Below are 114273 nucleotides of genomic sequence, written 5' to 3'. Positions count from 1 at the left end.
GTCGTGCGCCCGGCCCGATCTCCGCGCCGCGGCCCACTACCGTGCCGCCGACCAGCACCGCGCCGGGCGCCACGGAGGCGCCGTCGTGCACCAGGCTCTCACCGCGCCGCCCGCCCAAAGCAGGCGACGGCGCCAACCCGCGAACCAGGTCCGCCGAGCCGCGCACGAAATCCTCCGGCGTACCCATATCGCGCCAGTAGCTGGAGTCGACGTACCCGCACACCTTCACACCGTCGGTCAGCAGCGCCGGGAACACCTCGCGCTCCACCGACACTTCGCGTCCGCGCGGGATGCGGTCGATGATCTCGCGTTTGAAGATGTAGGTACCGGCATTGATCTGGTCGGTCGGCGGATCCTCGGTCTTCTCCAGGAACGCCAGCACCCGGCCCTCGGAATCGGTGGGCACACAGCCGAACGCCCGCGGGTCGCTGACCCGGACCAGGTGCAGGGTGAGATCGGCTTCCCGCGAGTGGTGTGCGGTCAGCATGTCGCGCAGGTCCATACCGGAGAGCACGTCGCCGTTGAACACCATCACCGTCTCGTTGCGCAGCTTGGGCACCACGTTGGCGATGCCGCCGCCGGTACCCAGCGGGTGTTCCTCGGTGACGTATTCGATCTGCAGGCCCAGCTTGGAGCCGTCGCCGAACTCGTTCTCGAAGGTCGCCGCCTTGTACGAGGTACCGAGGATGACGTGTTCGATCCCGGCCTCGGCGATCCGCGACAGCAGATGGGTCAGGAACGGCAGCCCGGCGGTGGGCAGCATCGGCTTGGCGGCCGACAGGGTCAGCGGCCGAAGCCGGGTGCCCTTGCCGCCGACGAGGACGACCGCGTCTACCGCGCCCGGGTTCACATCACTCATCGAGTGTTCACCCCTCTCCCCCGTTCCCGTTTCGACTTGCGTACCGCCGCCCGGGAGCGCACCTTCAGCGCGCCCTTCATCGTCCACCGCAGCGGTGCCCGCCACCATCCGAAATGGCGGTCGGAGAGATAAATGTAGGTGCTGTCGTGGTGGGCCCGCAGGTTGCGGGCCGGATCACGCCCGGTGGAGTGGCCCTTGTCGTGCAGGATCTCCGCGGTGGGGACGTAGACGTTGAGCCAGCCGGCCCGGCCGATCCGGTCACCGAGGTCGACGTCCTCCATGTACATGAAGTAACGCTCGTCGAAGCCGCCGACCTGCTCGAATGCCGCCCGGCGGATCAGCAGGCAGGACCCCGACAGCCAGCCCACCGGCCGCTCACTGGGCTCCAGATGCTCCTGGCGGTAGGCCTTGGTCCACGGGTTGTTCTTCCAGGCGAACCCGACCACCGCGTGCATGCCGCCACGGATCAGGCTGGGCAGGTGCCGCGCCGACGGGTACACCGAGCCGTCCGGGTCGCGGATCAGCGGGCCCAGCGTTCCGGCGCGCGGCCAGCGCTCCGCGGCCTCCAGCAGGGCGTCGATACTGCCCGGTCCCCACACCACGTCGGGGTTGGCGACGATCACGAACTCGTCGTCGACCGGCACGGTGGCGACGGCCCGGTTGACCGCACTGCCGTAGCCCAGGTTGCCGCCGGTGCGCAGCAGCGTGGTCCCCGGATACCGCTCGACGGCTTCCTCGGGGGTGCCGTCCACCGACCCGTTGTCGGCCAGCACCACAGTCACCGGCCGGTCGGTGGCCACGGTCAGCGACGACAGGAAGCGGTCCAGATGTGACCCCGGCGAGTACGTCACCGTCACGACGGTGAGGGAGCGGGCGGAGGTCACGGCTAGAGGTTAGCGGTCAGTGCGCGCTCGCCTCCGCAAGCGCCTCGGCGAGGGCATCCCGCCACGGCCGCAGCGGCGTGAGGCCGGCCTGTACCGATGTCGCCATGGACAGCGCGGAGTACGCCGGCCGACGAGCCCGCCGCGGGGAGGCCGCGGAACTGACCGGACGGACCCGCTCGGGGTCGGCGCCGAGTTCCTCGAACACGGCCCGGGCCTGCTCGTAGCGGCTCACCGCGCCGAGGTTGGCGGCGTGCAGGATCGGCTCCCGGATACGGCCGTCACCCGCTTCGATCAGGGCACCGACCAGGTCTTTGACGTAGGTCGGCGAGCCGATCTGGTCATCGGCCACCTCGACGGTGTCCCCGGCCGCGGCCCGCCGGCGCAGCACCGCGACGACGTCGTCCCCGCTGCCGCCGGTGTAGACCCAGGAGGTTCGGACGACGACGGCGTCGGGCTGGGCGGCCAGCACCGCCAGTTCGCCGGCGAGCTTGGTGCGGCCGTAGACGCTCAGCGGGTTCGTCGCGTCGCCGACGTCGTAGGGGTGACGTTTCTCACCACCAAAAACGTAGTCGGTGGAGACGTGCACCAGGCGGCCGCCCACCCGGGCGCAGGCGTGCGCGATGTTCTCCGGGCCGGTGACGTTGACGGCGTGGGCCCGTTCCGGGTCGGCCTCGGCGGCGTCGACGTTGGCGACGGCCGCACAATTGACCACCAGGTCGTCACGCGCGACGAAACGCTCCGCGGCAAGCGGATCGGTGATGTCCCAGTCGTCATGGGTCAAGGCGCTGACCTGATAGCCCCGGCGGGCGGCCTCACCTGCGAGAAATGCCCCAACCTGGCCTCCGGCACCGGTGATGACGATCCGCTCAGCCATGACTTCGAGTCTGGCACGCCGGTTTCGGCTACCGGGTATGCGCCCTTCTCGCCAGTAGCCTGGGCTGATGCCTGCTGACACCGATGCAGTGACGGGCGCCCGGCGGGTGGCTCGCACCGTGCTCGCGTTGATCGCGGTGATGGTGATGGTCGGCACCGGTGTCGCCTGGGGGAAGATCCGGTCGTTCGAGGACGGCATCTTCCACCTGAGCACGGCAGCGCTCGGCGGCGGCGGTGAGGACGACGGCGCGATCGACATCCTCCTGGTCGGGATGGACAGCCGTACCGACGCCCACGGCAACCCGCTGTCCGAGGACGAGTTGGCCACCCTGCATGCCGGCGACGACGTGTCGACCAACACCGACACGATCATCCTGGTGCGCATCCCGAACAACGGGAAGTCGGCGACCGCGATCTCGATCCCCCGCGACTCCTACGTCAAGGCGCCGGGCCTGGACAAGACGAAGATCAACGGTGTCTACGGGCAGGTCAAGCTCGAGAAGATGAAGGAGCTCGTCGAGCAGCAGGGCATGGATCCCGCCGAGGCCGAGCCCAAGGCCGTCGAGGCGGGCCGCGAAGCACTCATCAAGACCGTCGCCGACCTGACCGGCGTCACCGTGGACCACTACGCCGAGATCGGCCTGCTGGGCTTCGCCCTGATCACTGACGCCCTCGGCGGTGTCGACGTCTGCCTCAAAGACGCTGTCTACGAACCGCTTTCGGGTGCCGACTTCCCGGCCGGCTGGCAGAAGCTGAACGGTGCGCAGGCTCTGAGCTTCGTGCGCCAGCGCCATGACCTGCCCCGCGGCGATCTGGACCGGGTGGTGCGCCAGCAGGTGGTGATGGCTTCTCTTGCCCACCAAGTCATTTCGAGCAAGACGCTGACCAGCCCGTCGACGCTGAATCAGCTGCAGGACGCGATCCAGCGGTCCGTGGTGATCTCCTCGGGCTGGGACATCATGGACTTCATCAAGCAGCTGCAGAACCTGGCCGGCGGCAACGTCGCGTTCGCCACCATCCCGGTGCTCGATGAAGCCGGCTGGAGTGACGACGGGATGCAGTCCGTGGTCCGGGTCGATCCGTCGCAGGTGCAGCAGTGGGTGGCCGGCCTGCTGCACGACCAGGACGAAGGCAAGACCGAGAAGATCGCCTACTCGCCCGACCAGACCACCGTCGAGGTGATCAACGACACCGATATCAACGGCCTGGCCGCAGCGGTCTCAGAAGTGTTGACCACCAAGGGTTTCGCCGAGGGCAACGTCGGCAACAACGAAAAAGACCACGTGATCAAGAGCCAGGTCCAGGCCGCCAAGGAAGACGATCTGGGTGCCCAGGCCGTCGCCAAGGAACTCGGCGGTCTGCCGGTCGCGGCAGACGGGTCGATCCCCGCGGGCACGGTTCGCGTGATCCTCGCGTCGGACTACACCGGACCCGGCTCCGGCCTGGACGGGACGCTGCCGACGGCCGCGACGGTGGACCAGGCTGCCGGGCAGGCCGGTGACGGGACCCCTCCGCCGCCGTCGCCGATCATCACCGCGGGGTCCGACGACCCCAAGTGCGTCAACTGATGAATCTCGCTGACGCCGTTCTGGATCCGCTGCTGCGCGCCGATCCGATGGGTCCGCGCGTCACCTACTACGACGACGCCACCGGTGAGCGCATCGAGTTGTCGACGGTGACGCTGGCGAACTGGGCGGCCAAGACCGCCAACCTATTACGCGACGAACTCGGTGCGAGTGCGGGCTCCCGGGTGGCGGTGCTGCTGCCCGCGCACTGGCAGACCGCCGCGGTACTGCTCGGGGTGTGGTGGATCGGCGCCGAGGTGGTGCTTTCTGGTTCGGCGGATGTGGCGCTGTGCACGCTGGATCGGTTGGACGAGGCCGATGAGGCGGTGGCCGGCGGCGAGGTTGCCGTGCTGTCGCTGGATCCGTTCGGCAAGCCGGTCCCCGATCTGCCGATCGGGGTCACCGACTACGCGACCGCGGTGCGGGTACACGGCGATCAGGTGGCGGGCGAAACCAGCCCGGGCCCAGCCCTCGACGGCCGCTTGGTCGCCGACATCCTGCGAGCAGCACAGGATTCCGCAGCCGCGGCCGGCCTGAGCGCCGGCGATCGGGTGATGTCGTCACTGCCCTGGTCGACACCGCAGGAGATCGTCGACAACCTGCTGGCCGTGTTCGTCGCCGGAGCCTCGCTGGTTCAGGTGGCCAACCCCGATCCCGCCGCGCTGGATCGGCGCCGGCAGACCGAGAAGGTGACCCGCGACCGATGACGACCGGGTCGGAAACCGCCGTCCTGCAGGCTGAACGACGCAGCCTCTACACCTACATGGTCACGATGCTGTTCCTCGCGGTCCTCGGCTTCGCCGTGTACGCCATCACCCGGGTGTCGGCCACCCAGCTCGACGGTGTCATCTCGCTGATCAACGCGGGGGCCGCGTTCATCGCCGCCCGGCTGGCCGTCACCGCATCCCGGCCACCCGACGTCGACAGCCCCTACGGTCGTCTCGCGCTGGAAAACCTCTACGCGCTGTTCCGTTCGCTGATGATCATGGGCGTCGTCATCGTCGGGGTGGTGTCCAATTCGATCAAGGTGATCGACTACCTGATCACCCGCAAGGGCTCGGAGCCCGAGTTCGGGGTGGCCGCCGTCTACACCGCGGTGTGCGTGCTGATCTGCTTCGCGCTCAAGTGGAACCACGAGCGCAACAACCGCTCGGTCGGCGGCGCGTCCGCCCTGCTGAAAGTGGAGGCCACCGCCGCGAAGATGGAGGCCTTCATCAGTGGGGGTATCTGCGCCTCGCTGGTCCTCGTCGCCGTCCTGCCCGAGGGCACCGTCATCACCTCAGAATCGTTCAACATCAAGGACATTGCCGACAGCATCATCGTGCTGATCCTCTGCGCGCTGCTGGTGGGCGACCCCATCCGGCAGATCCGACTGGAGTTCGGTCGCCTCTCCGGGCGCCGAGCCGACCCCGATCTGGATGCCACGGTGCGCGCCGCGATCGCCGCCGTCTCCGAGGAGCACGGCCATGAACTGGCCCACGACCTGACGCTGGTCGACGCGCTCGCGATCAGCCGGGGCAAGGCGACGGAAGTCGACTTGCGGGTGTCCTACACCGGCACGATGTCGGTCGAGGAGCAGGACGACCTGCGCGCGCACACCTACGAAGAGCTCAAGAACCGGATCGGGCCGCTCCGGCTCACCATGGTCTTCAGTAAGTTCCCCATCCATGCAACGCCCACCACTTGATCCGGCCGCCTTACGGGCCAACCTGATCGGACCCGACGGCCCCGTGCGCCAGCTCGACGTCGTCGAGGAGACCGGCTCCACCAACGCCGACCTGCTGGCCCGCCACGCCGCCGGGCAGGACATCACCGGCACCGTGCTGCTCGCCGAACACCAGAGCGCCGGGCGCGGCCGCAACGGCCGCAGCTGGTCGGCGCCGCCCCGCTCGCAGATCGCCCTGTCGATGGGCGTCGACGCCGCGGGCGTGCCGCCGTCGGCGTGGGGGTGGCTACCGCTGCTCACCGGGGTGGCTCTGGTTGACGCGGTGCGGCAGGCCACCGGCATTGCGGCCGGGGTGAAATGGCCCAACGACGTGCTGGTCGGCACCGGCAAGCTGGCCGGCATCCTCGCCGAGGTGGCCGCCCCGGATCCGGTGATCGTCGTCGGCCTCGGTCTCAACGTCACCCTGACGGCCGACGAGGCCCCTGACCCGCGGGCCACCTCACTGCAGATGCTCGGCGCCACCATGCTCGACCGCGACCACCTGGCCCAGACGATCGTGGGTGAACTCGCCCGCCGAATCCGGCACTGGCAGCAGGCCCAGGGCCCGGACGCGACCCTGATCGAGGACTACCGGCGCGCCAGCAGCACGCTGGGCAGCCGGGTCCGGGCCATCCTGCCGGGCGACCACGACATCATCGGCACCGCAACAGACATCGACGAACTCGGGCGTCTGCTGATCGACACCGACACCGAGGTCGTGACGGTCTCTGCGGGCGACATTACCCACCTGCGCCCGGCCGACTGAGTCAGCGCAGCAGCGCGCGGGACATCACGACCCGCTGAATCTGGTTGGTGCCCTCATAGATCTGGGTGATCTTGGCGTCGCGCATCATCCGCTCGACGGGGAAGTCGATGGTGTAGCCCGCGCCACCGAACAGCTGCACGGCGTCGGTGGTGACCTCCATCGCCACATCGGAGGCGAAGCACTTCGAAGCCGCCGAGATGAACCCGAGGTTGCCCTCACCGCGCTCGGCGCGCGCCGCGGCCGAGTACACCATCAACCGGGCGGCTTCGACCTTCATCGCCATGTCGGCGAGCATGAACTGCACGCCCTGGTTGTCGGTGATCGGACGGCCGAACTGCTTGCGGTCCTTGGTGTAAGCGATCGCGGCGTCCAGCGCGCCCTGCGCGATACCGACGGCCTGCGCACCGATCGTCGGGCGGGTGTGGTCCAGGGTGGCCAGCGCGGTCTTGAAACCGGTGCCCGGCTCGCCGATGATCCGGTCACCGGGGATGCGGCAGTTCTCGAAGTACAGCTCGGTGGTCGGCGAGCCCTTGATACCGAGCTTGCGCTCCTTGGGGCCGATCGAGAAGCCCTCGTCGTCGATGTGGACCATGAAGGCCGAGATGCCGTTGGCACCCTTGTCCGGGTCGGTCACCGCCATCACGGTGTACCAGGTGGACTTGCCGCCGTTGGTGATCCAGGCCTTGGCACCGTTGAGAATCCAGTCGTCACCGTCGGCCTTGGCCCGGGTCCGCATGGCGGCGGCGTCCGAGCCGGCCTCGCGCTCGGACAGGCCGTAGGACGCCATCGCACCCTCGGCGATCTCGGGCAGCACCTTCTTCTTCAGCTCATCGGAGCCGCGCAGGATCAGGCCCATCGTGCCGAGCTTGTTCACCGCGGGGATCAGCGATGCCGAGGCGTCGACGCGGGCGACCTCCTCGATCACGATGCACGCCGCCAGCGAGTCGGCACCCTGACCGCCGAACTCCTCGGGGATGTGGACCGCGTTGAAGCCCGAGGCGTTCAGCGCTTCCAGAGCCTCTTGCGGGAATCGCGAGTTCTCGTCGACGTCGGCGGCATGCGGAGCGATCTCTTTCTCCGCCAGCGCCCGGATCGCCGTCCGGAGTTCCTCATGTTCTTCGGGCAGCTTGAACACGTCGAACGACGAATCACCGCTCCAACCAGCCATCACAGCCTCCTTGCTACTCGCTGGTAACTTTACCGCGGGCCTCACTCACCGAGTAATCGCTCCCGCAACGCACGATCCTTCGCCAGCACCTGGGCCTCGAGGTCGTCCTGGAAGTTCTGCATCTTCTTCAGTAGCGCGGCATCGGCCGACGCCAGAATCCGCACCGCCAGCAGTCCGGCGTTACGGGCGCCGCCGATCGAGACCGTGGCCACCGGCACCCCGGCCGGCATCTGCACGATCGACAGCAGCGAGTCCATCCCGTCGAGCTTGGCCAACGGCACCGGCACCCCGATCACCGGCAGCGGCGTGGCCGAGGCGACCATGCCGGGCAGGTGGGCGGCTCCGCCCGCGCCGGCGATGATCACCTTGATGCCGCGATCGGCCGCGCTGCGGGCGTAGTCGAGCATCCGGCCCGGCGTGCGGTGCGCCGAGACCACGCCCACCTCGAACGGCACCTCGAACTCGGCCAGCGCGATCGCGGCGGCCTCCATCACCGGCCAGTCGCTGTCGCTGCCCATGATCACGCCGACAACAGGTTCAGGCATGTCCATCCCATCCGTCGGTCCACTGCGCGTTCGACAACCAGTGTGCCGCCCGTTCGGCACGCTCACGAACACGGTCCGGGTCGCTGCCCACGATGTTGACGTGGCCCACCTTGCGGCCCGGCCGGGCGGCCTTGCCGTACAGGTGCACCTTGGCCTCCGGGATCCGGCCGAACAGATGGTGCAGCCGCTCGTCCAGGCCCATCGACGGTTCCTGTTGGGCGCCAAGCACATTGGCCATCACCGTCACCGGTGCGACGGCGCTGGTGTCACCGAGCGGATAGTCCAGCACCGCGCGGATGTGCTGCTCGAACTGGCTGGTGACCGCACCGTCCATGGTCCAGTGCCCGGAGTTGTGCGGCCGCATCGCCAGTTCGTTGACCAACAGCTCCCCCTCGGTCGTCTCGAACAACTCCACCGCCAGCACGCCCACCACACCCAGCTCGGCGGCCAGCCGCAGCCCCAGCTGTTCGGCCGACGACGCCACTTCTTCGGACAAGCCCGGCGCCGGCGCCAGCACCGTCACACAGATTCCGTCTTCTTGAACGGTTTCCACGATCGGCCACGCCGCGCCCTGCCCGAACGGCGAGCGGGCCACCAGCGCCGACAGTTCGCGGCGCATCGACACCCGTTCCTCCAGCAGTACCGCCACCCCATCGGCCAGGTAGGCCTCGACGGTCTCGCGGGCGTGCGCGAGGTCGCGGGTCAGCACCACACCGCGGCCGTCGTAGCCGCCCCGCACGGTTTTGACGACGATGGGCGCACCACCGATGTGTTCGCTGAAGGCGTCGACGTCCGCCACGCCCGCCACGGCGGTGAAGCGCGGGATCGGGGCGCCCAGCGCCTCGAGCTTGCGGCGCATCACCAATTTGTCCTGGGCGTGCACCAACGCCTCGGGCGGCGGGGCCACCGCCACCCCCTCGGCAACCAAGGTCTCCAGCATCTCGGTCGGCACGTGCTCGTGATCGAAGGTGAGCACTGCGGCACCCGAAGCGGCCTTACGCAGGGCTTCTAGGTCCGTATGGGTGCCGATCACCACGTCGGGGGCCACCTGGGCGGCCGGGTCGTCGGGGCTGACGGCCAGCACCCGCAAACTCTGGCCGAGGGCGATCGCGGCCTGGTGCGTCATCCGGGCGAGCTGTCCGCCGCCCACCATGGCGACAATCGGAGGTCTGGGGTCGTTCGGCACGGCCATCATGGTGTCAGACCTGCGCGAGTACGCACACCTGGCCCGATTTCCGTAGACTCGACGATTGTGTCTTTCGCTGATGCCACGATCGCCCGGCTCCCCCGGCCGATCCGGCCCTTCGCCGACCGGCATCACGAGCTCATCAAGTTCGCGATCGTCGGCGCCACGACGTTCGTCATCGATTCGGCGATCTTCTACACGCTGAAGCTGACGATCCTCGAGCCCAAGCCCGTCACCGCCAAGGTCATCGCCGGCATCGTCGCGGTCATCGCCTCCTACGTGCTCAACCGGGAATGGAGCTTCCGCAACCGCGGCGGCCGCGAGCGCAGCCACGAGGCGCTGCTGTTCTTCGCGTTCAGCGGTGTCGGCGTGCTGCTGAGCATGGCTCCGCTGTGGTTCTCCAGCTACGTGCTGGAACTGCGGGTGCCGCACGTCACGCTGACCGTCGAGAACATCGCCGACTTCATCTCGGCCTACATCATCGGCAACCTGCTACAGATGGCGTTCCGGTTCTGGGCGTTCCGGCGCTGGGTGTTCCCCGACGAACTCGCCGGCGATCACGACAAGGCGCTGGAGTCCCTCACCGCAGGCGGTCTGGCCGAGGTGCTCGAGGACGAGTACGAAGCCACCCACGAACGCGGCAACGTCACCCCGCTGCGGCGGCGCCGGCGCGGCGCGCTCGGTCAGTCGGCGGGCGGGGCCAACCTGCGCGACGCGCGGCTGTCGGATTCTTCTGAACCGAGGGTGTCGAAAACTTCGTGATACAGCAGTGAGTGCACCTGTTCTACGCGCGGAATGTCGTAGAACTCCAGGGGATCTTGCGACGCTGATTCAATGATCAGGGTGCCGGTGCGCAACATCCGGTCCAGTAGTCCGTGCCGGAATTCCACGCTGTTCACCCGGGCCAGCGGAATGTCGATGCCGGTGCGCGTCAGCAGCCCGTGGCGGAACATCACCCGCCGGTCGGTGATGACGAAATGTGTTGTCAGCCAAGTGAAGAAGCGCCACACTGTCAGCCAGCCGACCAGGATCGCCCAGATCGCCGCGATGACGATGTAGAGCACTTTCTTGGCGGTCGGATCCCAGCCGGTCCGGTTCACCAGGGCCGCGACGAAGGCCGCCACCGCGGTGGTGATCAGCAGGACGAGGACAGGTCCGATCAGCCGCTTCCAGTGCGGGTGCCGGTGCAGCACCACCTGCTCGTCGTCGGCGAGCACATTCTCGGGATATCCCATGCTCATCTCCTACGGCACAGCAGGTCAGATGGCAAGACAACACAGGGCCCTTAGCGCCTCCTTAAGGTTGCCGATACCATCGTCACCCATGACGAGCGTTAAGGAACCGGCGGCCGAGCACACGATCGACATTCACACGACAGCCGGCAAGCTGGCTGATCTCCGTAAGCGCGCCGAAGAGGCGCTGCATCCGGTGGGTGAGGCCGCCGTGGAGAAGGTCCACGCGAAGGGCAAGCTGACCGCCCGCGAGCGCATTCTCGCGCTGCTCGACGAGGGCTCGTTCGTCGAACTCGACGCGCTGGCCAAGCATCGCTCCACCAACTTCGGCCTGGAGAGCAACCGCCCGCTCGGCGACGGTGTGGTGACCGGCTACGGCACCATCGACAACCGCGAGGTCTGCATCTTCAGCCAGGACGCCACCGTGTTCGGCGGCAGCCTCGGCGAGGTCTACGGCGAGAAGATCGTCAAGGTGCAGGAGCTGGCCATCAAGACCGGCCGCCCGCTGATCGGCATCAACGACGGTGCCGGTGCCCGCATCCAGGAGGGTGTGGTCTCCCTCGGCCTCTACAGCCGGATCTTCCGCAACAACATCCTGGCTTCCGGCGTGATCCCGCAGATCTCGCTGATCATGGGTGCCGCGGCCGGTGGTCACGTCTACTCCCCCGCGCTGACCGACTTCGTCATCATGGTCGACCAGACCAGCCAGATGTTCATCACCGGACCCGACGTCATCAAGACCGTCACCGGTGAGGACGTGACCATGGAGGAGCTGGGCGGCGCCCATACCCATATGGCCAAGTCCGGCACCGTGCACTACGTCGCCTCCGGCGAGCAGGACGCCCTGGACTACGTCCGGGACCTGCTGAGCTACCTGCCGCCCAACAACTACGCCGACCCGCCGCGCTACCCGGCGCCGCCGCACCCGGGTGCCATCGAGGAGAACCTGACCGACGAGGACCTCGAGCTCGACACGCTGATCCCGGATTCGCCGAACCAGCCGTACGACATGCACGAGGTCATCACCCGCATCCTCGACGACGACGAGTTCCTCGAGGTCCAGGCCGGCTACGCGCAGAACATCATCGTCGGCTTCGGACGGATCGACGGCCGCGCCGTGGGCATCGTGGCCAACCAGCCCACCCAGTTCGCCGGCTGCCTGGACATCAACGCCTCGGAGAAGGCCGCCCGCTTCGTGCGGACCTGCGACTGCTTCAACATCCCGATCGTGATGCTGGTCGACGTGCCCGGCTTCCTGCCCGGCACCGAGCAGGAATACAACGGCATCATCCGGCGCGGCGCCAAGCTGCTCTACGCCTACGGCGAGGCCACCGTCGCCAAGATCACCGTGATCACCCGCAAGGCCTACGGCGGCGCGTACTGCGTCATGGGCTCCAAGGACATGGGCTGCGACGTCAACGTCGCGTGGCCAACCGCCCAGATCGCCGTGATGGGTGCCTCGGGTGCGGTCGGGTTCGTCTACCGCTCGCAGCTCAAGGACGCCGCCGCCAAGGGTGAGGATGTCGATGCCCTGCGGCTGGAACTGCAGCAGGACTACGAGGACACCCTGGTCAACCCGTACGTCGCCGCCGAGCGCGGCTACGTCGACGCGGTGATCCCGCCGTCGCACACCCGCGGCTACATCTCGACCGCGCTGCGTCTGCTGGAGCGCAAGATCGCCCAGGTGCCGCCGAAGAAGCACGGCAACATCCCGCTGTGAGTCGAACGAGCGCAGCGAGTGAGCGAACGATCCAGGCCGCTGTGAGTCGAGCGAGCGCAGCGAGTGAGCGAACAATCCGGCCCACCGTGAGTCGAGCGAGCGCAGCGAGTGAGCGAACAATCCGGCCCACTGTGAGTCGAGCGAGCGCAGCGAGTGAGCGAACGATCCGGCCTCTGACGAAAGGGTCCGCGCTGTGAAGCACGAGGACATCATCGAGTTCAGCGATCCGCGCGACATGACGCTGGACAATCCGGAGCCGGGGGTACCCGAGATCCGCATCGACCGGGGCAACCCGACCGACGAGGAGATCGCCGCGCTGGTGACGGTGCTGGCCGGCGCCAGCGGCGGACGGCCCGACCCCGGCCCGCAGGAGATCAACCTGTGGGGCCACCCGGTCGACAAGCTGCGCTACACGGTGACCAGCTGGCAGCGGGTCACGCTGCTGGCGCGCACCCACATGCGTCGCTGAGGTATGACCAGAGTCGTTCTCGGTTCGGCCTCCTCCGGTCGGCTGCGGGTGCTGCGGCACGCCGGAATCGACCCGCTGGTGGTGGTGTCCGGGGTCGACGAGGACGCCATCGTCGACCGGCTCGGCCCCGGGGCCGATCCGGGTGACGTGGTCAACGCGCTGGCCCGGGCGAAAGCCGAGGCCGTCCGCGAGGTTCTCGACGACGGCGTCGCCGCCGATTGCGTTGTGATCGGCTGTGATTCGATGCTCTACGTCGACGGCCGACTGCGCGGCAAGCCCGGAACACCGGAAAACGCTGCGCAGCAATGGAATTCGATGGCGGGCCGGGACGGGCACCTCTACACGGGGCATTGCGTGATCCGGGTGCTGGACGGCGTCACCACCCGGACCGAAACCCGGGCTGCGGTCACCACCGTGCGGTTCTCCACCCCCAACGCCACCGATCTGGCCGCCTACATCGCCACTGGCGAACCGCTGAACGTTGCCGGGGCATTCACCCTCGACGGCCTGGGCGGCTGGTTTCTGGACGGTGTGGACGGCGATCCGTCCAATGTGGTGGGCCTCGGCCTGGCGCTGACCCACGAGTTGTTCAGCACCGTCGGGCTGTCCATCGGCGAACTGTGGGCCGCCAATCCGGTGGGCTGATCGACGGTAGGCTCGTCTGGTGCCGCTTCCTGCAGATCCCAGCCCCTCCCTCAAGGACTACGCCCACCCTGAGCGCCTGGTCACCGCCGACTGGTTGTCGGCGCACCTGGGCACCAAGGGCCTGGCCATCGTGGAGTCCGACGAAGACGTATTGCTCTACGACATCGGCCACATCCCGGGTGCGGTCAAGATCGACTGGCACACCGACCTCAACGATCCGAATGTGCGCGACTACATCGACGGCGAGCAGTTCGCCGAGCTGATGAACCGCAAAGGCATCGCCCGCGACGACACCGTGGTGATCTACGGCGACAAGAGCAACTGGTGGGCCGCCTACGCACTGTGGGTGTTCACCCTGTTCGGCCATCAGGACGTCCGACTGCTCAACGGCGGGCGGGATCTGTGGATCTCCGACGGCCGTGACACCACGCTGGACGTGCCGAGCCGGACCACCACCGGCTATCCCGTCGTCGAGCGCAACGACGCCGCCATCCGGGCCTACAAGGACGATGTGCTGGCCTCACTGGGGCATTCGACGCTGATCGACGTCCGCTCCCCGCAGGAGTACACCGGCGAGCGTACCCACATGCCCGACTACCCGGAGGAGGGCGCGCTGCGCGGCGGCCACATCCCGACCGCGGTGTCGGTGCCGTGGGCCAAGGCCGCCGACGACAGCGGGCGCTTCCGCACCCGCGGCGCGCTCGAGGACGTGTACTCCTTCGTCAAGCCGGGCGACGACATCATCGCCTACTGCCGTATCGGCGAGCGCTCCAGCCACACCTGGTTCGTGCTGACCTACCTGCTGGGCATCCCGGGCGTGCGCAATTACGACGGCTCGTGGACCGAGTGGGGCAACACCGTGCGGGTTCCCATTGTCAGTGGTGAGGCACCGGGGTCCGTATGACCATGCCGGCGGCCCTGGCCGAGGTGGTCTCCGACTTCGCCGAGGTGCAGGGCCAGGACAAGCTTACGCTGCTGCTGGAGTTCGCCAATGAGCTACCGCCGCTGCCCGCCGACCTCGAAGAGGCGGCCATGGAGCCGGTGCCGGAGTGCCAGTCGCCGCTGTTCCTGCATGTCGACGCCACCGACGCCGAGCATGTGCGGCTGTTTTTCAGCGCACCGGCCGAAGCGCCGACGACACGCGGGTTCGCCTCGATCCTGGCCACCGGCCTGGACGGGCAATCGGCCGCGGACATCCTCGCGGTGCCCGATGATTTCTACTCCGAACTGGGCCTGGCAGCGCTGATCAGTCCCCTGCGGCTGCGCGGAATGTCGGCCATGCTGACCCGGATCAAGCGGCGGCTACGCGACGCGGGCTGAACTTACTCATTAGTAGGGGTACCGGCTGGTCCCGGTCGATTAGGCGCCGCTTACACTGCCGTGCGAACCTATTTTTAAAGAACGTTCTTAGAGTCGGGAAACCCAGGAGGCGCAGTGCCAAATCAGACCATCTCGAAGGTCCTCGTCGCCAACCGTGGTGAGATCGCGGTCCGCGTGATCCGGGCGGCCAGAGATGCCGGTCTGGCCAGCGTCGCGGTCTACGCCGAACCCGACGCCGACGCCCCCCACGTCCGGCTCGCCGACGAGGCGTTCGCCCTGGGCGGGCAGACCTCGGCCGAGTCCTACCTCGACTTCGGCAAGATCCTCGACGCGGCCGCCAAGTCCGGTGCGAACGCCATCCACCCGGGCTACGGCTTCCTGTCGGAGAACGCCGACTTCGCCCAGGCCGTCCTCGACGCCGGGCTGATCTGGATCGGCCCGAGCCCGCAGTCCATCCGCGACCTCGGTGACAAGGTCACCGCCCGCCACATCGCGGCGCGCGCCCAGGCCCCGCTGGTGCCGGGTACCCCGGACCCGGTGAAGGACGCCGACGAGGTCGTGGCCTTCGCCCAGGAGTACGGCGTACCGGTGGCCATCAAGGCCGCGTTCGGCGGCGGTGGCCGTGGCATGAAGGTGGCCCGCAGCATCGAGGAGATCCCCGAGCTGTTCGAGTCGGCCACCCGCGAGGCCATCGCGGCGTTCGGCCGCGGCGAGTGCTTCGTCGAGCGCTACCTCGACAAGCCGCGCCACGTCGAGGCCCAGGTCATCGCCGACCAACACGGCAACGTCGTCGTCGCGGGCACCCGCGACTGCTCGCTGCAGCGCCGTTTCCAGAAGCTGGTCGAGGAGGCCCCGGCGCCGTTCCTGACCGACGCGCAGCGCAAGGAGATCCACGAGTCGGCCAAGCGGATCTGCAAGGAGGCCGGCTACTACGGCGCCGGCACCGTGGAGTACCTGGTCGGCCAGGACGGCCTGATCTCGTTCCTCGAGGTCAACACCCGCCTGCAGGTGGAGCACCCGGTCACCGAGGAGACCTCCGGCATCGACCTGGTCCGTGAGCAGTTCCGCATCGCCAACGGCGAGGCCCTGGCCATCACCGAGGACCCGACGCCGCGCGGCCACTCGATCGAGTTCCGGATCAACGGCGAGGACGCCGGCCGCGGCTTCCTGCCCGCCCCCGGCCCGGTCAACACGTTCAACCCGCCGACGGGCCCGGGCGTACGCCTGGACTCGGGTGTGGAGAGCGGTTCGGTGATCGGCGGCCAGTTCGACTCCATGCTGGCCAAGCTGATCGTCACCGGCGCCACCCGCCAGCAGGCACTCGAGCGCGCCCGTCGCGCCCTTGATGAGTTCACCGTCGAAGGCCTGGCCACCGTCATCCCGTTCCACCGCGCCGTGGTCAGCGACCCGGCCTTCATCGGTGACGAGAACGGCTTCACCGTGCACACCCGGTGGATCGAGACCGAGTGGAACAACACCATCGAGCCGTTCACCGGCGGCGGACCCGTCGACGAGGAAGAGGCCCAGCCGCGCCAGAAGGTGGTCGTCGAGGTCGGCGGCCGTCGCGTCGAGGTGTCGCTGCCCGGTGACCTCGCGCTGGGCAACGGTGGTGGCCCGGTCGAGTCCGGTGTGATCCGCAAGAAGCCGAAGCCCCGCAAGCGTGGCGCTCACGGTGGCGCCGCCGCCTCCGGTGACGCCGTCACCGCCCCGATGCAGGGCACCGTGGTGAAGGTGGCCGTCGAGGAGGGCCAGGAGGTCGCCACCGGTGACCTGGTCGTGGTGCTGGAAGCCATGAAGATGGAGAACCCGGTGACCGCGCACAAGGACGGTGTCATCACCGGACTGTCCGCCGAGGCCGGCGCCGCGATCACGCAGGGCACCGTGCTCTGCGAGATCAAGTAACACCGACATCTTCGGACGCGCCCACTCTTCACGAAGTAGGTGCGATCGCAAACAGATACGCTGCTCGTCGTTAGGTCGGGCGGCGAATCGAGCGAAGCATGTCAGTGGGGACCACCCCCTCCGATGAGTCATCGGTGCCTGCCGCGCTCAACGCGGCCGGCGGGGGTTCCCCGCGACGCTTCGCCGCGCTGATCCGTCAGGACCCGCTCAGCACGACGGTGACCGTCGGCATCGACGTCCTGGCCGCCGGAGTCGCCCTGCTGCTGGTGTTGTGGTGGACGACTGCTGCGCACGGCGAACACGCGCCCGCGTGGATGGTCCTGCTCTTCGTCCCGACGGTGATCACCGTGATGGCCGCGCGAGGCATCTACCGCCGCCGGCTCAACCGGCGCTTCATCCACGAGATCGGCCCGGTGATCGCCTCGGTCGCGCTGGCGTCGATGGTGCTGCTCAGCGCCGGCATTCTGGTGGCCGACCGGCACGATCATCCCGAGCACCTGGTGGCCAAGATCTGGATGTGTGCCACCGGCGCCATCCTGCTCGGCCGCCTCATCCGGGCCACCGTCCAACGCCGCCTCCGGCATCAGGGGCATCTGCTCTCGCCCACCCTGATCGTCGGCAACGGGATCGTCGCGCACCAGATCATCGAAAGACTCAGCGCGTCACCGGAATACGGCCTGCGGCCGATCGGCCTTCTGGACACCGACTCACCCTGGCATCCCCTGCACGGCGAATCGGCGCCGCCCGGTGTTCCCCGGATCGGCTCGCCGGACACCATCGAGGATGCCGTACTGCAGACCGGCGCCGAGGCGATCGTCATCGCCTTCTCCCGGACCCAGGACGAGTTGTTGGCCCGGGTGGTCCAGCTGGCGCATCGCACCGGCGCCCGGGTCTGGGTGGTCCCACGGATGTTCGACGTGATCGGCGAGCGCTCGACGATCGAGCACCTGGGCGGTCTGCCGCTGTTCTCGATGCCGCGCACCAATCCCCACGGCTGGCAGTTCACCGTCAAGCACGCACTCGATCGCCTGTGCGGCGCACTGGGTTTGCTCGTCATCTCACCGGTGTTCCTGAGCCTGGTGGCACTGGTGCGGCTCAGTTCACCCGGGCCCATCCTCTTCCGCCAGCCGCGGGTCGGTCGCGACGGCCGGGTCTTCGACTGCCTGAAGTTCCGCACGATGCGGGTACCCAGCGCGGCCGACGCCGCCTTCGAACTCCGCAGCGGTGCCGCGCCCGGCGGCGTGGAGGGCGTCGACCGGCGGACCACGATCGGCAAGGTGCTGCGGGCGACGTCGCTGGACGAACTGCCGCAGTTGATCAACGTGTTCAAATGCGAGATGAGCCTCGTCGGTCCGCGACCCGAGCGTCCTGAGTTCGTCGAGGTCTTCGAGGCCCAGATCCGGCGGTACGGCGAACGGCACCGCGTCAAGGCCGGGATGACCGGCTGGGCTCAGGTGCACGGCCTGCGCGGGCAGACCTCGATCGCCGACCGGGCCGAATGGGACAACTTCTACATCGAGAACTGGTCGCTGGCCCTGGACGCGAAGATCCTGGCGCTCACCGTGCTGGCGGTGCTGCGCCGCAGCGAATGACCGCGCGGCTCAGCCGAACCGCACCGACCCCAGCACTGCCCCGGGACCGGTCACCAGACTGTCGTCATCCACCCGCGCGCCGAAGTAGGTGACCGCGGGATCGACCACGACGTCGCGCTGTTGGCCGCTGCGGGCCAGCACGGTGCGCGCGAGCTCGGCGAAGGTGATGGCCTCCGGTCCGCCGATCTCGACCACACCGGCCGGCGACCCGACCGCGGCGCGGGCCACGTGCGCGGCGACCTCCGCGGCCGCCATGGGCTGGATCCGGGCCTGCGGCACCCGCACCACGTCGCCGTCGGTCATGCTCGCGACGATGGCGTCGGCGAATTCGATGAACTGGGTGGCCCGCACGATTGTGTACGGCACGCCGGAGGACTCGATGAGCGTCTCCTGGGCGACCTTGGCCCGCATGTAGCCGCTGTCCGGCAGCCGGGTGTCGCCAACGATCGTCAGCGCCACATAGTGTCCGACGCCCGCGGTCCTGGCGGCCTCGACGAGCGTGCGGGTGGCGGTGGAGAAGAACTCCATCACCGGTTCATCCTCGAACGACGGCGAGTTGAGGACGTCGACGAGCACCTGGGCGCCGGCAACGGCGTCGGCCACGCCTTCCCCGGTGAGTACATCGACGCCGGTGTTGCGGGACGCGGCGACCACGTCGTGGCCTTCGGCTTTCAGGAACTCGGACACCGCGGTACCGATCTGACCGCTGGCACCGAACAGGGCAATCTTCATAGAGCATGATGTACCCCGTGGGCGAGGAATTGGAACGGGTGCGGATCGGCACGGCCGAACGGGAGGACGCGCTGCAACTGCTGAGCAAGCAGTTCTCCGAGGGGCGGCTGACACCGGAGGAGTTCTCCGAGCGCAGTGCGGCGGTCAGCGCCGCCATCACCCGCGCCGACCTGGAACCGATCTTCGCCGACCTGCCGGTCAAACCCGTCACCGACGTCGAGCACACCCGCGACTGGCGGGCCATCGCGATGGCGGTGATCCCGCTGATCGCGCTGGGGTTCACCATGCTGGTGCCGCACGGCTGGCTGGCCTGGCTGGCGCTGCCGGTGGTCGGCATGCTGCTCTACGGTCGGCGCCGCTGACGTGGAACCCGTCGAAATCAACGCCGGCACATGGTATTTGCGGGCACTGCGCGCCGATGAGCGCATCGACGACCGCCCTGCGCTGGCCGATCTCGGGGAGACGCGGGCCGACTACGTCGAGCAGAGCCTGGCCGCGTGGGCATCCGACACCGGCTATTCGTGGGCGGTGTGCGAGCCGACGACCGGCGAGTTACTCGCCGAGGTGACACTTGACCCGCGCAGTGGCGCACTGGCCAGCAGGGCGCGAGCCGGTCAGCAGGACGCCGCAGCGGTGGCCGCCGACGCGGTGGGCCGATTCGCCGCAGCTTTCGGTATCGGCTAGCCCGGTTCGTCGATGTCGACGCCGGTGGCCAGATCCGCGCAGTCGACGGCCACCACATCGGTGCGGGGCGCCAGGAACCGGCGGGCACCCCCGTCACCGTGCAGGGTCTCCAGCAAGGCGGGCCAATGCCGGCGCGCGATGACCACCGGGTGTCCCGGCCGGCCGGCGTAGCTCGCCCGGGCGATCCCGGAATCCGATTCGCGCGCCGCGGTCAGCACCCGGTGCACCACATCGGCCCCGATGTCGGGGGTGTCGACGGTGAGCACCACCGCGTGGTCGGCCTCTCCTGCCGCGGCCAGTCCCGCCCGCAGCGAGGACCCCATCCCCTGCTGCCAGTCCTCGGCCACGACCGCCCGCGCCGGCGGCGGCACGTCCACCACCGCGGCACCGAGGACCACGATCACCTCAGCGCAGCCGCCCCCGGTCAGCGCCGCCACCGCTGCGGCCAGCCACTGTCCCTGGGCGGCAAGCACTTTGGGCATGCCGTATCGAACACCGGCGCCGGCTGCCAGCAGAACACCGGCAGCCTGCCCACGCTTCGACATGCGAACATTGTCCTCCTGGTCGATCCTTGGGGGCATGTCCACCTCGGTCGTCACCACGAAAAAGCGCGTGCACCCGGTCGACGAGGTGCTGCCCATCCCCCAACTCGCGACGTACGGCTTCCAGCACGTGGTGGCGTTCTACGCCGGCGCGGTGCTGGTGCCGATCATCATCGCCGGTGCCGTCGGGCTGTCCCAGCAGGAGCTGGTCAAGCTCATCACGGCCGACTTGTTCACCTGCGGTATCGCCTCGATCCTGCAGGCCGTCGGGGTCTGGAAGATCGGCGTGCGGCTGCCGCTGCTGCAGGGTGTGACGTTCGCCGGTGTCTCCCCGATCATCGCGATCGGGCTGGCCAACGGTGGCGGGTCGGCGAGCATGCTCTACGTCTACGGCGCCGTGATCGTCGCCGGCATCTTCACGTTCCTGATCGCGCCGATCTTCATCAAGCTGCTGAAGTTCTTCCCCCCGGTGGTGACCGGGACGCTCATCACGATCATCGGGCTGTGTCTGGTGCCCGTAGGCGCCATGGACGCGGTGACCAATCCGCACACCCACGAGAAGGACCCGACCAACATCCGGTGGTTCCTCTACGCATTGGGCACCATCGTCGTCATCGTGGCGATCCAGCGGCTGTTCCGCGGCTTCCTCGCCACCATCGCGGTGCTGCTCGGCCTGGTGGTCGGCTGCGCCGTCGCCTACGCGCTGGGCGATATGAACTTCGACAAGGTCGGCGAGGCCGCCGCCATCGGATTCACCCAGCCGTTCCTCTTCGGCATGCCCAAGTTCGACTTCGTGGCCTGCCTGACCATGATCATCGTGCTGCTGATCACCGCGGTGGAGTCCACCGGCAGCACCATCGCCACCGGGGAGATCGTCGGAAAGCGGGTCACGGCTTCCGATATCGGCAACGTGCTGCGCGCCGACGGCGTGGCGACCACAATCGGCGGCATCTTCAACTCGTTCCCGTACACCGCCTTCTCCGAGAACGTCGGCCTGGTCCGGCTGACCGGGGTCAAGAGCCGGTGGGTGGTGGCCGCCGCGGGCGTGATCATGATCCTGCTCGGCTTCCTGCCGAAGGTGGCCGCCATCGTCGCCTCGATCCCCAACCCGGTGCTCGGCGGCGCCGCACTCACCCTGTTCGCGACCGTCGCCGTCGTCGGTATCCAGACCCTGGGCAAGGTGGACTTCACCGACCACCGCAACCTCATCATCGTCACCACCAGCCTGGCGCTGGCGCTGTGGGTGACGACGTATCCCGATATCGCCAAGGGCATGCCGGCCGGCATCGACCTGATCTTCGGCAGCGGTATCAGCATCGGCGCGGTCAGCGCGATCCTGCTCAACATCGTGTTCTTCCACACCGGCAGCCGGGGCCCGCGGGTGGCGGGTGACGGCACCATCACCCTCGACGAGGTCAACGCCATGACCGAGGAACGATTCACCGAGGTGTTCGGCCATGTGGTGCAAGACGTTCCGTGGGCGGTGCGGCGGGCCTTCGAGCAGCGGCCGTTCGCCGACACCCAGCAGCTGCGGGAGGCGTTTCAGGATGCGCTGCTGACCGGTTCGACCGAACAGCAGCTGGAACTGATCAACGCCTTCCCCGACCTCGGTGCCGAAGACGAGACCGGGCATGTGCTGGCCGTCGACCACATCGCGCTGAGCAGCCTGGGCGAGGAGGACCACAACGACCTGGTCGACCTGGCCGCCGCCTACCGGGAGCACTTCGGCTTCCCGCTGGTGATCTGCGCCCGCGAGACCAAACCCTTCGAGAACGTGCTGCGCAACGGCTGGTCGCGGATGGACAACTCGGCCAGCGCGGAGAAGGCGTTCGCGCTCATCGAGATCGCCAAGATCGCCAACTACCGGTTCAGCGAACTGGTCGCCGACGCCAACCCGATCGCGGCGGCCCGGTTCAACCGGCTCAACGAGCTGACGTGAGAGCGCTGGGTCTCGACGGCTTCAACGGGCTGTCCGACCGCCAGCGCATGCACGCGCTGTTCGAGGTGTGTTCGTCGCCGATCTGGGCCAGACGGGTGCTGGCCGGGGGTCCGTTCCCCGACATCGAGGCGGTACTGGACCGGGCCGACCGGGTGCTGGCCGAACTCCCCGATGCCGAACTCGATGCCGCACTCGACGGCCACCCCCGCATCGGCGACCGGCCCGACAACCCGTCCTCGCAACGCGAGCAGGCCGGGGTCGCCGACGCCGACGCCGCCGTGAAAGCCGAACTGGCCGAGAAGAATCGGCAATACGAGGACACGTTCGGCTACGTGTATCTGGTGTGTGCCAGCGGCCGCACCGCCGAGGAGCTGCTGGCGATCCTCACCGACCGGCTGGGTAATGACCCGGAGACCGAACGGCGGGTGATGCGCAACGAGTTGGCCAAGATCAACCGGCTTCGGCTGCAACGGCTGCTGAGCGGGCCACCGGTGGGGCAGGCTTGAGGTCATGGCACAGCTGAGCACTCACGTCCTGGACGCCACCACGGGCAAGCCCGCCGCCGGGATCACCGTCTCCCTCGACGGGACCACGGCGACCACGGACGCCGACGGCCGGATCTCCGGCCTCGGCGGCGATGTGCCCGCCGGTATACACCGGTTGCACTTCGACACCGGGGCGTACTTCGCCGCCCAGGGTGTGCCGACCTTCTACCCGGAGGTGGTCATCACCTTCGACATCACCGATGCGGCGGGCAAATACCATGTGCCGCTGCTGTTGTCGCCCTATTCCTATTCGACGTACCGAGGGAGTTGAGCGTGTGAAGGTCGTGATCATCGGCGCGGGGATGGGCGGTATGAGCGCGGCGATCGCGCTGCGTCAGATCGGGATCGACACCGAGGTCTACGAGCGGGTCACCGAGAACAAGCCGGTGGGGGCGGCGATCTCGGTGTGGTCCAACGGGGTGAAGTGCCTGAACTATCTGGGCCTGGAGCAGCAGACCGCGGAACTCGGCGGCATCGTCGAGGAGATGAGCTACGTCGACGCGTTCACCGGCGAGACGATGTGCCTGTTTGCGATGCAACCGCTGATCGATGAGGTCGGCCAGCGGCCCTACCCCATCGCCCGCGCCGAACTGCAGCTGATGCTGATGCAGGCCTACGGGATCGACGACATCCACTTCGGCATGAAGATGGTCGACGTGCGTGGCGGCGAAGATGCCGCGACAGCCACCTTCGCCGACGGGACGACGGTGTCGGCCGATGTCATCATCGGTGCCGACGGCGCCAGTTCGATCACCCGCGAGTACGTTCTGGGCCACCCGGTGACACGCCGCTATGCCGGCTACGTGAACTACAACGGGCTGGTCGAGGTCGACGAACGGATCGGGCCGCCGACCCGGTGGACCACCTATGTCGGTGCGGGCAAACGTGTTTCGGTGATGCCGGTGGCCGGCAACCGGTTCTACTTCTTCTTCGACGTGCTCGAAGCGCAGGGTGTCGACTACGACCGGGCATCGGCTCGGGACGTGCTGCGCGAGCATTTCGCCGGCTGGGCACCCGGCGTGCAAGTCCTCATCGACACGCTCGATCCGCTGACCACCAACCGGGTCGAGATTTTGGACCTCGACCCCTTCCACACCTGGGTCAAGGGTCGGGTGGCCGTCCTCGGCGATGCCGCGCACAACACCACACCCGACATCGGGCAGGGCGGGTGCTCGGCTATGGAGGACGCCATCGCGCTGCAGTGGGCGTTGCGTGATCACCCCGACGACGTGCACGCCGCGTTGGCCGCCTACCAGCGCTCACGCACCGAACGAGCCGCTGACCTGGTGTTACGGGCCCGCAAGCGGTGCGACCTGATGCACGCCAAGGATCCGGACATCACCGCGCAGTGGTATCGGGAGCTGCGAAATGAGGACGGCAGCAACGTCATTCGCGGCATCGTCGGCAACATCATGGGTGGCCCGCTGACACCCCTGCCGTAGGCGTTGACCGGGGGGTCAAATTCCGAAGCTCGCCGGGGGCGGGAATTGTCGCTTCGGCTGTCTTTCGTCGGGTAACCGGAGTAGGGTTGGCCACAGGTTGAGTTAACAGCCGCCCGGAAACAACGTCATTGACGTGTGGGAAGGCACCAACTCCCTACACCCACGGGTAACCACCTTGACGTGATCCACAGTACGAATCCTTCGACTGATGGAGTCACCATGTCTGTACTAGGAACAGATCGTCCGCAGCGTTCGGCTACGCAGCAGTCCGTTGATTGCCACACCGCCCGCTTCACCACCCAATGGCCTGACACGGCCGTCGGGATCATCACCGTCCAGGGTGAGCTTGATGCATCCAACGCAGCCGAGTTCGCCACCTATGTCGACCAGTCCACCACTGACGGCGTGCGACTGGTCCTCGACCTGAGCACGCTGGAATTCTTTGGCACAGCTGGCTTTTCGGCGCTACACACGATCAATGTGCGCTGTGCGCACTCCGGCGCCCGCTGGGCGCTGGTATCCGGGGAGGCAGTCGCCAGGCTGCTGCGGGTCTGCGACAGGGACAATGTCCTGCCGGTCGCCGACACCGTTCCCGAAGCGATCACGCTGCTCGATGACGAGCCGCGCCGGCTACTGCAGCTCGTCACGGAGCCGAGCTAGCGATTTAGCCAGCAACCGCGACACGTGCATCTGGGAGATCCCGACCCGCTCCGCGATCTGGGTCTGGGTCAGCGATTCGAAGAATCGCAGCAGTAGCACAGTTCGCTCGCGTTCCGGAAGCGCTGCGAGTAGCGGCCGCAGCGCTTCCCGGTTCTCGATCTGGTCGAGGCTGGTATCCACGTCACCCAGGGTGTCGACAATCGCCGGGGCGTCCTCATCGCTGCCGCTGCCACCGCTGTCGATCGACAGGGTGTTGTAGGAACTACCCGCGACCAGGCCTTCGACCACCTCTTGGCGATCCATGCCGAGTTCCTCGGCCAGCTCGCTGGCGGTGGGGGCCCGGCCCAGTCGCTGGGAGAGCTCGGAGGTGGCCGCACCCAGGCGCAGATGCAGTTCCTTCAGCCGGCGCGGAACCTTCACTGACCAACTGTTGTCGCGGAAGTGGCGACGAACTTCGCCCATGATCGTCGGCACCGCGAAGGACACGAAGTCCGAACCGGTTTCGACGTCGAAGCGGATGACGGCGTTGACCAGGCCCACCCGGGCCACCTGCACGAGGTCGTCGCGCGGCTCACCGCGGCCGTCGAAGCGGCGGGCGATGTGATCGGCCAGCGGCAGGCACCGCTGCACGATCCGGTCCCGATGCCGCTGGAACTCCGGGGAATCCGGGGGCAGCGTCGCCAATTCCCGGAACATGTCCGGGACATCGGCGTATTCGGAGTTCGTCCGTGACGACGAACTATTGGCCGATCGGGGACTCACCGTACGGAGCCTGCCCGCCTCGTAGTCAAAGTGATGCCGAAGACCTGCCCGTCGCTACTGGGCTCGTGACCGTTGTGGAATGTCTGCACATCGTCGGTCAGTGAGCTCAGCACGTGCCAGCTGAAGCTGCCAGGGGTGACCACGTCGTAGGTGTCACATTCGGTGGAGGCCTCGACCACGACGACGTCATCACGCGGATCGACCACGACGATCAGCGTGGCGTCGGGAGTGGCCGACCGGATCAGCCGGGTGCAGGCCTCGTCGACAGCCAGCCGCAGATCGGCGACGGCATCGAAATCCAGGTCTTCGAAGGTTCCGACCGCACCGATCAATGTCCGAAGCACGGCGAGGTTCTCCACCCGCGCGGCGATCCTGAATTCGACAGCGCTGGCGCCTCGTTGCTGCGCGCTGCCTCGGCTCTCGCCATCCGTCATCTGGCCTCCCGGCACGGTCGCCCCGACACTACTCCAGTCCAGGGTTGGGCTATCCATGATCGTGTGGCGATCCGCTAGGCCGGGTACTCGGTGCGAGTGTCGTCATCATGGTGGGGCTTTGATACCCGCCGTCACCAGCACGTCAAACCTGGTGAGGCCACATTGTTACGCAGGACACCATGGACGGGTCAGCCCGCGGGGAGCTGTGCGTCACCGGTGCCGGCACCCACCACGCGGTCGTATACCCGCAGTGTGTCGGTGGCGATGCGATCCCAGGAGTAGCGGGCGCACACCCGATCACGGCCGGCCAGACCGAAGCTGCGGCGCAAAAAGCCGTCGCGCAGCAACATCGTCACGGCTTCGGCGAGCTCGCGTGGCCTGCCCGGACTGACGAGCTGTCCGGTCACGTCATGCACGATCGTGTCGCGCATTCCGCCCACCGCCGACGCGACCACCGGGACACCGCACGCCATCGCCTCCAGGGGCACCATCCCGCAGGGTTCGTACCGGGGCGTGCACGTGACGACGTCGGCCGAGCGCAACAGCGCCGGCATGTCCCGGTGTGCGACGGCGCCGGTGAAGCTCACTCGGTCGGCGACACCCAACCGGCCCGCCAACGCCCGCAGCCGCACCACCTCGTCATCGGAGTCCAGTCGATCCGCCGGGGGGCCACCAGCAATGACGTACTCGGCGTCCGGGATCAACGGCAGAGCCGCGATCATGGTGTCAAAACCCTTGCGCGGAGCCAGCTTTCCGACGGTAAGAATCCGATGGCCGGTCGACGGACGCTCGGCCACCAGGCCTTCGGTGCTGAACGCCTCGGGATCGACACCGCACGGGACCACCGAGATCTGCGATCGCGAGCGGCCCAGGTGGATGAGGCGGAACACCTCGTCGGTGCAGGTGGCGGTCACCCAGGTGGATTGCTTTGCGACCAGGGGCTCCAGCTTGCGCCGCGGCTGCGCCGGGACATCGCCTGTGGAGGCGGGGCCGTCGACTGAGCCGAGGGTGTAGAACGTCTGCACGGTGGGCACATCGCGGCTCCTGGCTGCCAACAACGACGCCAGCCCCGACATCCAGAAGTGGGCGTGCGCTACATGCGGGCGGCTGTGGGCCCACTGGGTGTCGAGGTAGCGGGCAAAGTCACTCATGTACTCGAAGGTCGAGTCGGTGGCCAGTGGACGGGGAGGTCCGGCCGGCACCTGCGCCACGGTGTAGCCGTGGGCGGTACGGACGCGGTCCGGCCGCGCCGGGTCCTCACGGCGGGTGTAGACAGTGATCTCGTGGCCACGCCGGGCAAGCGCGGCCGACAATTCTGCGACCCGGACGCTCTGACCGCTGACATCGAATCCCTCCGCGGCCGCCAGCGGACTGGCGTGGGCGGAGATCATCGCGATCCTCACTGCGTTTCCTCCTCCATCTCGAAGGGGCGTACCCGGGGGTGCAGCGGCTAAACGTTGCCCAGGCGTGGCTCATTGGGACAGGCTGCGGCTGGCGGGCCCTTCCAGCACGGCGCCATCCGGCCCGAAGCGCGATCCATGGAGCGGACAATCCCACGATTTCTCGGCATCGTTCCAGGCCAGAATGCCGCCGAGATGGGTGCATACCGGGGACACGCAGCGCTCGACACCGTCGACCACGCTGCGCGCTTCCATATGCCAGGGCGGCCCGCTGACCACACCGGCACCCTCGGTCAGGTGACCATCGCGGCGGGCCATCGGTGTCACCCAACCGGCCGCCAGGTGCCAGCCAACCTCCAGATTGGTCTTGATCGCCGTGGTGATGCCGGTGAGCTCGTGGGTGCTCCAGCTGTCGAAGGCCTGCCCCCAGCGGGCCGGCTCGCTGCCGAGAATCCGCTTGGCCAGCAGCAGGCCGGCGGCCACCCCGTTGGTCATGCCCCATTTCGCGAAGCCGGTCGCCACGAAGAAGTGGTCGCTGCCGGGCAGCAGCGGCCCGACGTAGGGCAGTTCGTCGATAGCGACGTAGTCCTGGGCCGACCAGTAGTGGGTGGGTTCAGCACCGGGAAAGTAGCGCTTGGCCCACCCGACGAGTTCGTCGTAGGAGGTCCGCGGGCTGTCCTTACGGCCGACGGTATGGCCGGCCCCGCCGACGATGAGCCGGTCACCCTCGGTGGTGCGCGCGTAGCGCACCGATCGGCTCGGCTCGTCGGTGGACAGCATCATCGGGCGTGGCACCCCACCGGGCACATCGAAGGCCACGCAGTAGGACCTGGCCGGGTGTAGCCGGGCGAAGAACGCACCCCTATCCAGGATCGGGGTGCCGGTGGCCAGCACGCACTGATCGGCGTGCGCGATCCGTTCGGCACCGTCGGCGTCCCGTAAGGCCAGGCGGACCCGGCCACTGGCCGTTGATGCCGCATGCACCCGATGCCCCGTGACCAGCCGGCCGCCGCGGTCGCGCAACTCGGCGATCAGCGCGTCGAGGAACGGCATCGGATCGAACTGGATCTGGCCAGCGAGCCGCACTCCACCGACGAAGGGGAACGGGACATCGAGGCGGTCCACCCACTCCACGCCTAGACCGGCCGCCTGTGCCGTCTCGAATTCCGCACGGGCGGAGGGCAATCCACGATCAGACTGGGCATAGGTGTAGGCATCCTCGTACTGCAGGTCGACGCCACGCTCCCCGCAGTACTGGGCCAGCCAGGCCTGCCCTTCGGTGTTGCCCTCGACGTACTGACGCACCAGATCCAGGGAATGACGCCGGGAGATCGTCGAGAGCCTGGTGCCCTGCAGCAGGCTGACCTTGGCGGTGGTGTTTCCGGTGGTGACCGCACCGGGGGTGCGTGCTTCGATCACCACCACGCGCTTGCCGCCACGGGCCAGCAGGACCGCCGTCACCAGCCCGGTGATTCCGGCTCCCACGACGGCAACTTCCGCGTTGGGCACCTCGGCGGTATCGGTCCGGTGATCCTGGGCGCGGTCGAGCCACAATGACGTCATGGCCACCGCGATACCCGCGCTGCAGTCGGTGAAACCGGCACCCGGGTGCGGGTACGTTGGCCGGTGATGAGTGATTCCATTCCGGACGAGGTTCCCGTCGCCGATGCCGTCGAGCAGCGCGCCGACGTGGTGGAACCCGAACCCCTGGACGACTCCGACCGGCCGCTGGAGAGCAACGAATCAGACTGGCATGACCAGCGCCTGGTCGTCGAGGATCCTGACCAGGACGAACTCCGCTAGTCAGGGAAATGTTTGACCCCTGTAGCCAAGTGGGTACAGGCCTTTGCGAGGTACCTGGTAATCCTCAGCAAAGGGGGTAGGAGATGTCGAACATCGCAATGGCGAACAGGACGGGTGCAGACGACATCCGCTTCTTTCGCCCCAGCCGGTCCTGCGCTTACGAGGGGTGGACCGTCGCCGAGCTCAAGAAGAGGGCGAAGCAGCTCGGAATCTCGGGGTATTCCGGACTGAGCAAGGAAAAGCTGATCTCACTGATCCGCAGCTACTGATCCGAAGGAAAACATGTCTGACGACAACAACAGCGGTCCCGCCGAAGCCATCAAGGGCGTCGTCGAGGACGTCAAGGGCAAGGCCAAGGAAGCCGTCGGTACGGTGACCGGCCGCAATGACCTCGTCAACGAGGGCAAGGCCCAGCAGGACAAGGCCGAGGCGCAGCGCGAAGCTGCCAAGAAAGAGGCCGAGGCCGAGGCTGCCCGTGCGGGCGCCAAGGCCGCCGAGGCGCGCCAGAAGGCCAACCAGTAGAAGGTCTCGCAGTCCAAAGGCCCGGCTTCGGCCGGGCCTTTGGCATCTGTCAGCACCTAGAGGGAGCCCTCCGCGATGCGCTTGATGGCCGCCAGCCTGCGGTCCCAGACCCGGCCCAGCCTGTCGAGCTCGGCGCCGAGCGCCGACAACCGGGCGCCGAGCGCCCGGTACCGGATCTCCCGGCCGACGGGCACCGGCTCCACCAGGCCGGCAGCCGCCAATGTCGCGAGATGTTTGGCGATGGCCTGCCTGCTCACCGGCAGTCGGGCCGCCAGTGCGCTCGCGGACAGATCCTCCCGGCCCAGTGCAGTGAGGATCTGCCAGCGGGTCTCGTCGGCCAGCACCGCGAGCACGGCCGGGACCTCATCGAGTTCGCGGTTCATCAGCGGGTCAGGTAGTCGACCAGGTCGCCCAGTTCGGCCGTCCAGCCTTCGGAGTTGCCGTCGTGGTGGCCCCGCGGATCATCGAGGTCCTCGAAACCGGTCTCGACCAGGGTGAGGCGGGTTCCGCCGGAGATCGGCTCGAGATCGAAGCGCACCAGGGTGGAGTTGCCCACCACGGGGTCGACGTCGCGCTCACGGGCCCACCGGTACACCAGGGTCTTGAGTTCCTCGACGTGCTCGACGATCACCCGGAAGGTGCCGTGTCCTTCCCAGCCGAAAGCACCGTGACCGCCTTCTTCTGCGACGAATTCAGCGGTATCGCCGAACCATTCGGCAATCAGGTTCGGTTCGGTCAATGCGCGCCACACCTTCTCGACGGGCGCGGAGATATCGATCGTGCGGGTGATGTCCAGAGTGGTCACGGGGTCTCCCAGAGGTCAGCGGATGTGCAACTACACAGTTGCATACGCCTCCTGCTTGTGCAACCCCCAAGTTGCACTGGGAGGGCTTGCGCATGCGCACCGCCGCCGCGGCGTCTACGTTTTGGACGTGGATCTTCCCACGGTCGAGGTCGTCGACATCCCGACGCGCCGCGCCGACGTGTGGCCGCTGGGCCCCGGCGACGCGGTGCTGGCGGGTGGGACCTGGCTGTTCTCCGAGCCGCAGCCACACCTGCGCCGTCTGATCGACATCACCGCCCTGGGCTGGGAGCCGGTCCTGTTGAGCGACAACGGAATCGAGATCGCCGCCACCTGCACCGTCGAACAGATCGCGCAGCTGTCCGCACAGCTGCCCGAGCAGCGTCCGGACTGGACATCCGCTCCGCTGTTCCGCCAGTGCGCGGGCGCGCTGAAGGCGTCGTTCAAGGTGTGGAAGACCGCCACTGTGGGCGGCAACCTCTGCTTGTCATTCCCGGCAGGTTCGATGATCTCGTTGTGCAGCGCCCTGGACGGCGAGGTGCTGATCTGGCGTGCCGACGGCACCGAACACCGGATGCCGTTGGTGGACTTCGTCACCGGTGCCGCGACCAATCGGCTGGCGCCCGGCGAGGTCCTGCGCTCCGTGCATCTGCCCGCGGCGGCGTTGCGGGCGCAGACCGCCTACCGCAAGATCGCGCCGTCGACGCTCGGACGGTCCGGCGTGGTGGTGATCGGCCGGCGCGACACACCCGCCGACGGGGGCGCCACCGTGGTCTCGGTGACCGGTGCGACCGTGCGGCCCTATGTCTTCACCTTTCCCTCCCCGCCTGCTGAGGAGGATCTGCGCGCGGCCCACGCCGAAGTGCCCCCCGACCAGTGGACCGATGACGCGCATGGCGACCCGGACTGGCGGGCCGCCATGGCGCTGCTGCTGGCCCGCGAGGTGACGGCCGAACTCGCATGATCAGGATCAACGGCACCGAGCAGACCGACCCGCCCCGGCCGGGTCAGTGTCTGCGCACGTATCTTCGCGAGCACGGCCATTTCGAGGTCAAGAAGGGCTGCGACGCCGGTGACTGCGGAGCCTGCTCGGTGCTGATCGACGGTGAACCGGCCCATTCGTGCATCGTTCCCGCCTACCGCGTCGAGGGCCGCGACGTCACCACGGTCGCCGGGCTGGGTACCCCCGAGGATCTGCATCCGGTGCAGCGCCGCTTCGTGGAAGCCGGTGGATTCCAGTGCGGGTTCTGCACCGCCGGGATGGTCGTCACCGCTTCGGTGCTGGCTGATGACGCCGACCTGCCCGAGCAGCTCAAGGGAAACCTGTGCCGCTGCACGGGATATCGCTCGATCGTCGACGCCCTGGCGGGTACGACGAATACCGAGAAACCGGCACAGGCTGCCGACGTCGGACGGTCGGTGAGCCCACCCGCCGCAGTTCGGGTGGTGACCGGCACCGAGCGCTACACCATGGACTTCGAGCCCGACGAGCCGCTGCTGCATCTGGCGGTGCTCGGCAGCCCGCTGCCGCCGTCGGCCGGTCGGTGAGCCCCCCCGCCGCAGTTCGGGTGGTGACCGGCACCGAGCGCTACACCATGGACTTCGAGCCCGACGAGCCGCTGCTGCATCTGGCGGTGCTCGGCAGCCCGCTGCCGCATGCCCGCATCATGTCGATCGACACCGTGGCCGCCGAGGCCATTCCCGGCGTGCGACTGGTCCTCACCCATCGCGACAGCCCGCCGGTCGCCTTCTCCACCGCGCGGCACGAACTGCGTGAGGACGACCCCGACGACACCCGCATCCTCGATGACACGGTGCGCTTCGTCGGCCAACGGGTGGCGGCGGTGGTGGCCGACAGCGTCGCGATCGCCGAAAGCGCCTGCCGGGCCATCGTCGTCGACTACGAACCGCTGCCCGCGGTGTTCGATCCGGATCGCGCCCGTCAGGACGGGGCGCCGCTGCTGCACGGTGACAAAGGCCCCGGGGCGCGGATCGCCGACCCCGGCCGCAACATCGTCGGCGAAGTGCACGGCGAGGTAGGCGACGTCGAGGCTGCGCTCGCCGCCACCCGCGCCGCTGGCGGCGTGGTGGTCACCGGCCGCTACACCACCGCCCGGGTACAGCACACCCACCTAGAGACCCACGGCTGCACCGGTTGGCGAGATGATCAGGGCCGCTTGGTGATTCGCAGCAGCACGCAGGTGCCGTTCCTGGTTCGCGACGAGCTGTGTCATATCTTCGGTCTGCCCCGCGACGGCGTTGCCGTGTTCACCGCTCGGGTGGGCGGCGGGTTCGGCGCCAAACAGGAGATGCTGACCGAGGATCTGGTGGCACTGGCGGTGCTGCGGCTGGGACGCCCGGTGCGCTACGAGTTCAGCAGGAGCGACCAGTTCACCATCGCCCCGTGCCGCCATCCCTATCGGGTCGACGTCACGGCCGCGGCCGGCCCCGACGGGGTGCTGACCGCGCTGGCGATCGACGTCCTGTCCGATGCCGGGGCATACGGCAATCACAGTGTGGGCGTGCTGCTTCACAGCTGCGGTGAATCGCTGGCCGTGTACCGGTGCCCGAACAAGAAGGTCGATGCGCAGGCGGTGTACACCAATCACCTGCCGTCGGGAGCGTTCCGCGGCTACGGCCTTGGCCAGGTGATCTTCGCTATCGAAAGCGCCCTCGACGAGGTGGCCGGCCAGCTCGGCATCGATCCATTCGACCTGCGCCGCCGCAACGTCGTCGTACCCGGCGACGATTTCGTCGACTGGCATGTCGTCTCCGACGACCTCACGTTCGGCAGCTACGGACTGGACCAGTGCCTGGATCTGGCACAGGACGCACTGCGCCGTGGCAACGGCGTCGAGCCGCCGCCGGGTGCAGCGTGGCGCGTCGGCGAGGGAATGGCCGTGGCGATGATCGCCACCATCCCGCCCCGCGGGCACCGTGCCGAGGCCTCAGTAGCGGTGAATCCTGAAGGCCGGTATGTGGTTTCAGTGGGGACCGCCGAGTTCGGCAATGGCACGTCGACAGTGCACACCCAGTTGGCCGCCACCGCGCTGGCCACCACATCCGAGCGCATCGACCTGCATCAGTCCGACACCGATGCCACCGGTTACGACACCGGTGCCTTCGGCTCGGCAGGCACCGTCGTGGCGGGTACCGCGCTGCTGCGGGCTTGCCAGGAACTGAAGCTCACCATCGTGGCCGCCGCCTCCGGGATCACCGGGGTGCCGGGGTCGGAGTGCACGCTCGGCCCGCACGGGGTGCAGTGCGGGCAGCAGTTCGTTGGCTTCGCCGACCTGCTCGACCGCGGCCCATTGCAGGCCACCGGGCATCACGACGGGTCACCACGCTCGGTGGCCTTCAACGTGCACGCGTTCCGCGTCGCGGTGAACGTCGAAACGGGACAGGTCCGCATCCTGCAGTCCATCCAGGCGGCCGACGCAGGCGTGGTGATCAACCCTGAACAGTGCCGCGGACAGGTCGAAGGCGGTGCGGCACAGGCGATCGGCTCGGCGTTGTTCGAGGAGATGCGCATCGGCCCGGACGGCGCCGTCACCACAGATGCGTTGCGTAACTACCACATTCCGCAGCTGGCCGACCTTCCGGTCACCGAGGTGTACTTTGCCGACACGGTCGACGAACTGGGTCCGTTGGGCGCCAAGTCGATGAGCGAGTCGCCCTACAACCCGGTAGCGCCCGCCCTGGCCAATGCGATCGCCGACGCGTGCGGCGCCCGGCTTCGCGCCCTGCCGATGACACCGGCCCGGGTCTGGCGAGCGCTCAGCGACCCGACAGCTCCCACACCGTCGCCGACATCCGGTCGGTCATCCTGGTGACGGTCAGCTGTCCGCCGTCGTCACCCTGACAGGCCATCGCCTGCACGATCGCGTTATTGCGCAGCCGCGCTTCGCCGTAGCAGGTCCAGTCGAACGGGATGGCCAGCTGTGACTTGCTCCAGCGCACGGTGTCGGCGTTGATCTCGGGGACGGTGAACTTCCAGGCGGCATCGCCGCCGATGCTCAGTGCACGCTGGCCGTCGCACGCTTTCGCACTCTTGGTTCCGGTGGTGAATTGCGTTGCGGCGGAGTGTGCGTCGGGGTAGACGGCGACGGCTTCGGCCACCACGTGGTCGTGTTTGTCACCGTCGGTGAACAGCATGACATGAAAGCCCGACCACGTGTCACCGAGGAAAGCCGCCATTCCCGCGGCGTCGAGCGCCGAGCACGCCGGGAACGCTGACGATCCGGAGATCGGGCGGGCCTGGTCGGCGTCGGTCTGTAGCTTCACCCCGACCATGTCCCGCAATTGCGCCGGACTGATCATCACCTGATCGGTGTCGTCGGCCCGCAACGGCTGGATGGCCTGAGCCGGGTTGGACACCGGGCTGCCGGCAACGGTGTGCGCGCATCCGGCGAGCACCACCGCTGCCAATCCGACGAGCAGCACCGGCAGTCGCATACCGGAAATGCTAGACCGCGGCGCGCAACACCTCGCGGACCGTGGCCACCGCGCGGTCCAGTTCGGCCGGGGTGACGGTGAGGGCGGGGCGGAAGCGGACGCTGTCCGGACCGCTGCCGAGCATGATCACGCCACGCTCCCACAACGCGGCGAGTAGGGCGTCGCGGTCCGCAGTGGTGGGCAGGCTGAACGCGCACATCAGTCCGCGGCCGCGCACGTCGCGCACCACGTCGGGCACTTCGTGGGCCAGGTCCTGCAGCGCGGCCAGCAGCCGCTCCCCCATCCGGGCGGTATGCGCCAGCAGGCCGTCGGCCTCGATCACCTCGAGGATCCGGCGCGAGCGCACCATGTCGACCAGGTTGCCGCCCCAGGTCGAATTGATCCGCGAGCTCACCGCGAACACGTTGTCGGCCACCTCGTCGACCCGGCGGCCGGCCATCACGCCGCACACCTGGGTTTTCTTGCCGAAGGCGACGACATCGGGGGTGAAGCCGAGCTGCTGGTAAGCCCATGGGGTGCCGGTGATTCCGCAGCCGGTCTGCACCTCGTCGGCGATCATCAGCGCGTCGAACTCGTCGCAGAGCTCGCGCATCGCGGCGAAGAACTGGGGCCGGAAGTGCCGGTCGCCGCCCTCGCCCTGGATGGGTTCGGCGATGAAACAGGCGATGTCGTGCGGGTGGGCCTCGAATGCCGCGCGGGCCTGTCGCAGCGACTCGGCTTCCACGGCGTCCATATCGGCGCCGGGCCGCACATAGGGCGCGTCGATCCGCGGCCAGTCGAACTTCGGGAACCGCGCCACCTTGTTGGGGTCGGTGTTGGTCAGCGACAGGGTGTAACCGCTGCGGCCGTGGAACGCGCCGCGCAGATGCAGGACCCGGGTGCCCAGCTCGGGGTCGATGCCGCGGGCTTCGTTGTGCCGGCTCTTCCAGTCGAAGGCGACCTTGAGCGCGTTCTCGACCGCGAGCGCGCCGCCGTCGACGAAGAACAGGTGCGGCAGCGCCGGGTCGCCGAGCACCCGGGCGAACGTCTCGACGAAGCGCGCCATCGGCACGGTGTAGACATCGGAGTTGGACGGCTTGTTGATGGCGGCCTGCAGCAGGTCGGCGCGGAACTGCTCGTCGTGCGCCAGCGCTGGGTGGTTCATCCCCAGCGCCGAGGACGCGAAGAAGGTGAACATGTCGAGATAGTGCTTGCCGTCGCGGGCGTCGACCAGGTGCGCGCCGGTCGAGCGGTCGAGGTCGAGCACCAGATCCAGGCCGTCGGCCAGGATGCTGCGGGCCAGCACGGCATGCACCGCAGAAGGTTCGACGGCACTGGCGCTGGGGGCAGCAGATGCCGGCGATACAAGGTCGTCACGCGACAAGAGTTCCGTCATTAGGCGATCCTATCGTAATTTTTACGCTTTTCTAGCATGCCGAGCGCATATTTTCCTATCACAGCCCGACCCGAGGGGCACGCCGGAGCCGCGCGGGGATTAACTCGCCGCACGCGACCGACAACAGGAAGAAACGGGCCATCAAGCCCTACAGACCGGAACTATTCCGGCAGATACACGCGTTCGCTGTAAAATGTGTTTAGAATGATCGTGCTTCGAGTGCGTACGTTCGCGGCGGTACGGATCTGCTGCAGCAGCGTTTCCAGATCCCGCGGGGACTCGACGCGCACGAACAGGATGTAGCTCTCCTCGCCGGCCACCGAGTAGCAGGCCTCGATTTCGGCAATGTGTTCCAGGCGGGCGGGCGCATCATCAGGTTGAGACGGATCGAGAGGGGTGATGGCGACGAACGCCGAGAGCATCTGTCCGAACGCTTCGGGGTCGACGCGGGCGCTGTACCCGGTCACCACGCCGCGCGCCTCCAGCCGCCGCACCCTCGATTGCACCGCCGACACCGACAGCCCCGTCGTGGTGGCCAGGTGTGCCAGCGTGGCCCTGCCGTCGACGACCAACTCCCGCACCAGGGTGCGATCGATGTCGTCGAGGCCGTGGGCCGGCTCCGCGGTGTCCGCCATGGCCGCACACTATCTGACCGGAGGCGCCCGATGAGCGCACCCAAGCTCGAATGCTGGCAGCTGCGCACCCGGTTCGCGGCCGCGCTCTCGGCGATGTACGGCGCCGAGGTACCGGCCTACACCACCCTGGTCGAGGTCAGCGAAGCCGTGAACCGCGACTATGTCGCCGCCCATCCCGAAGCCGAACGGCTCGGCTCATTGCAACGGGTGACCGCCGAACGGCACGGCGCGATCCGGGTCGGTAGCCCGGCCGAATTGGCTGATGTCGCAGACCTGTTCGCTGCGTTCGGCATGTACCCGGTGGGCTTCTACGACCTGCGTGACGCCGCCTCGCCGGTGCCGGTGGTCTCCACGGTGTTCCGGCCCATCGAGTCCCGGGAGTTGGGCCGCAACCCGTTTCGGGTGTTCACCTCGATGCTGGCCACCCGCGACGCCCGGTTCTTCGACGACGATCTGCGGAACCGCGTCGAGACGTTCCTCGGCACCCGGCAGCTGTTCGACCCCGCACTGATCGCCCAGGCCCGCCAGATCGCGGCCGACGGCGGCTGCCCGGCCGAAGCCGGCGAAGACTTCGTCGCGCGGGCGGTGGCGTCGTTCGCGCTGTCCGCCGAGCCCGTCGACCGGGCCTGGTACAACGAGCTCACCGCCATCTCGGCGGTGGCCGCCGACATTGCCGGCGTGCGCACCACCCATATCAATCACCTCACCCCGCGCGTGTTGGATATCGACGACCTCTACCGGCGGATGACGCAGCGCGGCATCGAGATGATCGACGCCATCCAGGGCCCGCCCCGGTGGGCCGGACCCGATGTGTTGTTGCGCCAGACATCGTTTCGCGCGCTGGCCGAGCCGCGGCGCTTCCGCGAGGCCGACGGCTCTGTCACCGAGAGCACGCTGCGGGTGCGTTTCGGTGAGGTCGAGGCCCGCGGCGTGGCTCTCACCCGCAAGGGCCGGGAGCGTTTCGATGCCGCGATGTCGGCGCCCGATCCGGCCGCGGTGTGGGGCGACTACTTCCCGGACAACGACGCCGAGATGGCGTCTCAGGGGCTGGCCTACTACCACCGGGGCGACCCCACTTCGCCGGTGGTCTACGAGGACTTCCTGCCCGCCTCGGCGGCGGGTATCTTCCGATCCAATCTGGACGCCGATACCGAGGCCGCCGCGGTGGCCGACCGGTCCGGCTACACCCTCGACTGGATGGCCGAGGCGATCGGCCGTCCCATTCACGATCCCTACGACCTCTACGACGCGACAGCCCAGGAGCCGCCCGCATGAGCACCACCACCGCCACCGCCCTGCCCACTCTCACCGACCTCCAGGACCGGGTGCGGCGCGCCTTCGACGCCATCGGCGCGCATGTCACGCTGGCCGAACCGGGCGCTCACGGCCTGCAGGCGAGCACACCGCTGACCGGGGATGTCCTGTTCACCGTGACCGAGGCCAGCACCGCTGACGCAGAGCTCGCGATCACCGAAGCGGCACAAGCATTTTCGACCTGGCGCACCACCCCGGGGCCGGTGCGTGGTCAGCTGGTCGCCCGGCTGGGCGAGCTGCTGCGCGAGCACAAGGCCGATCTGGCCACGCTGGTGACCATCGAGGCCGGCAAGATCACCTCCGAGGCCCTCGGTGAGGTCCAGGAGATGATCGACATCTGCGAGTTCGCCGTCGGGCTGTCCCGTCAGCTCTACGGCCGCACCATCGCCTCCGAGCGGCCCGGCCACCGGCTGATGGAGACCTGGCATCCGCTCGGTGTCGTCGGCGTCATCACCGCCTTCAACTTCCCGGTGGCGGTGTGGGCGTGGAACGCCGCGGTCGCCCTGGTGTGCGGTGACACCGTGGTGTGGAAGCCCTCCGATCTCACCCCGCTGACCGCGATCGCCTGCCAGGCGCTGATCGAACGGGCCGCCGCCGACGTGGGTGCGCCCACCGCGGTGAGCCGGCTGGTGCAGGGTGGCCGCGAGGTGGGCGAATTGCTGGTGGACGATCCGCGGGTGGCGCTGGTGTCGGCGACCGGGTCGGTGCGGATGGGCCGGCAGGTCGGGCCCCGCGTCGCCGAGCGGTTCGGTCGGGTGCTGCTGGAACTCGGCGGCAACAACGCGGCCGTCGTCACCCCCTCGGCCGATCTGGATCTCGCGGTACGTGGCATCGTCTTCTCCGCCGCCGGCACCGCGGGCCAGCGCTGCACCACGCTGCGCCGGCTGATCGTGCATTCCTCGATCGCCGACACTGTGGTGGACCGGATCGCGGCCGCCTACCGCAGCCTGCCCATCGGGGATCCGTCCGCCGAGGGCACCCTGATCGGCCCGCTGATCCACGAGACCGCCTACCGCGACATGGTGGGCGCCCTGGAGCAGGCCCGCGCCAACGGTGGTGAGGTCATCGGCGGCGAGCGTCACCACATCGGTGGGGATAGCGGCGAGGACGCCTTCTACGTCGCACCCGCGGTGGTGCGGATGCCCGCCCAGACCGACATCGTGCATAACGAGACCTTCGCACCGATCCTCTACGTGCTGACCTACGAGACCCTCGACGAGGCGATCGCCCTGAACAATGCGGTGCCGCAGGGCCTTTCCTCGGCCATCTTCACCACCGACGTGCGCGAGGCGGAGCGCTTCCTGGCCGCCGACGGCTCGGACTGCGGTATCGCCAACGTCAACATCGGCACTTCCGGCGCGGAAATCGGCGGGGCGTTCGGCGGCGAGAAGCAGACCGGCGGCGGCCGTGAGTCAGGGTCGGACTCCTGGAAGGCCTACATGCGGCGGGCCACCAACACGGTGAACTACTCCTCGGAACTGCCACTGGCCCAGGGCGTGCACTTCGGCTGAGCCGGTCTGCGCCGAGATCGACGTTCTGGCGCGATCTACTCGGACTTTCGCGGCGAAACGTTGGTTTGGGCGAGGCCGGGGGCGAGCAGTTGCTGCTCGATCAGGTCCGCACCTCTGGCCGCTCCCCCGGTCGCGGCGAAGCCGTCGGCCACCCGCCGGGCACCCTCGGCCATCCCCATCGCCTCGGACACCTTGGCACGCAACCGTTTCGGGGTGAGCTTCGCGGCGGGTAGCCGGGTGCCGCAGCGGGCCACCTCGACGCGCATGGCGACCTCCGGCTGATCCCGGCCGAAGGGAACCACACACACCGGCACCCCGCGGTCCAGCGCGCGCACAGTGGCACCCATCCCGCCGTGGGTGATCGCGCACACCGCACGGTCCAGCACCGGGCCGTGCGGAACATACTGCCGGACAGTGGCATTGGCGGGGACCACCAGATCCTCGGGTACGCCGGCAGGGAAGGTCGCGACCACGTGCACGGGTTCGTCGGCCAGGGCCTGCAGCGCCACCTCACCGAGGCGGGAATCGGCCTGCCGGATGGACGAGGTGGTGACCAGCACGATGGGATCGGAGATGCCCGCCAGCCAGTCCGGGGCCTGCGCATCGGTGTCCGACGCGCACGCCCCGATGAGGTGGACACGGTCACCCCAGTCCGGGTGCGGGTACTCGAACGGCTCGCCGCCGACGACGAGCATCAACGGCGCCCGGCGCAGGAACTCGTCGACCGAACGCACCGGCGGTGCCCCGACGCGTTCGCGCACCGCATTGAGCCGGGGCAGCATCGGGCGGTCCATCACCTGCCACACCACACCCCGCAGGATGCGGTCCCGCACCACTCCCACCGGACCGGACCACGGGCGCATCCCCGGCCCCACCGGCGGCACCCCCCGCGACCGCAGGAACGGGGTGAACGGGGAGAACACCGCCCACGGAATGTCACCGGCATCGGCGGCCGAAATCGCTCCCCAGCAGTTGGCGTCGAGGATCAGGGCGTCCGGCTTGACCTCGGCGATGGCCCGGGCCAGGTCGTCGACTTCCAGTTCGGCACGCCGGCACAGCACGTCGATCGTCATCTTCAGCACGCCGAAGACGCTGCGTGCGGTCCAGTCCGGGCTGGTGATGGCCTCGATCCGCGGATCGACCGGTGCGGAGTGCAAGCCCAGCCGTGCCCCGGTGGCCACCCCGGCCGCCGAGGTGCGCAGGTGGACGTCATGGCCCCGGTCGGCGAGTTCGCGCAGCAGCACACTTGCGGGCAGCAGATGCCCGAGTGCCGGGGCGCCGTACGCCAGAATCGTGGCCATAGACCTACCGCTTACCAGGTCTGGCCGAGCTTCGCTGCCGGGGCACGTCACACGTTCCTGATTCGTCAGCACCTGTTGTACATGTGTCAGTATGGGCGGGTGCCCAGCCCGCCCGCGCGCCGACGCCTGTCGCCTGCTGATCGGCGCAGCGAGCTGCTGACGCTGGGCGCCGAAGTCTTCGGGCAGCGGCCCTACGACGAGGTCCGCATCGACGAGATCGCCGAGCGGGCCGGGGTGTCACGGGCACTGATGTATCACTACTTCCCCGACAAGCGGGCGTTCTTCGCCGCGGTGGTCCGCGCCGAGAGTGAGCGGCTGTTCGAGGCCACCAGCACCCCGGCCGATGAGGGCCTGAGCCTGTTCGACCGGTTGCGGGCCGGAGTGCTGGCCTACATGCGCTACGACACCGAACATCCGCATGGTGCGTGGGCGGCCTACATCGGGATGGGCCGCACCGATCCGGTGCTGCGCGGCATCGACGACATCGACAACGAGCGCCAGACCCAGCGGATCATGGCGGCCGTCACCGATGCTGCCGGTGAGCTGGATTCCAAGGTGGAACGGGACCTGCGGGTCATCGTGTTCGGCTGGCTGGCTTTCACTTTCGAACTGTGCCGGCAGAGCATCCTTGACCCCTCCGTCGACGCCGACGGCCTGGCCGACCTGTGCGCCCACACCCTGCTCGACGCCATCGCCCGCATAACGGGGATTCCGGCCGCACTGACCGAGGCGGCGCAGCGCCGCTAGCTGACGGTGGCGAAGAAGGTCCGCACGTCCTCGACGAACAGTTCCGGCTGCTCGAAGGCGGCGAAGTGGCCACCGCGCGGCATATCGGTCCAGTGCGTGATGTTGTAGCGCGACTCGCACCAGTTACGCGGGCTGGGCACGATCTCCTTCGGGAACGCCGCCACCCCCGTCGGGACCGGCACCGGACCGCCATCGATCAGGTTCTTGAAGCTCTGCCAGTACAGCCGCGCCGAGGACGTGGCCGACGCCGTGGCCCAGTACAGCATCACGTTGTCGAGCATCTCGTCGCGGCTCAGCACGTTCTCGGGGTGGCCGTCACAATCAGTCCAGGCCCAGAACTTCTCCACGATCCAGGCCAGCTGGCCCACCGGCGAGTCGGTCAGTCCGTAGCCCAGGGTTTGCGGCCGGGTGGCCTGCTCCTCGGAATAGCCTGTGCCCCAACGAACGTGCTCACTCATCCGGGCATAGGCCGCTACCTCGGCCGGGGTGGGGTCCTGGCCGCTATCCCCACTCGGGAAGCCGAGCGGCATGTTGATGTGAATCGCGATGCAGCCCTGGCCGTTTCGGCCCATCTGCGCGGTGATCGCCGAACCCCAGTCGCCGCCCTGGGCACCGTAGCGGTCGTAGCCGAGCCGGGCCATCAGCGTGGCCCACGCCTCGGCGATCTTCTCCACCGACCAGCCGGTCCGGTCCGGCTTGCCGGAGAAGCCGTAGCCGGGCAGCGACGGACACACCACGTGGAAGTTCTCGGACAGCGGCTCGATCACCTTGTGGAACTCGACGATCGAGCCTGGCCAGCCATGCGTGATGATCAGCGGCAGCGCATCGGGATTCGATGACCGCTGATGAATGAAATGAATGTCCAGGCCGTCGATCTCGGTCAGGAAGTGATCGAAGCGGTTGAGCGCGGCCTCGCGGGCCCGCCAGTCGTACTCGTTGGCCCAGTAGCCGGCCAACTCACGGGTGTAGTCCAGTGGGATGCCCTGGCTCCAGTCCTCGACACACTCGCGCTCTGGCCAGCGGGTGCGGTTGAGGCGGTCGCGGAGGTCGGCGAGAACCTCGTCGGGAACCGCGATGCGGTACGGACGGACCGCGCTCACCAGAATCCGAACACCGGGAAGCCGTAGAACGGCTCCTCGCCGGCGAACTGCTGCGGTGTCGCGTTGATCTCGGTGTTGCCGGGGGTGGCGCACTCGGTGGTCTGGCCACCGCTGATCGCACTACCTTCCACGTTCACGCACTGCGGCAGAGTCGGCGGGGCGATGGTCGTGTCCGCGGCGGCGACAGGGGCGGCGAGCACCGCGGCCGCGACGCCGATCCCGGCGGCGGGGAGAAGCAAGAATCGACGAATCCGTGGCATGAGCGAATGGTACCGACTTCACGTGGCTAAACTCGGCACAAGCCGAATATCGGGACTCAGGAGCCTCATGAAATCTGCCACTCGTTCGATCGGCCGCGCTGCCGCAGTCATGCTGTGTGCCGGTGGTGTTCTGTTCGGCGCCGCTGGAACGGCTGTTGCCGATCCCCCGCCGAACTGCACGGCAGCCGACGTCACCGCGGTGATGACGGGAGTGTCGGCGTCGATGACGACGTATCTGTTCACTCATCCCGATGTCAATGACTTCCTCACCAGTCTGCAGGGTTTGAGCAAAGCCGACGCCAAGCAGAAGACCAAGGACTACCTGGCGGCGAACCCGCAGGTCCACGACGAGATCGAGGCGATTCGCCAGCCCGGCAAAGATCTGCGGGACCGGTGTGGCATTCCGCTGAAGGCTGAGATCGCCAGCGTTCTCTGAGAGCTGGCCGGAATTCAGGACTTGACCAGCAGGGCCAATTAGTCTCAGCGCTCATGCGCTTGGTCGTCGATCTGAACAAGTGCCAGGGGTATGCACAATGCGTGCCGCTGGCACCGGAAGTGCTCGAGCTGGTCGGTGAAGAGGCTCTGGCCTACGACCCCAATCCCGACGAATCGCAACGACAGCGGGTCTTGCGCGCCGCGGCGTCCTGCCCGGTGCAGGCCATCATCGTCGAGGCCGACCCGCCCGCGGACCGGGACACGCTGTGACCGCCCCGCAGAGCGGCGGCTACCAGCTCGACAAGGTCGTCGAACAGTTCCGCGCCGAGGGCCGGATCGCCATCGTCGGCGCTTCGCTGGCCGGACTTCGTGCCGCGGAGGCCCTGCGGGACAAGGGGTTCAACGGTTCACTGACCATCATCGGTGACGAGCCGCACGAACCCTACGATCGGCCGCCGCTGTCCAAGCAGGTCCTCAAGGGCTGGGTGCCCGCCGACCACACCAAGTTGCCCCGGCTGCGCCCGGTGGACGCCACCTGGAAGCTCGGGGTCGCCGCCGTCGGCCTGGACCGGTTCAACCATGTGGTGACGCTGGCCAATGGCGAGGACGTCGAATACGACCGGCTGCTGATCGCCACCGGTACCCGGGCCCGGCCGTGGCCCAACCCGGAAGAGGGCGCGCTGCAGGGTGTCTTCACTATGCGCACCGTTGAAGACGCAACGGGGTTGTCCGCCGCGCTCAAGGCCCGGCCCAAGCGGGTGCTGATCGTGGGTTCCGGATTCGTGGGCTCTGAGATCGCCTCGGTGTGCCGCGATCTCGGTCTGGACGTGACGGTGGCCGAGCGCGGCAAGGGCCCGTTGATGGGTGCGCTCGGCGGGGTGATCAGTGAGATCGCCGCGGGCATGATGCGCGATGCCGGAGTGGATCTGCGCACCGGCATTGCGGTGCAGGGACTTTCGGGCGACAGTTCCGGGCATGTCCGCCAGGCCCACCTGTCAGATGGCACCGTGCTCGACGTCGACGTGGTAGTGGCCTCGCTGGGCTCGATCCGCAATGTCGAGTGGCTCGACGGGGCAGGTCTTGCCGCGGGGCCGTGGGGGCTGGCCTGCGACGCCGGCTGTCGCGCCTTCGACATCAACGGCGTGGTGACCGACCACATCTTCGTCGCCGGGGACGTCGCCCGCGCCCCGCACGTCCTCTACGACTACGAGTTCCTCTCCCAGGAGCATTGGGACAACGCCGTTTTCGGCGCCGAGGTGGCCGCGAACAACATGATCAACCTGGAGGTGGGCCGTCGCCCGCACCTGCCGTTGCCGTCGTTCTGGTCCGGGCAGTTCGGAGTGAACATCAAGAGCGTCGGGGTGTGCTCGTTCGGCAACGAGATCGTCTTCACCCAGGGTTCGCCGTCGGAGCGGCGCTTCGCCGCCGCTTACGGCAGGCGTGGGCGCATCGTCGGCGCCGTCACCTTCAACCACGGAAAGTGGCTGCCGTACTACGCCTCCCTGATCGAGAAGTCGGCGCCGTTCCCGCCGCCGCCGCCCGGCTACGACCGGCCGGTGGACACCGAGGTGATGCCGGCCCGATTCCCCGATCCGCGCGAGCCCGCCGGCAATCCCGATGTGGTGCTCACCGGACATGACCCGACCGATCGCAGCGCCGAGTTCCGGCCGCGGGCATAAGGAGAACGCCGCCATGGATGCCGCTACCGCCTGGGCCGAGGCGATGAAGTTCGAGAACCGGCCCAACCCGTACCCCTACTTCGAAGAGTTGCGCAAGACGCCCGTCGCGAAGGTGTCGGAGAAGACCTATGTGGTCACCGGCTACCCGGAAGCACTTGCGCTGTCGCATGATCCGCGGATCAGCTCCGATATCAGCCGAAGCCCGTCAGGGCTGTTCGGGGAGAAGCAGACCCATCTGGAGGCCACCGAGGTCGCTCAGGCCCGCGATGCCAGCATGCTCGTGTCCGACCCACCAGAGCACGACAGAATGCGCCGGCAGTTCATGCGGCACTTCGGACCACCGCACTCCCCCGACCTGATTCCCGGCATGGAGTCGATGGTCGCCGACCTGGCCAACGATCTGCTGGACAAGGTGAAAGCACGCGGTGGCACGCGGATGGATGTCGTCGAAGACTTTTCCTACCCGATCCCGGTGTCGGTGATCTTCCGGGTACTGGGCTTGCCGATCGAAGACGAACCGCAGTTCCACGCCTGGGTCACCGACTTCATGCAGGGCGCCGACGTCGGTCCCGAAGCAGACACCGAGGAAGGCCGGGCGGCGGCGGCCAAGGCGGCCACCAGCATGGTGGAGTTGGGGACCTACGTCCACGACCAGATTGAGCGCCTGGCCCGCGAGCCGGGGCCAGGCCTACTGTCGGCCGCACTGCACGATGACGGCCCCGACGGCCCGGTGTCCAAGGAGGTCGCCGAGTCCAACGCGCTGCTGCTGATGGTCGCCGGACATGACTCGACGGTGAACACGATCAGCAACTGCGTGATGACGCTGCTGCGTAACCAGGGTTCTTGGGACCTGATCCGCGACCATCCCGACCTGATTCCACGGACGATCGAAGAGGTGCAGCGGTTGCAAGGGGCGGTGCAGTTCTTCCCGAGCCGCTGGGCCACCGCCGATATCGAGATCGCCGGCACCCGGATCCCGGCCGGTTCGGCGGTATTCCTGGTGTGGGCGGCGGCCAACCGTGATCCGCGCAAGTTCGAGAAGCCCGATCGGTTCGATCCGCTGCGCGAGGGCAACGAACACCTCGGGTTCGGCAGCGGTATCCACACCTGTTTCGGCGGTCCACTGGCCAGGCTGGAGATCAACGTCGCGTTGGAGATCTTCCTGCGCCGGGTGCGCTCGCCGCGATTGGTCGTCGACCCACCGCCGTACCGGCACAACCAGGTGTTCCGGGGACCGCGGCACCTGTGGGTGGATTTCGCCTCGATCGACTGACCCGCTGCGGGTGCAGTAGTCCACTACTGCACTCTTTCGGGAACCCCCGCATTCAGAAGCGATCGCCGACGCTGCGGGCTACCGTTCTTCACGTGCGCTTGTCGTGGCCGTTGATTGGTCGCAGCGGGCAGATGACGACCATCGTGTCCGCCCTGACGGCGCCGGATACCTCCGGTGTCGTGATCTGCGGCGGCGCGGGTGTGGGCAAGAGCAGGCTGGCGCACGAGGCCCTCGCGTCGGCCGAGACGTCCGGTTTCGACACACGGTGGGTCGCCGGCGCCTCCTCTGCCCGACAGATTCCGCTCGGCGCTTTCAGCGCGTGGACTCCCTCTTCGGCCACCGACACCGTCCATTTGGTCCGCGGGGTGATCGATGCCCTCACCGGCGCGGGTCGCAACAAGCGAGTCGCGCTGCTCGTGGACGATGCGCACCTCCTCGATGACCTGTCCGCCTTCGTCGTGCACCAACTAGTGCAACGACGGGCAGCCACGGTGATCCTCACCGTCCGCGACGACGAACCGGTATCCGCGTCGGTACAGGAGATCTGGAAGGCCGGCAGGTTCACCTGGCTGGACCTCGCACCGCTGACCCGTGAGCAGACCGTGGCGCTTCTCGGCGCGACTCTGGGCGAGCGAGTGGATGCCGTTGCTGCAGAACAGCTGTGGCGGCTGACCCAGGGAAATGCACTCTATCTGCGCACCATCGTCGAACAAGAGGTCTCCGACGGCCGCCTTACCCAGAGTGGGAGCGTCTGGCACTGGACGGGTGATCCGGTCTTGCCCCCCGATCTGGTCGGATTGATCGAGACCCGGATGGGTTCGCTCGCCGATCCGCTCGGTGACGTGATCGACGTCCTCGCGGTCGCCGAACCGCTCGAACTGGCCATCCTGACCAACCTCACCGATCCGGCGGCGATCGAGGAGGCCGAGACCCGCAACCTCATCCGGGTGGACGGCCCCGGTGACGGGCGGGTTCGGGTTGCCCACCCTCTTTACTCCGAGGTTCGCCGAAGAAAATCGCCGCGCACGCGGCTTCGTCGACTACGCGGGATGGTCGCCACCGAACTGGCGGCCCGCGGTTCCGACGACATCGCTCTGCTGGTGCGCCGCGCCGCACTCAGCGTCGAGTCCGATCTGCCACCGGATGCCGATCTGCTGCTGACGGCCGCTCGCGGTGCGGTCTGGCTGGCCGACCTTCACCTCGCCGAGCGACTGGCGGCGGCCGCGATCGATGCCGGGGCCGGCCCTGAGGCGAATCTTCTTCGGGGCCATGCCCTGTCCTGGCTCGGTCAGGGTCAGGCTGCCGAATCCGTGCTCGCGCCGCTGGCGGGTCGTGAGCTTGAGGACGCCGTTCGCGCGCGGCTGGCCTTCCTGCGCGCCAGCAACACGCTGTGGGCACTGGGCAGCCCCGACGACGCCGGCTCGATCATCGAGGAAGTTTCCGATGTCGCGACGGCTGACGGGCGCAACCACATCGACGCGTTCCGCACGGTGCTCTTCTTCGCCACGGACCGACCTGCCTCGGCGCTGGCCGCCGCAAAAACACTTGAGGTCGAGAATCTTCCACCGGTAGTAGGAGCTGAGGTGGCGTGGGCCCTGGCCACCATCGCCGCCGATGCAGGCCGAGCCGACGATGCGGTATCCACCGCCGAGGCGGGATATCTCGCGGCCGACCGTTCCCTGGACGCTCCGCACATGCGGTTCAACATCGCCGACGCGCACGTGGCTGCGCTTGCCTTGGCGGGACGGCTGGGTGACGCCATCGAGGTGGCTGACCGCGTACGCGTCGCGGCGGCCGAGCTTCCCGGTGCCGCACAGCTACTCGGTCCGGCCGTGGCCGGCCGCGCCCTGCTGGCGGCCGGCCAGCTCGACGCGGGCGTTGAACTCCTACAGCAGGCTGTCCTCGGCCTGTCAGCCACCCACTCGTCGGGTTGGGGTCATCGCTATCGGATCCCGTTGGCCACCGCGCTGGCCATGCGGGGATCGCTCGCCGAAGCCTCGACCGCACTCGCCACCATCGATCGCGGACGTCGCGCATTCCGGCAATTGGACTACGAGCACAGTCTGGCCAAGGCCTGGCTGGTCGCCAACGAAGGATCGGTGAGCGAAGCGATCACCATCGCGCGCTGCGCCGCCGTCCGCGCCCGCGACGACGGCCGGTTCGCCGCCGAGGTGCTCTGCCTGCAGACGGCGACGCAATTCGGTTGCCATACCGGCGCCGCCCGCTTGGCCGAACTGACTGCCCTGGTCGACGGCCCCCGGGCTGCTGTTGCGGCCCGATTCGCCTCGGCACTGCGCGCTGAGGATGCCGCCGAACTAGTCTGTGTATCGGAACATTTCGAGCGTATCGGTGACCTGGTCGGGGCCGCCGACGCCGCGGCGCACGCCGCACTGGTACATCGCCGCCAGGACCGGCGCGGCTCGGCTCTGACGTGTTCGAGCCGAGCGGCGACGCTGGCACAACGATGCGGCACAGTCGTCACACCGGCGCTGAGCCAGGCGGCCGCACCGGTGCCGTTCACCAATCGGGAGCGCGAGATCGTCATGTTGATCCGCCAGCGGATGACCAATCCCGATATCGCCAAGCGGCTGACCCTGTCGGTGCGCACCGTGGAAAGCCACATCTACCGGGCGATGGCCAAAACCGGAACCTCCACCAGGGAAGAACTGGCGGCTCTGCTCTCCGACTCGCATCACGACGGCAGTACGTCTGGCCGATCTGCAGTGCTCGGCTACTGACGGCAGTGGAGGCTGGTCGCATCACGCTTGAGTGATGACGAACGCACAGCAGAGAAGGCACCGCTACAGCGGTGGAATGGCATTGGTCGGCGCCGGGATTTTGGCAGCCCATCTGGTAACGGCCTCGCCGGAGTACCCCGACATCCGAACGGTTGTCCAGCCGGTCCAGTTTGTCTCGTTCACCTCGCCGTCGGCGGCGCAGATACGCGCAGCGGCATCGAACATCGCCAGCAACCAGTCCACGGGCGGCCCCGCCCAACCATTCCCGATCAATCTCACGCCAGCCGACATCGGGGCGAAGATTGTCGAAGCAGTTGCGACCGCGATAACCGCCCCGTTGGTGATCGCCTTCTTTGCGGTGATGTGGGTGGTGTCGCAACTCCAGCGACTCGTCGCAGGCCCGGCGGCGCCCGTCGTCTCGACCACCAGAGCCGCTGCTCGTGATACTTCGCCGTCATCAGCCATATCGACCGCGCACTCACCGAGTGCAGCGACCACCCGCGCCTCGGCGGCCACGCCCGTCAACCAGCCGGCCAGTCGTATGCGCGCCCGCAGTTCCGCGGCAACGAGCCTACGTAGCATTGCGGCGAAGACGGTCGGCGCCAGGCAGAGCGCGCACTCCGCCGATGATTCCACGACGAAACGCGCGGTGAACGGCGCGGCCGACAGGTCGGAGAAATCCACTGGGCGCAGTGCTCGCCACGCCACATCCGCCGCAAGCAGCGCTTCCGATCAATGATGGCCGCCGACACCATGACGGCCGCACTGGAAGTCGCTGTCGTCGCGATCGCGGTCGCGGCCATGCTGGACGTTCCCAGACTCGTCGGAGCCACCACCGCGACAGCCTCGATCGGTGACCGGATGGCTGATGAACTGGCGGCAGCCAGCCAGACCAACAAGCGTCACCCCGATGGCAACGACAAGCCGAGCGCGACAACACGTCCCATTGGCACCGGAGCTCGCAGTCAGCGAGCATCTGGCGACTCCGACGACGCCATGAAATCGCCTGATAATCATCCTGCTCAGCCACCACCAGCCGACAATGCGGTACCTCGCTACTGATCAAGTCGGTGCCACACCCTGACAGGCTGCCGAGCATGAACAACACAGCGAAAGTGCCCCGCTGGACACATCGACAATTCACCCGATGCATCTGCGTGGCGAGTGCGGGAATCCTGGCGGCCACCGTCGTGGTGGCGCCGCCGGACCACCACATCACATCCAATGAGCGATACGCGGTGAGACTCACGGCCACTCAAGCCTCAACGGTCGCCGCACCGACCTCGGGGCTTACCGGCAAACGGCAGCCGGCGGCTGCGAGCCGGGTCGCGCTGACGCCTACCGCTGCGGAATCAGGTAGCCCGTTGTTGGAACAAGCGCCCGGAGTCATCGTCTTTGCGGTGCTGTTCTTCGGCCCCATCCTGCTCGCAGGCGCGGTCGGTACCGTCATCTGGGCGCTCAGCTTGCCGGTTCTCCTGGTTCAAGAGGCGGCCCGCTGGCTGACGAGAGGGGTGTCCGGCAATCCGTCACCAACAACCGCGGCCGCCGCAAAGGCCACCAACACGGGAAGCGCCGAAACGACCACGGCCCACTCCGCGCGCCCCGTCGGGCAGGGGACACTCCGTAACGCGGCCGGATCGGCGCGGTCAATCCTTCGGCGACCTGCCGACGCTGTTTCCCCCGTACGGCCGTCAGCTGCTGCACGTTCATCGCGCACATCAGCCGCGTCCTCGCCGCATGATTCGGGGCGGGAACCGACGGTAAACCATTCGACCCACCGTTCGACGGGTGCATCGGCACGACCGGCGCGGGGGCTCAGTTCGCCGGTGTAGAGCCCAGCGGTGCGCCGTCGGCCATGCTGGCGGCCCACTCGCTATGCCCCTCGTAGTCAAGCGATTCCGCTCGCTGCCGGTAGTCGGCGACCAGGGCACGATAGGCTGCATCATCGCCGCGGGCTGCCGCGAGCAGGGCACGCAACCGAAGCACGGTCACCTCCAGGATGGCAGCCTGCTTCAGCTGACCCAGCTCGGCGATCAGATTCTCCGCCTCCTCCAGGTCGCTCTCGCTCCCCCGGTCGATCAGCGTCTCCACCAGAATCGCTGTGCAGCAACCGATCCACCCGACCCGGCGAGCATCGAGCAGATCCCCGACGGCCAGCCGCATCTGATCGAGTGCGCTGTCGCGGTCGCCGTGCCGGGCCAGTTCCCGCGCGGCGCAGACAGTGGCTAGGGGAACCAGAGAGGGCGATCGCTCAGGCAGCCAGATGTCGCGTGCCGTGAGCATCAACTCCAGTCCGCGGGCACGGTCCGCCTCGGCGGGGGAGCACAACAGTGCCACGGCGAGACCGAATTTCGACCCGACCACCGAGAAGTCATTGCTGGCACCCTCAGCCTGCTGCGCCGCCTCGGCGATTGTCTGGATCGCGTCGGCGTCGGCTCGGACAACCCCGTACAGCAGGGCGCCGTGAGCCCAGACCGCCACCAAGGCGAAGGCGGAGGGGCCAGCACCACGGGCGATCTCGAGAGCATCGTCGACATCGCGCCGCCAGCCGGGGCGGCCGATCCACCATCCCGCCAGGCCGCGAAACACCATTGCAATCGCGAGGGGTGAGCCGATTCCGAACGCTGAGCCCAGCGTCGAGTCGCCGTCGGCCAGCTCGACAAGGCGATGCGACCAGGTGGCGATAGCGTCGATGTCACCGCTGTTGAACCAGTTGGCGAATGCCACGAACGCCAATCCCAATGTGAGCGCGGGATCGCCGATCGAATCCAGCAGTTCCATCTGTTCCATCGCCAGCCGGGAACCCTCGCCGGGGCGTCCGGCATACAACAACTCGGAAGCCAGCCCGGTCATCCCGATGGCCAGCGAGACCCTGTCCCCTGCCGCAGTGCATAATTCGCGCAGTTCGGTAAACCGTCCCCAGCTGTCCTGGACAACCTCCGCCTGCCAATCCGTCGCACACAGCATGGTGCGCGGGGCGATCCGCATGCCTCGGTGTTGCGGGCTGTCCGGCAGCCGGTCGGCAACGGCGCACGCCCGCTCCCAGCTGATCCGGGCTGCACCGAGATCACGATTGGTCGACCATGCCGCAGCCCGCAGGTGCCAGCCGTACGCCGCTTCGAGATCGCCGGCGGCATCGAGATGTTCGGCAATGAGCGCGGCGTTCTCCTCGACCGATTCGGGGGCCCGCTCCTCGATCACCGTTGCCAGCCGCCGATGCCATTCGGAGCGCGTCGATTTCAGCTGCGATTCGTAGGCAACGGCCTTGATCAACGGGTGCCGGAAATCGTACTCGGCGGTGGGGGTGGATCGCACCTGCTCGACCAACTCCACCCCCAACAGCTCATCGAAGACGGGATCGATACCCAATGTAGTGAGTAGCTCCGCGCCGAAGCGCGCTCCGATCACCGCCGCCGCGTGCAGCGTTTGCTTGGCCGGCGCGCTGAGGCGATCCAGGCGCGCGGTGATGGCGGCCTGGACCGTGGCGGGCACCGTCACCTCACCGACGTCGGCCCGACGGACGTAGGCGCCGCGCTCCCCGGTCAGCACGCCCCGCTGCACCAACTCGCGGACGATCTCCTCGGCGAAGAACGGATTTCCGGCTGCCCGTTGCGCAATGGTGGTGGACAGGTCCCGGACGGACGGATGGGTACCGAGCAGTTCGATGATCAGCGCGGTGGTATCCGAATCACCAAGGGGCTTCAGGAGAATCGTCGCAGCGGCGGACAGCCGCGCCAGGACGCCCTCATAGTCCGGTCGATACGTGATCAACACCAGCGTCGGCGTGCCCGCGATGACCGCGAGCAGATCGGCCACGATCGATTCGCTGACGGGGTCGATCCAATGCGCGTCTTCGATGATCAGCAGCGCCGGGGCGGTACGCGCCAGCGAGGCGGCATTGATCAGCGCTGTGAACCGGCGCCGCCGGGCCGCCGGATCGATCTGCGGCGCAGGCACATCCGGGTCGGCGATACCGAGCAGATCGTCGAACAACAACAGGTCCACCGGATCGGCACCCGGGAACGTCGCCCGCACCTTCTCCCGGGCCTCGGACGCTGCGAGGTCGGTCACCCCGGTCGCCGCCCGCAACAACTGGGCCACCGCATGGAATGGCACCTCAGCGGTGTGGGATTCGCAGTAGGTCCATGTCACCTCGACACCGCGCCGGGCAGCCAGCGCCGCCGCCTCACGCGCGAGCCGGGATTTGCCGATGCCGGGCGGTCCGACCACACACCGCACGCCACCGCGGCCACCAATCGTCTCTTCGATATGAGCCTCGATGGCGGCCATCTCGCCGCCCCGGCCCACAAGACTGGCCTCGAAGCGTCCGATCGTTCGGTCGGCGATGCCCAGCAGTCGGCGAGCCAGCACCGGCTGGTCGGATCCCTTGACCTGACACCATTCGGGGTCGGACAGGTCGGTGCGGTGTTCGACCAGCCGGGCGGTGTATTCGGAGAGCAACACGCCGCCGGGTGGGGCCACCGTTTCCATCCGCTGCGCGAATCCGACGGTCTCGCCCGTGGCGGCGTATCCCAGCACCCCGGAGCCGATCCGACCGGCGATCACCCGCCCTGAGTTGAGCCCCACCCGAATGCTGACCTCGACGCCGTCACGGCTCCGCACGTCGGCGGCCACCTTGCGGGCTTCGTCCTGCATCTCCAGGGCCGCCAGGCAGGCCCGGAACGCGTGGTCCTCCAGCGCCACCGGTGCGCCGAACAGCGCCATCACTCCATCGCCGTTGTATTCGACCGTTCCGCCATAGCGGCGCGCGACGGCTGCGGTTCGCTCCAGCAACTCGGTCATCACATCGCGCAACCGCTCGATGTCCAAAGCTGCCGCGATCGCCATCGAGCGCACCACATCGGCGAAAAGCACCGTGACCTGCTTGTACTCCGAGGGGGCCGACGTTGCGCTGAGCTGCGCACCGCACTGCCCGCAGAATCGGGCGCCCTCGTGTGGTCTGGCCCCACACGACCGGCAGATTTCGGTAGCCGACGTCACCGCACCCCCTACCCGTGTGGCCAGGGTAGGGCCAGGCGGCGATCGATGCAGCCAAGTTTGTCGGTAGGACCTGGCAGGCTGGTGTCGTGAGTCCCGCCGACGTGATGGCCCGGTTCAGTCCGCTGACCCGGAGCTGGTTCGCGGGCACGTTCGTCGAGCCCACTGCCGCCCAGGCGCAGGCGTGGGCGGCGATCGCCAACGGGGACAACACCCTGGTCATCGCCCCAACCGGGTCGGGCAAGACGCTGGCGGCGTTCCTGTGGGCCATCGACCAGTTGGCGCAGGAGCCGACGGGTGACGGGCAGGAGCGCAGCCGCGGCACTCGGGTGCTCTACGTCTCGCCGCTGAAGGCGTTGGCGGTCGACGTCGAACGCAACTTGCGCACCCCGCTCACCGGCATCACCCGGATTGCCGAACGCGACGGCCTGCCGGTTCCGCAGATCAGCGTCGGCGTCCGTTCCGGTGACACTCCCCCTGCCCAGCGCCGCGAACTGATCACCCGGCCGCCGGACATCCTGATCACCACACCGGAGTCGCTGTTCTTGATGCTGACCTCGGCGGCCCGCGAGACGCTGGCCGGGGTGCAGACCGTCATCGTCGACGAGGTGCATGCCGTCGCCGGAACCAAACGCGGGGCGCATCTGGCGGTGTCGCTGGAACGTCTCGACGCGATGCTGGCCAAGCCGGCACAGCGGATCGGCCTGTCTGCCACCGTTCGTCCGCCCGAGGAGGTGGCCCGCTTCCTCTCCGGTGCGCGGCCGACGACGATCGTGGCGCCGCCTGCGGCCAAGACCTTCGAGCTCACCGTCCAGGTGCCGGTCCCCGATATGGCCAATCTCGAGAACAATACGATCTGGCCCAATGTCGAGGCGCGCATCGTCGACCTGATCGAGGCGCACCAGTCGACCATCGTGTTCGCCAACTCCCGCCGACTGGCCGAGCGGCTGACGTCGCGGATCAATGAGATTCACGCGGAGCGCAGCGGCATCGAACTGGCCGCACCGGCCAACCGGGAAGTACCGGGTGGTCCGCCCGCCCACGTGATGGCCAGCGGGCAGACCTTCGGGGCTGAGCCGCTACTGGCCCGCGCGCACCACGGCTCGGTGTCCAAGGAGCAGCGCGCCGCGGTCGAAGACGACCTGAAGACGGGGCGCCTCAAGGCGGTCGTGGCCACCTCGAGCCTGGAACTCGGCATCGACATGGGCGCGGTGGATCTGGTGATCCAGGTCGAGGCGCCGCCGTCCGTGGCCAGCGGCCTGCAGCGCATCGGCCGGGCCGGCCACCAGGTCGGCGAGATCTCCCGCGGCGTGCTGTTCCCCAAGCACCGGACCGATCTGATCGAGTGTGCGGTCAGCGTGCAACGGATGCTCGGCGGCCAGATCGAGACGATGCGCGTACCGACCAACCCGCTGGACATCCTGGCCCAGCACACCGTGGCGGCGTGCGCGCTGGAGCCGGTCAGTGCTGACGAATGGTTCGACGTGGCGCGCCGCAGCGCGCCGTTCGCGACGCTGCCCCGCAGCGCGTTCGAGGCCACCCTGGATCTACTGTCGGGCAAGTATCCGTCCACCGATTTCGCCGAGCTACGTCCCCGCCTGATCTATGACCGCGACAACGGCACACTGACCGCGCGGCCGGGGGCACAACGATTGGCCGTGACCTCCGGTGGGGCCATCCCGGACCGCGGCATGTTCACCGTGTATCTGGCAACGGATTCCGAAAAGCCCTCGCGGGTAGGCGAACTCGATGAGGAGATGGTTTACGAGTCCCGCCCGGGCGATGTGATCTCGCTGGGGGCCACCAGCTGGCGGATCACCGAGATCACCCACGATCGGGTGCTGGTGATCCCCGCACCCGGACAACCCGCCCGGCTGCCGTTCTGGCGCGGTGACGACGCGGGCCGGCCGGCTGAGCTGGGCCAGGCCGTGGGCCGGTTCACCGGCGAGTTGGCCGGCCTGGACCGTGAACAGTTTGACAGCCGCTGCGCCGCTTTGGGTTTCGCCGACTACGCCACCGACAACTTGTGGCAGCTGCTCGACGATCAGCGCACCGCCACCACGGTGGTGCCCAGCGACACCACCCTGCTGGTGGAGCGGTTCCGCGACGAACTGGGCGATTGGCGGGTGATCCTGCACTCCCCCTACGGCCTGAAGGTGCACGGACCATTGGCGCTGGCCGTCAGCCGGCGGCTGCTCGAGCGTTACGGCATCGACGAGAAACCGACAGCCTCCGACGACGGCATCGTGGTGCGGTTGCCCGACACCGAGGACCGCCCGCCGGGGGCTGACCTGTTCGTCTTCGAACCCGACGAGATCGAGCCGCTGGTCACCACCGAGGTCGGCGGGTCGGCTTTGTTCGCCTCCCGGTTCCGCGAGTGCGCCGCCCGGGCTCTGCTGCTGCCGAAACGCAACCCCGGCAAGCGCTCTCCGCTGTGGCACCAACGGCAGCGGGCGGCCCAGTTGCTCGACGTGGCGCGCAAGTACCCCGACTTCCCCATCGTGCTGGAAGCGGTACGCGAGTGCTTGCAGGACGTCTACGACGTGCCAACGCTGACCGATCTGATGGGCCGGATCGCCCAGCGGCGGGTCCGACTGGTGGAGGTCCCGACGCCGACGCCGTCGCCGTTCGCGGCTTCGCTGCTGTTCGGCTACGTCGGCGCGTTCATGTACGAGGGCGACAGCCCGCTGGCCGAGCGTCGCGCGGCGGCGCTGTCGCTGGACAGCACGCTGCTGTCCGAGCTGTTGGGCCGTGTCGAGCTGCGCGAGCTCCTCGACCCCGATGTCATCGCCGCGACATCGCGCCAATTGCAACATCTCTCGGAGGACCGCAAGGCCCGCGACGCCGAAGGGGTGGCCGACCTATTGCGGTTGCTCGGGCCGCTGACCGAAGATGAGATCGCGCAACGGTGTCAGGCCGCCGACGTCGGAGGCTGGCTGGCCGGACTGCACGCCGCCAAGCGGGTGCTGCCGGTCTCCTATGCCGGCCGGTCGTGGTGGGTCGGCATCGAGGACATCGGGCGACTTCGCGACGCGGTGGGCGTCGCCGTTCCGGTAGGGGTGCCCACCAGTTTCACCGAGACGGTCCCCGATCCGCTCGGCGAGCTGATGGGCCGGTTCGCCCGCACCCGCGGCCCGTTCACCACCGCGGAGGCGGCGGCCCGGTTCGGCCTCGGGCTCCGGGTGGCCGCCGACGTCCTGGGCCGGATGGCCCTGGACGGCAAGCTCATTCGCGGCGAATTCCTTGCCGGCCCTGATGCCGACCAATGGTGTGACGCCGAGGTCCTCCGCATCCTGCGACGCCGTTCACTAGCCGCGCTGCGCGCGCAGGTCGAACCCGTCAGCACCAGCGCCTACGCACGCTTCCTGCCGGCCTGGCAGCAGGTCGGCCGTTCGGCCACCTCTGGGGTGGATGGCCTGGCCGGGGTCATCGACCAACTGGCCGGAGTTCCGATACCCGCCTCGGCGGTCGAGCCGCTGGTGTTCGCTTCGCGGGTCCGGGATTACCAGCCCGCCATGCTCGACGAGCTGCTGGCCTCCGGCGAGGTCACCTGGACGGGAGCCGGGTCGCTGTCCGGCAGCGACGGCTGGATCGCCTTCCACCTCGCCGACACCGCGCCGCTCACCATGGCCGCCCCCGCCGAAATCGACTTCACCGACACCCACCGCGCCATCTTCGACGTGCTGGGCTCGCCGGGTGAGGCGCGCGGGGCGTTCTTCTTCCGACAACTCGTGCAGGGATCCGAGGAGTCCTTCAAAACTGCGCTGTGGGAACTGATCTGGGCCGGCTGGGTCACCGGGGACACGTTCGCGCCCGTGCGCTCCATGCTGGCCGGCGGGCGTAAACCGGGCACCCGCCGACCGGCCGCACCCGCCCACCGCCAGCGTCGCGCGCCGCGGCTGAGCCGGTACTCGGTGGCCAACCCGCAGAGCAGGACCGCGGATCCGACCGTGGCTGGCCGGTGGTCAGCGGTGTCGGTCCGGGAGCCGGATTCGACACTGCGCGCACACTTTTCGGCCGAGATGTTGCTGAACCGCTATGGCGTGTTGACCAAGGGGGCGGTCGCCGCCGAAGGTGTGCCTGGCGGTTTCGCGATGCTCTACAAGGTGCTCAGCGGCTTCGAGGAGGCCGGCCGCTGTCAGCGTGGCTACTTCGTGGAGTCACTCGGTGGTGCCCAGTTCGCGGTCGCCTCGACCGTCGACCGCCTGCGCACCTACCTCGACACCGTCGATCAGGAGCGCCCCGAGTATCGCGCCGTGGTGCTCGCCGCCGCGGACCCGGCCAACCCGTACGGAGCCGCGCTGCCCTGGCCGAACCGCCCCGACACCGACGCCAGCCACCGGCCCGGCCGCAAAGCCGGTGCCCTCGTGGTCCTCGTCGACGGCGACCTGGTGTGGTTCCTCGAACGGGGCGGTCGCTCGCTGCTGAACTTCAGCACCGATGACGAAGCGCAGCGCGCTGCTGCCGGCGCCCTGGCGGAACTGGTGAGCAGCGGCCGGGTCGGCGGGGTGCTGGTCGAGAAGCTCGACGGGGTGCCCGTGCTGGAAGTCGCCGCACATCCAGACCAGCGGGTGAGCGCCGAGGCACTGATCGACGCCGGGTTCGCCCGCACGCCGCGCGGATTGCGGCTGCGCTAGGTGTAACAACCGCGGTCAACGCAAGCAGGAGTTTTTGTTCATGAATCCGGGACACTCGGGCTTCACGTTGGGCGAAGCCGCTGTCGAGCTGTATCCATGGCTGGATGGACTGGGCACCCCCGCGGCGCCAGCAGCTGCCGCAGGTCCGGCAAGCAACAGCGAGCAAGCTGTCAACGTGCCGCAGATACCGGCCACCGTCGTCGTCCGATTGATCCTCATGTTCATGCCCTCCGCGCAGCCGTACTGACAGCAATAAGGTTCCGGCAGGGCCAACGTGTGCGGTATCCGCCGCTTGGGCCACGGGAGGGACGAAAGAGCTGTCCCCCTATCGATGGACAACGGCGTGGTGACACGGTGAAGCCTGCCATCGGAAGTGGTTCGCGTCAGGAGTCAACACGCTGCGGCAGAGCGGCGACGTCGGCATGGTCTCGATCCAGTGCGCCGAGTTTGGCGGCACCGCCCGGCGAGCCGATCTCGGCGAAGAATTCGGCATTGATCCGGGTGTAGGGGCTCAGGTCGTCAGGGAGGTCGTCCTCGTAGAAGATCGCCTCCGTCGGGCAGACGGGTTCACAGGCGCCGCAGTCGACGCACTCCTCGGGCTGGATGTAGAGCATCCGATTGCCTTCGTAGATGCAGTCCACCGGACACTCCTCCACGCAGGCTTTGTCCTTGATGTCCGCACAGGGCGCGGCGATCACATAAGCCATGTGCCGTCCTCCTCCTCGTCGGCGGCAATCGTGTCATTAGTGACACATTTGTGTCAATACTGACGCAATAGCCACCTGGGATAGCGTGGATCCGTGAGTCCAGCACTGCGGCGCGGGGATACCGGTGCCTGAGGGCGACACCGTCTTCCGCACCGCGGCCACACTGCGCGAGGCGCTGGTGGGCAAGACACTCACCCGCTGCGACGTCCGGGTGCCGCGGTACGCGACCGTGGATTTGACCGGCCAGACCGTCGACGAGGTGCTCTCGCGCGGCAAGCACCTCTTCATCAGAGTCGGCGCGGCCAGCATCCACTCACACCTGAAGATGGACGGCAGCTGGCGAGTGGATGCCCGGGGAACTCCGGTGCGCCAGCCGTACAAGATCCGAATCATGTTGGAAACCAGCGATGTCCAGGCAGCCGGCATTGACCTGGGCATCCTCGAGGTGCTGGAGCGCGCCCACGATATGGACGTGGTGGACCACCTGGGCCCGGACCTGCTCGGGCCCGACTGGGACCCGGCACTGGCCGCCGCCAACCTCGTCGCCGACCCGGACCGGCCGATCGCAGCCGCGCTGCTGGATCAGCGGGTGATGGCGGGTGTGGGCAATGTGTACTGCAACGAGCTGTGCTTCGTCTTCGGTCGGCTGCCCACCAGCGCGGTCAGCACGCTGACCGATCCGCTGCGGGTGGTGACGCGAGCACGGGACATGTTGTGGGCCAATCGCTCCCGAACCAACCGGACCACCACCGGAAATCGCCGGACAGGTGAGGAGCTGTGGGTGTACGGCCGCTCCGGTCAGCCATGCCGCAGATGCGGAACGCGGATCGCCCGCGCCGACGGCGTGGACTCCGAGCGGATTACGTACTGGTGTCCGTCGTGCCAGCGCTGATCGGGTGACCGATCTCGGCCATCACCTTGGCCACCTCGTCATCGAGACTGTTGACGGTCGACTTGTCCATGCGCACCGCAGCAGTCTTCGAGGACCGGAACAGCGTGAGTTCCACGGGCACCCGGCCATTCGGGTACACCGCCGCGATCACCACACCGGTACCGGCTTCGAGGGCCTCACCGATCTCGTGGCGCAGCCCGATCCGCAGTTCGTGCTCGGCGAACGAGGCGACCAACGCGCCCGCCGCCCCGCCGACCAGCACCCCGATCCCCACCGGGGGCAGGAACAGGCCGACCAGCAATCCGAGGCCGGCGCCCAGTCCGGCGCCGACCCGGCCATGCCGGTTGTGCGCCTCGACCACCTGGGGCTGGCCGTCATCATCCTTGGTGACCAGCGCGGCCGCCCGTAACTCCATGCCGTGCGCGATCCGCTTCTCCAACTCGTGGAAATCGGCGCGGGCGCGGTCGAGGTCTCCGTACGCGGCGACAAGGATCAGCTCGTGGTCGTCATCCATGGCTTCATCGTGACCTAGGTCACGATCGACGGGTAGGGGCCTAAAGCCACAGCGGCGAGGGCATTGCGACCTTTCAGCCCAGCATCCACTGGGACGTGGCCACCAGATCGCCCTGCTGCAGCGCGGCGGCGCGATGCTCGTGCACCTTCTGGTAGCCCGGGTCGAGCACCATGTCGACGAAGGCTTGCGGCGACGGGTACTCGACGACCAGGATGGCGTCCCACCACGGCCGCTCGCCGTCGCCGATGACGTTGTGCGGAGTGGTGCCCGCGTACCGGACCACACCACCGACGCGCTCCAGGTGCGGCACCACTTCGCGGGAGTAGGTCAAGTAGTGCTGCACACCGTCACCCTCGTGGAACTTCAGCAGGTTGATCATCACCACCGGGGCATCGGCGGGCAGGTTTGCGAACGCCTTGAGGTTGACGGGGCGATCGTCGACAGCATGGGACATTTCAATCTCCTTGGGCAGGTTGACTATTGGCTGACTGGGGTGTGCTGACCCGCTGGCGCAGAAAAGGCAGCACATGCGCGGCGACCTGGTCGGTCTGCTCCAGCCACGCCCAGTGGCCGACGCCGGGCAGGATGTGAATCTGCACCCGGGGGAAAGCCTGGACCTGGCGGTGGGCCTGCTCGACCGGCAGGTACGAATCGGCTGCGCCCCACACCACCAGTGCGTCGTGGTCGTGTGCCCGCAGCCGCGGCGTCAAGGCGGCGACGTCATCGACGCGGGTACTGCGGTAGAGCTTGAGTACCGCACGCTTGGTGTGCGTCGGGACCAGGTGCCGGGCGAGGGTGTCGACCCACTCCCGCGGCAGGCCAGGGTTCTCCCGACCGAGTGCCACCCGGGCCACGCCGAGCGTGGTCCGTCGCATCATGAGCTCCCCGAGCAGCGGTGTGCGCCAGATGCGCGCCATCCTGTGCCAGCGGTAGCCGATCATCACGCCGGTGTTGAGCAGCGTGACGCTGCCGATCAACTCGGGGTGGTCGGCCGCCCAGGTCAGTGCGAACGGGCCGCCGAAATCGTGGGCGACCAGGTGCACCCGCTCGAGGCCGAGCTGGGCGATCAGGCCGTCGAGGAACCGCGCGTAACCGGCCACGGTGTAGTCGCCGTGAGCGGGGGCGTCGGCTGCACCGAAGCCTGGCAGATCCGGGGAGACGACAGTCGCGAACTCGGCGACGCGCACCATCAACGGCATCCAGTCAGCGCCGGCATCGGGGTTGCCGTGCACGAACACCACCGCCTCACGTGCGGCGCCGTGCCCGCCCAGATGGACCGACGTGGTGAGGCCATCCACGGTGATCCGCCGGGTTGCGATCGACGTCATGGCGCCATGGTGCCGCACCCCGGCAGTGCAGGCCTTGACATTCGGCGACCAAAACTTGACATTTGAGGACATGCCGATCGTGCGCGGCACGTCGCTGTCGAACTATCCGAACCTGGTCAGCCAGCTCGGCGGTGATCCGACCGCGCTGCTGACCGCTGCCGGCATAGACCCGGCCGCCGTCGGCTGCCACGACGTGTTCGTCCCGCTGTCGCGGGTCGCGGCGGCCATCGAGTCGGCTGCCGCCGGAACGAACACCCCGGACTTCGGCCGACGGCTCGCCCAGTTGCAGGGCATCGAGATTCTCGGCCCGGTCGGGGTGGCGGCCAGGACGTCACCCACCGTCGCCGACGCGGTGCGGATCTTCGAGCACTACCTATCGGCCTACAGCCCGGCGATCAACCTACGCACGACGACGGTGGAGGACCCGGAACGCAGCTTCATCGAGTACCAGATCCTCGATCCCGAGCTGCCGTCGCACCCGCAGGGCGCCGAGCTTTCCCTCGGTGTCACTCTTCGGGTGTTGCGCTTCCTGCTCGGCGCGGACTACTGCCCGCTGTCGGTGCACCTTCCGCACGACCCCCTCACCGACGTCAGCGACTACCGGTCCTACTTCGGGTGTCGTCCGGTGTTCGCCGAGCACGCAATGGGTTTCACCATCCGAACGGCGGATCTGGGCCGACCGCTGCAGCGCGACAAGCTCGCCCACGACGCGGTGATGCGCTACCTGACCAGCATCACCTCGGCAGAACCACGCACCGTGGCCTCGGTGCGCACCCTGGTCCGGCAACTGCTGCCCAGCGGCCAGGTCACCCTGGAGTTGATCGCCGAGCAACTCAGCCTGCACCCCAAGGCGTTACAGCGGCGATTGGCTGCCGACGGCACCACCTTCGCGGGAATCGTCGACGACGTGCGCCGCAGCCTCGCCGAGCGATACCTGCGCGATACTCGAATCACGTTGGCGCACTTGGCCCGTGAACTCGGGTACGCCGAGCAGAGTGTGCTGACCCGGTCGTGTCATCGATGGTTCGGCAGCGGACCGGCCGCCTACCGCAAACAGCTACAACCCAGCTGAGCTGACGAAGCAGCGGCGTTCGCCGGAGAGCGGATCGTCGAACTCCAGCCGGTGCGCCAGCAGCTTCAGTGGCGCCGAAAAGTCGTCATCGGCCACCGGCCGCACACTCGGGTACAGCGGGTCGTTGTCGATCGGCAGGCCCAGCGAGGCCATGTGCACCCGCAACTGGTGGGTGCGGCCCGTCGTCGGCGTCAGCCGGTAGAGCCCGTCACCGAGCGTCTCGACCGTCGTCTCGGCATTGGGTGCACCCGGCTCTTCGACAGCCTGTAACTGGCTGCGGTGCTTCATGATTCGGCTGCGGACCACGATCGGGAAGTCCATGGCCGGCTGTCCCGACGAGCGGGCCAGGTAGGTCTTGGACACCTCGCCCCTGGCGAACATGGTCTGGTAGGCACCCCGGACCTGCGGACGGACGGTGAACAGCAGCACTCCCGCGGTCAGCCGGTCGAGCCGGTGCGCCGGACTCAGCTCCGGCAGGTCGAGATCCCGGCGCAACCGCACCAGCGCGGTCTGCACGACATGACCACCGCGCGGCATCGTGGCGAGAAAATGCGGCTTGTCCACCACCACGATGTCGTTGTCGCGGTGCAGAATCGGGATATCGAAGGGCACCACGACCTCGTCCGGCAGCGTCCGATAGTGGTACACATGCGCCCCGGCGGGCAGCGTCGTGGTCGCGTCGATCACCGCGCCGTCGGCGTCGACCACCTCACCGGCGAGCACCTTGGCCCTGGCCTCCGCACCGAACCGTCGCCCGAACTCGTCGGCCACGTTGCCGCCCTGCAGTCGCAGCCGCGCCGGCCCCAGACCGTCGCGCACCGGAAGTGGGGCTGGCTTGCGGCTCAGTTCAGTGGCACCGGTTCGAGAATCTCGGCGCGCGCCTCCGGCGCGGCCGCCCGCAACGCGTCGGCCGACTCATCATCGGGCTCGCGCTGCGAGAGCACCTCGGCCTCCACTCGCGCCTGATAGGTCGCCACCTCGCGGTCGACGTCCTCGGCGGTCCAGCCCAGGATCGGCGCCACCACCTCGGCCACCTCGCGGGCACAGTCCACCCCGCGATGCGGATACTCGATGGAGATACGCATCCGCCGGGCCAGGATGTCCTCGAGGTGCAGCGCCCCCTCGGCGGCCACCGCGTAGGCGGCCTCGACCTTCAGATACACCGGGGCATCCGTGATCGGTTCGAGCAGCTCGGGCCGATCGACCGCCAGTTGGAGTACTTCGCCGATCAGCGAGCCGTACCGGTCCAGCAGATGGCGCACCCGATACGGGTGCAGGTCGTAACGCGCCCCGACGCTCTGGGTCTGGTTGACCAGGGCGAAGTAGCCGTCAGCGCCCATCAGCGGCACCTTCTCGGTGATCGATGGCGCCACCCGGGTCGGAATGAACTCGGCCGCGGCGTCGACGGCATCCTCGGCCATCACCCGATAGGTGGTGTACTTGCCGCCCGCGATCGCGACCAGACCCGGTGAAGGCACCGCGACCGCGTGCTCGCGGGACAGCTTGGAGGTCTCCTCGCTCTCACCGGCCAGCAACGGTCGCAGCCCCGCGTACACCCCGTCGATGTCGTCATGGGTGAGCGGCGTGGCCAGCACAGTGTTGACGGTGTTGAGGATGTAATCGATATCGACCTTCGTGGCGGCCGGGTGGGCCAGGTCCAGGTTCCAGTCGGTATCGGTGGTGCCGATGATCCAGTGCGTGCCCCAGGGGATGACGAACAGCACCGACTTCTCGGTGCGCAGGATGATCGCGACCTCGCTGACGATCCGGTCCCGGGGCACCACGATGTGCACACCCTTGGAGGCGCGCACCCGGAATCGGCCGCGTTCCTTGCTCAGGGCCTGGATCTCGTCGGTCCACACCCCGGTGGCGTTGATCACCACATGGCCGCGCACCTCGGTGACCTCGCCGTCCTCGGAGTCGCGGATCGTCACCCCGACCACCCGGTCACCCTCGCGTAGCAGCGACACCACCTGGGTGGAGGTGCGCACCACCGCGCCGTAGTGGGCTGCGGTGCGGGCCACCGTCATGGTGTGGCGGGCGTCGTCGACCACGGTGTCGTAGTAGCGGATACCGCCGACCAGTGAGCTGCGCTTGAGCCCGGGGGCCAGCCGCAGCGCGCCGGACTTGGTCAAATGCTTCTGCGCCGGAACGGATTTCGCACCGCCGAGCTGGTCGTAGAGGAAGATGCCCGCCGCGATGTAGGGCCGCTCCCACACGCGATGGGTCAACGGGAACAGGAACGGCAGCGGCTTGACCAGATGCGGCGCCAGGGTGGTCAGCGACAGCTCGCGCTCATGCAAAGCCTCGCGCACCAGACCGAACTCCAGCTGCTCGAGGTAGCGCAGGCCACCGTGGAACATCTTGGAGCTCCGGCTCGAGGTGCCCGAGGCGAAGTCGCGGGCCTCGACCAGGGCCACTTTCAGACCGCGGGTCGCGGCGTCGAGGGCACAGCCGGCGCCGACGACTCCACCGCCGATGACGATGACGTCGAACTGCTCGCTGCCCAGGCGTTCCCAGGCCTGCGCGCGTTCTGACGGCCCGAGGGCGGTCTGGGCAGTGCCCGGTCGGAGGATCGGGTCGCTCATGAACCCCAGGCTAGTCGAGATCGTCGTGGGCCATCAGGCGCCGCGCAGCCTCCACGATCGAGCCGGACAGCGACGGGTACACCGACAGCGTCTGCGCCAGGTCGGTCACCGAGATGCGGTTTTGCACGGCCAGCGCGATGGGCAGGATGAGCTCGGAGGCGATCGGCGCCACCACCACCCCGCCGATCACCACGCCGGTGGCGGGCCGGCAGAAGATCTTGACGAAGCCTTTGGTCAGCAGTGACATCTTGGCCCGGGCGTTGGAGTTCAACGGCAGCATGATCGTGCGGGCGGGCACGCTGCCGTCGTCGATCGCTGACTGCGGCACCCCGACCGCGGCGATCTCGGGCCGGGTGAAGGTGGCCGAGGCGACCGTGCGCAGCCGGATCGGGGACACCCCCTCACCGAGTGCGTGATACATCGCGATGCGGCCCTGCATGGCGGCGACCGAGGCCAGCGGCAGCAGACCGGTGCAGTCGCCGGCGGCATAGATGCCCGACGCCGAGGTCCGCGAGACCCGGTCCACCGGAATGTAATTGCCGGGGCCGAGCTCGATTCCGACCCGTTCCAGCCCGAGCCCGCCGGTGTTGGGCACTGAGCCGACGGTCATCAGGGCGTGGCTGCCGTCGACGGTGCGGCCGTCGGCCATCGTCACCCGGACACCGTCAGCAGTGCGGACCACCGAGTCGGCGCGGGCGTTCTTGACCAGGGTCACGCCGCGTTCGGCGAAGACCTCCTCGAGCACCGCGGCGGCGTCGCTGTCCTCGTGCGGCAGGATCTGGTCGCGGCTGGCCACCACCGTCACGTCGACGCCGAGCTCGGTGTAGGCGTTGCAGAACTCCGCGCCGGTGACGCCGGAGCCGACGATCACCAGATGGTCCGGCAGGTCCGGCAGGTCGTAGAGCTGGCGCCAGGTCAGGATCCGCTGGCCGTCGGGCACGGCGTTGGGCAGCACTCGGGGGCTGGCGCCCGTCGCGATCAGTACCACGTCGGCTTTCAGCACCCCGGTCTTACCGTCGGGTGTGGTGACTTTCACACGGTGGTGGGCCATGCCCGGCACGTCGTCGATCAGTTCGCCGCGACCGGCGACCACGTTGACCTTTTCCCGCAGCAGCTGGAAGCCGATGTCGGCGGACTGCGAGCGGGCCAGCGTCTTGACCCGGTTGTTGATCTGGGGCAGCGAGATCTTGGCGTCGTCGATGCCGATGTCGAAGCCCAGGCCGGACGCTCTGCGCAGCTCAGTGCGCACGCCGGTGGAGGCGATGAAGGTTTTGGAGGGCACGCAGTCGAACAGCACGCAGGCGCCGCCGATGCCGTCGGAGTCGACCACGGTGACCTCGGCGACGTCCTTGCCGCGACCTGCGGCCACCAGGGCGGCCTCGTAGCCCGCCGGCCCCCCACCGATGATCACGATCCGCGTCGTCACGCGCTCACTCTAGTCACCCGAACCAATGACCGGAGTCCCTGCGCTCGGCTGGCCTGCACCCTTTAGGCTTGCCCCGTGCCGCTCTACGCCGCCTACGGATCCAACATGCATCCAGAGCAGATGCTGGAGCGCGCACCGCATTCTCCGATGGCCGGTACCGGTTGGTTGCACGGCTGGCGGCTGACCTTCGCCGGGGAGGACATCGGGTGGGAGGGCGCGCTGGCCACCCTCGTCGAGGACCCCGAGTCGAAGGTGTTCGTGGTGCTCTACGACATGACCCCGGCCGACGAGGAGACCCTGGACCGCTGGGAGGGTTCCGAGCTCGGCTTCCACAAGAAGATCCGCTGCCGCATCGACCGCGAATCCTCCGACACCACAACTGATCCCGTGCTGGCGTGGCTGTACGTGGTGGACGCCTGGGAGGGTGGTCTGCCCTCGGCGCGCTACATCGGGGTGATGGCCGATGCCGCCGAGATCGCCGGCGCGCCGGCGGAGTACGTCCACGACCTGCGCACCCGGCCGGCCCGCAACATCGGCCCCGGCCACGGCGGCGGGTAGCGCCACCATCGATTCTGCGCACATGGTCAGCTGAAGAGCGGAAAGTTAGCCCTCACCGCAGAATGGATGCAGCCAAGCCGAGCTAGGCCCGCAGCCGGGACTGGGTGAACTCCCAAGCGTCCGAGACGATCTCGTCGAGGCTGGTATGCCGGGGCTGCCAGCCCAGTTCGGCGATCGCCCTCGCACTGGAGGCGATCAGCACCGCCGGGTCACCGGCGCGCCGCTCGACATCGCGCACCGCGATCGGCGCGCCCACCACCCGCTCGCAGCAGGCGATGACCTCCCGTACCGAGAAGCCCGTCCCGTTGCCCAGGTTGTAGATCCGGTGCGAGCCGGGCTGCGCGGTCTGCAGCGCCAGAACATGGGCATCGGCGAGGTCGCGGACATGGATGTAGTCGCGGATGCAGGTGCCATCCGGCGTCGGCCAGTCGGTGCCGAACACCAGGATCTCGGGACGCTGGCCCGTCGCGACCTGCAGCACCAGCGGAATCAGGTGCGTCTCGGTGGCATGCCGTTCCCCCAGGCCGCCGTAGGCGCCGGCCACGTTGAAGTACCGCAAGCTGGTGGCGGCCAGACCGTAAGCGGCCGCATACGAGGTGATCGCATGGTCGATGGCCAGCTTGGTGGCGCCGTAGGCATTAGTCGGGCGGGTCGGCGAATCCTCGGTGATCGGCACCGATTCCGGCTCGCCGTAGGTGGCCGCCGTCGAGGAGAACACCAGCCGGGGCGTGCCGGCTGCGCGCATCGCCTCCAGCAGCTGCAGCGTCTTGACGACATTGCCGAACCAGTACAGCTCGGGAGCCACTACCGACTCCCCCACCAGCGACTTCGCGGCGAAATGCAGGACACCATCGAAGGATCCGTCGCCGAGCAGACCGGGGGCGGCCTCGACCATGTCGGCCTCGACGAACTGCGCACCGGCCGGTACCGCGTCGGCGTTGCCGGTCGACAGGTCATCGACCACCACCACCTCGTGGCCTTCTTCCAGCAGGACCTTGGCGCAGACGCTGCCGACATACCCGGCGCCGCCGGTCACCAGCAGTTTCATCCGAACACCGCCGACTGCTCGATGACGTTGACCAGCACCCGCACCCCTACCGCGAGCGCCCGCTCGTCGAGGTCGAACGTCGGCTGATGCAGGTCCAGTTGCGGGCCCTGACCGCTCCACACCCCGAGCCGGGCCATCGCGCCGGGCACCTCCTCGAGGTACCAGGAGAAGTCCTCGCCGCCGCCGGACTGCCGGGTGTCGGCCAGCGCCTCGGGGTCGACGGCCTCGATGGCGTGGGTCATGATCTGCGTCGAGCGTTCCTCGTTGACCACCGGCGGCACACCCCGGTGGTACTGCAGTGAATGCTCGATGCCAAGTGGTGCGAGGAGACCCGAAACAATCTCTCGCACAAGGTCTTCCATGCCCACCCAGGTCTCCCGGCTGGCGGTGCGCACGGTACCGGCCAGTGTGCCGGTCTGCGGGATGGCATTGGCTGCCACCCCGGCGTTGGCCGCGCCCCAGACCATCACCGTGCTGTGCCGCGGGTCGATCCGGCGCGACAGCACGCCGGGCAGTCCGGTGATCACCGTGCCCATCCCGTACACCAGATCCGACGTCAGGTGTGGCCGTGAGGTATGGCCGCCCGGTGAGTGCAGGGTGATCTCGATCGAATCGGCCGCCGAGGTGATCGGCCCGGGGATGATCGCCACCCGGCCGACCGCCAACCGCGGATCGCAGTGCAGGGCGAAGATGCGCGATACCCCGGTCAGCGCGCCTGCGGCAATCGCGTCGATGGCACCGCCCGGCATCAGCTCCTCGGCAGGCTGGAACAACAGCCGCACCCCGACCGGCAGTTCGGGCACCGACGCCAGCGCCGTGGCAGCCCCGATCAGCATGGCGGTGTGCCCGTCATGACCGCAGGCGTGGGCCACGTTCGGCACGGTCGACGAATACGGTGCGCCGGTGCGCTCGGCCATCGGCAGCGCATCCATGTCGGCGCGCAGGGCGATCCGCGGCGCATGCTCGGGGCCGAAGTCACACGTCAGGCCGGTGCCGCCGGGCAGCACCTTCGGATTCAGGCCGGCCTCGACCAGGCGGTCGGCGACGAACTGGGTGGTGGCGAACTCCTGGCGGCCCAGTTCGGGATGACGGTGAATGTGGCGGCGCCACTCCACCAGGTCGTCGAAGTGGGCGGCCAGCCAGCTTTCGGCACTGTCGGCAAGACTCATGTGCGCACCCGCCGATCCCGCAGTTCCAGCACCCGATCCCGCTGCGCCGGCGCCTCAGCCAGCCGAACCACCGTGCGCGCCAACATGATTGCCCCCTCCTCGACCGCCCGGTCAGCGCTGGGTCCGGCCGCGGCGGCGGTGAAGCCCGGCTGGTGGATCACCGCGCTGTCGGCCTCGATGCCCACCACCGGATGGATGCCGGGCAGCAGCTGGGTGACATTGCCCATATCGGTGGATCCCAGCGGCAGCGCGGTCTCGACCTCGGCGGGCACCGGCTGGCGTCCGAGGCGGACCATCTCGTCGCGGAACACTTCGGCCAGCCAGCTGTCGGGCGTGAGTTCGGCGTAGGCCGGTGCGGCCTCGACGACGGTGTAGTCGCAGCCGGTGGCCACCGCGCCCGCCGCGAAACATCCGCGCATCTTCTCCTCCAGCGCTAGTCGCGACGGGGTGTCGGCGGCTCGCATCGTGTACTGCAGCCGGGCCCGGCCCGGAATGATGTTGGTGGCGGCCCCGCCTTCGGTGACGATGCCGTGGGTCATCTGGCCCGGCGCCATCTGCTGGCGCAGCAATCCGATGGCCACCTGCGCCACGGTCACCGCGTCGGCGGCGTTGACACCCAGATACGGGGCGACGGCGGCGTGGGATTCGCGGCCGGTGTAGGTGACCGTCACCTCGGACAGCGAAAGCGAACGCGCGGCGGCGATGTCGATCGGGCCCGGATGGATCATCACGGCGGCCGCGACGTCGTCGAACACCCCGGCATCGATCAGCAGCGCCTTGCCGCCGCCGGATTCTTCGGCCGGGGTTCCGATCAGTGCGACCGTGAGCCCGAGATCGTCGGCGACGTCGGCCAGCGCCAGCGCAGCGCCGACCGCGGAGGCGGCGATGATGTTGTGTCCGCAGGCATGCCCGATGCCAGGCAGTGCGTCATATTCCGCGCAGATTCCGATCACCAGGGGCCCGCTGCCGAAGTCGGCGCGGAACGCGGTGTCCAGGCCGCCGGCCGCCGCCGTGACCTCGAAGCCGCGCTCGGCCACCAGCGCCTGGGCCTTGGCGCAGCTGCGATGCTCGGCGAAGGCCAGCTCGGGTTCGGCGTGAATCGCGTGCGAGAGTTCGACCAGATCGCCGCGACGTGCGCCGACGACGTCGGAAACCCGGGTCGACGCAGTCAGCGTAGGCATCCCCGCAGTATCTCATTGCGGGCTAGGCTCGCAGGCTGTGAGTCCTGACGCCGAGCACGCCGCATCGGTGATCGTCGAGCGCACCGGAGTGGCGCGCCACGACGTCGCCGTCATCCTGGGCTCGGGCTGGGCTCCGGCCGCCGAGGCGCTGGGCAGGCCGGCCGCCGAGGTCCCGATGTCGGGGCTGCCCGGGTTCATTCCGCCGTCCGCACTCGGCCACCGCGGCCGGGTGCTGTCGATCCCGATCGGCTCTCACAACGTGCTGGTGTTTCTCGGCCGCATCCACGCCTACGAAGGCCACGAGCTCAGTGACGTGGTGCATCCGGTGCGCACCGCACGGGCGGCGGGCGCCGAGGTCGTGGTGCTCACCAACGCCGCCGGTGGTTTGCGGCAGGAGTTTCAGGTGGGCCAGCCGGTGCTGATCAGCGACCACCTCAATCTGACGGCGCGCTCACCGCTGGTGGGCGCGCAGTTCGTCGACCTCGTCGATGCCTATTCGCCGCGGTTGCGGACGCTGGCCCGGGCGGTCGACCCGACCCTGGCCGAAGGGGTGTATGCGGGCCTGCCGGGTCCGCATTACGAGACGCCTGCCGAGATCCGGATGCTGCGCACGCTGGGCGCCGACCTGGTGGGGATGTCCACGGTGCACGAGACGATCGCGGCCCGGTCCGTGGGCGCCGAGGTGCTGGGGCTGTCGCTTGTGACGAACCTGGCCGCCGGTATGACCGGCGAGCCGCTGAGTCACGCCGAGGTGCTGGCCGCCGGCCGGGCCTCGGCGAGCAGGATGGGCTCGCTGCTGGCCTCGGTGCTGGCCCGCCTCTGAGTCCAGCGGGCGTAGCCGCGCGCCATCATCGGCGCCGCGAACAGCATGAGCAGGATCCGCACGACCTGCACGGCGATGATGAAGGTGACGTTGGACCCGGTCTCCACCGCGGTGGCGAGCACGGCGTAGATGCCGCCCGGGCTGGTGGCCAGGTAGCCGTCGAGCATGCTGACCCCGGTGAGCTTGGCCAGCACCACACCCAATCCGGCGGTGGCGACGTTGAGCAGCATGATCAATCCGAGAGCGGCGGGCAGCAGCCGTTCGATCGCCCGCAGTGACTCGCGGGTGAACGCCACCCCGGCCTGCCACCCGATCAGCATGTAGGACACCGTGACCAACAGATCGGGCACGGCGAGTCCGAAGGACAGCCCGGTCAGTTCGAGGACGATCGTCAGGGCCATCGGGCCGAGCAGGCCGGCGCCCGGCAATCGGATGAGCCGTCCGGCGACCGATCCCACGAGCGCCAGCGCGGCCAGCATCGCGAGGCTGACGTACCACGGTGCGGGATGCAGGTCGGTGGCGGGAGCAGCCGCCGCTGAGCGCTCGGCGTGGAACACGAGGGTGACGACGACCGGCATGGCCGCGGTGATAACGGCCACCCGCAGGTACTGCACCACCGCGACGATCCGATCGTCTCCGCCGAGTTCACGGGCGATAGCGACCAGGCCGGACGCGCCGCCGGCCACCAGCGCCAGTGACCCGGTGAGCGCGCTGACGTCGCGGCGCATGCCCAGCAACATCCCGGCCCCGATGCTCAGCAGCAGGGTCACCGCACTGACGGCGAGGACGACGGGCCAGTCCGATCCGAGCGCTCCGAGCGCGTCGGAATGCACCATCGTGCCGATGTACACCCCGAGGACGCCCTGTGCGGCCAGGCCGGCTCTGCGCGGTACGGCGGTCGGGGCCAGGCGAGCAATCGCCAGGGCCACACCGACCAGCAAGGCGGCGAACAACGCCGCCGACGGAACACCGAGCAGGTCCAGCGGCACGGTGACTCCGATTGTCACGAGAACCAGCAAAACCCATCTCATATTGCTAAGTATAGACTTGCTTTCTGCTCAGTATCAACTGCGTGTTCCAACGTTCAGATAGCTAGATACCAAGGTATAACTTGTTATATGACTGAAAACGTCGCCGCCCCCGCCACTGAGCTGCGGGAAGCCATGATGGCGCTGGCGCGCCAGCTGCGCCGGCACCGACCCGATAACGGCCTGACGCTGAGCCAGCTGGAGCTGCTCGGCGACGTCAACCGTGCCGGGACCACCACGCCGGCCGAGGTGGCTGCCCGCCTGCAGGTGCGGGTGCAGTCGCTGACCGACAGCATCAACGAACTGGAATCCCGCGGGCTGATCTCCCGTCGACCCGACGACAATGACCGGCGCCGCCAGTTGATCGAGCTCACCCCGGCTGGGCTGGACCTGCTGCTCCACGACCGCGCCCAACGCGACGCATGGCTGTTCGACGCCATGCGCGAGCACCTCACCGACCTCGAGTTCAACCTGCTCATGCTCACCGCACCGGTACTGCGCAAGCTGGCCGACGCCGAGCACGGGGCACAATCGACGGCGTGACCCCCGAGGAATGGATCGCCCACGATCCCGACCCGGTCACGGCCGCCGAGCTGGCCGCCTGCGACGCCGACGAACTGGCCGCCCGGTTCGCCCGTCCGCTGACGTTCGGCACCGCCGGCCTGCGCGGTCCGGTGCGCGGCGGTCCGGATGCGATGAACGTGGCGACGGTGACCCGCGCCAGCTGGGCCGTGGCCGCGGTACTGCGGGACCGCTGCCTGGGCGGGTCGACGGTCGTGGTGGGCAGAGACGCCCGGCACGGTTCGCAGGCGTTCGCCGTGGCAACCGCTGAAGTGCTTGCCGCCCAGGGCTTTTCGGTGGTCGCTTTCCCTCATCCCGTCCCGACACCGGTGGTGGCCTACGCGGTGCGGGCACTGGGAGCCGCCGCGGGCGTGCAGATCACCGCCTCGCACAATCCGGCGGCGGACAACGGCTTCAAGGTGTACTTCGACGGCGGCATGCAGATCATCTCGCCGACCGACCGCGCCATCGAGGCCGCGATCGCCACCGCACCGCCCGCCGACGAGATCCCCCGAGAACCCGTCACCCCGGCAGGAACCGACCTCGTCGACGACTACGTGGCCCGCGCAGCCGGGGTACGGCGGTCGACGGGTTCGGTGCGGGTGGCCTTGACCGCCCTGCACGGCGTCGGCGGCGAGCTGGCGCTGCGAGCCCTGCGGCTGGCCGGATTCGACGACGTGCACACTGTCGACAGCCAGTTCACGCCTGACCCGGACTTCCCGACGGTGGCCTTTCCCAACCCCGAGGAGCCCGGTGCCACCGACGCCCTGCTGCGGCTGGCCGCCGAGGTCGGCGCCGACATCGCGATCGCACTGGATCCCGACGCCGACCGATGCGCCATGGGAATCCCCACATTAGAGGGCTGGCGGATGCTCAGCGGTGACGAAACCGGTTGGCTTCTGGGCGATTACATCCTCGCCATGCTTCCCGAGGGCCAGGCAACGAGCAGCGTGGTGGCCAGCAGCGTGGTGTCGTCCCAACTGCTGGCGGCGATCGCCGCCGATTGCGGCGCCCACCACGTGCAGACCCTCACCGGGTTCAAGTGGCTGGCCCGAGCCGATACGACGACACCCGGCACCCACCTGGTCTACGCCTACGAAGAGGCCATCGGCCACTGCGTGGACCCCGCCGCCGTGCGCGACAAGGATGGAATCAGCGCCGCGGTACTGGCGTGTGATCTGGTGGCAAACCTTGCCGGACAGGGCCTTTCAGTACCGGACGAGCTAGACCGGCTGGCGCTACGCCACGGTGTCCACACCACCGCGGCACTCTCGCGGCGGGTGGCGGACCCGGCCGAGGCCGCGGCGATCATGGTGCGACTGCGCGCCGAACCGCCGACCGCACTGGCGGGCTTTCCCGTCGCGGTGACCGATCTTCTGCAGGCCCGCGGTCAGCAGCGCACCGACGCCCTGATTCTGTCCGGCGGTGACGACCAGACCTCGGTGCGGGTGGTGATCCGCCCGTCGGGAACCGAACCGAAGCTCAAGTGCTACAGCGAAGTTCGCCGCAGCGTCACCGACGACCTGGCCACGGCGCGACGACAGGCCGCCGCGGTCCAGGATCAGCTGCTCGACGCTGCCGGCCGTTGGTAGTCAGCGCGGCCCGAACTGACGGTCGCCGGCGTCGCCGAGTCCCGGCACGATGTAGGCGACGTCGTTGAGCCCGTCATCGATCGCGGCGGTGAACAGCCGGGCCTCGGGTGCCGCCTTCTTCAGCGCCGCAATGCCATCCGGTGCGCACACCACGCACACCACGGTGATGTCGACCGCGCCGCGGCTGTGCAGCAGACCGATGGTGTAGGCCATCGACCCGCCGGTGGCCAGCATCGGGTCGAGCACCATCACCGGCTGGGTGCTCAGATCGTCGGGCAGCGACTCCAGGTACGGCGTTGGCTGGTGGGTGGTTTCGTCCCGCGCGACACCGACGAAGCCGACCTTGGCCTCCGGGATCAGCGCGTGCGCCTGGTCGACCATGCCCAGCCCGGCCCGCAGGACCGGGACCAACAGCGGCGGTCGGGCCAGCCGGCTTCCGATGGTGTCGGCCAGCGGGGTCTTGACGCTGATCTCCTCGCACGGCGCATCCCGGGTGGCCTCGTAGACCAGCATGTGGGTCAGGTCGCGCAAGGCGGCACGAAACCCCGCGTTGTCGGTGCGCTCATCGCGCAGCGTGCTCAGCCGGGCAGCGGCCAGTGGGTGGTTGACGACACACACATCCATGCGCTGAGACTGTAGTGGCCCGCGCCCCGGCTAGCGGAAGTTGAGCACGGCCCGGCGCAGCGCGGCCAGGATGCTCTGGTGATAGGCGGCGTGGTCGCCATTGGGCACCTCCACCAATTCGGGCGGTGCGGCGGCCGACCGCAACCGGCGCAGCGCCTGCAGGCCCTTGTTGGCGACGAACAGTTTGGTGTCGTGCGGGCACAGGATCACGGTGGCGGCCACCCCACGCCGGGCCAGCGCCGCGAGCACCACCTCGGGCGCCTGCACCACACCGGTGCGGCCCAGCGCCCGCCAGCACTGCGTCGGCAGCAGATTCTGCACCTGCCTGCGCAGCCGGGCCCGCGGCGTCTGCTCCCAATCGATTTCGTCGTCGTCGCCGGGCATGGTGCGGGCCCGCAGCACCTTCTTGATCCGCCACGACCACAGCAGGGTGTTGACGAACACCACCGAGTCGGCGCCGAGTTGGCGGGCGCCATAGGCGGCATACCAGCTGCCCGAGCACACCCCGGCGAACTGGACCCGTGCGGCTCCGCGGCGGGCATAGTCGGTGGCGGCCAGCGCATCCTGGGCGCCGTCCTCGGAATAGACGTACACCTCTTCGACGCGCCCGGGGGTGGTGCTCTCCCCCGCGCCGCGGCGGTCCCAGCGCAGCGCCGACCGGCCCTGGGCCGCCACCGCGCGCGACAGTTCCACCCACTCCCGATTCGGTCCGTGGTGCGGGTTGTTGGCGTTGGTGAAGAACATCACCACCGAGTCGCTGGCCCCGGACTCCGGCAGCGTGCGGATGGCGAACATGTCGTAGGGGCTGATCCGTTCGATCTGCTCGACCACCACACCGTCGGCGAACGGAATTCGGGCCGAGTCGGTGAACTCCATCGTGACCGGCGTGCGCTCCTGGCCGACCTGCTGATCGAGCCACTCGGTGGCGGCGTCGACAGCATCAAGCGAGATCGGCACCAGAAGCCGTGAGGGCTGGGCACATTGGGTGAATCCGTCGACCAGCACGGTGGTGGTGCCGGCGTCGCCGACAAGCGTCTTGACGTTCTTGTCGTAACCCTCTGAACGGGTGATCACCAACCGCTCGGCCGGACCGCCGTCAGCGCCGAGGGTCAGGGCCGCGAATTCCTTGGCCGCCTCCGGGGCCAACCGGGCGCCGATCGTCGAGACGACACCCGGCGGCACGTCGTCGGTACCCACGGCGATCTTGAAGAAGGACGTCTGCTCACGCAGGTAGCGCTGGCCGCTGCCGACCGGGTCCCAGTAGACGACCCGGGTGATCGACGGGTAACGGTCCAGGACGCTGTCGAGGATGACGCTGCCGGCGCGCACCGCGACCGCCGAGATGTCGGTGACACCGGCGGCGCGCAGATAGTCCAGGGCGTGGCCGATGCTGGCCTGCCAGTCACCGACCGCACCGGGGCGGGTCTGGTCGAACGACGAGTCACCGCTGCCGAGATAGTCGAACCGGAATACCAGCAGCCCGCGGGCGGCCAGCTCGTTGCCGAGCAGTCGCAAGGCCCGTAACGCGTCGGCGTGGTCCTTGCCCAGCGACCCGCACACCAGGACAGCGCCGCGTACCTTCTGGTCGGCGGGCAGATGCGCCACGCCGAACAGCGGTGACTCGGCGGGGCCGAACCACGTCGGCCGCTCCACCACCTCGAGCCGGGTGCGCGCGGGCAGCAGGTCCGACATCACTCGGTCCAGCCCATCGCCGTCTGCACGGCCGAGGGCCAGGTGTCCGGTTGCAGGCCGTGGGTGCGCAGCAAGGCCAGCGCGATGCGCTCCATACCGAACCCGACGCAGGCACTGTGCGCGACGTCGCCCTCGGCGGTACGCAGGCCGAAGGTTTCACCGAAGTGGTCGCGATGGCAGTTGGCCGACACGATCGCGGTGCCGTCGTCGAGGTCGCCGTAAAGCCGAACTGTCAGTTCGGTTTTCAGGCCTTCGTCGCGCTGGTTTGCGGCCAGCATCTTGCCGACCCGGCCGAAGAACGGGTCGTTGGCCGGGACCGCCACCGCGTCGAGCCCGAGTTCCTCGAGTACCGCCATGCCGTGCCCGATCCAGGAATCGCGGTGACTCTCGGCCTGCTCGGCGGAGCCGACCATCACGAACTCGTGCATCCGGAACGCCTGCATCCGCGCGGGGTCGATGGCCGGCTCGTGCCGGAAGCAGTAGCCGTAGATGTCCATCAGCTGTCCGCCTTCGGGCAGCACTTTGGGCAGTGTGGAATAGCTGGGGTGGCAGGCCGCCGACACCAGCATGGTGCCGGCGGAGTTCAGGTGACCGTCCCACGGCCGGCCGGCATCACGATCCTCCAGCAGTGCGCGGTGGTCGCGGTTGTCACCGGTGAAGGTCGACACCGCTCCGGTCAGGTTCGGGAACGACGCGATGTAATCGGTCTTCTCGAAGGCCTCCCGGGAGAACACCGGCGGGAACCGCAGCACCTTGGCGCGTGCCCCGTGCACCGCCTGCCCGGCGCGCCGGACCGCGACGTCGATCCCGTCGACGACGCGCTCGAACTCTCCCCCACGCCCGTACAGCCCCTCGATCCCCATCGGAACAAGGAGCCCGGCTGCCACCAACTCGGCGTTGAACTGCTGCCTGGCCCGCTGTAACGGGTCGACCAGAACCTCACTGGTCGAACTCAAGATCCCCCCTCATCATCCGCGGTGAACGAACGCCAGTTGGGCGTTGTTCGCACGGATCCGGTCGTTGGACACCATCAGCTGCGGGCCGAACGCATCCCGCAGCAGCCGGCTCATCGAGGCTTCGTGGTCCTCACGGTAGCCATTGATGCCGATCAGCTGCAGAGCGCCGACGACGACGTCGACGACCGCCGTGGAGGCGCCCAATTTCAAGTTGTTCATAGCAATGGTAAAACCGACCGTTGGTTCGGTTTCGCCCGAGCGCAGAAATTCGTCGTAACGCTGCACTTCGCGCATCACCAACGACTCGAACGCCTGGTGCACACCGGTCAGGTCGGCCAGTTTGACGGCGTCGGCATCCCGGTTCGAGCGCCCCGACCGGGCGCCCTTGCGCATCACCTGGCGCGCCTTGCCCAGCGCGGCGTCGGCGATACCCAGCCACACCGAGGCCCACAGCGTGTGCGATGAGGGCAGCATCGTGTATTCGGAGATCGTCGAATAATCAACCGGCACAATATTTTTCGACGAGGTCTTGCTCTTCAGCAGGAAGCCGGGGCTGCAGGTGCCGCGGAATCCGAGGACATCCCAGGTGCTGGTCTTTTCCAGCGAGGTGTCTGCCACCGGGCACACCAGGAGCACCTGGTCGTTGGCGGGGCTGTCCGGGCTGCGGCGCGCGGTGGTGCAGATGTAGTCGGCGTACTCGGCATACGAGATCACCGGAGCGTTCTTCTCCAGGGTGACCTCGTCACCGAGATCTCGGTGGTCGCCGAGGCCAGTAGCGCTTCCTGTGCGGCGATGGTTGCGGTCAGATCAGCGATCTCGCCGGTGCCGCCGTGGTGCGCCAGTGTCAAGGCCTGGGTGTGGTGCATCGCGAAGACCATCGCCGCCGAACTGCACGCGCCACCGATCGCGCGGGCGATGCTGGCTAACTCCGCAATGCGAACCGAGCCGCCGCCCAAATTTGACGGAAGCGAACACGAAAGAAAATTTGCCTCCTTCAGCGACTCCACAGCTTCCGACGGGAACCGCGCCTTGCGATCGACATCGTCGGCGGCAGCCGCAGCCACCTTGATCACTGCAGATAGCTGGGGGGTCGCAGCAGCGGCCGATCCGGGGGCGAGAAGGCGGTCGTTCATAGGGGCTCTCATGTTAGCTGAGACAACGGCGGCGCGTACTGCTACGCGCCTACGCTACCAGGCAGCTAAGATGTTGCTGAGATTCGTGTGGCGAACACATCGGCGGCGATGAGTCAGGGAGAGGGCGCATGCAGGAACGGATCCGTGAGGTGCTCGCGGCGCATGGTCGGATGCCGGTCGATCCGCATGGCATCGACAGCGACGCGGACCTCTACAAGCTGGGACTCACCTCTCACGCATCGGTAAATGTCATGCTCGCGCTGGAAGACGAGTTCGATATCGAATTCCCCGACGAGGCGTTGAAGAAGTCGACCTTCGCCTCGGTGACCAACATCGCCCGCGTCGTGGGCAGCCTCGCTGAAACACCCGTGTGAGTCTCGTCGTCTCTGCCGAGCCTGACACTCACCAGCCGCACTTCACGCATTCCCCGGACCGCATCTGGCCGGAGACGAACTGCTACTTCGATCTCTGGATCGAGTTGCTGCACGTACTGGGGCTCGACCCGGTGCCGTCCTTCGCCAGTGCGCTGTCCGCCGACCATGACGGTATGCACTGGTCATTCCTCAAACCGCTGCCGGAAGACATCCGCCGTCTCTACGGTCTCGAGGTAACCGAGGAGAACGTCTGGATGTCGGTACTGGAGACCGTGGAGTCCGGCCCGCCGCGCGGCGTGCTGCACACCGTCGAGGTGGACAGCTGGTGGCTGCCCGACACCGCGGGCACCGCGTATCGCACCGAGCACGTCAAGACCACGATCGTGCCCACCCGCGTCGACCGTGACCGCAAGCTGATGTGGTACCTGCACAACGCCGGCCTCTACGAACTGCGGGACGACGATTTCGACGGGGTTTTCGGCCTGTCCGAGGAATCCGCCGCAGCGCTACTGCCCTATATCGAGCAGATCCGCAGCTATCCGGACCGGCGCGAACCCGACGCCCTCAAGCAGCTGGCCACCGAACATCTGTCCCGCCGCCCGGCCGGCAACCCGGTGGAACGGCTCGCCGACGGCCTGCGCCGGGCCACCACATGGCTCCCGCACGACGGGATGCCGCGCTTTCATCGATGGGCCTTCGCCACATTGCGGCAATGCGGTGCCACCGCGGAGTTGGCTGCGGATTTCGTGGTCCACCTCGACGACGTCTGCCCCGGTGCCGCGGCGGCCGAAAGTCACTTCCGCGGTGTCGCCGCCGGCGCGAAGTCGGTGCAGTTCAAGATGGCCCGGCTGGCCAACGGCCGCACCGTCGACGTCGACTCGGCGCTGACCGAGATGGCGCAGAGCTGGCAGGCCGGTATGGATCGTCTCGTGGCCGCGGTGGGCTGACGATGCTGGACCGGTGGCAGGTCGTCCGCACCGCGCCGGGCGCCTTCGGCAAGCCCGGGGAACTCGCCGATCTGTGGTCCGACGACCTGGTCCTCGACGGTGCCGCGCCGGTGGCCACACTCGCCGCCGTCGACGACGACCATGACTGGTGGCACCGGTCCGCGGTGACGGCCGACGAACCGGTGGTCGTCGACTTCGGCGGGCTGAGCTTTCCCGCGACGGTCTTCGTCGACGGACGCGAAGCCGCCGAGTGCACGTCGATGTTCCTGCCCGTGCGGGTGACCCTCGAGGCCGGCACCCACGAGATCGCGGTGTGCTTCCGCGCGCTCAACAGCTGGCTGGCGCAGCGCCGCCCACGGGGCCGCTGGCGATCCAGCCTTGTCGGTCCGCCGGGGCTGCGCTGGGCGCGCACCACGCTGCTCGGCCGCGCCCCGGTGTACGGCGACGTGCCCGTCCCGCTCGGGTTGTGGCGGCCGGTCACCGTGACACCGCACCGGCTCTCCTTCGACGTCACCCTCACCGCCGACCCGGACACCGGCCGCGTCGAGATCACCGGCAGCGGGCCCGACGCCGTGCTGGACTATGCCATTGACGGGCCCTCAGGCGAGGCGGTCGCGGCCGGCCAGACCACCGTCGCCGGCGGGTCGTTCACCGTCGCGGCCCAGGTGCCCGATCCGCAGCTGTGGTGGCCGCGCGGCTATGGCGATCAGCCGCTGTACCGGCTACACGTGACCGTGGCCGGCGAGCCGGTCGCTCGGCGCACGTTCGGATTCCGCACTATCGCGAGCGTCGACCGGGATACCGGATTCGGGTTGCAGGTCAACGGGATTGACGTGTTCTGCCGGGGCGCCACCTGGTTCCCGCCCGACCCGGTCGCCCTCGCCGTCGACGAGGCAGCGGTGCGCCGACAGGTCAGCGCCCTCGCCGAATCCGGCGCCACCATGGTGCGCCTGGTCGGCGGGCTGCTGCCCGAACAACCGGAGTTCTGGGCCGTCTGTGCCGAACTGGGGGTGCTGGTGTGGCAGGACGCCATGCTGGCCACGTTCGACCCACCCGCCGAACTGACCGCCGTCATCGTCGAGGAAGTCACCGCCGTGCTGCGGGCCGTCGCCGGCAACCCGGCCCTGGCCGTCGTCAGCGGCGGCAGCGAGACACTGCAGCGGCCCGAGATGCTCGGCTTCGACAAGCCCGGCCACGCGATGGACCTGCTGGACGTCGCCCTGCCCGAAGCTGTCGCACAGGCGGGTATCGCACAGGCGGGTATCCCCTACGTCCGGTCCAGTCCCGCCCCGCCCGACGGCAGCGAGGACCTGGCGATCCGGCCGGACACCGGCGTCGCACACTGGTTCGGCGTCGGCGGATACCTACGCCCGGTGGCCGACGTGCGGACCGCGGGCGTGCGCTTCGCCGCCGAATGCCTGGCCTTCGCCAACCCGCCGTCACCGGCTGCTGTCGAACGGCACTTCGGGTCGGCCGCCGTCGCCGGTCACGATCCGCGGTGGAAGGCGGCGGTACCCCGCGACCGGGGCGCCTCGTGGGACTTCGAGGACGTCCGCGACTTCTACGTCCGCGAGGTGTTCGGCGAGGACCCGGCAGCGATCCGCCGGGTCGATCCGGAGCGGTATCTGGAACTCGGCCGGTTGGCGATCGCCGAGGCGATGCTGGCGTGCTTCGCCTTCTGGCGGCGGGCCGATTCAGATTGCCGGGGTGCGCTGGTGCTGGCCGGCAAGGACGCCCGCCCCGGCGCGGGCTGGGGTTTGCTCGACGCCGACGGCGCGCCGAAGGCGGCGCTGCAGGCATTGCGGCGGGTGTGGGCGCCGCAGTCGGTGGTGGTGTCCGACGACGGCCTGAGCGGGATCCGCATTGACATCCACAACGACGGCCCGGCAGCAATCCGCGGTGACCTCACGCTGGCCGCCACCGACGCCGCGGGGCAACTGGTCACCGAGGCCGCCCGCGCTATCGAGGTGCCCGCCCATTCCTCGCTGACCGTCACCGACTCGCACCTCTCGGGCGTGTTCCGCGACCTGTCGCACGCGTTTCGGTTCGGGCCACCCACCGCCGACGCGGTCGAGGCCGTGGTCCGGCTGGCCGACTCCGCCACGGTGCTGCGCGATGCGCTCGTCGTCTATCCGCGTGGCGTGCAAGTGCATACGGGACTGCGCGCGGTGGCTGACCGGATGGACGGAACGTGGGAACTGGAAGTCCGCTCCGATGTCGCACTGCGCTATGTCGGTGTCGAGGCCCCGGGCTGGCAGGTCTCGGACAACTACTTCCATCTGCCCGCGGGCCGTCCGTATCGGGTGCGGCTGCATCACCAGGATCCCGACGCCGTGCCCGCGGGCACCGTCGGCTCTGTGGACTCCTACTCCGCTGCCGCGATCGAGACGGCGCAGTGATCGACGGCATCCGGGTCGGTTGCGACGTCGTGTCGGTCGCCGAGGTCGCGGATTCGATCGCGACGTTCGGCGATCGCTATCTGCACCGGGTGTTCACAGCGGCCGAGATCGACGACTGCGCCGGCGCACCGGAACGGCTGGCCGCCCGGTTCGCCGCCAAGGAGGCCGTCATTAAGGTCTTCGCCGAACCGGAAGCGCATTTTCCGTTGCTCGACATCGAGATCCGCGGCACCGGAGCGGCACCGACACTGCACCTGTCCGGCGTCACCGCCGAACGGGCCCGCGCCCAGGGCTGGGGTCAGACCGAGGTGTCCCTGTCGCATGCGGACTGCCATGCGATGGCCGTCGTGGTCGTGACGTGTGCGACATGACGGCCGCCGCGATGGCCACTATGCTTGCTAGCAAGTTAACGAAAGACCACCCCGCAAAGATGACCAGCGAGTGTCGCGAGGAGATAACGCTTGTGACACAGGGTTATTTCGGGTGCATGTGGCGCCGCGCCGCGACCACACCGTAAGCAACAGTTATTGTTGAGCAAAACTCGGCTAGTTCGCCGCGCTGAGTGGGGCTCCACAGACGACGAGCCTGACGAGAACCTTGGAGTTGGGAATGGCCAGGAGAGCACGCTCCGTGCTGTCACGATGGCTGACCCCGTTGTGGCCCGCGACCGTGGTCGGCATTGCCGTCGGCGCCGCGCTCGGCGGGATGGCCCTGCAGTCCTCGACCGCCGACCCGTCGGTCAGCGCACTGATCCGCATCGACCAGCCGGTGGATCCGAACCAGATCCTGACCACCAACGCCCCGTCGGTGGAGTCCCAGCAGAGCTATATCTCCGGCGAGATCGCCTATCTGTCCTCCCCCGGGTTCGCCACCTCCCTGCGCACCGCGCTCAACCAGCCAGGCAATCCGAGCCTGACGGCCACCCAGGATTCGCAGTCCTCGATCATCACGCTGTCGGCGACGGCCCCTACTGCCGGGCAGGCGACCAGCGTCATCGACACCGCACTGCGGTTGTACAGCGACCATGTGGTGCAACAGAACCGGCAGCGCGAGCAGGCCGCGATCGACGCGCTCAACGGCGTCATCAACGGTCTGCGTGACCAGATCCGGATCGCCAACGAGGCGCCGTTCCTCGAACCGCAGTACGACGAGTTCGGCAACCTGATCCCGCCGCCGCCGGTGCCCGACACCATCGGCTTCCAGGACCGCATCAACGACCTGCAGGCCCAAAAGCTGTCGCTGGACGTCCAGATGCTGCGCCCGCCAGGGGTTCAGGTGGTGCAGCCGCCCACCGAGATGCCGTTGGCCGGTGTGCCGCACTGGTGGCTCGGCGCGGTCGGCGGCGGCCTGCTCGGCGGTCTGCTGGCGCTCGCCCTGGCCATCGTGTGGCGCCAGCGCTCCGGGGTGATCACCTCGATGGGCGTCCTGGAGGACGAGGTCGCCGGCGTGCTGTGGCCGGTGGTCAAGCTGCGGTCGTACGGCGAGCGCGCGAAGGTCACCAAGTCCGAAGCCGAGAATGCCAGGGCGGTCTACGCTCAGCTGCCCGCCGCCCGCGGCGCCTGCATTCTGGTGGTCGGCGCGTCGGCGCAATCGGGTACCGACGGGATGGCCCGCCTGCTGTCGTTCGCCGCGGCCGAGCAGGGCCCGGTGGACACCATCCGCCAGCGCCATGCCAACGAGGTGATCGAGCGGCGCATCCTGCCCCGCAGCCGTAACTCGACGACGGTGATCATCGACGGCGGATCGCTGACAAACTCCTCGGCGTTGCCGCGCGCGGCCGGTCTGGCCACCCACGTCATCATCGTGGCGATGATCGGCTTGGACACCTACCGGCAGGCGCGGATGGTCATCAAGCTGGCCCGCGCGCACGGCGTTCCGGTGTTCGCCGTCGGCGCCCGCCGGCGCTGGTGGGCACCCGGTGGACGGACTAAGCCAGCGAAAGCTGTTCCGATGGCGGAAACTCCTAGCGGAGGCCTGCATCGGGCACCCGACGTGGTCGACCAGGTCGACGAGTCGGCAGACCAGATAGTGGAGGACGAGCACACGGTGTCGGATGAGAACACCGGGGGCACATCGGAGAACAAGCACGGGGCGGAGAATGCAGACGGCCAGACGGAGCGTCTGCACCTGGAGAGCGCATGAGCGCTCCGGCCATCTCCCTGGTCTGTAGCACGATCGGGCGGGCGGAGGCGCTCAAGCACCAACTCGATGCACTGACCGCGGGAGATCTGGCCGAGCAGGTCGAGTTCGTGCTCGTCGACCAGAGCAGCGACCAAACCTGCGCCCAACTTGTGCGCGACTACGGACTGCCCGGTCCGTGGCATGTCACCACCAGCGGCCGCGGTGTCTCGGTGGGCCGCAATGTCGGGCTCGGACTGGCCACCGCACCCATCGTTGCCTTCCCCGATGACAACTGCTGGTATGCGTCCGATACCGTCCGCAGGGTGCTCTCCGTGTTCGCGGAACGTCCCGACATCGCGGGGCTGTCGGCCAAGCAGGTCGATGCCGACGGGTCGCCGTCGATGCTGCGCTGGCTGGACCACGCCGTCGAGATCAGCCGGACGAACTTCATGCGCACCTCGATCAGCAGCACGTTGTTCCTGCGCCGTGCTGCTTTGCCGTCGGCCGCACCGTTCGACGAGGGCATCGGCGCCGGGGCGCCGGGCTGGCGCGGAGCCGGCGAGGAATCCGATCTACTGCTTCGCATGATGGCTAGCGGAGCGACGCTGCTCTACCGGCCGGACATCGTCGTCTACTCCGCCGACGACCGGGTGGCCCCGGACGCGGACTACGTCGACAAGATGCTGCGGTACGGCGTCGGGCTCGGGCACCTGTGGCGCACCCACCGGCTACCGGCCCACCTGCTCGCCTACTACTCCGCACGCAAGATGGTGGGAACCGTCGTCCGCGCCGCCCGCGGTGACCGGATCCGCGCTCGCGCCGACCGCGCCTACCTGCGCGGCACGCTGGCCGGCTGGCGGGGCAGCACGCCGTGACCCAGGGTCACGAGGCGACCGCCGAGCTCAAGCGCAGCTTCTCCTGGCGGGTGGTCGCCGCAGCAGCCGGGATGATCGCCACGTTCCTGCTCACCGTGATCGTCGTGCGCACCCTCGACGACAAGGATGCCGCCGGCTTCTTCGCCATCCTGGCGGCGCTGTCCATCGGCCCGCTCGTCGGCCGTCTGGGCTTGGGGCCCAACGTCGTTCGGCTGATCCCCGCTGAACCCGATCACGCCAAGCGGCGCATCATCGCGGGCACCCACCTGCGTGCCACCGCACTGCTGACGCTGCCGTCCGCCCCGGTGGTGGCGTTCTTCGCGACCGCGGGCCTGATCGGCCACGGTGACTTCATCCCGGCGTTCTTCCTGACCACCGCGATCATCGTCATCGAAACCCTGCGGCTGATGCTCAGCGACATCTTCGCCGCCTTCGGCCGGGTACCCGCCTCGGTGGCCACCATGCACTACATCCGCAGCACCATGGTGTTGCCGGTGGTCGGCGTGGTGGCCTTCGCCCTGGAGCGCCCGACACTGACCGTGCTGCTATCGGCCTACGTGGCGGTGGCCCTGGTGCAGTTCCTGGTCGCCCTCTACTACGGGCGTCGCGATATCGCGATCTCGAAGTCGGTGGGCATCGCATCACTGCGCGCGGCCATCGGCAACGGCACCCGGCTGTTCAGCCTGGAGTTGTCGTCGTTCCTGATGATGGCCGGAACCATCTGGCTGGCCAATATGGCCTTCGCACCGGTGACCGCCACCCACTACTCGGCGGCGGCCACCATCGCCATGCAGGTCACCATCCTGGAAAGCCTTGCCGCCCTGGCTGTCACGCCGCCGGCGGCACGGCTGTGGGCAGAAGGCAAGCGCGAGCATGTGGTGCGGTTGCTGTCCAACGTCGCCACCGTCAACACCGTCGTCACGATCCTTCTGGTGATCGTCCTCGGACTGTTCGGTGGGCTGGCCCTGCAACTGGCCTATGGGCCGTCGATGCGGGACGCGAGCACGCTGCTGGTGATCCTGGCCGCCAGCGGCATCGTCCAGGCCGCGCTGAACGTCAACATCTCGCTGCTGATCATCGGCGGCCACATCCGTGAGGTCTCCCGCACCGCGGTGATCGTGCTGGCGATCGTGCTGCCCTGCGGCATCGTCGCGGCCGTCGTGGGCGGCCCGCTGCCGCTGGCCATCGTCTCCTCCTGCGGGGTGGCGGCGCTGTCCATCGCCGAATGGATCACCGCGCGACGGGTTCTCGACCGTGCCCCGCACGCGCACCGCCACCTCATCGCGGCCGCCCGCGAACTGCTGGAGCGCCCGCCCGGTTCGGTGGCACTCGGCAGGTGAGCAAGCACGCCGCCTCCTCCACCAGTCCGCAGGTCTGGTTCCTTTCGCCGATCGCGGTGACGTGGGTGGTGGCGCTGGCCTCGATGCTGCCCACCGCCCTCATCGGGGACGCCGCCTTCCGATCACTGTGGCGCACACCGAAATCGATCACGCCCGAAACTCTGCTGCTCTTCGCCTGCGGGGCACTGGCGCTGTCGTTCGGCGCCCTGGTCGCGATGGCCTCGGCGCAGCAGCGCCCGCGCACGGTGCGGTGGCCGGCGCTGGAGGGCAAGTCCCTGGAGTTGATGCGCAAGGCCAGCACCGTGCTGACCGGTCTGACGGTGTTCGGCTACGCCGGGTTCGGCTTCCTCATCCTGCGCTCGGGCCTGTCGCTGAGCCAGCTGATCGCCGGGCCCTACGCGGACGGACCGCCGGTGCGCGACACCATCGGGACAGTTCCGGGTGTCACCACGCTGACCCAGTGCGGCATGGCGGCCGTCGTGGTGTCCTCGATTCTGCTGACCCAGCAGTTCTCCCGGGGGGAGCTGCTGAAAATCATTGTGGTGATCGGTCTTTCCCTGCCGCGATCGTTCCTGTTCTCCGAGCGGCTGGCCGTTCTCGAGGTGGTCGTGCCGGTGTTCGTGATCCTGTGCGCGTGGCTGTCGCTGCACCCGGGTCCCCGGCGAATGGCCGCCCAACTGGCTCCGGTGATCGGTTTTCCCTTGGTGATCGTGGTGTTCGGCGTCTTCGAGTACTTCCGGTCGTGGTCCTACTTCCGCACCCGGACCAACGCCAGTTTCGTCGAGTTCACCCTGGAGCGACTGGCCGGCTACTACACCACCGCGCTCAACAACGGCCATCTGGTCTATCAGCATCTGGACTGGCCGGGCCGCTGGCCCTACGACACTCTCGAAGCCTTCTGGGTGGCGCCCGGAGTCGAGCAGATCGGCCTGTACACCCGGCTGACCGGCCACGAATTGCCCTACTCCGGTAAGTCAACGGCGGTCACCCCGTTGACCGACGTGCTCAACCAGTACGCCAACCCGGAGTTCAACAACCCGTCGGGCTATGTGGCCGCGTTCATCGACTACGGCGCCGTCGGCGGCCTGATCTTCCTGTTCGGCATCGGCCTGCTCGCCGGGTTCCTCTACCGCGGTTTCTGCAGTGCCAAGCCGTTCGGTCTGCTGCTCTACCCGATCATCTTCATCGGCCTGCTGGAGTTGCCGCGCTACATGTACTGGTCGCAGGGACGCACCACCTACACCTTGCTGGCGCTGATCATCCTCGCCGTACTGTTGCGCCGAACACAGTCCAAACCTGTTGTCCCGCAGTATCAGCCGATGCTGAGCGGATTGCCGTCCTGAGTCCAGTCCGTGGTGGCGAACGTGCCGGGCGGCGCGTTGGTGACGAACGGCGTCACCGCTGACCCGTCGAGGTTCAGGCCGGCGAAGTCGATACCGGACACCGTGCCGTGGTCGACGATCAGCCCGACGTCACGCTGGGCGGATTCCGGGGTTCCGGTGATCGACAGGCCGGTCAACCGGACGCCGCTCAATGAGGCGTTGTCGCGTCCGCCGTAGACCAGGACGGCCCCGTTGACGGTGTCGGGGTCATGATTGGCGTCGGTCACGGTGCCGTTGGTGATCGTCACGTCGTTGACCGACCCGGTGTTGTAGGGGTCGCCCTCGGTGGCGACGTAGATACCCGCGGCGGCGGTGTCGTTGACGCTGATGTCGCGCGCGCTGATGTGATCGCCGCCCACGACGGCCAGGCCGCGGCCGTTGGTGGTGCCGTTGACGATCGGGCCGGTGATGGTGATGTGCTGGCAGGGCGGCTCATTGCCGTAGGAGACCACGGCCACCCCGTCGTCGCCGGTGCCTGCCGTGCTGATCCGGGTCAGGGTGCCGTCGGTGGAGCCGCCGGTGACGTGCACACCGTCGGCGCGGGTGTTGGCCACCCGGATGTCGGACAGCTCGAAGTTGTGCGCCCCCTGGACGAACACGCCGGCCGCCGCTGACCCGTTGACGGTGATGTCGTCGAGCGTGACGCCCTGGGTGCCCAGCACGGCGAGCTTCTGCTGGTTGGGCGCTCCCCACCGCTTGCCCTCAGGCGGGGCGGTCAGGGTGAGGTTGCGGACGGTCACGTTGTCGGCGACCACCTGCACCGAGGAGGTTTCGTCGTTGATGGCCTGCAGGGTGGCGCCCTGACCGTCGATGGTGACCCCGGGGACCGAGATCTTCAGGACGCCGCCGTGCCCGTAGGTGCGGCGGTCCAGGGTCAGGGTCTGGCCGGGCTGCAGGGCATCGAGGCGCTGCTGCAGCATTGCGGTCTCGTCGGCGACCGGTGCGGACTGGGCGGGCGCGGCGGTGCTCTCGCAGCCCACGAGCAGACCGCAGGCGGCCAGCAAGGCAAGGCCGTATCTGCTCATGCTCATAACGCCATGCTACGAATCGCCGCTAAAACGCTGTTCGCGGACGTGGCCCAGGTGTAGCGCGAGGCGTTGCGGTGTCCGAGGTCCACCAGCTTGTCGGCCGCCGAGGTGTCGCGTTCGAGGGTCTCGGCGTGCTGCAGCAGCCCGGTCACATCGTCGGGGTCGAAGTACAGCGCGCCGTCCCCGCCGACCTCCGGAATCGAGGCCCGATCCGAGGCGATCACCGGGCAGCCCAGGGTCTGGGCCTCCAGGACCGGCAGCCCGAAGCCCTCGTACAGCGACGGGAACACCAGGGCTGCGGCGTTCTCGTAGAGCCAGCGCAGTTCGGCGTCGGTGAGGCGCTGGGCGACCACCACGTTGTCGGCCAGGCCGTCCGCGGCGCCCGCGTAGACGTGGGCGTCACCTCCGGCACCGACGACCACGACGTGCCGACCGGAGCCGGCCAGCGCCGCCGTCGGCTCGGCCACGTTCTTGTGCCGGGCCAGGGTGCCGACCAGCAGGTAGGTCTGCGGATGCCAGGGCAGGTCGGGTTTCCGGGCGGCGACCCGGGTCAGCGAGTCGGCGGCGCACCCGACCACCAGGAACCGGGAGGGTTTGACCCGCAGCACCTCGGCCAGTTCGCGCTTGCTGAACTCCGAGACGGTCAGCACCCGCCGGGCGGTGCGGGCCAGCAGCAGGTAGGCGAACAGGTAGAACGCGACGAAGGCTTTGCGGTACGTCTCCGGGAACCGGAACGGCGTGGCGTCGTGGAAGGTGACCACCTGACGCCTCTTGGCCAGCGGCGCCATTCCGCCGAAGCTCAGCAGCAGCCGGCCCGCGGTGGCGACCGGTAGGTACAGCTGCTCGAAGGCCACCCCGGCCAGCGGAGCACGCCGGACGGTGATGTTCGGGGCAAGCGCCCAGTCGGGTACCCGGGCGCCGTTGGGGACGTGCAGGACGAAGTCGATGCCACCGTCGGCGACGACGTGGCGGGCCAGTTCCTCGGAATAGCGCTGCACACCGGTGAAGGGTTGCCCCAGCCATTTGCCGTTGATGTGCACCGAGGGCATCGCACCATGCTAGCGAGCAACGCCATATCCGGCCGGGCTAGGCTTGGCAGGTGAACAGCGCACCGACGATCGCGATCGTCCACGAGCGCCTGACCGAGTTTGCCGGATCTGAACAGGTGGTCGAACAGATCGCCGCCGAGTGGCCCGGCGCACGCATTCATGTGCCGATCGCCGCCCCGGGGTCGGATCGGGGTGCGATGCGGGGCCGGGCGGTGGTCACCCCAGTCGACCGGGTGCACCGGCTGATCGGCCGCCGCTCGCATGCCGCGCTATTGCCTTTGTTCATACCGGCCTTCAAGCGAATGGATGTCGGTGACGTCGACGCCGTCGTGATCAGCCATCACTGCGCCGCGGTGTCCGCGGTGCACGCCACCGACAAGCCGACGGTGGCCTACGTCCACTCTCCGGCCCGCTGGGCGTGGGATCCGGTGATGCGCGAGGGCGAAGCGTCAGGGTTCGCTGGGCGCACCGCGCTCACCGGGCTGGCCGCTCTGATCCGCCGCGCCGAGGCCAGCGGTGCGCCGAAGCTCACCACGATCGTGGCGAACTCGTCGGAAGTCGCCGCCCGAATCCGGCGGTGGTGGGACCGGGACGCGACGGTGGTACACCCCCCGGTCAACACCGACCTGTACACCCTCGATGACTCCGTCGAGCGGGAAGACTTCTTCCTGTTGGCGGGCCGGCTGGTGCCCTACAAGCGGCCCGATCTGGCCATCGCGGCGGCCCGGGCCGCAGGCGTTCCGCTGGTGGTGGCCGGTGACGGCCGCATGCTGGCCGACTGCCGCGCCGTGGCCGGCCCGCAGACGTCCTTCCTGGGCCGGGTGTCCGATGAGGAGATGCTGAGCCTGCAAAGGCGGGCCCGCGCGCTGCTCATGCCGGGCGTCGAGGACTTCGGCATCGTGCCGGTGGAGGCGATGGCGTGCGGCACCCCGGTGATCGCGACCGGCGCCGGTGGAGCACTGGACTCGGTGATCCCGGGCCTCAGCGGCCAGTTGGTCACCCCCGGCAGTGACAGCGAGATCGTCGACGGGTTCGCCGCGGCGCTGCGCAACTTCGAGGCCGGACAGTTCGACGCCGGGCAGGTCCGCAAGCATGCCGAGCAGTTCTCCCCGGCCCGGTTCCGCGAGCAGATGCGGGCGGTGGTCGAGTCGGTGCTGTGAGTCAGCAGCCGACCAGCAGCGCTTTGCCCAGCGCGAAGTACTGATAGGTGTACGTTGCTGCCCATCGCGGCAGCGAGTAGTCGTAGGAGCGGGGCACCGGCGCCATCGTGGTCGCGCCGCCGAAACACTGGTCGAAGATGTAGCGGGCCCGCACCACGTGGAAGTTCCACGACACCACGATCAGGTGAGACCAGTTGCGCTCCTTGGCAAGTCGCGCCGCGAACATCGCCTCACCACGGGTGGTGTAGGGGTCGGGCTTGAAGCAGACGACGGTGATGGTCGCGGTGCCCGATGCGCAGGCCTGCCGGAAATCGGCGCGGGCCTGCTCGTCACCGTCATAGGAGTTGGACAGCACGACGGTGTCGGCGTAGCCCTCGCGGGCCAGGTTCAGTCCGTACTGCAGCCGGCCGTCGTTCTCACCGCCGAGGACCACGATCGCGTCGGCCTTGGACAGCGGATCCCCGTGCGGTCGGGTGAACAGAAGATAGCCCGCCACCCCCGGTGCGACCACGAGCGCCACCACGACGACAGCGAACACGCGACGCAGTCTGGCCACGGGGGCGAGGGTACCGGTCAGCAAGCGTCGTTAGGCTGTGCGGCATGTCTGCTGAGCTCGTTCCGGTCCGCTTGAGCGTGACCGCCGGTGACCTGTACACCCTGTGGGCCCCCCGCTGGCGCGATGCCGGCGACGAGTGGGAGGCGTTCCTGGGCAAGGACGAGGATCTCTACGCCTTCGAGTCGGTGGCCGACCTGGTGGCGTTCGTGCGCACCAACACCGACAACGACCTCGCCGACCATCCCTCGTGGGAAGCGCTCACCGAGGCCAATGCGCACAAGCTGAAGCCGGCTGCGCAGCGGCAGGCCGATCTGATCGCGGTCGAGGAGCTGCTGGCCGAGAAGCCCACCGAGGAGTCGGTGACCGCGCTGACCAACACGCTGGCGGTGGTGTCGTCGATCGGTTCGGTGTGCGAGCTGCCCGCGGTGACCCGGTTCTTCAACGGCAACCCGAACCTGGGCCTCGTGTCCGGCGGCATCGAGCAGTTCACCGGCAAGGCGGGCCTGAAGCGCTGGAGCGTCATCGGGGACATCGTGGCGCGCGGGTGGGATGGCGTGCTGACCGCGATCGACGAGGTGATCTCCACCCCCGAGGTCGACGAGCGGGCCGCCAAGCTGGCCGCCGCCGAGCTCGAGGAGCCCTTCGAGGAGGAGGACGTCGAGGACGTCGACGTCACCGAGGAGACCGACGAGGACGGCGAGGACACCGGCGAGGAGTCCGACTCGGACGCCGACGTGGCCCCGGCGCAGAACGTGGTGCTCGGAAGCGACGAGGACTTCTGGGCGGAGGTCGGCATCGACCCGGTGCGCATCATGACCGGCTCGGGCACGCTGTACACCCTGCGGTGCTATTTCGACGACCGGCCGATCTTCCTGGGCCGCAACGGCCGCATCAGTGTGTTCCCCTCGGAGCGGACACTGGCCCGCTACCTGGCCGACGAACACGACCACGACCTGTCCGACCTAAGCACCTATGACGACATCCGCACCGCGGCCACCGACGGCTCGCTGCGGGTGGAGGTCACCGACGACAACATCTACGTGCTGACCGGTCTGGTCGACGACATCGCCGACGGCCCCGACGCTCTGGACCGCGACCAGGTGGACCTGGCGGTCGAGCTGCTGAACGATATCGGCGACTACTCCGAAGAGGACACCGTCGACCGGCTGCTGGCCGACGACAAGCCGCTGGGCCGGCTGTTCAACCACGTCCTGGATCCCGCCGAGAATCCGCGGCCGGGACCCCCGTACGCCGCGGCGGTCAAGGACTGGGAAGAGATCGAGCGTTTCGTCGAGTCGCGCCTGCGCCGCGAATAGCGGGCGCCGCTACTTGCCCGATTGCCAGGGTTTGTCATCGACGAAGTCTGGCAGACAGGGGAATTCACCGGTCGGCTGTGGGAAGTCCTGAAGGACTGATTCGAGTGCCTCGGCCGCGGCCTGCTCGCATTCCTCCGGCATCTCCTGGATGTCGCCATGTCCTTCGAGCTGGGGGCCTTCCAGTAGGGCGACGCCTCCCCCGCCGGTCGTCACGGCCGCGGCGGCAGCAGCTTTTTCGGCGGACTTCTTCTCCTGGTACTTGACGCTGGGCGGCTTGGACGGCCACCAGTTCTTCTCGCCGACCAGGACAGCCATGGCGGGCACGGTCAGGGTGCGGACGACGAAGGTGTCCAGCAGCAGGCCGACACCGATCACGAAGCCCATCTGGACGGCGGTGAGGATGCTGCTGAAGGTGAAGGCGAGCATCGAGGCCGCGAAGATCAGACCCGCCGAGGTGATCACGCCGCCGGTGGCTCCGACCGTGCGGATCACCGCCGAGCGCACACCGTATTTCGCCTCGTCGCGGATGCGGGAGATCAGCAGTAGGTTGTAGTCCGCGCCGACGGCCACCAGAACCATGAACGCCATGCCCGGCACACCCCACGACAAACCCTGCCCCAGGATGAACTGGAACACGATCACGCCGATGCCGAGTGCGGCCGCATACGAAATCACCACGGAGGCAACAAGATACAGCGGAGCGACGACGGCGCGCAGCACCATGACCAGGATGGCGAACACGACGCACAGCGTCATGATCATGATGTAGCGGAAGTCCCAGTTGTAGTAGGCGCGAAGGTCGGCGTTGACCGCCGACAGACCCACCATCGAGATCTTGGCGTCGGCCAGCGTGGTGTTGGGCCGGGCGTCGTTGGCGACCCGCAGGATGTCGTGGATCTGGTTCATCGCCTCGGCACTGAACGGGTTGTACGCCGTCTGCACCAGGTAGCGCGCCGAGTGTCCGTCATCGGAGATGAAGATCTTGGCGGCCTTCTTGAACTCCTCCTGCGAGAGGATCTGCGGCGGAATGTAGAAGCCCGACATCGGCGGGTCGGCCGCCTCGCGTTTCATCGCCAGCAGGAACGCCGAGGCTTGATCCAAGCCGTTGCCCAGGTTGCGGGTCTGGTCGACGAGCAACTGCACGCCCATCGCCAGCTGGCGACTCGAGTCCGCCAGCAGGTTGGCACCGTCGACAGTCTCGTTGAGCTTCTTCTCCACACCGCCGGGCTCACCCACCCCGAGGGCACGCGCGGCGGCGGTGGCCCGCTGGATGTTCTTGCTCAGCCCGCTCACCAGGTCGTCGAGTTTCTGGTTGCCCTCGGTGGCCTGCAGCTGGCGGCCGATGTCGGCGATCGCGGCCAGCGCCTCGGAATTGCTGGAGTCGACGATGCGCTGCAGATCGGCGCGGGAGTTGACGCAGGCCGGGTCGGCGTCGCAGACCGGACTTTGGTTGAGCGCGTTGAGCATTGGCTGCGCCCAGCCGGTGACGTCGGTGATCTGGGTCATGTTCATGCCGAGCGCGTCACCGAGGGAGCGCATGTTCTTCATCAGCGCCGCGGTCTTGTCGATCTGATCCAGCGTGGTGGCGCCGCCGACCTTCTGCGACATGGCGTCCAGGGCGGAGGCCAGGCTGCGGACACTGGCCAGGGATCCCACCAGCTGGTTGCGGATCTGGTTGAGCACGTCGGCCATCTTGTCGGCGCCGCCGGTGAGCATCGACAGCTTGTCGTCGTTGTTGGAGATCAGGCTGGAGGCTTCGCCGAGCTTGCTACCGACCTCACCGGCCTGCCAGGTGGCCTTGGCCTGTTCGAGCATCTGGCCGGTGGGCCGGGTGATGCCGCGGATCATGTCGATATTGGGCAACTGGGAGATGCGCTGGGCCATCTGCTCCATATCGGCCAGCGCCTTGGGGCTGCGCAGATCGCTGTTGGGCGACTGGATGAACAGGAACTGCTGCAGCGTGCTGCTGATCGGGAAGTGCTTGTCCATCACTTCGTAGGCCCGGTTGCTCGCCGAGTCCGGCGGCAGGTTCTTGCGGTCGTCGTAGTTGAAGTTGGTCAGCAGCGCGCAGGCGGCCAGTGCGAAGAGGATCAGGAGGCTGGTGGTCAACAGCGCGCGGGGCTTGCGCACGATCATGACGGCCGAGCGCTTCCAGAACCGGCCGGTGATATCGCGCTTGCGGGGTTTGATCCAGCCGCGGCGCCCGGCGATCGCGATGAAGGCGGGCAGCAGCGTGATCGCCCCGAGGAACCCGGTGGCGATGGTGACCGTCATCGCCGGCCCGATCGTCGCGAACACCGCCAGCTTGGTGAAGGACATGCCCAGGAACGTCAGGGCGATGGTTCCGGCCGACCCGGCGATCACCTCACCGATGGAGTGCAGAGCGTCGACCAGGGCGTCATCCGAGGACACCCCGGTCTTCATGATCTCCTGATACCGGCTGAACAGGAAGACGGCGTAGTCGATGCCGGCGCCCATGATCATGCCGGTCATGATCATGATCGTCTGGGATCCGATCGCCAGCCCGTGCTCGCCGAGGATGGCCACCAACTGCTGGGCGACCACCAGCGATATGCCGATGGTCAGCAGGGGCATGACCATGGCCACGAAACTTCGGTAGACCAGGATCAGGATGCCGAAGACCATGATCACCGTGGCGCCTTCGATCATGTGCTGATCGTTGACACCGATCTGGTTCATATCCTCCATGGTCGCGGAGCCGCCAACCACGTTGACCTGCAAGTTTGATCCGGCGGTCGCCTCTTTGACGGTCTTGATGACCTCGCGGTAGGCCTCTTGACCGGACGGGGTGCCCATGGTCCCGGACATGCTGACCGGAAGGTTCCATGCCTTCTGGTCCTTACTGGTCATCACCTCGCGCAGTTCCGGGGTGTTGATGAAGTCCTGGACCGAGGAGACCTTGGGGTTCTCCTTCAGCTTGGCCACCAGATTGCGGTAGGTGGCCTCCTGCTCCGGCCCCAGGCCTGCGTCATTGCTCAGGATGATCGCGGCGAAGTTACTGGTGTCGGCCTCTTTGAAGGCCTCCTGCATCTGCTTGCCGGCGACCAGCACCGGAGCCGTCTTGGGCAGGAAGTCCGGGGAGTTCCTGGCCGCCACCGTGAACAGCGGTGTGACGAAGGTCAGCAGCACCACGGCAGCACCCACCCACGCAGCGATCACAAGGACCGGGTGGCGGACGATGAACCGGCCCAGCATCTCGAAGATGTTGTGCGGGAACACGCGCTTAAGTGCGGCGCGCATGGGCATCAGACAAAGGTACCTGGACTAGTAGCCAACAACGGAATCGCCGCAGCTCAGAGAGTATAACGAAAGGTGCTCAATTGTTCCGTGGCGACGGAGCGACGGGCTCCCTCAGCCGATCAGCACCGCATAGCGGGGCTTGATCACCTCGTCGATGATCGCCAGCCGTTCGTCGAAGTGCAGGAAGGCCGACTTCATCGCATTGATGGTGAACCGCTCCAGGTCACTCCAGCCGTAGCCGAATGCCTCGACCAGGCGGAACATCTCCTGGCTCATCGTGGTGTCGCTCATCAACCGGTTGTCGGTGTTGACCGTGACCCGGAACCGCAATCGGGCGAGCAGGTCGAAGGGGTGGTTGGCAATGCTGTCCACGGCGCCGGTCTGCACGTTCGAACTCGGGCACATCTCCAGCGGGATCCGCTTGTCGCGCAGGATCGCCGCCAGCCTGCCGAGTACCGCGGTGCCGTCGGGCAGCACCTCGATGTCATCGACGATGCGCACGCCATGGCCCAGCCGGTCGGCACCACAGAACGCCAGCGCCTCCTGGATCGAGGGCAGGCCGAAGGCCTCGCCGGCGTGGATGGTGAAGCGCGCATTGTTGGTGCGCATGTATTCGAACGCGTCCAGGTGCCGGGTGGGTGGGTAGCCGGCCTCGGCGCCGGCGATGTCGAAGCCCACCACTCCCCTGTCACGGAACCGGATGGCCAGTTCGGCGATCTCTCGTGACCGCGCCGCGTGCCGCATCGCGGTGACCAGGCAGCGCACCACGATCGGGTGTCCATCGGCCGCGGCGGCCTTCTCCCCGTCGGCGAACCCGGCCAGCACCGCGTCGACCACCTCGTCCAGGGACAGGCCGCCGTCGATGTGCAGTTCGGGGGCGAAACGCACCTCGGCGTAGACGACGTTGTCGGCGGCCAAATCCTCGACGCATTCGAAGGCCACCCGGTGCAGCGCCGCCGGGGTCTGCATGACCGCGACCGTGTGGGCGAACGGCTCGAGGTAGCGGACCAGCGATCCGCTGTGGGCGGCGGTGCGGAAGAAGGTGGCCAGTGACGCCTCGTCGGTGGCGGGCAGACCGTCGTAGCCGACCTGCCCGGCGATATCGAGCACGGTCGATGGCCGCAGCCCGCCATCGAGGTGGTCGTGCAGCAGCGCCTTGGGTGCCTGCCTGATCATGTCCAGCGTCAGTGGTGTGGTCATCAGACGATCCGATCGATGATGAGGGGGCGAAGGAGTGGCGGGGTGTCGGTGACGCTCCAGCCGCCGTCGAGCTCGGCCATCGCACCCGGGATGCGGTCAGGAGTGTCGGTGTAGAGCGTGAACAGCGGCTCACCGGCGGCGACGGGCTCGCCGGGCCGGCGGTGCATGCGAATACCGGCGCCGAACTGCACGCGTTCGCCCTGGCTGGCCCGGCCCGCGCCGAGCCGCCACACTGCTAGCCCCACCGCCATGGCGTCGATATCCCCCATTGTGCCGCCCGTGGGCGCCGTCACGGTCTCGGAATGGGCTCCGATCGGCAGCGGTGCCGACGGGTCACCGCCCTGCGCACTCACCAAGGCCCGGAACCGGTCCATCGCGGTGCCATCGCGCAGGGTCTGCGCCGGGTCGCATCCGTCGATCCCGGCCAGCTCCAGCATCTCGGCGGCCAGCCGGACCGTCAGCTCCACCACATCAGCCGGACCGCCGCCGGCGAGCACCTCCAGCGACTCGGCGACCTCCAGGGCGTTGCCGACGGTGTTTCCCAGCGGAACGTTCATATCGGTCAGCAGCGCCCGGGTCGGCACCCCGTGCGCCCGGCCCAGTTCAACCATGGTGGCCGCGAGCTCGCGGGACTCGGCTTCGGTCTTGAGGAACGCCCCGCGGCCGACCTTCACATCGAGAACCAGTGAGTCAGCGCCTTCGGCGAGCTTCTTACTCATCACCGAACTGGCGATCAGCGGCAGTGACTCGGTGGTCGCGGTCACGTCGCGCAGCGCGTAGATCTTGCGGTCGGCCGGCGCCAGCTCGCCGGCGGCGAAGATCGCCGCACCGATCTCGGACAGTTGTTGGCGGACTTGGGCATTGGTGAGCTCAGCGGTGAATCCCGGAATCGACTCGAGCTTGTCCAGGGTGCCCCCGGTATGCCCGAGCCCCCGGCCGGCCGCCTGCGGCACCGCGGCTCCACAGGCCGCGATCACCGGCACCAGGGGGATGGTGATTTTGTCGCCGACGCCGCCGGTGGAGTGCTTGTCCACGGTCGGCAATGGCTTTCCGTCGCGGCGCAAATCGCGGAAATCCAGGCGCACTCCGGAGGCGATCATCGCCGAGGTCCAGCGGGCGATCTCGGCGCGATCCATCCCTCGCAGGAAGATCGCCATCAGCAGAGCCGACATCTGTTCGTCAGCCACCCGCCCGTGGGTGTAGCCGTCGATCACCCAGTCGATGGCGGCGTCGGAGAGCCGACCGCCGTCCCGCTTGGTCCGGATGACCGTCGGAGCGTCGAAGAGACGCGACATCGGGCTGCGTGCGTCGAATGTGAACTGGGTCACGGCTTTTCCCGCCGGACACGCTCGAGATCGTCAGGACCGAAGGCCTCGGGCAGTAGATCGCCCAGCCGCCGGGGCCCCTCGCGGTGATCGACGAGCAATTCCGGCCCGCCGTGCTCGAGAAGAAGCTGCCGGCACCGGCCGCAGGGCATCAGTGCGACCCCGGTCGCATCGACCACCGCGACGGCCACCAACCGCCCTCCACCACCGGAAATCAGGGCACAGACCACCGCACACTCGGCACAGAGACCTACGCCATATGAGACATTCTCCACATTGCAGCCCACCACCACCCGGCCATCGTCGACCAGGGCGGCAGCCCCGACCGGGAACTGCGAATAGGGTGCGTAGGCCTGCCGAGATACAGCAATTGCTTTCTGCTGCAATGCTTTCCAGTCAATAGCGGTCGTCATGTTCGCCTCGTCACCACCGTTTCTGAATGCATTCCGAGCTGCTCATCGCAGCCGGTCCCGGAGGACTTCAGTCACCACAACGTAATTCTTCGGACCCTATGAACGGAGTTAGAGTCCAATAGTGACAGGCCCAGCGTTGGAGGCGTGATGAGTACCGCGTCAACAGTGCCTGCCCCACGCGAGAACACCGCGCGGCGGCGGCGCACCCTCTACCGTGGCGACCCCGGTATGTGGTCGTGGGTGTTGCACCGGATCACCGGTGCCACCATCTTCTTCTTCCTCTTCGTCCATGTCCTGGACACCGCGCTCGTGCGGGTCAGTCCGCAGGCGTACAACGAGGTCGTCGAGACCTACAAGACGCCGATCATCGGGCTGATGGAGATCGGCCTGGTGGCCGCCCTCCTCTACCACGCGCTCAACGGCGTCCGGCTCATCCTCATCGACTTCTGGTGGAAGGGTCCGCGCTACCAGCGCCAGATGTTGTGGGGCGTCGCAGCGGTCTGGCTGCTGGTGATGGTGCCCTCGCTGGTGATCATCGGCATGCACATGGCGGAGCGGTTCCTGTGAGCGCGCCGGAGAACCGGCTCGGCCCGCCGGCACCGATCCTCGAGCGCAGCCTCGACCGGCCCGCCAGCCTGGACAACCCGCGCGCTCCGCGCCGACGCGGCGGGATGCCCAACTTCGAGAAGTACGCCTGGCTGTTCATGCGCTTCTCCGGGGTGGTGCTGATCTTCCTGGCACTCGGACACTTGTTCATCGGCCTGATGTGGGACGGCGGGGTGTACCGCATCGACTTCAACTACGTCGCGCAGCGCTGGGCCTCGCCGTTCTGGCAGACCTGGGACCTGCTGCTGCTGTGGCTGGCGCAGCTGCACGGCGGCAACGGGATGCGCACGATCATCTCCGACTACGCACGCAAGGACTCCACCCGGTTCTGGCTGAACTCGGCGCTGGTGGTCTCGATGCTCATCGTTCTGGTGGTGGGCACCTACGTGCTGCTGACCTTCGACCCGAACATCACCTAGGGGCGTTCATGATCACTGAACATCGCTATGACGTCGTCATCGTCGGTGCCGGTGGCGCCGGAATGCGCGCTGCCGTCGAGGCCGGACCGCGGGTGCGTACCGCGGTGCTGACCAAGCTGTACCCGACCCGCAGCCACACCGGCGCGGCCCAGGGCGGCATGTGCGCCGCGCTGGCCAACGTCGAAGAGGACAACTGGGAGTGGCACACCTTCGACACCGTCAAGGGCGGCGACTATCTCGCCGACCAGGACGCCGTCGAGATCATGTGCAAAGAAGCCATCGACGCGGTGCTGGACCTCGAGAAGATGGGGATGCCGTTCAACCGGACCCCGGAGGGCCGGATCGATCAGCGCCGGTTCGGCGGGCACACCCGCGATCACGGTAAGGCCCCGGTCCGCCGGGCCTGCTACGCCGCCGACCGCACCGGCCACATGATTCTGCAGACGCTGTACCAAAACTGCGTCAAGCACGACGTGGAGTTCTTCAACGAGTACTACGCCCTGGACATCGCGCTGACCGAGACCCCCAGCGGCCCGGTCGCCACCGGTGTCATCGCCTACGAACTGGCCACCGGCGACATCCACATCTTCCACGCCAAGGCCATCGTGTTCGCCACCGGCGGTTCGGGCCGGATGTACAAGACCACCTCCAATGCCCACACCCTGACCGGTGACGGACTGGGCATCGTGTTCCGCAAGGGACTTCCGTTGGAGGACATGGAGTTCCACCAGTTCCACCCGACGGGTCTGGCCGGGCTGGGCATCCTGATCTCCGAGGCGGTGCGCGGCGAGGGCGGCCGGCTGCTCAACGGCGAGGGCGAGCGGTTCATGGAGCGCTACGCCCCGACCATCGTCGACCTGGCGCCGCGCGACATCGTCGCCCGCTCGATGGTGCTCGAGGTGCTCGAGGGCCGCGGCGCCGGACCACACAAGGACTACGTCTACATCGACGTCCGCCACCTCGGCGAGGATGTCCTCGAGGCCAAACTGCCCGACATCACCGAGTTCGCCCGCACCTATCTGGGTGTGGACCCGGTCAAGGAACTGGTGCCGGTCTACCCCACCTGCCACTACGTGATGGGCGGCATCCCCACCACCGTCACCGGACAGGTGTTGCGCGACAACACCACCACGGTGCCCGGCCTGTACGCCGCAGGCGAGTGCGCGTGTGTGTCGGTGCACGGCGCGAACCGGTTGGGTACCAACTCGCTGCTGGACATCAACGTGTTCGGCCGCCGCGCCGGTATCGCTGCCGCGAACTACGCGCTGAGCCACGAATTCGTAGACCTGCCGTCCAATCCGGCGGGCATGGTGGTCGACTGGGTGGGCAACATCCTCTCCGAGCACGGCAACGAGCGGGTCGCCGACATCCGCAGTGAACTGCAGCAGTCCATGGACAACAACGCCGCGGTGTTCCGCACCGAGGAAACGCTCAAGCAGGCGCTCACCGACATTCATGCGCTCAAGGAGCGGTACGGCCGAATCACGGTGCACGACAAGGGCAAGCGCTACAACAGCGACCTGCTGGAGGCCATCGAGCTGGGCTTCCTGCTGGAGCTGGCCGAGGTGACCGTGGTGGGTGCGCTCAACCGCAAGGAGTCCCGCGGCGGACATGCCCGCGAGGACTACCCCAACCGCGACGACACGAACTACATGCGGCACACCATGGCCTACAAGGAAGGCACGGATCTGCTGTCCGACATCCGGCTGGACTACAAGCCGGTGGTGCAGACCCGTTACGAGCCGATGGAGCGGAAGTACTGACGATGAGCGCTTGCGCGAAGAGCGAGGACCGATGACCATCGCACCGGACGTCAAAGAGCCTGCCCTGCCGCCGATTCCGGACGGCGCGGTGATGGTCACGCTGAAGATCGCCCGTTTCAATCCCGAGGACCCAGACAGCGCCGGCTTCCAGAGCTTCCGGGTGCCCTGCCTGCCCAGTGACCGGCTGCTCAACCTGCTGATCTACGTCAAGAGCTACCTGGACGGCACGCTGACCTTCCGCCGCTCATGTGCCCACGGGGTGTGCGGCTCGGATGCGATGCGGATCAACGGGGTCAACCGGCTGGCCTGCAAGGTGCTGATGCGCGATCTGCTGCCCAAGAAGGACAAGCCGCTCACCATCACCATCGAGCCGATCCGCGGGCTTCCCGTGGAGAAGGACCTCGTGGTGAACATGGAGCCGTTCTTCGACGCCTACCGCTCGGTCAAGCCGTACCTGATGACATCGGGCAACGCGCCGACCCGCGAGCGCATCCAGAGCCCGACCGACCGGGCCCGCTACGACGACACCACCAAGTGCATCCTGTGTGCCTGCTGCACCACGAGTTGCCCGGTGTTCTGGAATGAGGGGTCCTACTTCGGCCCCGCCGCCATCGTCAACGCGCACCGGTTCATCTTCGACAGCCGCGACGAGGGTGCCGCCGAGCGGCTGGAAATCCTCAACGATGTAGACGGGGTGTGGCGCTGCCGCACCACCTTCAACTGCACCGACGCCTGCCCGCGCGGTATCGAGGTGACCAAGGCGATCCAGGAGGTCAAGCGCGCGCTGATGTTCGCGCGCTGACCCCCGGCAAACCCCGCCGACTGTGCGATGTCGTCCGCGACTCGCCGTCGGCGGCGTATCGGTCTGCACACTCAGCGGACACTCCGGTGATAACTGGGGCTTGCATGTGACGTGCCTCACGCGCAGAATGTGGGTTTGCTCCGACCCGGAGGATTACTCATGTTGCCGGCCGATCCAACAGGTAGAAGCCTGCGCTGTGGCCTTTGCGCAGTTCGCCTCGGCGGGGTGGCGGTTGCCCTGGGCACCTGCCTAGCGCTCAGCACCCCCACCACCGCATTTGCCGACTCAACGGATTCAGGCTCCTCGTCGACCAGTGTGGGTCACTCCAAGCGTGCCGCCGGCACCGCGACAGCGGCGCGCAGCCGCTCAGCTGGCAAGTCGGTAGCGACCGTTCGGGTGCCGATTGTGCGCCCGAGCGCCACCGTTTCCTCGAGCTCTGCCCGGGTCCGCGCCAGTGTCGCCGACGACGGATCTCTGGTCATCGAGCAGACGACGGTGACGACGGCGACAGCAGCCCCGCGAACGCCACAACCCGCGACCGCCGCTGCGGTGGCCACCACCGCGTCGGCGTCCGCCACCGTCGCGGCCCGGACGATGAACCCGATCGAGTCGGTGATCTCCGGCGTGCTGAGCGTGTTCGGGTTCAATCCGGATACTGACCCCGACCTGTCGTTCGGGATGGCCGTGCTGGCCTGGGTGCGCCGGGAATTCGAGCACACGCTGTTCAACAGAGCACCCACCGTCAGCTACGACCAGACCACCAACAGCCTCACCTCCGGTGGCGCGATCACCGGCAACGTCGGGGCCGGCGATCCCGAAGGTGACCCGCTGACCTACCGGATCGACAAGCAGGCCGCATCGGGCATTGTCACCATCGACGCCGACGGCACCTTTGTCTACACGCCCAACGCACCGATGCAGCCGGGCCAGACCGACCGGTTCGTGGTCGCCGTCGCCGACACCGGGCTGCATCTGCACGGCATCGACTCGCTGCTCTCGCCGCAGACCGCGGGCACCACCACCGCCACCATCACCGTCGCCGCGATCGACGCCAACCGGCCGCAGCTGAGCATCAGCGACGCGGCGGTCACCGAAACCAACAGCGGCAGAACACCGCTCACCTTCACGGTCACGCTGTCGAAAGTCAGCACCGGAACCGTGACAGTCGCCTACTCAACGGTGGCCGGCACTGCGACAGCTGGAGTGGACTTCACCGCGGCCACCGGCACCCTCACTTTCGCCGCGGGCGAGACCACCAAGGTGATCTCTGTCGCGGCGGTTGGCGACACGGTTGTGGAACCCGACGAGACGTTCACCGTGACACTGTCGAATGCCGCGGGTGCGGGGATCGCCGACGCAACCGCCACGGGCACGATCCGCAATGACGACACCGCCACCCAGAACCCCGGGCTGAGCATCTCCGACGCCTCGGCCACCGAACCGGGCGGCAGTGCGGTCGGCGCCGGGTACTGGCATACCGACGGCAACCAGATCCTTGATGCCGCAGGCAATCCGGTGGAGATCGCCGGCGTCAACTGGTTCGGCTTCGAAAGTGATGTCGGCACACCGCACGGGCTGTGGACACGCAGCTACAAGGACATGATGGACCAGATGGTCGCGTTGGGGTTCAACACGATTCGGCTGCCCTACTCGCAAGATGTGCTGCACGGCCAAATGCCCAGCAGCATCAACTACGCCGCCAATCCGGACCTGCAGGGCTTGTCGTCGATCCAGGTGATGGACAAGATCATCGCCTACGCCGACGAGGTGGGGCTCAAGGTCATCCTCGACCATCACCGCAACACCGCCGGGGTCGGCACCACCGAGAACGGGCTCTGGTACAACGGCACCTATAGCGAGACCGACTGGGTCAACGACTGGGTGACACTGGCCCAGCGCTACGCGGGCAACCCGACCGTCATCGGGGTCGACCTACACAATGAGCCCTACAACGGCACCTGGGGTGGCGGCGGCACCAACGACTGGGCACGCGCCGCGGAGCGGGCCGGCAACGCGGTGCTGGCGGTCAACCCGAACCTGCTGATCATCGTCGAGGGCGTCGGCACCTACAACAACCAGAACTATTGGTGGGGCGGCAATCTGATGGGTGTCAAGGACCGGCCCATCTCACTCAATGTCGCCAACCGGGTGGTGTACTCGCCGCACGACTACCCGAACTCGGTTTACGCGCAGACCTGGTTCTCCGGTGACAACTTCGGAGCCGCACTGCCCGGTGTCTTCGAGAACGCCTGGGGCTACATCTATGAGGACGACATCGCCCCGATCTACCTCGGTGAGTTCGGCACCAAGCTGACCGATCCGAAGGACATCATCTGGTACGAGGCCATCACCTCCTACCTGTCCGGCGACTTCGACAACAACGGGACGATCGACATTGCGGCCGGCGATGAGGGCATCAGCTGGACCTACTGGTCCTGGAATCCGAATTCCGGTGACACCGGCGGCATCCTGGCCGACGACTGGCGCACGGTCAATCAGAACAAGGTGACCTACCTGAAGCCGATCATGTTCGACCTGGGTGACGCGGCGGGCACCTCGGTAGCCCAGTTCACCGTGACCCTGGCCGCACCGTCGAGCCAGACGGTCACCGTGCAGTACGCCACCGTCGGCCAAACGGCCACGCAGGGAAGCGATTACGTCGGCGCGTCCGGCACCGTGACGTTCCAGCCCGGGGAGACCAGTAAGACCGTCACGATCGTGATCCTCGGCGACTCTCTGGCGGAGAACAGCGAGACGTTCACCGTGGTGCTCTCCAGCCCGACCAACGCGACACTGGCGGATGCCACCGGCGTCGGCACCATCGTGAACGCCTAGCCAGCCACCTGGTAGCTCGTCGAGCGGCCCACCCGCTCCCACAGCACACCGGCACCGGCGGTCACCCCGGCCGCGCTCAGTTCCCGCTTGAGGATCTTGTTGGTCGCGGTGTGCGGCAGGTCGTCATTGATGCGGACGTAGCGCGGCCACGCCTTCGGCGACAGGTCGGGCTGGGCCGTCAGGAACGTTTCGAAGTCCGTGGGCGTCAACGACTCTCCCTGCCGCAGCACGATGGCAGCCATCACCTGGTCCCCCACCGCCGCGTCGGGCACCGCGTAGACCGCCACCTGGTTGATCTGCGGGATGCGCTGCAGCACCCGCTCAATCGGCGCGGCTGCCAGGTTCTCGCCGTCGACCCGCATCCAGTCCGCGGTCCGGCCGGCCAGGTAGATCCAGCCGTCCGCGTCGCGGTAAGCCAGGTCCCCGGTCCAGTACATCCCGTGCCGCAGTCGCTCGGAGGTGGCATCGGGGTCGTTGTAGTAACCGGTGAACGGGCCGGCACCGTCGGTGTTGACCAGTTCCCCGACGGCCTCGTCGAAGTTCAACAGGTTGCCGTGGTCGTCGAACTCGGCAGTGGCGCACTCGGTGACGGTCTCGGGGTCATAGATCGCCACCCCCGGCCAGCCCTTGCCGATCGAGCCCGGCGGGGTGCCGTCTTCGCGGACGACGACCACGGCGAACTCGCTGGACCCGAAGCCGTCGATGATGCGGCAGTCGAACCGCCGGGAGAACTCGGCGATGTCGCGGTCGGTGGCCTCGTTGCCGTACATGACCCGCAGCGGATTGTCGGCGTCATCGGGTTGTTCGGGGGTGGCCAGGACAAGCGCCAGGGGCTTGCCGACGTAGTTCATGAAGGTCGCACCGTAGTGGCGGAGGTCGGACAGTAGTCGGGACACCGAGAACTTCACCGGCACCATGGCCGCCTTGCCCGCGATGGCCACCGACCAGCCCGCAGCCACCCCGTTGGAGTGGAACAGCGGCATCGACAGGTAGCAGACGTCGGCGGCGGTGATGTCGAGCTGAGCGGACAGGCTCAGGCCGCACATCACGCTCATCCCGTGGGCGAAGGGAACAGCTTTCGGATTGCCGCTGGTGCCGGAGGTGAAGATCATCATGAACGGGTCGGTACCCACCACCTCCCGGTGCGGCACCAGCGGTCCGGCGGTGCTGACCGCCTCCGTGTAAGCGGGGCTGTCCACGTGCAGGACGGTGATACCGGACAGATCCAGGCCGTCGAGCAGGGCGGCGTGGTCGGAGTCGACCAGCAGCAGTTGGCAATCCGCGCGGCGGATGTCGGAGACCAGCCCCTCACCGCGGCGGGTGGTGTTGATTCCGCACAGCACGTAGCCGCCCAGCGCGGCGGCCGCCATCGCGCGGGTGTAGGCCGGTGAATTCGTCAGCAGCGCACCGACATGCAGCGGGCGGTCGGGGTCGGCCATCGCGATCAGGGCCGCGGCTTCAGCGGCCGCCTCGGCGAGGTGCTCGCGCCAGGTCCAGGTGCGATCCGCTGACATCACCGCGATGCCGTCGTCGTCCAGCCGTTCGCGCAGCAGACCCTGCACAGTGTCGATCATGACGCCGGCCGGTAACGCAGCAGGGTCATCCCGGACGCCGCGTCGTCACAGAACACCGGCTCCAGCCGCGTCCCGATCTCGATGTCGTCGGGGTCGACGTCCACCAGCTCGGTGGAGAAGCGCGGCCCCACATCCCATTGCACCACTGCCAGCAGTTGCGGCAGCGCCTCGGCCCATGGCGGCCCGGTCGGACGCCGCGCAATCGTGTAGGTGTACAGCGTTGCCGCCCCGTCGATCTCACGCCATTCCAAGTCATCGGCCAGGGTTCCGGGCGCCAGGGTGCGCGGATAGAAGACGTACTGCCCGGCCGACGGTGAATACTGCACCAGGATGCGGTGCTCGGCAAGCGCGTCCCAGAACGGCTGGGACACCGGTGTGGGTTCGGGCATCGGGATCGCCTCGGCCATCAGTCGCCTCCCAGCACCAGCGCCACCTGTTCGCTCATGATGCCGCCCGTTCCGGCGACGAACGCGACGTCGGCGTCGGGCACCTGGGCGGCGGCCGACCGGCCCATCAGCTGACGGGCCGCGTCGACCACATGGTGCATGCCGCCCGACATCCCGGCCTGACCGTAGGACAGCTGGCCGCCCGCGGTGTTGAGCGGGAAGTCACCGCGGAACGTCAAGTCCCGCTGCGTGATCCACCTCATTCCCTCACCCTTCGGGCAGAACCCGGCGTCCTCCAGTGTCATCAGGACGGTGATCGTGTAGCAGTCGTAGATCGAGGCGATGTCGACGTCGACCGGGGTCACCCCGGCCATGGCGAAGGCGCGGGCCGCGGACTTCGCGATCGGGGTGAGCATCGGATCGGCGGCGTAGGTCATCGTCTTGAACGAGATGTGTTCGCCGAAACCCTTGATCCACACCGGACGGTGGCGGGCGCGGCGCGCCAGGTCCGCGTTGGCCACCAGCACACCGGTACCGCCGTGCACGGGCATGACGGTCTCGAGCATGTGGATCGGGTCGGCGATCATCGGACTGCCCAGGACGTCGGCCTCGGTGAGCGGCTGCCCGTGGAACACTGCGCCGGGGTGGGCGCAGGCGTTGGTGCGCTGATCGACGGCGATCTTGGCCAGCGCGCTCGGGTCGTAGCCGTACTGGGCGGCGTAGCGTTGCGCGATCTGTGCGAACGGTGCGTTCTGGCCGAGGTTGCCGTACGGGATCTCGTACTCGGCCTGCGGCGACCCGTAGTTATTACTGGACGCCCCAAACCAATTCGGGACCGCTGCCGGTCGGCGCGCAGACCGCGGGAGCGCCCGCGACCCGGGCACCACCGCCAGCACGGCGTCACACAGACCGAGTTCGACGGCCACCGCCGCTCGCCACACCATCGCGGCCGAGGTGGCGCCGCCGAGGTCCACCCGTTCACCGAAGTCGATCGGCAGGCCCAGATACTCCGACAGGGTCGCCGGGACAAACATGTCGGATTCGGCGACGCCGTGCGAGATCAGCCCGTTGACCACACTCGCGTCCAGTCCCGCGTCGTCGAGCACCATCTTGGCGAGCGCGGCGTACTGGTCGAGGGTGAACTGTTCGGGTCGGGTCGGCTTGCGTTCGGCGGGTAGTTCGGCGATCCCGACGATCGCTGCTTCCCCGGCCAGCCGCATCAGGAACCACCGCCCCGACGCGGTAGTTCCACGGTGGCGGTGCCGGGCATCAGGACGTCGGCGTCGCGACGGCCGGCGATGTCGAGATCGACCAGACCGCGGCCGTTCTCGACCCGTTTGCCGGTGACGGTGCCGCCGAAGGTCAGCGGCTGCCCGGGGAAGGCCACCCCCCGGTTCTGCACGGAGTAGTCGACCAGCCGGCCCGCCCCGCCGATCCAGTCGGTGACCGCGCGCGCCAGTAGTGCCGCCTGCAGCGGACCCTGAACCAGGACGGTGTCATAGCCCTCGACATCGCGTGCCCAGTCCTTGTCGTAGTGAATCCGGTGACCGTTGTAGGTGGCAGCCGAGAAGAAGAACATCTGCGTTTCGTCGACGGTGACCGTCAGCGGGGTCAGGGTGTCGCCTGGTTCGACGTCGTCGTAGAACAGCTGGGTCATGGTCTCGCGATCATCGACGTGGTGGCCTCGGCCACGAGGTCACGGTCTTGGTTGTGGTAGACGGTGTGCCACGTCACCAGGACGAACCGTCCTGAGCGGCCATCCTTTTCGGTGATCGATTCGATGGTGCGCACCATCGCGATCTCGTCGCCGTGATAGGCGGGCTGATGGAAGGTGAAGCTTTCGCCGCCGGCCATCCGTCGCGGTGCCTTCGGGAAGGCCAGGCTGCCCGATACCGCGCCGGAGGAGCCGTCGGGCCGCAGCCCGGACAGTGGGGTTACGCCGAGGATGGCGTATTGCAGATACAGCGGTGGACAGATCACATCGCGGTACCCGTTGGCGCGGGCGTACTCCGGGTCGAACCACAGCGGGTTGACGTCGCCGACGGCGACCGCCCAGCGCTGCCAGTCCCGCCGGATCACCGCACCGCTGGCGGTCGCGGCCACGCTGCCCACCCGTGCGGCGGTGTCGGCATCGATCAGGCTGTCGCCGGTCACAGGCCGTCCTTGCGGCGCAGCCGCTGGGCGAGCGCGGCACCGCTCGCCTGGTCATCATCGAGCCAGGTCGCGGCAACGTCGGCGCCCCCACCCAGGGTCGAGAACACCCGGGCCCGCTCCGACCAGAGGTACAGATCGGTTTCCACCACGTATCCCATGCCGCCGTGCAACTGATGGGCGTCCAGCGTCGCCCACTTGGCGGCAGGCGCGGATTGCATTCGCGCAACGGCTGTTTCGCGGATCGCCGGCCGGCCACGGCTGAGCGCGAACACGGCGGCCTGCGCGGCCAGGCGCGCAGTGCTCAGCGCGATGTGCATGTCGGCGATGAGATGCTGGGCGGCCTGGAACGAGGCGATCGGACGGCCGAACTGGTGGCGCATCGTGGTGTAGTCGACGGTGCGGTCGAGCACGGCCTCCCCCACCCCAACCAGATCGAGCGAGAGCAGCGCGATGGCAATGTTGGCCGTGCGGCGCAGCTCATCGCGATCCAGTGGCTCGCCGCCGGCGAGCACGTCGTCGGGAACCACGTCGTCGAATCGCACGCAGGACGCGTGGTGATCGCCCATGAGCTGCAACGGCCGCTGGGTGACGCCGGGTGAGTCCAACCCGCAGACGAAGCCGATGGTCTGGCCGGTGGCGTCCATCCCGGACACCACGATCAGCTCGGCATCCTGGGCGTCGGAGACGAAATCGGCTGTGCCGGTGAGCCGCCAGCCACCCTCGCGGGTGCGGTCGGCGCGCAGCGCCGCGGTGGCGTCGGCCGCGTCGTAGGCATTCCACAGGGCGGTGGTCGCCGAGATTGCGCCCGAGGAGAGGTCGGGCAGCCAGCGTTTGCCGGACTGCTCACCGCCGAGCAGGTGGATCGCCTGCGCGGCGAACACCGTGCTGTACACCGGCGACGGGCACAGCGCCCGGCCCGCCTCCCTGGCGAAGACGCCCAGATCGGCAAGCGTGCCACCCGATCCGCCGCACTCCTCGGGAATGCCCAGCCCGAGGATGCCCGCGGTGGCCAAAGCCTGCATCGCATCGTCGCGATGAGCGGCCAGCAGCCCGCGCAGCATCGCGGCGAGATCACGTTCGTCCTGTCCAGCAACAAGTTTCATGTCAGCGTCCGTAGGAGGGCATGCCATGGCCGCGTTGGGCGATCACATCGCGCAGCACTTCGTTGGTTCCGCCGCCGAACCGCATCAGGGGGGCGAAGCGGTAGAGCTTCTCGAACCGGCCGCCGGCCGGTGCTTCCGGACTACGGTGTGCCAGCAGACCTTCGGCACCCAGCAGGTCCATGCCCAGATCGGCGATACGCTGGCGCAGCTCACTGCTGAACACCTTCTCGACACTGACCTCCACAGTGGGGATCACGCCGTCGGCCAGCATCGAGGAGGCTTCGTATCCCATCAGCACGGCCACGTCGACGTCGGCTTCAGCCTGGGTGAGCCGGCGTCGCACCGCCGGGTTGTCGATCGGCACCGAGCCGTCGCGGCGCGGCATCCTGGCCAGTACCTGCAGCTCGTCGAGGGCACGGCGCAGATCACCGGCGTTGGTGAGCGCGCCACGCTCGAGGTCGAGTGCCCCGGTGATGTAGGACCAGCCGCGGTTCTCCTCACCGATGAGGTTGGTGATGGGCACCCGCACGTCGTCGAAGAACACCTCGTTGGTGCGGTAGCCGGACCAGGCGATCAGCGGGCGGATCCGCACGCCGGGGCTGTCCACCGGCACCGCGATGACGGAGATGCCGCGATGCCGCTGGGCGTTCGGGTCGGTGCGCACGCACAGCCATTCGTGGGTGGAGCGCTGCGCCCCGCTGTTCCAGATCTTGGATCCGTTGATCACCCACTCATCACCGTCGCGCACTGCCCGAGTACGCAACGAGGCCAGGTCGGTGCCGGCGTCAGGCTCGGAATAGCCCAGCGCGCAGGTCATTTCGCCGCGCGCGATCAGCGGCAGGAACTCTTTCTTGTTCTGTTCGGTGCCGTACCGCATGATCATCGGCGCAATCGAGGTGACGGTGAGGTCGGGTCCCGGCACACCCCAGTACTCGAACTCCGACATCAGCAGATGCAGGTGCACCGCACCCAGACCCAGGCCGCCGTACTCCGCCGGCCAGTTCAGGCCGAACCAGCCTTTGGCGCCGAGTTTGCGCCGGAACGCGGCGACCTCACCGCCGGGGTGTTCCAGGTTGTGCTCGGCGATCTCGGCGCGCAGGGCGTCAGTGACGTTGGCCCGCAGGAATTCACGCACCTCGCCCAACCAGGCCTGCTGATCGGCGTCGAGGTCGAAATCCACAATGGGCACCCTAACTGATTAGTTAGTCCGTCAACCCAATATTGGGTTCGATCGCCGTGTCACATTTCCCGGTCCACCGGGGTCTTGAGGGTATGACTACGACAACACGACTCGAACCGCTCTCCCCTGCCAAAGCCTCCCCGTTGATCCGGCTGATGTACCGGTGGGCCCGGCGCCGCTTCGGCGAGGTGCCCGAACCGCTGGCGGTCTACGCCCACCATCCGCGACTTGTGGTGGCCAACTCGGTCCACGAGGGTCTGCTACAGCGCGGGTCCACGGTCCTGCCCGCCTCGGTGCGCGAACTGGCGGTGTTCTGGACCGCCCGCACCGTCGGCTGTTCGTGGTGTGTGGACTTCGGCGCCATGCTGATGCGCCTGGAGGGCCTGGACGTCGAACGCCTCACGCATATCGATGACTACGCCACCTCCCCGCTCTACACCGACGACGAGCGCGCCGCGATCGGCTACGCCGACGCGATGACCACCGACCCGCACACCGTCACCGACGACCAGGTGGACGATCTGCGGCGCCGCTTCGGGGCGGCCGGCCTGGTCGAGCTGACCTACCAGATCGGGGTGGAGAACATGCGGGCGCGGATGAACGCCGCACTGGGGATCACCGAGCAGGGCTTCGGGTCCGGGGAGTCATGCCGGGTTC

111 protein-coding genes (2 of these 111 only partly in view) are annotated in these 114273 nt (G+C 68.1%); 58 read left to right on the top strand and 53 right to left on the bottom strand.

The genetic code is table 11. The annotated features are described in order from the left end of the window. The 3 genes in view from manB to rfbD are tightly spaced (at most 16 nt apart) and all read right to left on the bottom strand, a layout consistent with a single transcriptional unit that may run on beyond the window. On the bottom strand, positions 1-859 hold the 5' portion of the coding sequence (gene manB / locus BN3385_RS09095; RefSeq protein WP_059016201.1) for a mannose-1-phosphate guanylyltransferase. It extends 227 nt beyond the left edge of the window; 859 of the gene's 1086 nt are visible here — the first part of the coding sequence; its start codon is at positions 857-859; its stop codon lies off the left edge, out of view. Then, positions 856-1743, bottom strand: coding sequence for a glycosyltransferase family 2 protein (locus tag BN3385_RS09090; protein WP_059016200.1), 888 nt, complete (start codon positions 1741-1743; stop codon positions 856-858). Before BN3385_RS09090 ends, manB begins: the two co-directional genes overlap by 4 nt. Before the next feature lie 16 nt (positions 1744-1759). Continuing rightward, positions 1760-2617, bottom strand: coding sequence for a dTDP-4-dehydrorhamnose reductase (gene rfbD, locus BN3385_RS09085; RefSeq protein ID WP_059016199.1), 858 nt, complete (start codon positions 2615-2617; stop codon positions 1760-1762). Between the two features lie 139 nt (positions 2618-2756). Here rfbD and BN3385_RS09080 point away from each other — a divergent pair, with 139 nt between their 5' ends. Genes BN3385_RS09080 through BN3385_RS09065 form a run of 4 tightly spaced genes read left to right on the top strand, consistent with a single transcriptional unit; the run spans position 2757 to position 6652 of the window. Further along, entirely contained in the window at positions 2757-4184 is a 1428-nt protein-coding gene (locus BN3385_RS09080; protein WP_082690402.1) for an LCP family protein, read from the top strand. Further along, the gene (locus BN3385_RS09075) at positions 4184-4888 is read left to right on the top strand and encodes a TIGR03089 family protein (protein ID WP_059016197.1); all 705 of its coding nucleotides are present in this window, start codon (positions 4184-4186) and stop codon (positions 4886-4888) included. Before BN3385_RS09080 ends, BN3385_RS09075 begins: the two co-directional genes overlap by 1 nt. Then, positions 4885-5868 (top strand): cation transporter, encoded by a 984-nt coding sequence (locus BN3385_RS09070; RefSeq protein ID WP_059016196.1) that lies wholly within the window; start codon positions 4885-4887, stop codon positions 5866-5868. The genes BN3385_RS09075 and BN3385_RS09070 overlap by 4 nt, the downstream gene beginning before the upstream one ends. After that, the gene (locus BN3385_RS09065) at positions 5849-6652 is read left to right on the top strand and encodes a biotin--[acetyl-CoA-carboxylase] ligase (protein ID WP_059016195.1); all 804 of its coding nucleotides are present in this window, start codon (positions 5849-5851) and stop codon (positions 6650-6652) included. Before BN3385_RS09070 ends, BN3385_RS09065 begins: the two co-directional genes overlap by 20 nt. A gap of 1 nt (position 6653) precedes the next feature. Here BN3385_RS09065 and BN3385_RS09060 read toward each other — a convergent pair whose 3' ends face one another. From BN3385_RS09060 to BN3385_RS09050, 3 genes are read right to left on the bottom strand one after another with little or no spacing between them, the layout of a single operon-like run. Continuing rightward, positions 6654-7820: an acyl-CoA dehydrogenase gene (locus BN3385_RS09060; protein WP_059016194.1), complete on the bottom strand. Its 1167-nt coding sequence runs from the start codon at positions 7818-7820 to the stop codon at positions 6654-6656. A 41-nt stretch (positions 7821-7861) separates the two neighbouring features. Next, a complete protein-coding gene (gene purE / locus BN3385_RS09055) occupies positions 7862-8371 on the bottom strand; it encodes a 5-(carboxyamino)imidazole ribonucleotide mutase (RefSeq protein WP_059016193.1) in 510 nt (169 codons plus the stop codon). Then, positions 8358-9560, bottom strand: coding sequence for a 5-(carboxyamino)imidazole ribonucleotide synthase (locus tag BN3385_RS09050; protein WP_082690345.1), 1203 nt, complete (start codon positions 9558-9560; stop codon positions 8358-8360). Before BN3385_RS09050 ends, purE begins: the two co-directional genes overlap by 14 nt. A 57-nt stretch (positions 9561-9617) precedes the next feature. Here BN3385_RS09050 and BN3385_RS09045 point away from each other — a divergent pair, with 57 nt between their 5' ends. Next, positions 9618-10313, top strand: a complete 696-nt coding sequence (locus BN3385_RS09045) for a GtrA family protein (RefSeq protein WP_059016192.1) — start codon at positions 9618-9620, stop codon at positions 10311-10313. Here BN3385_RS09045 and BN3385_RS09040 read toward each other — a convergent pair. Beyond that, the gene (locus tag BN3385_RS09040; protein WP_059016516.1) at positions 10235-10786 is read right to left on the bottom strand and encodes a PH domain-containing protein; all 552 of its coding nucleotides are present in this window, start codon (positions 10784-10786) and stop codon (positions 10235-10237) included. The two genes, BN3385_RS09045 and BN3385_RS09040, sit on opposite strands and share 79 nt — an antisense overlap. A gap of 88 nt (positions 10787-10874) precedes the next feature. Here BN3385_RS09040 and BN3385_RS09035 point away from each other — a divergent pair, with 88 nt between their 5' ends. The 7 genes from BN3385_RS09035 to BN3385_RS09005 all read left to right on the top strand — a co-directional run bounded on the left by BN3385_RS09035 (position 10875) and on the right by BN3385_RS09005 (position 18431). Then, the gene (locus BN3385_RS09035) at positions 10875-12503 is read left to right on the top strand and encodes an acyl-CoA carboxylase subunit beta (protein ID WP_059016191.1); all 1629 of its coding nucleotides are present in this window, start codon (positions 10875-10877) and stop codon (positions 12501-12503) included. Positions 12504-12696: 193 nt separating this feature from the next. Continuing rightward, the gene (locus BN3385_RS09030; protein WP_059016190.1) at positions 12697-12972 is read left to right on the top strand and encodes an acyl-CoA carboxylase subunit epsilon; all 276 of its coding nucleotides are present in this window, start codon (positions 12697-12699) and stop codon (positions 12970-12972) included. Between the two features lie 3 nt (positions 12973-12975). Beyond that, entirely contained in the window at positions 12976-13617 is a 642-nt protein-coding gene (locus tag BN3385_RS09025) for a Maf family protein (RefSeq protein WP_059016189.1), read from the top strand. A 19-nt stretch (positions 13618-13636) separates the two neighbouring features. Beyond that, a complete protein-coding gene (locus BN3385_RS09020) occupies positions 13637-14521 on the top strand; it encodes a sulfurtransferase (RefSeq protein WP_059016188.1) in 885 nt (294 codons plus the stop codon). Continuing rightward, on the top strand, positions 14518-14937 hold the full coding sequence (locus BN3385_RS09015) for a SufE family protein (protein WP_059016187.1): 420 nt from the start codon (positions 14518-14520) through the stop codon (positions 14935-14937). Before BN3385_RS09020 ends, BN3385_RS09015 begins: the two co-directional genes overlap by 4 nt. 114 nt (positions 14938-15051) lie before the next feature. After that, positions 15052-16839, top strand: coding sequence for an acetyl/propionyl/methylcrotonyl-CoA carboxylase subunit alpha (locus tag BN3385_RS09010; RefSeq protein WP_059016186.1), 1788 nt, complete (start codon positions 15052-15054; stop codon positions 16837-16839). Between the two features lie 104 nt (positions 16840-16943). Next, a complete protein-coding gene (locus BN3385_RS09005) occupies positions 16944-18431 on the top strand; it encodes a sugar transferase (RefSeq protein ID WP_231748670.1) in 1488 nt (495 codons plus the stop codon). A 9-nt stretch (positions 18432-18440) separates the two neighbouring features. On the opposite strand, the gene BN3385_RS09000 is transcribed toward BN3385_RS09005, so the two are convergent. After that, positions 18441-19163, bottom strand: a complete 723-nt coding sequence (locus BN3385_RS09000) for an SDR family oxidoreductase (RefSeq protein ID WP_059016185.1) — start codon at positions 19161-19163, stop codon at positions 18441-18443. A gap of 17 nt (positions 19164-19180) precedes the next feature. Between BN3385_RS09000 and BN3385_RS08995 the strand changes: the two genes are divergently transcribed. Both BN3385_RS08995 and BN3385_RS08990 read left to right on the top strand, forming a co-directional pair. Next, the gene (locus BN3385_RS08995) at positions 19181-19525 is read left to right on the top strand and encodes a DUF1707 SHOCT-like domain-containing protein (RefSeq protein ID WP_231748669.1); all 345 of its coding nucleotides are present in this window, start codon (positions 19181-19183) and stop codon (positions 19523-19525) included. 1 nt (position 19526) lies between these two features. Continuing rightward, a complete protein-coding gene (locus BN3385_RS08990) occupies positions 19527-19847 on the top strand; it encodes a hypothetical protein (protein WP_059016184.1) in 321 nt (106 codons plus the stop codon). Here BN3385_RS08990 and BN3385_RS08985 read toward each other — a convergent pair. Next, positions 19844-20392, bottom strand: a complete 549-nt coding sequence (locus BN3385_RS08985) for a nucleotidyltransferase family protein (protein ID WP_059016183.1) — start codon at positions 20390-20392, stop codon at positions 19844-19846. The genes BN3385_RS08990 and BN3385_RS08985 overlap by 4 nt on opposite strands. Before the next feature lie 34 nt (positions 20393-20426). Here BN3385_RS08985 and BN3385_RS08980 point away from each other — a divergent pair, with 34 nt between their 5' ends. From BN3385_RS08980 to BN3385_RS08960, 5 genes are all read left to right on the top strand, one after another. Further along, entirely contained in the window at positions 20427-22328 is a 1902-nt protein-coding gene (locus BN3385_RS08980) for a solute carrier family 23 protein (RefSeq protein WP_059016182.1), read from the top strand. Next, positions 22325-22834, top strand: a complete 510-nt coding sequence (gene uraD, locus BN3385_RS08975) for a 2-oxo-4-hydroxy-4-carboxy-5-ureidoimidazoline decarboxylase (RefSeq protein WP_082690343.1) — start codon at positions 22325-22327, stop codon at positions 22832-22834. Before BN3385_RS08980 ends, uraD begins: the two co-directional genes overlap by 4 nt. A 4-nt stretch (positions 22835-22838) precedes the next feature. Continuing rightward, entirely contained in the window at positions 22839-23144 is a 306-nt protein-coding gene (gene uraH / locus BN3385_RS08970; protein ID WP_059016181.1) for a hydroxyisourate hydrolase, read from the top strand. 4 nt (positions 23145-23148) lie between these two features. Further along, complete coding sequence (gene hpxO / locus BN3385_RS08965) at positions 23149-24315, top strand: FAD-dependent urate hydroxylase HpxO (RefSeq protein ID WP_059016180.1); 1167 nt, start codon at positions 23149-23151, stop codon at positions 24313-24315. Between the two features lie 180 nt (positions 24316-24495). Next, positions 24496-24975: an STAS domain-containing protein gene (locus tag BN3385_RS08960; RefSeq protein ID WP_231748668.1), complete on the top strand. Its 480-nt coding sequence runs from the start codon at positions 24496-24498 to the stop codon at positions 24973-24975. Here BN3385_RS08960 and BN3385_RS08955 read toward each other — a convergent pair. From BN3385_RS08955 to BN3385_RS08940, 4 genes are all read right to left on the bottom strand, one after another. Continuing rightward, positions 24946-25671 (bottom strand): RNA polymerase sigma factor SigF, encoded by a 726-nt coding sequence (locus tag BN3385_RS08955; protein ID WP_059016178.1) that lies wholly within the window; start codon positions 25669-25671, stop codon positions 24946-24948. The two genes, BN3385_RS08960 and BN3385_RS08955, sit on opposite strands and share 30 nt — an antisense overlap. Before the next feature lie 62 nt (positions 25672-25733). Continuing rightward, entirely contained in the window at positions 25734-26171 is a 438-nt protein-coding gene (locus BN3385_RS08950; RefSeq protein WP_059016177.1) for an ATP-binding protein, read from the bottom strand. Between the two features lie 188 nt (positions 26172-26359). Continuing rightward, positions 26360-27574, bottom strand: a complete 1215-nt coding sequence (locus BN3385_RS08945) for a glycosyltransferase (protein ID WP_059016176.1) — start codon at positions 27572-27574, stop codon at positions 26360-26362. 69 nt (positions 27575-27643) lie between these two features. Next, on the bottom strand, positions 27644-29134 hold the full coding sequence (locus BN3385_RS08940; RefSeq protein WP_059016175.1) for an FAD-dependent oxidoreductase: 1491 nt from the start codon (positions 29132-29134) through the stop codon (positions 27644-27646). A gap of 66 nt (positions 29135-29200) precedes the next feature. Between BN3385_RS08940 and BN3385_RS28545 the strand changes: the two genes are divergently transcribed. The 3 genes from BN3385_RS28545 to mbp1 all read left to right on the top strand — a co-directional run bounded on the left by BN3385_RS28545 (position 29201) and on the right by mbp1 (position 29896). Beyond that, on the top strand, positions 29201-29374 hold the full coding sequence (locus BN3385_RS28545) for a hypothetical protein (RefSeq protein ID WP_197415148.1): 174 nt from the start codon (positions 29201-29203) through the stop codon (positions 29372-29374). 83 nt (positions 29375-29457) lie between these two features. Beyond that, positions 29458-29643: a Rho termination factor N-terminal domain-containing protein gene (locus tag BN3385_RS28070; protein ID WP_156432646.1), complete on the top strand. Its 186-nt coding sequence runs from the start codon at positions 29458-29460 to the stop codon at positions 29641-29643. Between the two features lie 13 nt (positions 29644-29656). Continuing rightward, positions 29657-29896 carry a microaggregate-binding protein 1 gene (gene mbp1, locus BN3385_RS08935; protein ID WP_059016174.1) on the top strand — a complete coding sequence of 80 codons (240 nt, stop codon included), beginning with the start codon at positions 29657-29659 and terminating at the stop codon, positions 29894-29896. A gap of 56 nt (positions 29897-29952) precedes the next feature. On the opposite strand, the gene BN3385_RS08930 is transcribed toward mbp1, so the two are convergent. Together BN3385_RS08930 and BN3385_RS08925 are read right to left on the bottom strand one after the other, a co-directional pair. Then, complete coding sequence (locus tag BN3385_RS08930) at positions 29953-30279, bottom strand: ArsR/SmtB family transcription factor (RefSeq protein WP_059016173.1); 327 nt, start codon at positions 30277-30279, stop codon at positions 29953-29955. After that, on the bottom strand, positions 30279-30701 hold the full coding sequence (locus BN3385_RS08925; protein ID WP_059016172.1) for an SRPBCC domain-containing protein: 423 nt from the start codon (positions 30699-30701) through the stop codon (positions 30279-30281). Before BN3385_RS08925 ends, BN3385_RS08930 begins: the two co-directional genes overlap by 1 nt. A 127-nt stretch (positions 30702-30828) precedes the next feature. Here BN3385_RS08925 and BN3385_RS08920 point away from each other — a divergent pair, with 127 nt between their 5' ends. From BN3385_RS08920 to BN3385_RS08910, 3 genes are read left to right on the top strand one after another with little or no spacing between them, the layout of a single operon-like run. Continuing rightward, positions 30829-31662, top strand: a complete 834-nt coding sequence (locus BN3385_RS08920) for an FAD binding domain-containing protein (RefSeq protein WP_059016171.1) — start codon at positions 30829-30831, stop codon at positions 31660-31662. Further along, entirely contained in the window at positions 31659-32246 is a 588-nt protein-coding gene (locus BN3385_RS08915) for a 2Fe-2S iron-sulfur cluster-binding protein (protein WP_059016170.1), read from the top strand. The genes BN3385_RS08920 and BN3385_RS08915 overlap by 4 nt, the downstream gene beginning before the upstream one ends. Positions 32247-32269: 23 nt before the next feature. Then, complete coding sequence (locus tag BN3385_RS08910) at positions 32270-34531, top strand: xanthine dehydrogenase family protein molybdopterin-binding subunit (protein ID WP_502688044.1); 2262 nt, start codon at positions 32270-32272, stop codon at positions 34529-34531. Here the strand turns inward: BN3385_RS08910 and BN3385_RS08905 are convergent. The 3 genes from BN3385_RS08905 to BN3385_RS08895 all read right to left on the bottom strand — a co-directional run bounded on the left by BN3385_RS08905 (position 34476) and on the right by BN3385_RS08895 (position 37163). Next, the gene (locus BN3385_RS08905) at positions 34476-35153 is read right to left on the bottom strand and encodes a sensor domain-containing protein (RefSeq protein WP_059016169.1); all 678 of its coding nucleotides are present in this window, start codon (positions 35151-35153) and stop codon (positions 34476-34478) included. The two genes, BN3385_RS08910 and BN3385_RS08905, sit on opposite strands and share 56 nt — an antisense overlap. Before the next feature lie 10 nt (positions 35154-35163). Beyond that, positions 35164-36528 (bottom strand): L-lysine 6-transaminase, encoded by a 1365-nt coding sequence (gene lat, locus BN3385_RS08900; RefSeq protein ID WP_059016168.1) that lies wholly within the window; start codon positions 36526-36528, stop codon positions 35164-35166. A 161-nt stretch (positions 36529-36689) separates the two neighbouring features. Continuing rightward, positions 36690-37163 carry an Lrp/AsnC family transcriptional regulator gene (locus BN3385_RS08895; protein WP_059016167.1) on the bottom strand — a complete coding sequence of 158 codons (474 nt, stop codon included), beginning with the start codon at positions 37161-37163 and terminating at the stop codon, positions 36690-36692. Between the two features lie 30 nt (positions 37164-37193). Between BN3385_RS08895 and hglS the strand changes: the two genes are divergently transcribed. Continuing rightward, positions 37194-38438: a 2-oxoadipate dioxygenase/decarboxylase gene (gene hglS, locus BN3385_RS08890; protein WP_059016166.1), complete on the top strand. Its 1245-nt coding sequence runs from the start codon at positions 37194-37196 to the stop codon at positions 38436-38438. After that, positions 38435-39988: an L-piperidine-6-carboxylate dehydrogenase gene (gene amaB, locus BN3385_RS08885; protein WP_059016165.1), complete on the top strand. Its 1554-nt coding sequence runs from the start codon at positions 38435-38437 to the stop codon at positions 39986-39988. The genes hglS and amaB overlap by 4 nt, the downstream gene beginning before the upstream one ends. 35 nt (positions 39989-40023) lie before the next feature. Here amaB and BN3385_RS08880 read toward each other — a convergent pair whose 3' ends face one another. Next, positions 40024-41289: a nucleotide disphospho-sugar-binding domain-containing protein gene (locus BN3385_RS08880; protein ID WP_059016164.1), complete on the bottom strand. Its 1266-nt coding sequence runs from the start codon at positions 41287-41289 to the stop codon at positions 40024-40026. Positions 41290-41388: 99 nt separating this feature from the next. Here BN3385_RS08880 and BN3385_RS08875 point away from each other — a divergent pair, with 99 nt between their 5' ends. Continuing rightward, the gene (locus tag BN3385_RS08875; RefSeq protein WP_231748667.1) at positions 41389-42036 is read left to right on the top strand and encodes a TetR/AcrR family transcriptional regulator; all 648 of its coding nucleotides are present in this window, start codon (positions 41389-41391) and stop codon (positions 42034-42036) included. Here BN3385_RS08875 and BN3385_RS08870 read toward each other — a convergent pair. Next, positions 42033-43136, bottom strand: coding sequence for an epoxide hydrolase family protein (locus tag BN3385_RS08870; protein ID WP_059016162.1), 1104 nt, complete (start codon positions 43134-43136; stop codon positions 42033-42035). The two genes, BN3385_RS08875 and BN3385_RS08870, sit on opposite strands and share 4 nt — an antisense overlap. After that, positions 43133-43396, bottom strand: a complete 264-nt coding sequence (locus BN3385_RS08865) for a hypothetical protein (RefSeq protein ID WP_059016161.1) — start codon at positions 43394-43396, stop codon at positions 43133-43135. Before BN3385_RS08865 ends, BN3385_RS08870 begins: the two co-directional genes overlap by 4 nt. Positions 43397-43463: 67 nt before the next feature. Here BN3385_RS08865 and BN3385_RS08860 point away from each other — a divergent pair, with 67 nt between their 5' ends. The 5 genes from BN3385_RS08860 (at position 43464) to BN3385_RS08840 (ending at position 49521) form a co-directional block, all read left to right on the top strand. Continuing rightward, positions 43464-43832 (top strand): heme-binding protein, encoded by a 369-nt coding sequence (locus tag BN3385_RS08860; RefSeq protein ID WP_059016160.1) that lies wholly within the window; start codon positions 43464-43466, stop codon positions 43830-43832. A gap of 53 nt (positions 43833-43885) precedes the next feature. After that, positions 43886-44101, top strand: a complete 216-nt coding sequence (locus tag BN3385_RS08855; protein WP_059016159.1) for a ferredoxin — start codon at positions 43886-43888, stop codon at positions 44099-44101. A gap of 65 nt (positions 44102-44166) precedes the next feature. Next, entirely contained in the window at positions 44167-45510 is a 1344-nt protein-coding gene (locus BN3385_RS08850; RefSeq protein WP_502688059.1) for an NAD(P)/FAD-dependent oxidoreductase, read from the top strand. Between the two features lie 13 nt (positions 45511-45523). Next, positions 45524-46783, top strand: coding sequence for a cytochrome P450 (locus tag BN3385_RS08845; RefSeq protein WP_059016512.1), 1260 nt, complete (start codon positions 45524-45526; stop codon positions 46781-46783). A 92-nt stretch (positions 46784-46875) separates the two neighbouring features. Then, positions 46876-49521 carry a LuxR C-terminal-related transcriptional regulator gene (locus tag BN3385_RS08840; protein WP_059016157.1) on the top strand — a complete coding sequence of 882 codons (2646 nt, stop codon included), beginning with the start codon at positions 46876-46878 and terminating at the stop codon, positions 49519-49521. Positions 49522-49584: 63 nt separating this feature from the next. Here BN3385_RS08840 and BN3385_RS08835 read toward each other — a convergent pair whose 3' ends face one another. Continuing rightward, positions 49585-50205 carry a hypothetical protein gene (locus BN3385_RS08835; RefSeq protein WP_156432645.1) on the bottom strand — a complete coding sequence of 207 codons (621 nt, stop codon included), beginning with the start codon at positions 50203-50205 and terminating at the stop codon, positions 49585-49587. A gap of 54 nt (positions 50206-50259) precedes the next feature. Between BN3385_RS08835 and BN3385_RS08830 the strand changes: the two genes are divergently transcribed. Then, the gene (locus BN3385_RS08830) at positions 50260-50583 is read left to right on the top strand and encodes a hypothetical protein (protein WP_156432644.1); all 324 of its coding nucleotides are present in this window, start codon (positions 50260-50262) and stop codon (positions 50581-50583) included. A gap of 753 nt (positions 50584-51336) precedes the next feature. Here BN3385_RS08830 and BN3385_RS08825 read toward each other — a convergent pair. Further along, positions 51337-54522, bottom strand: coding sequence for an ATP-binding protein (locus BN3385_RS08825; RefSeq protein ID WP_059016154.1), 3186 nt, complete (start codon positions 54520-54522; stop codon positions 51337-51339). A gap of 104 nt (positions 54523-54626) precedes the next feature. Here BN3385_RS08825 and BN3385_RS08820 point away from each other — a divergent pair, with 104 nt between their 5' ends. Beyond that, positions 54627-59156 (top strand): ATP-dependent helicase, encoded by a 4530-nt coding sequence (locus BN3385_RS08820; RefSeq protein ID WP_059016511.1) that lies wholly within the window; start codon positions 54627-54629, stop codon positions 59154-59156. A gap of 40 nt (positions 59157-59196) precedes the next feature. After that, positions 59197-59403 carry a hypothetical protein gene (locus BN3385_RS08815; RefSeq protein WP_059016153.1) on the top strand — a complete coding sequence of 69 codons (207 nt, stop codon included), beginning with the start codon at positions 59197-59199 and terminating at the stop codon, positions 59401-59403. A 136-nt stretch (positions 59404-59539) separates the two neighbouring features. On the opposite strand, the gene fdxA is transcribed toward BN3385_RS08815, so the two are convergent. Further along, a complete protein-coding gene (gene fdxA, locus BN3385_RS08810; RefSeq protein WP_059016152.1) occupies positions 59540-59863 on the bottom strand; it encodes a ferredoxin in 324 nt (107 codons plus the stop codon). A gap of 124 nt (positions 59864-59987) precedes the next feature. On the opposite strand from fdxA, the gene nei2 reads away from it, so the two are divergent. Further along, positions 59988-60755 (top strand): endonuclease VIII Nei2, encoded by a 768-nt coding sequence (nei2, locus tag BN3385_RS08805; protein ID WP_059016151.1) that lies wholly within the window; start codon positions 59988-59990, stop codon positions 60753-60755. On the opposite strand, the gene BN3385_RS08800 is transcribed toward nei2, so the two are convergent. The 3 genes from BN3385_RS08800 to BN3385_RS08790 all read right to left on the bottom strand — a co-directional run bounded on the left by BN3385_RS08800 (position 60724) and on the right by BN3385_RS08790 (position 62597). Next, positions 60724-61269, bottom strand: coding sequence for a DUF1269 domain-containing protein (locus BN3385_RS08800; protein WP_059016150.1), 546 nt, complete (start codon positions 61267-61269; stop codon positions 60724-60726). The genes nei2 and BN3385_RS08800 overlap by 32 nt on opposite strands. Positions 61270-61342: 73 nt before the next feature. Further along, positions 61343-61723, bottom strand: coding sequence for a DUF1330 domain-containing protein (locus tag BN3385_RS08795; protein ID WP_059016149.1), 381 nt, complete (start codon positions 61721-61723; stop codon positions 61343-61345). Position 61724: 1 nt separating this feature from the next. Continuing rightward, complete coding sequence (locus BN3385_RS08790) at positions 61725-62597, bottom strand: alpha/beta fold hydrolase (RefSeq protein WP_082690400.1); 873 nt, start codon at positions 62595-62597, stop codon at positions 61725-61727. 70 nt (positions 62598-62667) lie between these two features. On the opposite strand from BN3385_RS08790, the gene BN3385_RS08785 reads away from it, so the two are divergent. Beyond that, complete coding sequence (locus BN3385_RS08785; RefSeq protein ID WP_059016148.1) at positions 62668-63669, top strand: AraC family transcriptional regulator; 1002 nt, start codon at positions 62668-62670, stop codon at positions 63667-63669. On the opposite strand, the gene BN3385_RS08780 is transcribed toward BN3385_RS08785, so the two are convergent. Genes BN3385_RS08780 through BN3385_RS08770 form a run of 3 tightly spaced genes read right to left on the bottom strand, consistent with a single transcriptional unit; the run spans position 63655 to position 67683 of the window. After that, positions 63655-64515: a pseudouridine synthase gene (locus tag BN3385_RS08780; RefSeq protein WP_197415182.1), complete on the bottom strand. Its 861-nt coding sequence runs from the start codon at positions 64513-64515 to the stop codon at positions 63655-63657. The genes BN3385_RS08785 and BN3385_RS08780 overlap by 15 nt on opposite strands. Then, positions 64512-66257, bottom strand: coding sequence for a glycerol-3-phosphate dehydrogenase (gene glpD, locus BN3385_RS08775; protein ID WP_059016146.1), 1746 nt, complete (start codon positions 66255-66257; stop codon positions 64512-64514). The genes BN3385_RS08780 and glpD overlap by 4 nt, the downstream gene beginning before the upstream one ends. A gap of 10 nt (positions 66258-66267) precedes the next feature. Continuing rightward, on the bottom strand, positions 66268-67683 hold the full coding sequence (locus BN3385_RS08770; protein ID WP_059016145.1) for an NAD(P)H-quinone dehydrogenase: 1416 nt from the start codon (positions 67681-67683) through the stop codon (positions 66268-66270). A gap of 75 nt (positions 67684-67758) precedes the next feature. Here BN3385_RS08770 and BN3385_RS08765 point away from each other — a divergent pair, with 75 nt between their 5' ends. Continuing rightward, the gene (locus tag BN3385_RS08765) at positions 67759-68241 is read left to right on the top strand and encodes a gamma-glutamylcyclotransferase family protein (RefSeq protein ID WP_059016144.1); all 483 of its coding nucleotides are present in this window, start codon (positions 67759-67761) and stop codon (positions 68239-68241) included. A gap of 82 nt (positions 68242-68323) precedes the next feature. Here BN3385_RS08765 and galE read toward each other — a convergent pair whose 3' ends face one another. From galE to BN3385_RS08750, 3 genes are read right to left on the bottom strand one after another with little or no spacing between them, the layout of a single operon-like run. Next, positions 68324-69289 carry a UDP-glucose 4-epimerase GalE gene (galE, locus tag BN3385_RS08760; RefSeq protein ID WP_059016143.1) on the bottom strand — a complete coding sequence of 322 codons (966 nt, stop codon included), beginning with the start codon at positions 69287-69289 and terminating at the stop codon, positions 68324-68326. Beyond that, the gene (locus BN3385_RS08755; RefSeq protein ID WP_059016142.1) at positions 69286-70458 is read right to left on the bottom strand and encodes an amidohydrolase; all 1173 of its coding nucleotides are present in this window, start codon (positions 70456-70458) and stop codon (positions 69286-69288) included. The genes galE and BN3385_RS08755 overlap by 4 nt, the downstream gene beginning before the upstream one ends. Continuing rightward, positions 70455-71639: a M20 family metallopeptidase gene (locus BN3385_RS08750; RefSeq protein WP_059016141.1), complete on the bottom strand. Its 1185-nt coding sequence runs from the start codon at positions 71637-71639 to the stop codon at positions 70455-70457. The genes BN3385_RS08755 and BN3385_RS08750 overlap by 4 nt, the downstream gene beginning before the upstream one ends. Positions 71640-71676: 37 nt before the next feature. On the opposite strand from BN3385_RS08750, the gene BN3385_RS08745 reads away from it, so the two are divergent. Beyond that, a complete protein-coding gene (locus tag BN3385_RS08745; protein ID WP_059016140.1) occupies positions 71677-72462 on the top strand; it encodes a purine-nucleoside phosphorylase in 786 nt (261 codons plus the stop codon). On the opposite strand, the gene BN3385_RS08740 is transcribed toward BN3385_RS08745, so the two are convergent. After that, positions 72381-73493, bottom strand: coding sequence for an AbrB family transcriptional regulator (locus tag BN3385_RS08740; RefSeq protein WP_059016139.1), 1113 nt, complete (start codon positions 73491-73493; stop codon positions 72381-72383). The genes BN3385_RS08745 and BN3385_RS08740 overlap by 82 nt on opposite strands. An 87-nt stretch (positions 73494-73580) precedes the next feature. Here BN3385_RS08740 and BN3385_RS08735 point away from each other — a divergent pair, with 87 nt between their 5' ends. Beyond that, positions 73581-74033: a MarR family winged helix-turn-helix transcriptional regulator gene (locus tag BN3385_RS08735; protein WP_059016138.1), complete on the top strand. Its 453-nt coding sequence runs from the start codon at positions 73581-73583 to the stop codon at positions 74031-74033. Further along, positions 74030-75643, top strand: coding sequence for a phospho-sugar mutase (locus BN3385_RS08730; RefSeq protein WP_059016137.1), 1614 nt, complete (start codon positions 74030-74032; stop codon positions 75641-75643). The genes BN3385_RS08735 and BN3385_RS08730 overlap by 4 nt, the downstream gene beginning before the upstream one ends. Here the strand turns inward: BN3385_RS08730 and upp are convergent, their stop codons facing one another. From upp to BN3385_RS28895, 5 genes are read right to left on the bottom strand one after another with little or no spacing between them, the layout of a single operon-like run. Beyond that, a complete protein-coding gene (upp, locus tag BN3385_RS08725) occupies positions 75644-76267 on the bottom strand; it encodes a uracil phosphoribosyltransferase (protein ID WP_059016136.1) in 624 nt (207 codons plus the stop codon). A gap of 30 nt (positions 76268-76297) precedes the next feature. Next, positions 76298-77959, bottom strand: a complete 1662-nt coding sequence (locus BN3385_RS08720) for an alpha/beta hydrolase (RefSeq protein ID WP_059016135.1) — start codon at positions 77957-77959, stop codon at positions 76298-76300. Continuing rightward, entirely contained in the window at positions 77959-78915 is a 957-nt protein-coding gene (locus BN3385_RS08715; RefSeq protein ID WP_059016134.1) for an amino acid--[acyl-carrier-protein] ligase, read from the bottom strand. Before BN3385_RS08715 ends, BN3385_RS08720 begins: the two co-directional genes overlap by 1 nt. Positions 78916-78927: 12 nt before the next feature. Further along, positions 78928-79629, bottom strand: coding sequence for an acyl-CoA dehydrogenase family protein (locus BN3385_RS28900; RefSeq protein ID WP_231748665.1), 702 nt, complete (start codon positions 79627-79629; stop codon positions 78928-78930). Continuing rightward, positions 79626-80048, bottom strand: coding sequence for an acyl-CoA dehydrogenase family protein (locus tag BN3385_RS28895; protein ID WP_231748664.1), 423 nt, complete (start codon positions 80046-80048; stop codon positions 79626-79628). The genes BN3385_RS28900 and BN3385_RS28895 overlap by 4 nt, the downstream gene beginning before the upstream one ends. A 128-nt stretch (positions 80049-80176) precedes the next feature. On the opposite strand from BN3385_RS28895, the gene BN3385_RS08705 reads away from it, so the two are divergent. The 8 genes from BN3385_RS08705 (at position 80177) to BN3385_RS08670 (ending at position 89447) form a co-directional block, all read left to right on the top strand. Next, positions 80177-80422, top strand: a complete 246-nt coding sequence (locus BN3385_RS08705; protein WP_059016133.1) for an acyl carrier protein — start codon at positions 80177-80179, stop codon at positions 80420-80422. Then, the gene (locus BN3385_RS08700) at positions 80419-81369 is read left to right on the top strand and encodes a DUF1839 family protein (RefSeq protein WP_059016132.1); all 951 of its coding nucleotides are present in this window, start codon (positions 80419-80421) and stop codon (positions 81367-81369) included. Before BN3385_RS08705 ends, BN3385_RS08700 begins: the two co-directional genes overlap by 4 nt. A 2-nt stretch (positions 81370-81371) precedes the next feature. Then, positions 81372-83768: a glycoside hydrolase family 2 protein gene (locus BN3385_RS08695; protein WP_082690341.1), complete on the top strand. Its 2397-nt coding sequence runs from the start codon at positions 81372-81374 to the stop codon at positions 83766-83768. Beyond that, positions 83765-84139: a holo-ACP synthase gene (locus BN3385_RS08690; protein WP_197415146.1), complete on the top strand. Its 375-nt coding sequence runs from the start codon at positions 83765-83767 to the stop codon at positions 84137-84139. The genes BN3385_RS08695 and BN3385_RS08690 overlap by 4 nt, the downstream gene beginning before the upstream one ends. Before the next feature lie 259 nt (positions 84140-84398). Next, the gene (locus tag BN3385_RS08685; RefSeq protein WP_059016131.1) at positions 84399-85910 is read left to right on the top strand and encodes a GumC domain-containing protein; all 1512 of its coding nucleotides are present in this window, start codon (positions 84399-84401) and stop codon (positions 85908-85910) included. Then, entirely contained in the window at positions 85907-86764 is an 858-nt protein-coding gene (locus tag BN3385_RS08680; RefSeq protein WP_082690340.1) for a glycosyltransferase family 2 protein, read from the top strand. Before BN3385_RS08685 ends, BN3385_RS08680 begins: the two co-directional genes overlap by 4 nt. Further along, positions 86761-88104, top strand: a complete 1344-nt coding sequence (locus tag BN3385_RS08675; protein ID WP_059016130.1) for an MATE family efflux transporter — start codon at positions 86761-86763, stop codon at positions 88102-88104. The genes BN3385_RS08680 and BN3385_RS08675 overlap by 4 nt, the downstream gene beginning before the upstream one ends. Then, entirely contained in the window at positions 88101-89447 is a 1347-nt protein-coding gene (locus BN3385_RS08670; protein WP_231748663.1) for an O-antigen polymerase, read from the top strand. The genes BN3385_RS08675 and BN3385_RS08670 overlap by 4 nt, the downstream gene beginning before the upstream one ends. On the opposite strand, the gene BN3385_RS08665 is transcribed toward BN3385_RS08670, so the two are convergent. Next, positions 89417-90517 (bottom strand): right-handed parallel beta-helix repeat-containing protein, encoded by a 1101-nt coding sequence (locus BN3385_RS08665; protein ID WP_156432642.1) that lies wholly within the window; start codon positions 90515-90517, stop codon positions 89417-89419. The genes BN3385_RS08670 and BN3385_RS08665 overlap by 31 nt on opposite strands. Beyond that, positions 90514-91563 carry a glycosyltransferase family 4 protein gene (locus BN3385_RS08660; RefSeq protein WP_059016128.1) on the bottom strand — a complete coding sequence of 350 codons (1050 nt, stop codon included), beginning with the start codon at positions 91561-91563 and terminating at the stop codon, positions 90514-90516. The genes BN3385_RS08665 and BN3385_RS08660 overlap by 4 nt, the downstream gene beginning before the upstream one ends. 50 nt (positions 91564-91613) lie before the next feature. Between BN3385_RS08660 and BN3385_RS08655 the strand changes: the two genes are divergently transcribed. Next, positions 91614-92723 (top strand): glycosyltransferase, encoded by a 1110-nt coding sequence (locus BN3385_RS08655; protein WP_059016127.1) that lies wholly within the window; start codon positions 91614-91616, stop codon positions 92721-92723. Between the two features lies 1 nt (position 92724). Here BN3385_RS08655 and BN3385_RS08650 read toward each other — a convergent pair whose 3' ends face one another. Beyond that, on the bottom strand, positions 92725-93279 hold the full coding sequence (locus BN3385_RS08650; protein ID WP_059016505.1) for a YdcF family protein: 555 nt from the start codon (positions 93277-93279) through the stop codon (positions 92725-92727). 44 nt (positions 93280-93323) lie between these two features. Between BN3385_RS08650 and satS the strand changes: the two genes are divergently transcribed. After that, complete coding sequence (gene satS, locus BN3385_RS08645; RefSeq protein ID WP_059016126.1) at positions 93324-94595, top strand: protein export chaperone SatS; 1272 nt, start codon at positions 93324-93326, stop codon at positions 94593-94595. 9 nt (positions 94596-94604) lie between these two features. On the opposite strand, the gene BN3385_RS08640 is transcribed toward satS, so the two are convergent. The 4 genes from BN3385_RS08640 to BN3385_RS08625 all read right to left on the bottom strand — a co-directional run bounded on the left by BN3385_RS08640 (position 94605) and on the right by BN3385_RS08625 (position 100794). Beyond that, positions 94605-97862 carry an MMPL/RND family transporter gene (locus tag BN3385_RS08640; protein ID WP_082690339.1) on the bottom strand — a complete coding sequence of 1086 codons (3258 nt, stop codon included), beginning with the start codon at positions 97860-97862 and terminating at the stop codon, positions 94605-94607. Positions 97863-97967: 105 nt separating this feature from the next. Continuing rightward, positions 97968-99056 carry an adenosine deaminase gene (locus BN3385_RS08635; RefSeq protein ID WP_059016125.1) on the bottom strand — a complete coding sequence of 363 codons (1089 nt, stop codon included), beginning with the start codon at positions 99054-99056 and terminating at the stop codon, positions 97968-97970. Beyond that, on the bottom strand, positions 99056-100351 hold the full coding sequence (locus BN3385_RS08630; RefSeq protein WP_197415181.1) for a thymidine phosphorylase: 1296 nt from the start codon (positions 100349-100351) through the stop codon (positions 99056-99058). The genes BN3385_RS08635 and BN3385_RS08630 overlap by 1 nt, the downstream gene beginning before the upstream one ends. 29 nt (positions 100352-100380) lie before the next feature. Continuing rightward, complete coding sequence (locus BN3385_RS08625) at positions 100381-100794, bottom strand: cytidine deaminase (protein ID WP_059016123.1); 414 nt, start codon at positions 100792-100794, stop codon at positions 100381-100383. 147 nt (positions 100795-100941) lie between these two features. Here BN3385_RS08625 and sdhC point away from each other — a divergent pair, with 147 nt between their 5' ends. From sdhC to BN3385_RS08595, 5 genes are all read left to right on the top strand, one after another. Further along, the gene (sdhC, locus tag BN3385_RS08620) at positions 100942-101361 is read left to right on the top strand and encodes a succinate dehydrogenase, cytochrome b556 subunit (RefSeq protein WP_082690338.1); all 420 of its coding nucleotides are present in this window, start codon (positions 100942-100944) and stop codon (positions 101359-101361) included. Further along, positions 101358-101819, top strand: a complete 462-nt coding sequence (locus BN3385_RS08615; RefSeq protein WP_059016121.1) for a succinate dehydrogenase hydrophobic membrane anchor subunit — start codon at positions 101358-101360, stop codon at positions 101817-101819. Before sdhC ends, BN3385_RS08615 begins: the two co-directional genes overlap by 4 nt. An 8-nt stretch (positions 101820-101827) precedes the next feature. After that, positions 101828-103582: a succinate dehydrogenase flavoprotein subunit gene (gene sdhA, locus BN3385_RS08610; protein WP_059016120.1), complete on the top strand. Its 1755-nt coding sequence runs from the start codon at positions 101828-101830 to the stop codon at positions 103580-103582. Between the two features lie 31 nt (positions 103583-103613). Further along, positions 103614-104384 (top strand): succinate dehydrogenase iron-sulfur subunit, encoded by a 771-nt coding sequence (locus BN3385_RS08605; RefSeq protein ID WP_059016119.1) that lies wholly within the window; start codon positions 103614-103616, stop codon positions 104382-104384. Between the two features lie 225 nt (positions 104385-104609). Next, positions 104610-107219, top strand: coding sequence for a cellulase family glycosylhydrolase (locus BN3385_RS08595; RefSeq protein WP_231748662.1), 2610 nt, complete (start codon positions 104610-104612; stop codon positions 107217-107219). Here BN3385_RS08595 and fadD1 read toward each other — a convergent pair. Genes fadD1 through BN3385_RS08560 form a run of 7 tightly spaced genes read right to left on the bottom strand, consistent with a single transcriptional unit; the run spans position 107216 to position 113616 of the window. Next, positions 107216-108793: a fatty-acid--CoA ligase FadD1 gene (fadD1, locus tag BN3385_RS08590; RefSeq protein WP_059016116.1), complete on the bottom strand. Its 1578-nt coding sequence runs from the start codon at positions 108791-108793 to the stop codon at positions 107216-107218. The two genes, BN3385_RS08595 and fadD1, sit on opposite strands and share 4 nt — an antisense overlap. Further along, the gene (locus tag BN3385_RS08585) at positions 108790-109200 is read right to left on the bottom strand and encodes a Zn-ribbon domain-containing OB-fold protein (protein ID WP_059016115.1); all 411 of its coding nucleotides are present in this window, start codon (positions 109198-109200) and stop codon (positions 108790-108792) included. Before BN3385_RS08585 ends, fadD1 begins: the two co-directional genes overlap by 4 nt. After that, on the bottom strand, positions 109200-110399 hold the full coding sequence (locus tag BN3385_RS08580) for a thiolase family protein (RefSeq protein ID WP_059016114.1): 1200 nt from the start codon (positions 110397-110399) through the stop codon (positions 109200-109202). Before BN3385_RS08580 ends, BN3385_RS08585 begins: the two co-directional genes overlap by 1 nt. Further along, the gene (locus BN3385_RS08575; protein ID WP_059016113.1) at positions 110399-110836 is read right to left on the bottom strand and encodes a MaoC/PaaZ C-terminal domain-containing protein; all 438 of its coding nucleotides are present in this window, start codon (positions 110834-110836) and stop codon (positions 110399-110401) included. Before BN3385_RS08575 ends, BN3385_RS08580 begins: the two co-directional genes overlap by 1 nt. Continuing rightward, complete coding sequence (locus BN3385_RS08570) at positions 110833-111333, bottom strand: MaoC family dehydratase (protein WP_059016112.1); 501 nt, start codon at positions 111331-111333, stop codon at positions 110833-110835. The genes BN3385_RS08575 and BN3385_RS08570 overlap by 4 nt, the downstream gene beginning before the upstream one ends. Further along, positions 111330-112436 (bottom strand): acyl-CoA dehydrogenase family protein, encoded by a 1107-nt coding sequence (locus BN3385_RS08565; RefSeq protein WP_059016111.1) that lies wholly within the window; start codon positions 112434-112436, stop codon positions 111330-111332. The genes BN3385_RS08570 and BN3385_RS08565 overlap by 4 nt, the downstream gene beginning before the upstream one ends. A 1-nt stretch (position 112437) precedes the next feature. Then, positions 112438-113616 carry an acyl-CoA dehydrogenase family protein gene (locus tag BN3385_RS08560; protein WP_059016110.1) on the bottom strand — a complete coding sequence of 393 codons (1179 nt, stop codon included), beginning with the start codon at positions 113614-113616 and terminating at the stop codon, positions 112438-112440. 92 nt (positions 113617-113708) lie between these two features. Between BN3385_RS08560 and BN3385_RS08555 the strand changes: the two genes are divergently transcribed. Continuing rightward, a protein-coding gene (locus BN3385_RS08555; protein ID WP_059016504.1) for a carboxymuconolactone decarboxylase family protein crosses the window boundary here: on the top strand, positions 113709-114273 show its 5' portion. The gene runs 29 nt beyond the window's last position; only the first 565 of its 594 coding nucleotides appear in the window; it begins with the start codon at positions 113709-113711; the stop codon falls past the right edge of the window.

The sequence above is a fragment of the Mycobacterium sp. M26 genome, assembly GCF_001494595.1.
Classification (GTDB): Bacteria; Actinomycetota; Actinomycetes; order Mycobacteriales; family Mycobacteriaceae; genus Mycobacterium.
Note: the sequence above shows the minus strand (reverse complement) of the source record. Positions and strands in the feature narration are given on the sequence as shown.

Bases quoted from the DNA above. Each gene is read 5' to 3' on its own strand.
- rfbD (WP_059016199.1), bottom strand. From the start codon at position 2,617: ATGGCTGAGCGGATCGTCATCACCGGTGCCGGAGGCCAGGTTGGGGCA.
- BN3385_RS09080 (WP_082690402.1), top strand. From the start codon at position 2,757: ATGGTGATGGTCGGCACCGGTGTCGCCTGGGGGAAGATCCGGTCGTTC.
- BN3385_RS09075 (WP_059016197.1), top strand. From the start codon at position 4,184: ATGAATCTCGCTGACGCCGTTCTGGATCCGCTGCTGCGCGCCGATCCG.
- BN3385_RS09070 (WP_059016196.1), top strand. From the start codon at position 4,885: ATGACGACCGGGTCGGAAACCGCCGTCCTGCAGGCTGAACGACGCAGC.
- BN3385_RS09065 (WP_059016195.1), top strand. From the start codon at position 5,849: ATGCAACGCCCACCACTTGATCCGGCCGCCTTACGGGCCAACCTGATC.
- BN3385_RS09060 (WP_059016194.1), bottom strand. From the start codon at position 7,820: ATGGCTGGTTGGAGCGGTGATTCGTCGTTCGACGTGTTCAAGCTGCCC.
- purE (WP_059016193.1), bottom strand. From the start codon at position 8,371: ATGGACATGCCTGAACCTGTTGTCGGCGTGATCATGGGCAGCGACAGC.
- BN3385_RS09050 (WP_082690345.1), bottom strand. From the start codon at position 9,560: ATGATGGCCGTGCCGAACGACCCCAGACCTCCGATTGTCGCCATGGTG.
- BN3385_RS09040 (WP_059016516.1), bottom strand. From the start codon at position 10,786: ATGGGATATCCCGAGAATGTGCTCGCCGACGACGAGCAGGTGGTGCTG.
- BN3385_RS09035 (WP_059016191.1), top strand. From the start codon at position 10,875: ATGACGAGCGTTAAGGAACCGGCGGCCGAGCACACGATCGACATTCAC.
- BN3385_RS09025 (WP_059016189.1), top strand. From the start codon at position 12,976: ATGACCAGAGTCGTTCTCGGTTCGGCCTCCTCCGGTCGGCTGCGGGTG.
- BN3385_RS09015 (WP_059016187.1), top strand. From the start codon at position 14,518: ATGACCATGCCGGCGGCCCTGGCCGAGGTGGTCTCCGACTTCGCCGAG.
- BN3385_RS09000 (WP_059016185.1), bottom strand. From the start codon at position 19,163: ATGAAGATTGCCCTGTTCGGTGCCAGCGGTCAGATCGGTACCGCGGTG.
- BN3385_RS08985 (WP_059016183.1), bottom strand. From the start codon at position 20,392: ATGTCGAAGCGTGGGCAGGCTGCCGGTGTTCTGCTGGCAGCCGGCGCC.
- BN3385_RS08980 (WP_059016182.1), top strand. From the start codon at position 20,427: ATGTCCACCTCGGTCGTCACCACGAAAAAGCGCGTGCACCCGGTCGAC.
- uraH (WP_059016181.1), top strand. From the start codon at position 22,839: ATGGCACAGCTGAGCACTCACGTCCTGGACGCCACCACGGGCAAGCCC.
- BN3385_RS08955 (WP_059016178.1), bottom strand. From the start codon at position 25,671: ATGTTCCGGGAATTGGCGACGCTGCCCCCGGATTCCCCGGAGTTCCAG.
- BN3385_RS08950 (WP_059016177.1), bottom strand. From the start codon at position 26,171: ATGACGGATGGCGAGAGCCGAGGCAGCGCGCAGCAACGAGGCGCCAGC.
- BN3385_RS08940 (WP_059016175.1), bottom strand. From the start codon at position 29,134: ATGACGTCATTGTGGCTCGACCGCGCCCAGGATCACCGGACCGATACC.
- BN3385_RS28545 (WP_197415148.1), top strand. From the start codon at position 29,201: ATGAGTGATTCCATTCCGGACGAGGTTCCCGTCGCCGATGCCGTCGAG.
- BN3385_RS28070 (WP_156432646.1), top strand. From the start codon at position 29,458: ATGTCGAACATCGCAATGGCGAACAGGACGGGTGCAGACGACATCCGC.
- mbp1 (WP_059016174.1), top strand. From the start codon at position 29,657: ATGTCTGACGACAACAACAGCGGTCCCGCCGAAGCCATCAAGGGCGTC.
- BN3385_RS08930 (WP_059016173.1), bottom strand. From the start codon at position 30,279: ATGAACCGCGAACTCGATGAGGTCCCGGCCGTGCTCGCGGTGCTGGCC.
- BN3385_RS08915 (WP_059016170.1), top strand. From the start codon at position 31,659: ATGATCAGGATCAACGGCACCGAGCAGACCGACCCGCCCCGGCCGGGT.
- BN3385_RS08905 (WP_059016169.1), bottom strand. From the start codon at position 35,153: ATGCGACTGCCGGTGCTGCTCGTCGGATTGGCAGCGGTGGTGCTCGCC.
- lat (WP_059016168.1), bottom strand. From the start codon at position 36,528: ATGACGGAACTCTTGTCGCGTGACGACCTTGTATCGCCGGCATCTGCT.
- BN3385_RS08895 (WP_059016167.1), bottom strand. From the start codon at position 37,163: ATGGCGGACACCGCGGAGCCGGCCCACGGCCTCGACGACATCGATCGC.
- hglS (WP_059016166.1), top strand. From the start codon at position 37,194: ATGAGCGCACCCAAGCTCGAATGCTGGCAGCTGCGCACCCGGTTCGCG.
- amaB (WP_059016165.1), top strand. From the start codon at position 38,435: ATGAGCACCACCACCGCCACCGCCCTGCCCACTCTCACCGACCTCCAG.
- BN3385_RS08880 (WP_059016164.1), bottom strand. From the start codon at position 41,289: ATGGCCACGATTCTGGCGTACGGCGCCCCGGCACTCGGGCATCTGCTG.
- BN3385_RS08865 (WP_059016161.1), bottom strand. From the start codon at position 43,396: ATGCCACGGATTCGTCGATTCTTGCTTCTCCCCGCCGCCGGGATCGGC.
- BN3385_RS08860 (WP_059016160.1), top strand. From the start codon at position 43,464: ATGAAATCTGCCACTCGTTCGATCGGCCGCGCTGCCGCAGTCATGCTG.
- BN3385_RS08855 (WP_059016159.1), top strand. From the start codon at position 43,886: ATGCGCTTGGTCGTCGATCTGAACAAGTGCCAGGGGTATGCACAATGC.
- BN3385_RS08845 (WP_059016512.1), top strand. From the start codon at position 45,524: ATGGATGCCGCTACCGCCTGGGCCGAGGCGATGAAGTTCGAGAACCGG.
- BN3385_RS08830 (WP_156432644.1), top strand. From the start codon at position 50,260: ATGGCCGCCGACACCATGACGGCCGCACTGGAAGTCGCTGTCGTCGCG.
- BN3385_RS08820 (WP_059016511.1), top strand. From the start codon at position 54,627: ATGGCCCGGTTCAGTCCGCTGACCCGGAGCTGGTTCGCGGGCACGTTC.
- BN3385_RS08815 (WP_059016153.1), top strand. From the start codon at position 59,197: ATGAATCCGGGACACTCGGGCTTCACGTTGGGCGAAGCCGCTGTCGAG.
- fdxA (WP_059016152.1), bottom strand. From the start codon at position 59,863: ATGGCTTATGTGATCGCCGCGCCCTGTGCGGACATCAAGGACAAAGCC.
- BN3385_RS08800 (WP_059016150.1), bottom strand. From the start codon at position 61,269: ATGGATGACGACCACGAGCTGATCCTTGTCGCCGCGTACGGAGACCTC.
- BN3385_RS08795 (WP_059016149.1), bottom strand. From the start codon at position 61,723: ATGTCCCATGCTGTCGACGATCGCCCCGTCAACCTCAAGGCGTTCGCA.
- BN3385_RS08790 (WP_082690400.1), bottom strand. From the start codon at position 62,597: ATGACGTCGATCGCAACCCGGCGGATCACCGTGGATGGCCTCACCACG.
- BN3385_RS08785 (WP_059016148.1), top strand. From the start codon at position 62,668: ATGCCGATCGTGCGCGGCACGTCGCTGTCGAACTATCCGAACCTGGTC.
- glpD (WP_059016146.1), bottom strand. From the start codon at position 66,257: ATGAGCGACCCGATCCTCCGACCGGGCACTGCCCAGACCGCCCTCGGG.
- galE (WP_059016143.1), bottom strand. From the start codon at position 69,289: ATGAAACTGCTGGTGACCGGCGGCGCCGGGTATGTCGGCAGCGTCTGC.
- BN3385_RS08755 (WP_059016142.1), bottom strand. From the start codon at position 70,458: ATGAGTCTTGCCGACAGTGCCGAAAGCTGGCTGGCCGCCCACTTCGAC.
- BN3385_RS08750 (WP_059016141.1), bottom strand. From the start codon at position 71,639: ATGCCTACGCTGACTGCGTCGACCCGGGTTTCCGACGTCGTCGGCGCA.
- BN3385_RS08740 (WP_059016139.1), bottom strand. From the start codon at position 73,493: ATGAGATGGGTTTTGCTGGTTCTCGTGACAATCGGAGTCACCGTGCCG.
- BN3385_RS08735 (WP_059016138.1), top strand. From the start codon at position 73,581: ATGACTGAAAACGTCGCCGCCCCCGCCACTGAGCTGCGGGAAGCCATG.
- upp (WP_059016136.1), bottom strand. From the start codon at position 76,267: ATGGATGTGTGTGTCGTCAACCACCCACTGGCCGCTGCCCGGCTGAGC.
- BN3385_RS08720 (WP_059016135.1), bottom strand. From the start codon at position 77,959: ATGTCGGACCTGCTGCCCGCGCGCACCCGGCTCGAGGTGGTGGAGCGG.
- BN3385_RS28895 (WP_231748664.1), bottom strand. From the start codon at position 80,048: ATGAACGACCGCCTTCTCGCCCCCGGATCGGCCGCTGCTGCGACCCCC.
- BN3385_RS08705 (WP_059016133.1), top strand. From the start codon at position 80,177: ATGCAGGAACGGATCCGTGAGGTGCTCGCGGCGCATGGTCGGATGCCG.
- BN3385_RS08695 (WP_082690341.1), top strand. From the start codon at position 81,372: ATGCTGGACCGGTGGCAGGTCGTCCGCACCGCGCCGGGCGCCTTCGGC.
- BN3385_RS08680 (WP_082690340.1), top strand. From the start codon at position 85,907: ATGAGCGCTCCGGCCATCTCCCTGGTCTGTAGCACGATCGGGCGGGCG.
- BN3385_RS08665 (WP_156432642.1), bottom strand. From the start codon at position 90,517: ATGAGCATGAGCAGATACGGCCTTGCCTTGCTGGCCGCCTGCGGTCTG.
- BN3385_RS08660 (WP_059016128.1), bottom strand. From the start codon at position 91,563: ATGCCCTCGGTGCACATCAACGGCAAATGGCTGGGGCAACCCTTCACC.
- satS (WP_059016126.1), top strand. From the start codon at position 93,324: ATGTCTGCTGAGCTCGTTCCGGTCCGCTTGAGCGTGACCGCCGGTGAC.
- BN3385_RS08640 (WP_082690339.1), bottom strand. From the start codon at position 97,862: ATGCCCATGCGCGCCGCACTTAAGCGCGTGTTCCCGCACAACATCTTC.
- BN3385_RS08635 (WP_059016125.1), bottom strand. From the start codon at position 99,056: ATGACCACACCACTGACGCTGGACATGATCAGGCAGGCACCCAAGGCG.
- BN3385_RS08630 (WP_197415181.1), bottom strand. From the start codon at position 100,351: ATGTCGCGTCTCTTCGACGCTCCGACGGTCATCCGGACCAAGCGGGAC.
- BN3385_RS08625 (WP_059016123.1), bottom strand. From the start codon at position 100,794: ATGACGACCGCTATTGACTGGAAAGCATTGCAGCAGAAAGCAATTGCT.
- sdhC (WP_082690338.1), top strand. From the start codon at position 100,942: ATGAGTACCGCGTCAACAGTGCCTGCCCCACGCGAGAACACCGCGCGG.
- sdhA (WP_059016120.1), top strand. From the start codon at position 101,828: ATGATCACTGAACATCGCTATGACGTCGTCATCGTCGGTGCCGGTGGC.
- BN3385_RS08605 (WP_059016119.1), top strand. From the start codon at position 103,614: ATGACCATCGCACCGGACGTCAAAGAGCCTGCCCTGCCGCCGATTCCG.
- fadD1 (WP_059016116.1), bottom strand. From the start codon at position 108,793: ATGATCGACACTGTGCAGGGTCTGCTGCGCGAACGGCTGGACGACGAC.
- BN3385_RS08585 (WP_059016115.1), bottom strand. From the start codon at position 109,200: ATGGCCGAGGCGATCCCGATGCCCGAACCCACACCGGTGTCCCAGCCG.
- BN3385_RS08580 (WP_059016114.1), bottom strand. From the start codon at position 110,399: ATGCGGCTGGCCGGGGAAGCAGCGATCGTCGGGATCGCCGAACTACCC.
- BN3385_RS08575 (WP_059016113.1), bottom strand. From the start codon at position 110,836: ATGACCCAGCTGTTCTACGACGACGTCGAACCAGGCGACACCCTGACC.
- BN3385_RS08565 (WP_059016111.1), bottom strand. From the start codon at position 112,436: ATGAAACTTGTTGCTGGACAGGACGAACGTGATCTCGCCGCGATGCTG.